The sequence below is a fragment of the Myxococcus sp. NMCA1 genome (assembly GCF_026810205.1).
Taxonomy (GTDB): Bacteria; Myxococcota; Myxococcia; order Myxococcales; family Myxococcaceae; genus Myxococcus; species Myxococcus xanthus_A.
The window spans coordinates 9300001-9415343 of the sequence record NZ_CP113950.1; the positions used below are offsets into that span (position 1 = coordinate 9300001).

The window sequence follows — 115343 nt, forward strand, 5'->3', positions numbered from 1 at the left end:
CGCCCTTTCCTTCCGGGCTTCTGCGTCGGGGCGCGGCTTCTACCACCACCGCGTCTCCTGTCAACTCGCTGCGTTGACCGCCGTATTCCGTATTGTCGTACTGACTCGCTCGAAGTGCCTTCCGCGCCAGTGCGCGGGCTTCTTTGCGAGGGGCGCGGCTTCTACCACCGCCGCGTTCAGGGTCAACAAACTTCGTCGACCCTTTTCTTCCAGATCGTCTCCTGGGTGACGGGCACCGAGGCGGCGAGCAGGGGTCCACTTACTAACGCGCCGCTTCCCGCACGTCAATGGTGCTTGAGCAGTGCCGCGATCTGGCGTCCGCCCCTGTGGGTTCAACGCACCTTCATGGGTGACAACCCAAGTCCCGGGGAAGAGCATTCCGCCTGAAAAATCTGGGGTTTACCGCTCGGGGAGCAACCAGCCCTCCGGGCCCGGGCGCGCGATCCTGGCGTTCATGGCCTCTAGCGACGGTCCTTTTCGGGCCGCCATGACGTCCCGAAGAGCCAGTCCGCGAACGGGAACGAGATGTTGAAGTTGTGGCGCTGCATCTTCGAAGGGTCGTGATGGGCTTCGTGGTGGCGGCGCAGCTGCCGCATCAGCGCGAGCCGGGCCACCGGGTGCTCGGGCGGCAGGTGGTGGCAGAAGTGCAGCCACTCATACGACAGGTAGTACCCGACCGCCGAGGCGACGAAGAGCCACCCCACGTTCGGCGAAATGAGGACGAAGCACAGCGCCCCCAGTGGCGCGGCGATGGCCCCCAGGAAGAACAGCAGCAATACCGGGGGAAAGAGCACCATCTTCACGTCCCGAGGGGACTCATAGGCCAGGGCGTCATGGGTGAAGAAGCGGTGGTGCTGCTCGGTGTGACGATGGAAGAGCAGGCCCAGCCCCCGCCGGCGGTGGTGCATGGGCCCTCTGTGCCCCAGGAACTCCACCACGTTGCCCAGAAGGAAGACCGCGGGCAGCATCAGCCATTCCAGGGGCCGCCCTCCCTCCAGGTGAGACACGGCGAAGCCGATGACCGCCAGCGAGCCCAGGCTCGTGAAGACGAAGTGCGCGCGCCCGGAGTAGCGAGGGCTCACGTGCTTGCGCCGGTAGTCCTCGCGGAATCGCGCCACGCGCTCGGGGATGGAGCGCGTGGCCCTGGCGGCTTCGGCCATCCTGTCATCCTGACTAGCCCTTCTGGCGGGCCTTCACTTTCTGGAGCTTCTTCATCCGGTCCAGGATGAGCGTGCGCTTGAGGCTGGACAGGTGGTCCACGAAGACGTGCCCGTCGAGATGGTCGATTTCGTGCTGCAGCACGTGCGCGAGCCGGCCTTCCGCCTCGAGTTCGTGCCATTCGGCCGACTTGTCCTGGTAGCGCACCTTCACCTTGTGGAAGCGCGGGCACTTCTCCCACTCGCGCGGGACGGACAGGCAGCCCTCTTCCATCGTCACCGGCTCCTTCTTCTCCAGAATCTGCGGATTGACGATTTCGAAGAAGGTGCCGTCCTCCCGTCCCACCAGCGCCACGCGCAGGGATTCGCCGACCTGGTTGGCGGCGATGCCGATGCCTTCGGCTTCCTTCATGGACTCGGCCATCTGCTCCAAGAGCTTCTCGAGCGGAGGGCCGAAGTCAGTCACGGGCTTGGTGGACGAGGTGAGGACCTTATGGGGCCAGATGACGATGTCGCGAGCCATGGGCCGCAATCTGCCATGCACGCCCCCTCAGCGCCGCCCGATTCGGCATGCCAACGGTCCACCGGTTCACACGACCGCCCTGCCCCACCGGGCCCTCACTGGGGCTCTGGCCACAACAGGCAATACAGCTCCGCGAAGGGCAGCGTGGCGCGGCGGTACAACACCGCGTTGCCCAGAGGCGCATCGCCCTCCAGCCAGGCCACATGCACCTGGGCGCCGCATTGTGAGTATGCCATGGAGGCCTCTCCTGAATCCTCAAGGCTGCGGCTCAGGTTCTCCACCGGTCCCAAGGCAATGCCCAACCCCACCGTGGCGCGCGTCAGGACCTCCCGCTCCCCGTTGAAGCCTTCCGTCCAGACCAGCCGGACGCCCATTCCCGCAGGAACCAGGCGGGGGGAGAGCGCTTGGACCTGCGCCTGCGACACCTTCCTGGGCGCGGAAAACGTCGCCCCTCCATCGACGCTCATCGCCAGGACGACCTCCGGCCCCAAGGCGCCCGGGCGTTGGTCCTGCCATGCGACGAAGAGCCGTGAGTCACGCGCCACCACCTGCGGCCTGGAGGAGACTCGCGTGTCGTTGCTGACGTTGACCACCGGGCCGAAGGAAGTCCCCGCATTCGCGCTCCGGCGCAGCAGCACCTCGCAGGACGAAAGCCCCGTGCCGCATTCGGTCCAGACCGCGTAGACGTCGTTGCCCTGCACCGCCAGCTTGTGGTCCCTGGAGTTCCCTCCCAGCCCGGCGAGCTGCTGTACCGGCTCGAAGGTGCCGCCTCCGTCGGTGCTGCGCCGGAAGTAGAGGCTCGACTTCTCATCGCTGCCGGCCCCGTTCCACAACACGTAGACATGCTCGCCCAGGGCCGCCAACTCCACGTCGCCATAGCCCTGCTGGCCGTTCAGCGCCTCGCTGTCGGCGAAGACGCCCCCCGTGGGACCGCGGATGAAGTGGATGCCGCCTCGGTCGTCTTCGCTCGAGCGGAACCACCCCATGTAGACGTGGCTCCGGGTGGCCGCGAGGCGCAGGCCCCCCTCCTTCTCCTGGGTCAGTTCGAGGACGGGGCCAAAGGTGCCTCCCCGGTCGTTGCTCGAACGAAACCGCAGCCCGCTGTCCAGCCACGTCACATAGACGTTTTCACCTTGGGCCAGCACCCTCGCCCCACGGGCGGCCGCCCCGGGTATCGAGTTGTCCGGTCCCAGGCTGCGCACCGGGCGGAAGCTGACACCCCCATCCGTGCTCCCCTGGTATTTCACAACCCTCCCCGCCTGAGCGCCGTCCACCCAGACGACGTGCACCTCCCCCTCCCACGTGCACACCTGCGGGACCTGGAAGCCCACCGCCGTCGTGGTCAACGTCTGCGCCGGAGTGAAGAACTGCGCCATGGCACTGCCTGGCCCTCCTCCCGCCCACATCACCACCGCGGCCAGCAGCGTCCCCACCGCCGAGCCACCACGATTCGGCCTCCGCATTGCCTACCCCCGGCGCCATGGCACACGGCGCGGCCGACGGGGCTAGCGCGGGGGGCGCCCCGCAGCCATGCGGCCCCGGGACGTTTCACCCTCCGAGCGATGCCATCCGGACAGTTGGCGCGTCTTCACTGACAGGTCTGCTACACCTGTCCCATGCACCCGCATGCCCAGCTCATCACTGACTTCTACTCGGCGTTCCAACGCCGGGACGCCCAGGCCATGGCCGCCTGCTACCACCCGGAGGTGGAGTTCTCCGACGCCGCCTTCGCCGGACTCCGTCACCGGGAGCCCGGTGCCATGTGGCTCATGCTCTGCGAGCGCGGCAAGGACCTGGAGGTCACCTTCCGCGACGTGCAGGCCGATGACCACCGGGGCCGCGCCCACTGGGATGCCCGCTACACGTTCAGCGGCACTGGCAGGAAGGTGCTCAACCGCATCGATGCTGAGTTCGAGTTCCGCGACGGAAAGATTGTCCGGCACCGCGACCACTTCGACTTCTGGACCTGGTCCCGCCAGGCGCTAGGCCCCACGGGACTGCTGCTCGGGTGGACACCCCTGTTGAAGAAGAAGGTCCAGGCGAAGGCCCGGAAGTCCCTGGACATCTTCATGCGCGAGCGTGGCATTCCCCAGGAGTGAGGAGGACGCATGGCACCGCCCGATAGTGAGAGCCCGCCCGTGGAGGCTCTGGACCTCTGGCTTCTGGAGGCCGCCATGGAGTTGCCCACCCCCCTGCACATGCTCGTGGAGCCGAACCCGCACATCGCGCTCAACATGGCGGACGACCCGCGGCTGTCCCGGGAGGAGCTGTGTGAGCGGCTGTCGCTGCTCGCAGAGCGCGGACTCATCCGCGTCCACGCACTTCCGGATGGACTGCAGGAGCTGTTCTCCCCCGAGGAGATTTCAAGCGCCATTGATGCCCGGCAGTCCCGCACTCCCTTTGGCTACTCGCTCACGGGTGACGGGGGCGCCGTCTGGGAGCACCACGCCAGGCCTGATTGGAGCCGGTTCGTCAACGCGGGGCAGGAGCCCTCCGCCGACGATGCCCAGGACGCCTGGGTCATCGAGGCCGCGAGCCTTGAAGCCGCGGACGCGGAGTTCCACTTTCATGAGTCACTCTGCGATGCGCATCAGCCGGTCAGCGCGTCGAAACACGGCGAGGTGCTGACGCCGTGGCAGGTGACGTATTGGAAGGCGCTGCCCCACGGATACCGGCTCCGCTACGTCACCGTGCCGCGCCCTGCTGACCCGGCTCGGAGCAGGAGCGTGCCTTCCCGAGCACCTTGGTACACGCGCGTCTGGCTGTGACGCCGCGCCCTCGCGCTCACGGCTCCGATTCGGACGTCTCAAGGTGCTGGTACGTCAGCGGGCCCATCCCCTCGCGGGCCAGTTTGGCCGTGCAGCGGATGTTGCCCCTCCAGTCCAGGAGTTGGAGGCCCAACGTGCCGTCCTCGTGCAGCAGCAGCGAGCCATAGCCGTTGTTGCCCAGTTCGGGTCTCAGGTCCGTCCACTCGGGGAAGCGTGCGTGCGACTCCAGGAAGCGCACGGGTGCTGGAGACTTCAGTCCCGGCGTCACCGCTCGCACCGGGAGACCGGCGTGCCCCAGGCTTCCTCCCAGGAATGGGAACGCGGCGCTCCGGTCGAACAGTGCTCCATATGGCGTGGCGCCCCAGAACCACAGGTCGACCTGTGCGCGCTCGACCGCCAGTTCCCGGAGGTCTTCCAGCAAACCGGCGTGCCTCGGTTCTCCGTACCGGTAGGGCGCGTCGTGGCTCAGGAGGATGTTCGTTGCTCCTCGCTGGCGGCCCTCCTTCAGCACCGACTCCAGCCAGCTCAGGAGCGCGGGCTCCTGGTGCCGTCCTGGCTCGAAGTACGCGGTGTCCAGACCGATGAGCTGGAAGCGCTCCGAGGCCAGGCAGAAGTAGCTTCCCTCCTGGACTTGCTTCGCTCGTGAGGCGCCTCGCCGCTCGTCCAGGTAGCGGTAGAAGGGGGGGCCCCCGGAACGCATCTCCGAGCCCGCGTTCAGCGTCATCAGCGTTGTCACTGGCAACAGTGGTTCGAGCGGCTCGGCCACGTGCGCGTCGAATTCGCCCTGACGGCCCGCGTAGTACACGCCCCCGAGGTGCACGGCGTACTCCAGGCGCTCGCCTCGCATGATGAGCTGACGGGCCACGTAGCGCGCGGGGTACTCGCCCGTACCGAAGCCTCCGAACAGCGCCACTTCCACCGGCCGTCCCGGCGCGGGCTCGCGGAGCTCGTAGCGGAAACGGGTGGCGTGATGCGCATCGTCGTGCCGACGGAACTCCGCCCGATGCCAGCCGCCGTGGAGCCAGGCGCGACCGCTGAACAGGAGCCATCCGCGCAGGTCCGCTACCGGCTCGAAACGGGTTCGCGCCGGGTCGATGGGGATTTCATTCGTCATCAGCGGGAAGGTGAAGTCCGGCGGCAGTGACACCGAGGCCCGTGCCTGGAATGCCGGCTGCTTCAGTGCTTGAAGCGCGGCTTCGGGCTCGCGCAGGGACTGCTCCAGTTCCTGGAGCACGTGCACCAGGGCTCCCTCTGAAACGGGCGCGCCCAAGTCCTGGCGGATGAGGCTCAGGATTTCTTCCGGCTCGCGCAGGAAGCGCTCGCGCAGCGCGCCCAGGTCGTCTGGACCGAGCGGCGGTAACTCCGATACGTCGGCGCTCGCGGATCCGGACGTCGTCTGAGCCGTTGCCGAGGCTGAAGGAGCCCGGTACCCGAGTGCCGTGTAGAACTCCATCCGCTTGCGGTCCATGGGCACATCATCGCCCGTTGGCCCGACGCGGGGAATGCCGCGCTCGACACGCTCATCGGGCTCGGGCCAACGTGGGGGATGCCAAGCCTGCCGCAGGACCGCCACGTTTGCGTATCGGGACTGGGCAATGAACACAGGGGGGCGCCGTCTACAGCGCCCTCCCGTGCCAGGGTGCCCCTGTGTCCGGCGCTTGCCCCGGGCCCAGTCCCGCGGTTCCAGTGCGGCCGAGGGGCGACTACTCCCGCGCCTTCGCGGCGGCCGCGGCTTCCTGCGCTTCCTTCACCTTGCTCGCGTCACGCTGGCGGCCATCACGGTAGGCGTAGAGCGTGTAATACGAACCCGTGGCGTAGCCCGGCAGCTTTCGGGGATTGAAGACGCTGGTGCTCGACACCGATCCACCCACGAAGCCCTTGGGCACGTCCACCAGCCGCATCGCACAGCCAGCCAGGACCAGCCCCGCCGCTGGCACGTCGTTGCTCACCAGGGTGCACGTGCCCCGCGCCGTGAAGCGCCCCTCCGGCAGGTTGTAGCGCATGTAGACATTCAGCTGCTGCCCGGCGGGGAAGGCGTTGTCCGTCACCTGGACGCACGCCGTCGCCGAGCCCACGCGCCGACCGCCCCCATCAACCACCTTGCCGTCCTTGGGATTGTGCTCCGGCACATACACACTCCCGCCCAGCTTCACGTTCACCTCGAAGGGCGCCGCCGCGCACACCGCCGGATCCGCGGGGCTCGCCGGGTCCTCCTGCGTGCGGAACTGCATCACCACCTCATTGGCTCCCGCCTGCGCCGACAGCAACAGGACACCCAACATCCCCACCGCACCGCCGAGCTTTCGCGACATGGCGTACCTCCCTCCGGACCGTGAGGGGCTTTTCAGCCCACCGCTTGCACCCCTTCGACGCGCCCCCGCCGGGGCTACTGCCACGACAGCGTGTATTCGGTGTCGAGCGGCCCCGTCTGCCGGCCGTGCACCTGGACCTGCTTGCCCCCCACCGCCTCGATGACGGCCTGGAGCGTGCCCTCGTGGTAGGCGGGCGGCATGAAGTCCCGCTTCATCGTGAAGATGCCGCTGGTGTCGCCCGTCCACTTCACACCGCGCTCGCCGTAGCTGACCGCCGCGCGGTAACCCGAGTGCAGGTTGCCCACGAGCCGCTTCGGGCTGTCCGACGCCAGCAGCAACAACGTCTTGCCCGCCGCCGAGGATAGGAAGTCCGTCGTGGCCACCACTCCCATGCGCCGCAGCGCTCCGTCAAAGCCACCGTGCTCCGGGCCCATCACCTGCGCCGCCGTGAAGGACATCCGCAGGAAGGCGGCCACCGGGTAGTTGAAGAAGTCGATGAAGCGCGTCTCGCCGCTGGCCGCCAGACAGCGCTCCACCGCCGCGTCCCCTCCCATCGTGCGAACGGCGGACACCACGCCGTTGAAGAAGAGCCCGCGGGCCGTGTCGTCCTTCGTCGCCAGCGCCAACCGCGCGTCCAGCTCCTTGCCGATATTCGAATCCAACTTGTTCATTACAACCTCACGAGTTGCGCGCCGTAATGGACGTTCGCGCCTACCGCTGCCACCACCACCAGGTCACCACTTCCCAGACGCACGCGGCCGGCCTCCAGGTCTTCGGCCAGAAGGATGAGCATCCCCGCCGCGGACGTGTTGCCGTAGCGGTCCACGTTGCACGCCACCGCCTCAGGCGGCAGCCCCGCCCGCTCCACGAAGGCGTCCATCACCCGCTTGTTCGGCTGGTGGAAGTAGTACCGCTCCACCTTCGAACGGAGCTCTGGCCGCGGCCCCAGGACGACATCCAGGCACTTCTGCATGTACTCCGGATAGCTGCGCGCCACGCGGAAGCCATCCACCACGAACGCCATGTCCGCCGGACGCATCCGCCCCGGCTGATACGGCAGCTTCAACAGGCCGCCACCCTTGCGGATGACCAGGTCTCCGTACGCGTTGCCGGAGAAGGACGCCAGGATGCCCTCCGCCCCCGCATCCCCCGGCTTCGACTGGAGCACCACCGCGCCCGCCCCGTCGCCGAAGACATACATGGAGAGGTAGCCCTGCAGCGTCTTTGAGCGGCCAGGCCCGGGCGGAAGCTCGTCCGTGTAGACCTCCCGGTTCACCAGCGGAGACGTGAAGGCAGAGGCCACCACCGCCACCGTGCGGAAGCGCCCTCCGTCCATCATCTTCTTCACCATGTCCAACACGTACGGCGTGCCACCGCAGCCGTCGTCCACCACGAGCCCGAACGCGTCCTCGCGCAGCTCCAGCCGCCGGTGCAACTCCATGGCGTCGTGGTTGAAGTGCGGCGCGTCCGGCGTACACGTCACCACGAAGAGCGCGTCCAACGCCTTGGGGTCCACACCCGCCTGGGCGAGCGCCTTCCGGAGCGCTACCTCGCACATGTCCGTGTTGCTGGCCGGGTAGATGTGTCCGTCATTCTCGGGAGGCGGAATCGCCCGGCCCGTGGCCTCGTCGATGTCCCAGAGGAAGCGGCGCTCGCGGATGCCGACCTTCTCCTCGATGCGCTCCGCCGACCACCCCGGGATGGCCCTGGCGATCCGCTCGTTGCTCACCACGCGTGAAGGAACGAAGGCACCAGCTCCGACGACACAGACATTGGGTGTCATTTAATGGCCCCGTTTTTTCACAGTCTCGCCATATGGGAGGGATTCCCTGGCAACGGGGATTGAGCAGGATTCAGGCCATATACGAAGTCATTGAAACAACTGCCGCTGGCGAACGGGGCAGCTTCATTCGTGAATCATCCTCCAGCCGGCGGCACGAGGAAACCACCGGGATTACTGGAGATTTCCAGTGCTTCACAAATGAAGTAGCAACCGTTGCGAATGAAGCACCTCGTCATGAGAATTTCCTCTCAGTGACTGAGCATGTCACCCCAGGTGTCGCCTATGACTTCGCTGCACTGTGAAAAGAGCCGATACGTGCATGAGTGACTAAAGACCCACGCGACGAATCTGGGCGCCGAGCCTCTCACTGAGAGTGTCTGGCTTGAAGAGCGGATGAGACAACTGTGCTGAAATCAACATATCGGGAAGGCCGCCCACCCACTGGGGGCGGCCACTCACCGACCTGGCGCGGCTCAGAACGGGATGTTGTCGTCGTCGTTCGGCGGAGGGATGTCGTCGCCGCCGTAGCTCCCGCCTCCGAAGCCGCCACCGCCCCGGCCGCCACCACCGTAGCCGCCCTGGTTGCCGTAGCCGCCGTCGTTGCCACCACCCGCGTCGCCGCCCCGCTGCCGCGCGATTTCCGCCTCGATGGCGGCGAGCAGCTGGCGCTCCTTGTCGTGCCAGCGCGACTTGCTCGCGTCATTCAGCGTGCGGCGCGCGCCGTTGGCGTAGAACTCCAGGTCGCCCATGCTGGCGCCGACAATGGGTCCGCCCTTGCTGCGGCCGTAGTTGGGGAAGACCATTCCATCACCACCACCACCGCCGCCACCGCTGCTCGCGGGCGCTGAACGCCGCGCCGCCGGGGCCGCCGCGTCCGGCGTGCCACCGATGGACATCTCTCCCAGCGTCAGCGTGAAGCCCTCGCCGCTCTTGAACGCCGTGCCCACACGAACCTGCTCCACCCGCCCGTCGGGACGACGCACCGCCACGGTGACCGGATAACCTTGCTCGCTCATGCCGGGCCGAATCCCATCCCCGCCCCGCCACTGTCAACGGAGACTCGAAGGGGACGTCCGGGAACCGGCCGCTCGTCCGGCCTGCTCACCGCGCTCCCTGGATTCCACTTGAGCCGCTCGGGCCCGAAGGCCCGAGGGAATCCGCGGGGCGCGGCGCTCGAATCAGAACAGCGAGCCCTGGGAGGACCGGCCCTTCTTGCGCTTGCCGGCTCCGGCCTTCACCTTGGTGGTCTTGACCTGGCGACCACCCTTGGCCGCGGCCTTCTTCGCGGCCGGCGCCTTCTTGGCCACTGACTTCTTCGCGGCGGCCGGGGCCTTCTTCGCCCGTGCGGCCTTCTTCGCGCCCGCGGCCTTCCGACCCGCTGACTTCTTCGCGGCGGCCGGCGCCTTCTCCTCGGCGGGCGGCGGCGGCGCCACCACGGGGGCCGGGGCCTTCGCCGGGGCCTTCTTCCTGGCGCCACCCTCACGCAGCGCCTTGCTGGCGGCGCGGCCCCGCGGCAGCGTCACGTCCTCCACCGATTGCGGAAGCGCGTCGTCCTTCCACGCCGACGGCCGGCGGTTGGTCCGCATCAGCAACCGCAGCTTCTGGTAGTGCGCCGAGCAGTACCCCTTGGAACGGCTGGGGCGCTCGCAACCGATGACGGCGCACGCCCGGGCGCCCTCCTCCGAGCGCGCCTGACTGACGACCGGCTTCGCGGCCACGGGCCGGCCCACGGATGCGCGGCCCTTTGGCGCCGCGACCACCTGCTTGCGGCCTCCGCGCGTGGACGCGGGCAGCACCGTGGGCGTCCGCACTCCCGCCATGGCGCCGAGACGACTGGTCAGCGGCGCCAACCGGTGCGTCACCTCGCGCACCAACTCCAGGGCCTCCAGGCCTTCCTCCATGCGCCGGACCGCCTGCTGCAACGGGACCAACTGCGCATCGAGTTCGCGCCGGAAGATTTCGCCAAGAGCATTCGCAATGGACATTGCTCGGGAGAATACACGGGGCCCCAGGCAACCGGTGTGAAAACCTGTGCTTGGCTCGCACCAATCGTTGACCGGCGGGCGAAGCCATACATCCCGTGAGGTCGGTCCCTCCCGCCAGAGCAGCCTCTACCCCCGGACGCTGACGGTGGCCGGCGGCTCGGCCCGAGGGAGGACGCGCTCCGGGGCCTCCCGCTGGAGCTCGGGCGGCCGGCTGACGGCGGCCGTCCCGCAGGTGCGCGCCGCCAGGGAGACGGCCCCCACGAGCAACAGTGCTGGAACAAACAGGTGACCCATGGCGCCTCCTCGAAGCAGGTGACGGACGTGAACGCCGGCCAACTCCGCGGGTCTCCTCCCCCACAGGCCGCCCGACTGCCTCTGCCCGAGACATACGAGCGAGCTTGCCGTTCGGGTCTGACGTTTCCGGAGCCCCGGGTACGTGAGCCCCCCAGGCAACGCGGCGGATGTTAAAGGGATGGAGCATGAGCCAGGCGCCCACTCCCGTCCGCTTCAAAGGCACCGACACCTACCTGACCCACGAGAGCCTCCAGGCCGCGGTCAACTGCGCGCTGACCCTCCAGCGCCCCCTGCTGGTGAAGGGCGAGCCCGGCACCGGCAAGACGCTGCTGGCGGAGGCCATCGCCGAGGCCCTGGGGCACCGGCTCATCACCTGGCACGTGAAGAGCACCACCCGCGCGCAGGACGGCCTCTACGTCTACGACACCGTGCAGCGCCTGTATGACTCGCGCTTCAACGACGGGGACGTGCGCGACATCCGCAAGTACATCCGCCAGGGCCCGCTGGGCGAGGCCTTCTCCTCCCCCGAGCGCGTGGTGCTGCTCATCGACGAGGTGGACAAGGCGGACCTGGAGTTCCCCAACGACTTGCTCCACGAGCTGGACCGGATGCGCTTCCGCGTCACCGAGACGGGTGACGAGGTGGTGGCGAAGCACCGCCCCGTGGTGGTGATTACATCCAACAACGAGAAGGAGCTGCCCGACGCCTTCCTGCGCCGGTGCGTGTTCCACTTCATCGACTTCCCGGACGCGGAGCTGATGCGCCGTATCGTCGGCGTGCACCATCCGGGGCTGGACAGCGCGCTGTCCGAGCAGGCGCTGAAGGTCTTCTACGAGCTGCGCAGCTTCACCCGCCTGCGCAAGAAGCCCTCCACCAGCGAGCTCATCGACTGGATTGCCGTCCTCAAGGCACAGGGCGTCCACGACCTCAAGCTGGACGAGCAGCTCCCCTTCCTGGGCGCGCTGCTGAAGAAGGAGCAGGACCTGGTCTCCGTGGCGGAGGCCTTCGGGCGCGGGCGCCGTCCCCGGGCCTAGAGAGGCGCTGCCATGTTCCTGCCCTTCTTCTACGAGCTGCGCCGGCGCGGGCTGAAGGTCGGCGCCCAGGAGGCGCTGGCGCTGGCCGGCGCGCTGCGAGCGGGCCTGCACGACAGCCACCTGGACGGCTTCTACCATGTGGCCCGGGCGCTGCTCGTGCACTCGGAGACGCAGCTGGATGCGTTCGACCAGGCCTTCCTCGCGCACTTCCAGGGCGTGGAGACGGCGAGCCTGGAGCTGACGCAGGAGCTGCTCAACTGGCTGGAGGAGGCGCGCGAGCGGCCCGACCTGAGCCCCGAGGAGGTCGCCCTGCTGGAGCAGTTGGACCCGGAGGAGATTCGCCGGCTGTTCGAGGAGCGCCTGAAGGAGCAGAAGGAGCGCCACGACGGCGGCAACCGCTGGGTGGGCACCGGCGGTACGTCTCCCTTCGGCAACAACGGCTTTGGCCGCGAGGGCATCCGCGTGGGCGGCGGCGCGGGCAACCGCCAGGGACGCGCGCTGATGCAGGCCGGGGCCCGGAGGTACGCCGGCTACCGCGACGACGTGGTGCTGGACACCCGGCAGATGGCGGTGGCGCTGCGCAAGCTGCGCGCCTTCGCCCGGGACGGCGCGCCGGACGAGCTGGACGTGGACGAGTCCATCGCCGCCACCGCGCGCAACGCCGGTGAGCTGGAGGTGGTGACTCGGCCGCCGCGCCGGCCCAACACGCGCGTGGTGCTGGCCATGGACGTGGGCGGCTCCATGGACCCGTACGCGGCGCTGGTGAGCCGGCTGTTCAGCGTGGCCAGCCAGGCGACGCACTTCAAGGAGTTGCGCACCTACTACTTCCACAACTGCGTCTACGGAAAGCTCTACGCCACGCCGCAGCTCACGGGCGGAATCACGGTGCCGGAGCTGGTGGCCCAGGTGGGACGGCACCACAAGCTGGTGATGGTGGGGGATGCCTCCATGGCGCCCTACGAGCTGTCCATCCGCACCGACGCGCAGGGGCACTACAAGACGGACGGGCTGGAAGGGCTGACGTGGCTGATGCAGTTGGCGCAGCACTTCGAGCGCAACGTGTGGCTCAACCCGGAGCCCATGGGCACGTGGCGCACGGGGACCATCTCCGTGATTGCCCGCATCTTCCCCATGTTCGCCCTGACGGTGGAGGGCCTGGGTGAAGCCGTCACGCACCTGACACGGGGCCGCACCGTCAGGGGCGCGGCGGCGCGGCGCTGAGGCGTGTCCGTAGGCGCGCGGGATTCATTCCCGTGCCCTACAGGGCAGGAATTCCGGGTGTGCCCGTGGACTGGCGGACGGCCGGGCGAGCCCCAGCGCATTTGGTGCAGCACCTGGAGCGTCACTTGCGGCATGGTGCGCGCGCACGCGAGCGGGACCGCGAGGACACCATGACAACCGACAAGCAGGACGTGCTGGCCATCAACACCATCCGCACCCTCGCCATGGATGCGGTACAGCAGGCCCACTCGGGCCACCCGGGGGCTCCCATGTCCCTGGCCCCCGTGGCGTACCAGCTCTGGCAGCAGGAGCTCCGGTATGACCCGTCCCACCCCATCTGGCCGGACCGGGACAGGTTCATCCTGTCCAACGGCCACGCCTCCATGCTGCTGTACGCGCTGCTCCACCTGGCCGGGGTGAAGCGCGTCACGCGGGAGTACACCGTCGAGGACGCGCCCACCGTGTCGCTCGAGGACATCAAGAAGTTCCGGCAACTCGACTCGTCCACCCCGGGCCACCCCGAGTACCGGTGGACCAGCGGCGTGGAGACGACCACCGGCCCCCTGGGCCAGGGCGTGTCCAACAGCGTGGGCATGGCCATGGCCAGCCGCTGGCTCGCGAGCTACTACAACCGCCCCGGCTTCGAGATGTTCGGCTACGACGTCTACGCCATCTGCGGCGACGGCGACCTGATGGAAGGCGTGGCGTCCGAGGCGGCGTCCATCGCCGGCCACCTCCAGCTGCCCAACCTGTGCTGGATCTACGACAGCAACCACATCTCCATCGACGGCAGCACCGACCTGGCCTTCACCGAGGACGTGGGCCGGCGCTTCGAGGCCTACGGCTGGCGCGTGCTGCGCGTGCCGGACGCCAACGACTTGAACGCCATGGGTGAGGCGCTGCGCACCTTCAAGACGGCGCGCGGCAAGCCCACGCTCATCATCGTCACCACCCAGATTGCCTACGGCGCGCCCAAGCTCCAGGGCTCCTCCAAGGCCCACGGCGAGCCGCTGGGCGACGAGGAAATCAAGGGCACCAAGCGCTTCTACGGCTGGCCCGAGGACGAGAAGTTCCTGGTGCCCGACGGCGTGCGCGAGCGCTTCCAGGAGCGCATGGGCGCTCGGGGCAAGCAGCTGCGCACGGAGTGGGAGCAGAAGTTCGCCGAGTACCGCAAGCAGTTCCCCGAGCTGGCCGACCAGTTGGAGCGCATGCAGCGCCGCGACGCGCCCCAGGGCTGGGACGCGGAGCTGCCGACGTTCCCCGCCGACGCCAAGGGACTGGCCACGCGCGACTCCAGCGGCAAGGTGCTCAACGCCATCGCCAAGCACTACCCGTGGCTGGTGGGCGGCTCGGCGGACCTCAACCCGTCCACGAAGACGTACATCACCGGCGGGGAGGCGATGAAGCCGGGCGAGTACGCGGGGCGCAACATCCACTTCGGCGTGCGCGAGCACGCGATGGGCTCCATCGTCAACGGCCTGTGCCTGAGCAAGCTGCGCGGCTACGGCGCCACGTTCCTCATCTTCAGTGACTACGAGCGCCCCGCCATCCGCCTGTCCGCGCTGATGGAGCTGCCCGCCATCCACATCTTCACCCACGACTCCATTGGCGTGGGCGAGGACGGCCCCACGCACCAGCCGGTGGAGCAGCTGGCGTCGCTGCGCGCGATTCCCGGCATCATCGTGCTGCGCCCCGGTGACGCCAACGAGGTGGTCGAGTCGTGGCGGGTGATTGCCCAGCAGCGCAAGCACCCGGTGGTGCTGGTGCTCACGCGCCAGCCCGTGCCCACGCTGGACCGCAGCAAGTTCGGCGCGGCGTCCGGCGTGGCTCGCGGCGGCTACGTGCTGTCCGAGGCGGAGGGCGGCAAGCCGGAGGTCATCCTCATCGGCACCGGCAGCGAGGTGTCGCTGTGCCTGGACGCCCAGGAGAAGCTCAAGGCGGACGGCATCCCGGCGCGCGTGGTCAGCCTGCCGTCGTGGGAGCTGTTCGAGGAGCAGTCCCAGGAGTACCGGGACAGCGTGCTGCCTCCGTCCGTGCGCGCCCGCGTCGCGGTGGAGAAGGGCGCAACCTTCGGATGGGAGCGCTTCGTGGGGCATGACGGCAACATCGTCGCCATGCGCAGCTTCGGCGCCTCCGCGCCCATCAAGGCGCTGCAGCAGAAGTTCGGCTTCACCGCGGACCACGTGGCCCAGCAGGCGAAGGACTCGCTGAAGAAGACGAAGACGCGGCCGTAGCCCGCAAAAAGAAAGAGCCTCGGACCGTCCCCCAACGGTCCGAGGCCTTCGGGCCTTTTCGGCATCCAGGTGCTCGTCCTGGCGGACTCATGGCGCGGAGAGGCGCGACCCCCGTCGCGTCCCAGCCCCCCGGCTGGGGTTCCCCCCACGCCATGAGCCCATCAGGTCACTTCAACGTCGTTCCCGGCTGCCTCGTGGGCGTGAGCGTTGCGTCCCCCCGGTCGCATCCCGGTTCCCCCGAACCGGCTTCCGCTCGCGCCTTCAAGTCCTCCAGGTCCGACTGACTCGTTCGCTCGGGAGGTTCGCCCCCCAGCGCCTGGCCCCCCGGCCAGGCCCCCCGTGCTTCGAGCCCCGCTCCGTGTTGGAGCGTGATGTCCTGTCCTATTGCGCGTGGCGTGCCACACACCGGTCCCGGTGGGCCCGCTTGAGCGTCCCGAGTCTTTTCAGTGGGTTATGAATTCGGGTGCCCTTCTCACGGGGCCGTGCGGGGTGGTGACAACTGTCATCACCGGTGACAACCGTCATCACCGGGATGGCCCTCAGGTGGTGACTCTTGTCACCGGTGGCCCATCCCGGGCGGAGCGCGTGACACCTTGGCAACGGCGGGGCGGGGCTTCCAGCGCGCGGGCCTACAGCCCTCCGCGCAGCTCCAGTTCGCTCCAGAGCGCGCCGTCACGCTCCCGCAGCAGGAAGGTGAGGCGGCCCTGGTGGAAGCCTCGCACCGGCGCCTCCGGGTCCGGGAAACCGGGGGGCAGCTTCCAGTCCGCGGGCTGAAGGCCGCTCGCGGGGATGGGGCGCTCGCGGCGCAGCTCGCCCACCTCCGCGTCCGTGAGCGTCCGCACGCGGGCCCAGGGCAGCAGCTCGCGTCCGTGCAGCCACACCCGTTGCTCCAGCCCCGGGTCCTCCCACGGGCCAATCGCCGTGCGCCGCAGGGTGGACAGGTGCGCGCCGCAGCCCAGCGCGCGCCCCACGTCGCGGGCCAGCGAGCGCACGTAGTAGCCCCCGCGGCAGCTCAGCCACAGGCGGCTGGCGCGCGGCAGGTCGTGGGACAGCCAGCGCGCGGCGTGCAGGTACACGCGCGAGGGTGGTAGCTCCACGACTTCTCCCCGGTGCGCCTTCCGGTAGGCGGGCTCGCCCCCCACCTTCTTCGCGCTGGTGGCCGGAGGCACCTGTTCCCGCCAGCCCACGAAGGACGCCAGCGCCGCGTCCAGGCTTTCCGGCGTCAGCGCCGCCGTGTCTCCCTGGCAGACGGGCCGGCCGTGCAGGTCCCCCGTGTCCGTCTCCGTGCCCCAGACGACCTCCGCCTCGTAGACCTTGGGCACGGCGTGCAGCAGCTCGAACAGGCGCGGCGCCTGCCCCACCAGCACCAGCAGCAGCCCTTCCGCGAAGGGGTCCAGCGTCCCGCCGTGGCACACCGGTATCCGCTTGCCCGGCTGCGCGGCCTTCGCCTCCTCCATGAACCGCTGCACCACCGAGAAGCTCGTGGCGCCCACCGGCTTGTGGACCCGGTAGATGCCCGGACTCAGTTTCCCTCCCACCGCGACCCTCCTGTGGCCTCCCACCCTACCCTGGCCGGGAGTGCGGTGGCGGAAGGTCGCGCCCCCGCCGCGTCCGCAATGAAAGACACTTCATGCCGCGCGCCTGCAAGGCCAGGACCATTTCCCGCCCCAAACAAGCAACCGCTGCATTGCCCGTCCTTTGGCATTCATCTGGCAATCATCTCGAATCGCGAACGCCATGACAGGCGTATGCCTGCGTGCAGGTGCAGGACGGCCATCCCCGCAGTGCCTCGCATTACCCCATGAGGAGTGTCTCCATGACGTCCCCGCTTCGCCCGGGCTGGGCCCTGCTGTCCGCCCTGACCCTGCTGTTGTCCGCCACCACCGGCTGTGATGACGACCCGCCTCCGCCCGTTCCCGACGCTGGGCAGCAACCCACGGACTCCGGCACGGACGCGGGTTCCGAGGACGCGGGCACCGAGGACGCCGGGACGGACGCGGGTCCCGAGGCGCCCTGGGACGGGGGCTACACCGTGCTGGACGACCCGGGCGACTGGATTGACCGGGGCGCGTTCTCCGCGTGCCGCTTCACCGTGGAGAACCCCAGCCTCGAGGCCTGCGCGGATCCGGCGAACTTCGACATGTCGTCCTGCAATGCGGACCAGCTCGCCGCGGTGGAGCAACACGGCATCTATGTGGGCGACGGGCGGTCGGAGAGGCTGCTCGCGGATGGGGGCACGTCCGTCACGCCGGGCAGCGCCGCCTTCCAGCTCTTCGCGGATGGGGGGCCCGACAAGGTCATGGGCATTCCCGTCACCACGCGGATGACGACCGGCGGCACATTCTTCCTCTCCGGCAGACAGTCGAATCCCTACACCGGAGAGCGCGTCGTCTCGGTGGCGGGCTGTGAGACGCCCAGGCCCGACGTCATCACCGGCTGCTATGTCCGTTGCACTGAGACGCCCCGGTCCTCCTCCCGGAGCATGGGCACCTTCGAGGCCGAGCGGGCGGAGCGGCGCGGCGAAGCCGAGTCGTCCGGCGGGATGCAGCTCGTCGCCGAGTACTTCGTGGACCTGGGCGTGCCGGTGGATGTCTACGTCACCCAGGGCCACGCCTATGTGGTGTCCACCGACGAGGCCGGCCGCTTCGGCGGGCTCACCGTCTTCGACGTGAGCGACCCGGCGCATCCCTTCTTCAAGACATCCATCAGCCTGCCGGGCGACTCGTATTGGAACGGCGTGTGGGCGAAGGGCGACGCGCTGTATGTCGCCAGCGCCGACACCGGCGTCTCCGTTTTCGACATCTCCAACCCAGGGTCACCGGAGTTCGTCCTCACCCTGCCGGGCAACGGCTACACCAACGTGCACACCGTCCTGGTGGATGGGGACCGTCTGTATGCGTCCGACATCACTGACTTCGTGGGCAGCACCCGCGTCTACGACATCAGCACGCCGCTGGCGCCCGTCCTGCGGCAGGTCATCACCCTGCCGGAGATGTACTCGCTCGGCGGGCCCCATGACTTCTTCGCGTACGAGGGCCGCCTCTACATCAGCAACGCCTCCGGCGGTTACTCCATCGTGGACGTCAGCGACCTGGAGAACGTGCAGCACCTGGGGCAGTACTTCTACCCGGGGTTCGGTGGCTTCGCGCACCACAGCGCGGTGGGCACCTTCGCGGGCCGCACCATCGCCTTCGAGGGCGGCGAGTTTCCGGGTTCGCACCTGCGCGTGCTGGACGTCACCGACCCGGCGAGCATCGTGAAGATTGGCGAGCACCGCATGCGGTACTCCACTTCCATCCACAACATGATTCTCAAGGGCGAGCGGCTGTACGTCGCCTGGTACCACGAGGGCGTGCGCGTGCTGGACGTGGCCAACCCCACCCAGCCCCGGCAGGTGGCGCACTTCAACACCTTCAGGGAGACGGACCCGCACCGGGCGGGCGGCGCCTTCGAGGGCGCCATTGGCATCCGCCTGCCCGGAGATGGGTACGTCTACGTCGTGGACACGTCGCGCGGGCTGCTCATCTTCAACGAGCCGTGAGCCAACCGGGGGCGCCTCTTCGCGGCGCCCGCGATGGCCTCACATGCTGAACACAGGGCGTCCGCGGAACGATGCGGGCGCCCATTCTCCTCCTCCAGAGGCTGCACCTCATGTCTGTTCGTACCGCATGCCCGTTGCTGACGCTCGTTTGCGCCGTGTCGTTGTCCGCCTGTTCTTCGTCGGAGCCCCCGCCCCCCACGCCGCCTCCCGAGCCACCGGCGTATAACGGCCCCTGGGCGGTGCTTCCGGAGATGGGGGAATGGGTGGACCCCGGGGCCTTCGAGTCTTGTCCCGCGCAGACGTCCCAAGCGGCGTGCAACGCGCCGGAGACACTGGTGATGCAAGACTGTGACTTCGGCTCGCTCGCGGGCCTGGAGCGGCAGGGCGCCATCTACCGCGCGGAAATCCGGTACGAGACCCAGGTACAGCCCGGCACCGTACAAGTCCTCCCGGAGAACGGTGGTTTCCAGTTCGATGCCTCGGGCCAGCCCATGTCCGTCATGGGGCGCAAGCCCCATGCAGCCACCATGAATGGCGAGCGGTTCTTCATCTCCTCCGGACCCACGAGCCAAACCAATCTCCAGGACCGCTACACATTCATCGGCTGTCACGCCCAGGGTCCACGGAGCCTCACCGGCTGCGTTCTCTGGTGCCGAGGCAGCACCCTGCGCCATAGCGGTAGCTTCCGCGCCGAGCGCATGACGTGGCGAGAGGGCGAGCCCGAGTCCGCCAACCTCCAGCTCCTGTCCGAAATGCCCGTGGGCCTGGACACGCCTGTGGACGTGTATGTCACCCACGGCCACGCCTATGTCGTGGCCATCGACCGGCGAGGAGTCGGCGGCGGCCTCGCCGTCTTCAACGTGAGCAATCCCTACATTCCCGTCCAGCAGACGGTCATCAAGTTCGCCAACGACGGGTACTGGAATGGCGTCTGGGCCAAGGACAACGCGCTCTACGTCGCCAGCGCTCACTCCGGCGTGTTCGTGTTCGACCTGGCAAACCCCGCGTTGCCTGCCTTCCTGCGCAACTACCCGGGCGGCAGCCGCATCGATGTGCACACCCTCTTCGTGGATGGGAACCGGCTCTATGCCATGTCGCCCTCCCAGAAGCAGACGCTCATCTTCGACATCACCCAACCGCTGGAGCCTCAGTTCCTCACCCACTTCACGTATCCCAGAAGTACGGGCTACCCGCATGACGCCTTCGCGTATGAAGGGCGCCTCTACATCAATCACCTCAACGATGGCTTCCTCATCGCAGGGCTGGACGGCGAGACGCCGGAGTTGCTCGGCCGATACACCTATCCCCATGCCTTCAGCCACGCCAACGCGGTGGGTACCTTCAATGGCCGCACCGTGGCCTTCGAGGGCGGAGAGACCATGGGCTCCCATATCCGCGTGCTGGACGTCACCGACCCGGCGAACATCGTGAAGATTGGCGAGTACCGGCTGCGCGGCCTCACCTCCGTCCACAACATGCTGCTGGTGGGCACGCGGCTGTACGTCGCGTACTACCATGAGGGTGTGCGCGTATTGGACGTGTCCAATCCCTCGCAGCCTCGCGAGATCGCGCACTACAACACCTTCCGCGAGTCAGACCCGAACCGGACAGACAAGCTGACCGACGGCGCCATCGGCATCCGCGTGCCGGGGGACGGCCGCATCTACGTGGTGGACACGTCGCGCGGGCTGCTCATCTTCAACGAGCCGTAGCCCTGGGGCTCACGCCTCGATGCGGTTGCGGCCGTTCTCCTTCGCGCGTAGCAACCGCGCGTCCGCGGTCCGCAGCAGCGCCTCCACCGTGTCGCCGTCCCCCGGCGACACCGCGATGCCCGCGCTGAAGGTGACGTGGAAGGGCTCGCCGGTGTCGCCGTCGAAGGTCATCTCCGACAGCTCCGCCGCGGTGCGGGCGAGGATTTCCGAGGCGCTGCCCGCGCCCTCCCCCAAGAGCCCCACCACGAACTCCTCCCCACCCCAGCGGCCCCGCACGTCCTCGCGGCGGAAGCGCGCGCCCAGCAGCCGGCCCAACCACATCAACACGCGGTCGCCCGCCAGGTGGCCGTAGCGGTCATTCACCTGCTTGAAGTGGTCCACGTCCAGGAAGCACAACGCCAGCGGCTTTCCCTGGCGCCGTGACTCGGCCAACCGGGCACGGAGCCCGTCCAGGAAGGGCCGTCGCAGCAGCAGGCCCGTCAGCCCGTCCCGCTCCGCCCGCTCGCGCGACAGGCGCGTGCGCTCCAGCCGGGCCTGCACGCGCGCGCGCAGCTCCTCGCGCAGCACCGGCTTGGAGAGGTAGTCATCCGCCCCCGCCTGGAAGGCCGCCAGCCGGAACTCCAGCCCCAGGTGCGCGGTAATCAGCAACACCGGCAGCTCCTGCCACTCCGGCGTGGAGCGCAGAATCCGGCACAGGTCGAAGCCGCTGGGCCCCGGCATCTGCACGTCCAACAGCAGCAGGTCCGGCCGGTGCTGCGCCAGCGCCTCCATCAGCCCGTGCGCGTCGTTCAGCCCCACCACCTCAATCTGGTCGCTGGCCAGGGCCTGCGTCAGCGCGGCGATGGCGTCCGGGTCGTCATCCACCACCATCACCCGCGCGCGCTCCGGGCGGCGCGCCGCCACCATGCGCTCGGCCGCGGCGGAGAAGTCCCGCGCGGTGAAGGGCCGTGGCAGGAAGAGGGACGCCCCCGCGTGCGCCGCCGCCACCCGTTCCTCCAGCACGTCCCGGGCACCCGTGACGGCCAGCGGCAGCACGGGCAGGCTCTCCTCCGCGCGCAGCGCATGCGCCACGGCCAGGCCGCCCAGTGGACCGCCCAGGTCCAGGTGGACCAGCACACCATCCACCCACTGCCGCCGCGCCACCTCACACGCCGCGTCCGCCGTGCGCGCCGTCACCACGCCCACGCCCACCTGTCGCCCCATGCGCTCCGCTTCGGCCAGCAGCTTCGCGTCCTCGTCCACCACCAGCAGCACACCCTCGGAGGATTGCGGCGGCGCGGCGGCGGGCTTCACCGGTACGGAGGCCGCGGCGGCCAGCGTGCGGAAGGACGCGTCCAGCGCCGCCACATCCACGGGCGCCCCGGCCCGGGCCGGCAGCAGCACCGCCTCCAGCTGGCCCGCCCGGATGCTCACCTCCGCGAAGCCGTAGCTGCCCGCGGTGCCGTGCAACTTGTGGACAACCGTGTAGGCCTCCTCCAGCGCCGCCGCGTCACCTCCGCGCCCGCGGACGAGCAGCGCCTCCAGCGCCGCCACCTTCTCCTTCAGCCGGGCGCCGTACTCCGCGTTGAGCGACGCTAGGCTGGCGGCCAGGTCGTCCACCTCCACGTCCACTTCCTCCGCCTCCTCCAGCGCCTCGGGCGGCGGTGGAGGCGGCAGCGCGGGCGCGGGGAAGAGCTGGTTCACCCAGACGAGCAGCTCCTCCGGCTTGTAGGGCTTGTGGATGATGCGCACCACGCCCAGCTGCCGCGTCAGCAGCTCGTGGCTCTTCAAATCCTTCCAGAAGGCGGAGGCGAAGAGGATGGGCAGCTTGGGCTGCGTCTTGCGCAACTCACGGATGAAGTCCGCGCCCGTCATCCCCGGCAGCAGGCCGTCCACGATGGCGGCGTCCACCGGCACGCGCGCCAACACGGCCTGCGCCTCCGCCGCGCTGCGCGCGGGCTCCACGCGGTAGCCCTTCTCACGCAGGAAGGTGCCCACCAGGGACTGCAAATCCTTGTCGTCCTCCAGGAACAGGAGCGTCCTGCTGTTCATGAGGGGTGTGCCTTTCTCGCCAGCAGGCCGTTGAGGAGGTCACGCACGGAGGAGACCAGCTCCTCTTCAGAGGCGCGCGACTTGGTGAAGTGCCGGGTGATGCCCAGGGTGAGCTGCCGCTCATCCATGCGCGTCAAATCCCGGCCCGTGAAGACGATGAGCGGCGTGGCGCGGCCCTTGCCCTGACGGAGGATGTCGACGACCTCGAAGCCGTCCAGGCGCGGCAGGCCGACGTCCAGGACGATGAGGTCCGGTGTCGTCTCGCGCGCGAGCTCCACCGCGCTCTCGCCGTCCGCCGCCTCGAAGACCTGCACGCCCAGCCGCTCCATCTGCGCGCACAGCGTGCGCCGGGTGCTGGCGTCGTCATCCACCACCAGCACGCGCGCCTGGCCCGGCTGCCGCGTGGCGTAGCGCAGCGACTTGAGCAGCCGTGACTCCTCCAGCGGCCGGGGCATCCAGTCCACCCAGTGCGGAACGCCCTCCGCTTCGTCCGAGCGGCCGGACAACGCCAGCACCGGCAGCTCGTGCGTGCGCGGCTGTTCGCGCAGGCGCCGCACCCAGTCCAGCGCGTGCCCTTCCGGAAGCTGCATGTCCACCACCAGCGCGTCCGGCAGGGACGTGTCCAGGTGCTTCGCCGCCTCGATGAGACTGGTGGCGCGCAGCACGCGGTAGCCTTCGTGCGCGAGGAGCCCGCCCAGCAGCGACGCCAATTCCGCGTCCGCGGTGGTCACCAGCACCTCATGGCGGGACGCGTCCTCGGGGATGACGGGCGGCGACGTGACGGACGCGGGCCGGGCCGACTCCAGCGTGAAGGTGAAGGTGGAGCCCCGGCCCTCCTCGCTCTCCACGGAGATGCGGCTGCCGTGCTGCTCCACGATGGCCTGGGAGATGGCCAGCCCCAGACCCGTGCCCCCCTTGGAGCGCGTATCCGAGCTGTCCAGTTGCTGGAAGCGGCCGAAGAGGCGCGCACGCTGCTCCTGGGAGATGCCGGGGCCCTGGTCCACCACACTGAAACGCACCCGCCCGTCCGCCTCTTCCCCCACGCGCACCGTCACCCCCGCGCCCTGCGGGGAGAACTTCACCGCGTTGGACACCAGGTTGGTGAGCACCTGCACCAGCCGGTCCCGGTCCGCCTTCACCTGCGGCGTGCCCGTCACCTCGGCGTGGAGCGATACACCCGCGCCGTCCGCCATGCCTCGGACGCCCGCGAAGGTGGACTCCACCAGGTCCGCGCATTCCGGCGTGGAGACCTTCAGCTCCAGCTTGCCCGCCTCCATCTTCTCCAGGTCGAGGATGTCGTTGATGAGCCGGATGAGGCGTTCGGTGTTGGTGCGGGCGATGCGCACCATGTCCAGCGCCTGGGGCGGAATATCGCCCACGATGCCGCCCTCCAGCAGGCCCAGGGAGCCGCGGATGGAGGTGAGCGGCGTGCGCAGCTCATGGCTGACGGTGGAGATGAACTCGTTCTTCATCCGCTCCACCGCCTTGCGCTCGGTGATGTCGCGAACGAAGACGGTGTAGCGAGGCGGGCCGTCTCCGGGCACGCGGACGATGGTCAGCTCCGCGGGGAAGGTGCTGCCATCCATGCGCAGGCACGGGGACTCCAGCCGCGTGGCCTGCCCCGACGCGGTGTTCCGCCCCGCGGCCAGCACCTTCTGGCGGGCACCGTCCGGCAGCTCCGCCGGGAGCGCCACGGAGAGGAAGTTGCGGCCCACCACGTCCGCGGCGACCACCTGGAAGGTCTTCTGCGCCGAGGGGTTCAGCTCCAGCAAGTCCCCGCCGCCGTCCAGCAGGAGGATGCCGTCCGGAGAGGCCTCCAGAATCGCGGCCTTGCGTGCCTCGCTGGCGCGCAGCCCTTCGTTGGCGGCGGACAAGGCCTTGGTGCGTTCCTCCACCCGCCGCTCCAAATCCGTGTTGAGCGCGGCCAGGTCGGCGGTGGCCCGCGACAGCCGCACCATCACCACCAGCACGTAGGCCACCAGTGCCAGCGAGACGATGAAGAAGATGATGCGCGAGCGCTCGTTGCGCTCCTGCGTGCGCTCGTAGAGCTCCAGGTAGGTGCTGATGAGGCGGTCCGCCCGCGTGCTGGCGGTGCCCTCCAACAGGGCCTGGACGGCCGCGTCCGCCTCTTCCTTCTCACCCCGCGCGTCCGCGGCGTGGGCTCGCTCCAGCAGCGCGGCGCTCTCCTCCAGCGCGCTGACGAACAGGTCCAGCGCCGCGTTCATCGTGCGCCGGTCCATGGCGGACAGGAAGGAGGGGAACTGCCGCAGCGCGTCCGCGCGAGCCCTCAACGCGGCGAAGTCCTCCGGGTCCGAGCCGTGGAGCGTGCGCAGGCCCATGCGTTCGCGCAGCACGTCCATCTCCAAATCGCCGCTGGCCACGCGCAGGTGCCGCAGCGCGCTGCGGTAGCGGTCATTGTCGGAGGTGGCCCACGGACGGCCCATGGCGAACAGGCCGCACAAGAGCAGCAGCGCGCCCGCCGCCAACACGCCCGAGCGACGGGAGAGGCGAAGCCCCTGACTCACCCTGGCACCAGCTTGCGAATCTCCTGGGGCAACGTCATCGGGTCGAAGGGCTTCCCGATGACGCCCAACGCCCCCAGCTCCAGGTAGCGGGCGACCTCCTGCTTCTGGATTTTCGCCGTCATGAAGATGATGGGCGTGTGCGCAGTGGCCTCCTCGGCGCGCAGCCTGCCGAAGGTGGTGGGCCCGTCCATGCCCGGCATCATCACGTCCAGCAAGATGAGGTCGGGCTTCTCCGCGCGGGCCTTCTCCAGGGCCTCCGCGCCGGACGCGGCGAGCACCGTCTGCCATCCCCCCACACGGCTGAGGCTGAGATTGCCGATGGTGCGGATGTCATCTTCATCGTCAACGAGCATCACCTTGCGAAGGGTCGTCATGGCTGAGGCGGGACTCTACCAGGGCGGCAGTGCCCGGAAGCGGCCGCAACAACGCCAGGAATTGGCCCGTCTTACGGAACAGTCCGTTACCAGCCACCCCGGTTAGCACTGCGGGAGCGGCAGGGCGCTACGGCGCGCCCGTAAGCACGCGCCCGTCGTACACCCGGATGAAGCCCCCGTCCTGGTCCCTGATGGCGCTGAAGCCACCGGTCACCACGACATGGCCTGCTGGGGTGAGCGCGAGGCCGCTGATACGGACCGGGCCTCCCGCCCCCGTGCTCCCCTCGACGTAGGTCACCAGGCCGAGAGCGCGGGTCGTGAGGTTCATCGCCGAGAACCAGCCCCGGCCAATCTCCGTTCCGTCCCCGAGGAGCTCGTGCCCGCCGACGAGCAGCGTGCCAGTGGGCGAGAAGGTCTGCAGGGTGACCACGCCCGGCCCGTTTTGGACCGTCGCAGTCCACTGCGTCATCCCATTCGCGCCAATCCACCGCTGGTTGAAGCCCCAGGTGGACTGGTAGTCGGGGACGACGGTGCTCGTCGCGCCGTCGGCGTTGACGGCGAAGAGGTCCCAGGCGGCCTGCGTCTCCCACCGGATGGCGCCCTCGGCGCTGTACTTCCGGAGGTAGGACTTCACGAACACCGACGCCCCAGACGTCGTGTTCCGGTTGAACACGCTGCCGGCCAGATAGACTTCCCCCTGGGCATTCACCTCCAGGCCGGAGGCGTAGTTGAACTGGCCCTCATTGAAGAGCAGGCTCCAACGCTCGGCCCCCTGCGGCGAGAGGGCGATGAGCTTGAGCTGACGCGCGTGCTCGACATTGCCCTGGCTCAACAGCACGTAGACGTGCCCGTTGGCGCTCACCGCGAGCTCGTGCCAGCTGGGATATTCAACGGCCTCTGAAGAGGTCCACAGCACCTGCCCGTTCGTGCCGTACCGGGTCACCCGCCCGGAGTACTCCACCACGTAGGCATCGCTCGCGCCATCCAGGGCCATCTCCACCCCACCGCTCAGGGGGACCGACCAGAGCATCCGCCCGGTGCTGTTGAGCCGCGTCAACTGCCCGGCCTCCAGGACGACGATGTCGCCACCGGCCGAGACCGCCACGCTCCGGGGGTGGGAACTCACCCGCGCCTCCCACCGAAGGAGGGGCTCGAGTTCCTCCAGGGAGACGACCTTCGTCCCGTCGATGACGAGCGAGCAGCCGCCGCCCGCCACCACGGTGCAGTCCCCGCCCCAAGTCGGAAACCCCGCCGGCGCGGTCCGGAGGGTCACCTGCGCCTTGCGGACCGGCACCTTGCACGGCTCGCCGCAGGACCAGCCGTCCCCCTCGGCCACCACGTGCGCTCCGGCACCGGGCAGGCTCCGCACCTCCACATAGCCGACGCCCATGCCCTTGAGGACCGCACTGTCCACATTGGGAGCGCCCTCCACCTTGAGGTGGGCCTCGCTCGGCCCCGCCAGCCGGGGCGAGAACCGCACCCGCACCTCGCACTCCATGCCCGCGTCGAGGAAGCGCTCGCAGGTGTTGGCGGCGATGGTGAACCCGCTGCCCTCCACCTTGACGGACACGGACTCCACCGCCGACGGAGACGCATTGCGCACGGTGAAGAGGTGCTCGGGGGATGTCTGGCCCACCTCCAGCTCACCGAAGTCGACCGCCTCCCGGTCGATGATGAGCACGGCCGGCTTCTGTTCGTCGTCGGAGCACGCGGCGGAAATGACAGACGCGCTGAGCAACAGGGCGAGCAAAGGCTTGCGAAGCATGCGCGACCTTCTATGCGAGCCCATGTCCGCGTGACAAGTGACGACCCTGGCCCCACTCCGCATGGTGCCTGCGAGGATGATGCACATGCGTCTGTCATTGCCCGGCGGGCGGGGAGGCAGCCCGGCGTGGCCCCGACCACCCGGGCTCCGTGGGAGACGGGGACGAGGCGCCCAGGAACCGGCGCGCCTTGGCGGGTCCGGCGCGGAAGGCGGGCGGACGGACGGGCGTCCGTCGTGGCCCATCAGTCAGCCGCCAGAAAGGCGCCTGTTCGTTGACTCCTGGCGGCTCCAGAATCTTTGTGACGCGGCGGACGCATCCGCGCTGTTAACTCAATACACCCGCGCTGGGGTACGGAGGAGACACATTTGGGGGGGGCCGAGACAGCCGGAGACGCGCGCTACCAGGAGCTGTTCAACGGAGCGGATGTCTCCCTCTGGGAGGAGGACTTCACCGCCGTTTCGGCCGCGCTCGACGGCCTGCGTGCCTCCGGCGTCCAGGACCTGCGTGCCTGGCTCGCGGCGCGTCCCAGGTTCGCGATGGAGGCCGCGGAGTGGGTGAAGGTCGTGGATGTGAACGAGGCCACGGTGCGCCTGCTCGAAGCGCGTACCCGGGATGAGGTGCTTCGCACCTTGTCCGTGTCCCGGTCCCGCGTCTTCGTTCCGGAGACGTCGAAGGCCTTCACCGCCGAGCTCCTCCTGTTCTGGGAAGGCGGCACGCGGCTGGAGGTGGAGACCGAGCTCCAGACCCTGGGGGGCCGCCGCATCGAGGTGATGCTCACCCTGACCCGGCCGTCGAGGGAGCGGAGCGACCGGGTCTTCGTCACCATGCGGGAGGTCACCGCGCAGAAGGCGTCCCAACGGGCGCGCCAGGAGAGCGAGGCCCGCTTCCGGAACATGGCGGACCACGCGCCGGTGATGCTGTGGGTGACGGACGTCACCGGCCGCTGCATCTACCTCAGCCGGACCTGGTACGAGTTCACCGGACAGACGGAGGCAGAAGGCCTGGGCTTCGGCTGGCTCAAGGCCGTGCATCCCGACGACTCCGAGCATTCAGGGGCGGTGTTCCTCGGCGCCAATGCGCGGCGCAGCCCCTTCCGGCTCGACTACCGGCTGCGGCGCAAGGATGGTGAGTACCGGTGGGCCATCGACTCGGCCAGCCCCCGCTTCGGGCTGGACGGCGAGTTCCTGGGCTACATCGGCTCCGTCATCGACATCTCCGAGCGGAAGCAGGTCGAGCAGGACCGCGAGCGGCTGCTGACCGCCATGGACGAGGCCATCCGGCTGCGCGACGAGTTCCTCGCCGTGGCCAGCCACGAGCTCAAGACGCCGCTGACGCCGCTCAACCTGAAACTCCAGACGTTGGCGCGGGCCGCCCAGGAGCGGCGCGGACCGGAGCTGCTGGAGCGGCTGCCCGCGGACCTGGAGGTCATGCAGCGGCAGGTGAAGCGGCTGTCGACACTGGTGGGTGAGCTGCTGGACGTGACGCTCATCAGCAGCGGTCAGCTGCGCCTGGAGCCGGAGCCGGTGGACCTGGGAGCGCTGGTCCAAGAGGTGGCCGCGCGCTTCGAGGGCGAGTCACAGCGCACCGGGACGCCCATCCAGGCGGAGTTGGACGAGGTGGTGGTGGGGCAGTGGGACCGGATGCGGCTGGAGCAGGCGGTGTCGAACCTCCTCGCCAACGCCCTGAAGTACGGCGTGGGTCACCCCGTTCACCTGCAGGCCGGAAGGACGGCGGAGCACGCCTGGTTCAGCGTCCGTGACGAAGGCATTGGCATCCCCCTCGATGCGGTGGGCCGCATCTTCGAGAAGTTCGAGCGCGCCGTCTCCGAGCGGCACTATGGCGGACTGGGGCTGGGGCTGTACGTCACGCGGCAGAACGTCCGGGCCATGGGTGGAACCATCGACGTGCGAAGCACGCTGGGCCAGGGCGCCACCTTCACGGTGCGCCTGCCCTGCCAGGTGTCCAGCGAGAGCGCGGCGCGGGAAAAGGCGTCATGAAGCGCTCCCAGACCGTGGAGGAAGTGCCGCGCGGCGGCGCGCGTGCTGCCGCGTGCTGCAAGGCAACGCGCGGAGTTCGAGCAGCAGCTCGCAACCCGCTCAGCGCGATTCATCTGAGCTGAGCGCTAGCCCGTCGCCCGGCGCTTGCGCGCCGCACGCGCGGCGGGCTTCGCCGGGGTGGCGGGCGCCGGAACCACCGGCTGAGGCAGCACGGTGACGACGGCGTTCACCACCCGGGACACCGCGCGGAGCTGACCGGGCTCGAGCTCCCGCAGCTTGCGCGTCATGCGGCGCAGCTCCACCGGGTCTTCCTTCACCGTCTTGCGAGGCGTGGCGGGCGCCCCGTCGGGACGGCCTACGCCCAGCAGCGTGTCCGCAGAGACCTGAAGCACGTCACACAGCCGGCGCAGCGTCTGGGTCCGGGGCAGCATCTTCCCGCGCTCCAGGCGGCTGTAGACCTCCATGGCCATGCCCATGCGTTCGGCGACGTCGCCCTGGGTGAGGCCCAGACGCAGGCGGGCGTCACGCGCGGCACCTCCCAGCACGGCTGCCAGTTTGTGGTCGACGGGCTCACGCATGACGGCCGAGGGTCGCACGCTCGCCGGGTCCTGCAAGTTTCCAATCGCCCCCCTGGCGCATCCCCTCCCCCGAAACCTACCTCCCAAGTCAGGACACTACCTCAAAGGGCAAACGTCATGCTATGGACCTCCCAGGTTGAATCATGACGCCACCCACAATGACAGCCGCTGGAACCACGTCTGAATTGGACCTCCAAGGTCCTATGGGAGTCCATCCGTGATGCCGGGAGAGGACCTGCACCCGCTGATGCTCCAGGACTCAGAGGAGGTGGGGGCCTTCCGCATCGTCCGGCGGCTGGCCACCGGGGGCTTTGGCGCCATCTTCCTGGCCGAATCCGAGACGCACCGGCAGGTGGCGCTGAAGTTCGCGCTCCAGGGCCCTTCGGAGGAGGACTCGCCCGGGGCGGACGCGCGGACCTGGAAGGAGGTCCACGTCCTCATGCGACTGGAGCACCCCAACGTCGTGGAGCTGCTGGGCTACCGGCGGTGGCCGGATGCGCGCGATGGCTACCTGGTCCTCATCATGGGCTACGTGGAGGGCCCCACCCTGTCCGAGTGGGCCCTGTCCGCGCAGCCCACGCCCCGGCGCGCGGTGCAGGTGTTCCAGCAGTTGGCGCTCACGCTGGATGCCATCCACCGCGCGGGCGTGCTCCACCGCGACATCAAGGGCAACAACATCATCATCCGCGCGTCGGACGGACAGCCGGTGCTGGTGGACTTCGGCTCGGGGGACCATGCGTGCTCGCCCGTGCTGACCGAGGACACCCTGCCGCCGGGCACGCCCAGCTATCGCAGCCCGGAGGCCCTGCGCTTCTGGGCCCAGCCTCGGCCGGCGGGCTCGCGTTATGCGTTCGCGCCCACGGATGATCTCTACTCGCTGGGGCTGGTGCTCTACGAGGTGCTCACCGGGAGCTTTCCCTATCCGGCGCAGCTGCCGCCCGCCGGGCTGCTGGCCAGCATCGAGTCCGGTGGCTTTCCCCCGCCCTCTGTCCGCAACCCGCGCGTCCCGAAGGCGCTGGACGCCATCGTGGCGCGCCTGCTGTCGCCCTCCGCGGCGGGGCGGCCTCCTTCGGGTGCGGCCCTGTTCGATGCGCTGGACGCGGCGCTGGCGGGCGCGGACTCGGCCTGGGATGAGCACCTGTTTCCGCCCCTCGCTCCCGAGGAGGCCGTCACCGAGGAGGCGCTGGAGTTCTTCGACGGGGACGAGGAGGCGCGCGAGCTGCGCCGCTGGATGCGTGTCCCGGAGCGAGCGCGCCCGCCAGCCTCCTTCGCGCCTCCCACCGAGCCCACCTCACCCTGGGCCTTGACGGAGGTCCGCGCGAGCACCGGGTGGCGGCGGTGGCGGGACGCGCTGAAGCGGCTTCTGGCCACGCTGCGCTCGTGGCGCTGAGCCGGCGCGCCATTCCTTGGGAGGGGCCTGGGCGCCTGGCCCTCCGGGAAATCCATTCATTTTCATTCAACCTCAGAGGTCCATGAGCCCATGATGACGCCTGACACGACGACGGAGGAGCTTCCTGGAGGTCCGCGCAGACCACGCGTGCTGTTCACCGTGGCCGGCACGGTGTTCGAGTTCGTCCGCAAGCTGGAGATGCGCTCCACGGGGGAACTGCTGATGCTGGCGCAGCGCCGCTACCGCAATGGCCTGAGCGGCCCGGTGGTGGTGAAGCGGCTGCGGAACCCAGCCACCTTCGTTGAGCGGCGACGGCTGGTGGAGGAGGTGGACCTCACGTTCCGGCTCAACCATCCCGCCATCGCCAAGGTGATGCTGCTGAAGCTCTACCGCGGCGCGCCTCACATCGTGATGGAGTACGTGGAAGGGCGTTCGCTGGACACGGTGTTGAACCTGGCGGCCATGCGGCGGCGGCCCCTGTCCGCGGAGTTCGCGGCGCACGTGACGGCGGAGGTGGCGGAGGCGCTGAGCCATGCGCACGGCCTCACGGATGAGTGGAGCCGGCCGCTGCACATCGTCCACCGGGACGTGAGCCCGCGGAACATCCGCGTGGGCGTCCATGGCGAGGTGAAGCTGACCAACTTCACGGTGGCGGCCTCGTCGCTCTCCGGGCGCGAGGTGACGAGCCGGGAGCTGGTGAAGGGTGACATCGCCTACGCCTCGCCCGAGGCCCTGCGGCGACGGAAGGTCGATGCCCGGTCGGACCTGTTCTCACTGGGACTGGTGCTGCTGGAGCTGCTGACGGGCCGGCACCCGTTGATGGTGGATGACCTGGCGCCCGTGCTGGAGTCGGAGCCTCTGGAGCTTCACGCGCAAGGGCCCACGTGGATGCCCGTGAAGGAGGTGGCGGCGCGGATGGCCCAGGTGGGCCCGGAGCAGGTGGAGCGATTGGCGGCGGGTGTCGCCGAGCCTTTGCGGGCCATCCTGCTGCGGGCGCTGCAGCAGAATCCCTCGGAGCGGTTCCAGACGGGCGCGGAGATGGCGGAGGCGCTGCGTGCGTGGCTGGATGCGCAGGGAGGCCACCGGGGACGTCAGGCCATCGCGCAGGAGGTGGAGCAGGCCGCCGTGGAGGCGACGGTCCGGCGCAACCAGGCGGAGCTGCTCGAGGGCGGGCTGCATCCGGAAGGACTGACGGTGGAGGAAGCGGCCCTGGCCGGAGAGCCCTCGTCCGAGACGCCCCTGGGCGAAGCCGCGGGGTCCGCGGTCCGATTGTCACAGGTGGCCGAGCTGACGCTGGAGGCGCGCATCACCCAGACGGTGGAGCCAGCAGCGGACGCGCGGCACGCCGCCACGGAGGCTCCCGCGCTCGCGACACGGCTCGACGGCGCCCACACGGAGGCACGCTCGCATCCGGGCCTCGAAGCGCCCACCACTCCGGTGGCGGAGACGGCGCCGCCTCCGCCCGCCCCCGAGGCACCGGACGAGGCACGTCCCAAGGCCTCCTCATCCCAGCCGCCTTCCCCACCGGAGCCCTCTGGCACGGCCCCAGAGGCCACGACGCCTGAGGAGCCCGACACACCGTGACGCGCGTGGCGTCACGGTGGGCTACAGCACACCAGCGCCGTACAGCACGCCCGCCAGCACCAGCAGCGTCACGGCGATGACCGCCACCACGCGCAACGCGGAGATGGGCGCCTCGCCCAACACCACCCGCTCATCCTGCCCGTGCACCAGCACCCGGTACGGCTTGTCGCGGTAGCGGTAAGCCAGCACGTACACGGGCAGGGCCAACCGCTGGGTGCGCAGGCTGAATAGCGCCACGGCGACGTGGATGTTCCGGAAGCGACTGCCCGGAATGACGCCCTGCTGGAGGCGCTCGCCGGCCAGGCGCTCCACCGCCTCCAGCACGCTCCGCCGGGCGCCCGAGCGCGTGGCCTCGAAGCGCTCGACGTGCGCGCCCTCCGGCCCATGGGGCGTGTCCTGACCGGAGCCTCGCTGATAGTGGGGCGCCAACGCCTCGCACTCCCGCACCTTCAACCCGCGCGAGGCCGGCACCGGGATGCCCTCGAAATCGAAGCGCGTCCGGCCCGCGTGCGGCGCCCAGTCCGACCGCCTCGAGCCCGCGTTCGAGTCCGCCGTCCAGCTCACGTCCACGCCCGCGTCGAACATCCACGCCGGCCACCACACCGGGCGCAGCGACTCCAGCGAGGCCTCCTGTGCCAGCCCGGACGGCCGGAAGAAGCCGCCCCGCCCCAGGAAGCCCATCAGCGCGCCGCGCGCGGACTCGGTGTCCACGGTGAAGGGGAGCCAGTGCTGCGCCTGCTCCACCGGGTCCGCCGTCGTCTCCACATGGGTGACGGAGCCGCAGTAGTCACACCGGGGCGCCTTCGCCTCCACGGAGTACTCCACCGCCGCGCCGCAGCTGTCACACCGCACCACGCGGGCCCGCGCGCGCTCCACCGCGGCACGCGGCGGAGGCGGCGCCGTCAGCCCGCAGATGGGGCAACGCAGGTCCTCCGCCTCCAGCGCGCAGTCACAGCGCTGACAGGGCTCCACCCACACCGCTTCGGCGCTCATCGCCCACCTCCCGTGAGCAGCCAGCCCACGGCCAGCACCGCCAGCAGCGCCACCAAGGCGGACAGCACCTTCCATGAAGAGATGGGCGCCTCGCCATGGACGGCCCCCGTCTGCCCGTTGACGAGCACCCGCAGCGGCGGCGCGTCCTCCGCGTACTTCACCGCCAGCACCCAGACGGGCAGCAGGCACACGTCGAGCGCCTCCCAGTCCAGCCGGGACTGATGCTCCAGGCCCCGGTGCGAGTCCCCCGGCATGGAGCGCGACAACAGCCCGCCCACGCGCTCCACCGCTTCCTTCCGGGCCAGCTCCTGACACTGCGCCAACGTGAGCGAGGGCTCCTCCGCCACCCAGCCGGAGATGAGCGCCGGGGTGTAGCGAGCCAGGCCGCGCAGGTCGAAGGGCTCCAGCGCCTCCAGCTCCGCGTTGTCCAGCCCCTTGGACGCGGTGACGAGCACGTCCGCCACGTAGCTGACCAACTCGCCCTCCAGCGAACGCCACTCCGTGCGCGTCACGGTGCGCGTGCGCGTCACCGTCTTTCCGTTCTCCGTCGTCCTATACGTCTCCGTCTCCTGGTAGTTCTCCCCAATGGAGGCGCGGTAGCGCGCCTGCGCCAGCACGCTGTAGAGGTACGCGGGCACGTACACGCCTCGCACCTCGCCCGGCGCGGCGGAGCGGATGCCCGAGCGCGTGAAGCGACTGCGCGAACGCAACCACCGCGCCACATGCTCCTTCGCCGCCATGTGCGTGAGCGCGAAGCCCAGCGCGAAGACGGGCTCGGGCACACCGGGTACCGGAGGACGCTCCACCACGGCGGGCGCGGCACAGTAGGGACAGCGCGTGGTCCGCAGCGCGGGCTCCAGCACCAGACGCGCGCCGCAGGACTGACACCCCAGGTGGAGCAACGGTCCGGCCACGGCGGACGGTGTCTGTTGGGATTGCTCGGCCATCCCGTCAGTCTTGGCGCACCTGACCAGGGACGTCCATCCCGTCCGCTTGCCCACCCTCCTGGCGTGCGTGCCCGTTGGCCCGTTGCCGCCGGCCTGTCCCGTCACGAACGTAGTGTGACGGAGGGAATCCATCATGGCTCAGCGCGACAAGCATCAACAGCCGGGCATCCAGCCACCCGAGGATTACTACGGCCGTACGGAGGAACCGCGGCAATACACTCCGGAGACAGAAGAGAACGGAGCGAAGCGCGACCTGGCGGACGCCGCCGAGTCGACGGAAGACACGCATCGCATGCGCACCATCGACCCGACGGAGCGCACGCCCGGCGCCATCCTGGATGAGATTGGGGACGGGGATGGTCCGCGCAGCGACGCCGGCACCAACCCATTGCCCGACACCTACTGGAGCGCCTACCCCGAGGGCGAACCCCAGAGGGAGTGAGCCCTCACGAAGCGCCGCTCTGGAGGCCATGGCTTCCCGAGCGGCCCTTCACCTCCCTGATTTCAAGCACTCACGCCGTCCAATGCGTGTCAGCCCCCCTCTGTACTGTGTGCTCATTCGCCAGCACCCAGGGGGAGCGATTCCATGGCGGAAATCCGTGAACTGCCGCGTGTGTCCGTGAACAAGTTGGGCGAGTACCTCGTCGCCACGCCCGCGCGTCGCAAGCGCATCATCCACGACCAGAAGCACCCGCCGGAGCAGCAGTATCTGCGCTACCCGGAGGCGTCGCATGCGATTACGGACTTCCTCTGCCGGGGCATGGACCTGTCCATCCTCCGCGAGCACCAGCGCCGCTTCGCGTGCAGCGTGCCCCAGACGGAGTTCGAGGCGCAGCGGCTGCAGCTGTGCTCGGAGGCGCTCGAGCGCTTCGCGGACCTGGTGCCCTGGCTGGACCTGGAGGAGACGCTCATCAGCGCGGTGGGCGCGGAGCCTCCCGTGCTGGAGGTGGCGGGCGTCACCATCAGCGTGCGGCCGGAGGTCGTGCTCCAGCGCATGGACAGACATGGCAACGCGCGCGTGGGCCTGATGAAGCTGTACTTCTCCAAGCACCAGCCGCTGGATGAGCGGTCGGGGCAGTACATCGGCACGCTGCTCCAGCGCTTCACCGAGCAGCACCTGTGCCCGCTGGGCCCGTGTGACCACCGCCTCATCCAGGTGGTGGACGTCTTCGCGGGGACGGTCTTCACCGCGCCGCGGGCCCACATCCGGCGGCTGAGCGACGTGGTCCTCGCCTGCGAGGAAATCGCGGAGCGCTGGTCCGTCCACTGACGCGGCGAGCCATGGGCTCGGGTGCAGTGCTCAACGAAGCAACCGCCTGGGGCACTACGAGGGTGGACACGTCGAAGGACTTCATCGAAAGCGATGGTCCTGCTTCGCGCCACCCGATACCCCAGGGAGTTCCATGAGCACCGAGCACGCCGCCCACGCCCTCTCCACGCGCGACTTCATCGACCTGGAGGAGCGGTATGGCGCGCACAACTACCATCCGCTGGACCTCGTCATCGAACGGGGCGAGGGCTGCTGGGTCCATGACGTGGAGGGCCGCAAGTACCTGGACTGCCTGAGCGCGTACTCGGCGGTGAACCAGGGGCACTGTCACCCGCGCATCCTGGAGACGCTGCGCGAGCAGGCCGCGAAGGTGACGCTGACGTCACGGGCCTTCCGTAACGACCAGCTTCCCCACCTCTACAAGGCGCTGCGCGAGCTGTCTGGATTGAGCCGCGCGCTGCCGATGAACTCGGGCGCGGAGGCGTGCGAGACGGCCATCAAGCTGGCGCGCAAGTGGGGCCACACCGTCAAGGGCATCCCCGAGGACAAGGCGGAGGTCATCGTCTTCGCGAACAACTTCCACGGGCGCACCATCAGCCTCATCAGCTTCTCCACCGAGCGGAGCTACCGGCAGGGCTTCGGCCCCTTCACCCCCGGCTTCACCGTGGTGCCCTACGACGACGTGGAGGCGGTACGGCGCGCCATCACCCCCAACACCTGCGCCATCCTGATGGAGCCCATCCAGGCGGAGGCCGGCGTGCTGATTCCGCGCGACGGCTACCTGAAGCAGGTGGCCGAGCTCTGCAAGCAGCACCGGGTGCTGTTCATGGTGGATGAAATCCAGACGGGCCTGGGGCGCACCGGCAAGACGTTCGCCTTCCAGCACGAGGACGTGCGGCCGGACGTCATCGTGGTGGGCAAGGCGCTGTCGGGCGGCTTCTACCCGGTGTCCGCCGTCATGGCGGATGACGAGGTCATGGGCGTGCTCCGGCCCGGCGAGCACGGCAGCACCTACGGCGGCAATCCGCTGGGCTGCGCCGTGGCGCGCACCGCCCTGGACGTGCTGCGCGACGAGCGCCTGGTGGAGCGCTCCGCCGAGCTGGGCAAGTCGTTCCTGGCCATGCTGAAGACGCTGAAGAATCGCCACATCGTGGAGGTGCGCGGCCGGGGGCTGATGATTGGCGTGGCGCTGGACATCTCCGCGCGGCCCACCTGCGAGGCGTTGATGAAGGAGGGCGTGCTCTGCAAGGAGACGCACGACTCCGTCATCCGCCTCACGCCGCCGCTCATCATCACCCAGGCCGAATTGGACTGGGCCTTCGAGCGCATCAAGAAGGTCATCGAGGCGCTGTAGTCCCAGCGCCACCCGGGCACGCGAGCGGCCGCGTGCCCGGGACGGCCGCACCAGGGCCTCGGTTGCCCTGGCGTGTCGCCTTCCCCACCGTGTTGAGGACAGCGCGCGGCCTGGGGCGCTGCGGACAGGACGGTGGCCAGTGCTCGAAGCCCTCTGGGACAGGCGTGCGCTGCTCGTATCGGGCAAGGGAGGCGTGGGGAAGACGACGCTGGCGGCGGCGCTGGCCGTGGCCGCCGCGCGCGCGGGCCGCACCGTGCTGCTGGCGGAGCTGGCGCCGGAGGAGGACGGGCCTTCGCCCCTGGCGGCGCGCGTTGGGGTGCGCCAGGCGGGGCCTCAGGTGACGCGCGTGCGTCCCGGGCTCCACTTCGTGCGGCTGTCCGCATCGGAAGGGCACCGGCACTTCCTGGAGCGCGCCCTGCCCGCTCGCTGGCTGGCCGACGCCGCGCTGCGCACCCGCGCCCTGCGCCGCTTCCTGGAAGCAGGGCCCGCGCTCCGGGAGATGGGGCTGATGTACCAGTTGCTGGCCCTGCTCCGGCGCACCCGGCCGGATGGACGCTTCGTCCACCCGCTGACCGTCGTCGATCTGCCCGCCACGGGACACGCGCTGGCGCTGGCCGCCCTTCCCCAGCGCGTGCTGTCCCTGATGCCCGGGGGCCCCATCGGACGCGACGTGCGGGAGGGGCTCGACTTCCTCCAGGATGCGGCACGCACCGCGGTGGTCCTCACCAGCCTGCCGGAGCCGCTGCCCGTCAGCGAGGCGCTCACCGTGACCGCCGAGCTGCGCCGGCTGGAGCTGCCGCTGTCCGCGGCCGTCCTCAACCGGATGCCGGAGGACCCCTTCACGCCCGAGTCCCGCGCCGCCCTGCGCCGGATGCTCGCCGCGCACGGGCCGCACCAGGGGTGGCGTGAGCTGGAGCGGCTGGAACGGGCCCGGGCCGCCTTCGTCCGGCTGTCGCGCACGCTGCGCGCGCCGCTGCTCACCCTGCCAGAGCTCCACGCCACGGGCCCCGCGCTGGTCGAGGCGCTGGCGGAGGGCTTCGCACCTCACCCGGAGCACGCGCTCTGGCAGGAGGCCCTGCCGTGAGCCACGGACCGCAAGGCGGTGGGCCCCGGCGCGTGGCACAGGGGCTCACGCCGTGAGCGCGGGCGACCTGCGCCGGCTGCTGCGTGACAAGCGCATCGTCGTCCTGTGTGGCGCGGGTGGCGTGGGCAAGACGACGACCGCGGCGGCCCTGGGCGTGGCCGCCGCGCGCGCGGGACGGCGGGTGCTGGTGCTCACCATCGACCCGGCGCGAAGGCTCGCGGAGGCCATGGGGTTGCAAGAGAGCGGCCCCGAGCCCACGTCGATTCCTCCCGAGCGCCTCTTCGCCGACGGCCCCCAGGGCCCAGGCCTCCTCGACGTGTGGATGCTGGACCCACGCGCCATCTTCGAGCGCATGGTGCACCGGCTGGCGCCCACGCCCGAGGCGGCGCGCGCGATTGTCGACCACCGCCTCTACCGCTTCTTGTCGGAGCTGGTGGCGGGCGTGCAGGAGTACGCCGCCGCCGAAGCCCTGGACGGCTTCCTCGCGGACGGCCGCTACGAGCTCATCTTGCTGGACACGCCCCCCAGCCGGCACGCGCTGGACTTCCTGGACGCGCCCGGCCGGCTGGCGCGCTTCCTGGACGAACGCATCGTGTCGCTGTTCGGCCCGGAGAAGCGGGCGCGCGGCGGGCGGCTGTGGCACGGCGCGCAGGCGGTGGTGGACCGCGTCCTGGCGGGCATCTTCGGCGCGGGCTTCACCCAGGAGATGCGCGGCTTCATCGGCGCGTTCGGCGGCCTCTTCTCCGGCATGCGGCTGCACACGGAGCGGCTGCACCAGCGGTTGGCCTCACCGGACGCGGCCTTCCTGCTGGTGACGTCCCCCGAACCCGCCTCCCTTCGCGAGGCCACCTGGTTTCGCGAGACGCTGGCCGAGCGGGGCCTGCCCTTCGCGGGCTACGTGCTGAACCGGAGTTGGGCCCACGACGACGTGCTCGCGGCGCCAGAGGCACTGCTGGAGCACACGGGAGGCGACCGCCACGCGGAGCACGCCGTGGCGGCCCTGTCCCGCCTGGCCGCGGTGGAGCAGGCGCGCGCCAAGGCCCACCAAGACGTGCTCGACCGCCTCACCCGGCACCTTCCCTCGGGGACGCTCGCGGTGGCGGCGCCGGACGCGGGCGCGGAGCTGGAGGAGTTCAGCGGACTGGTGCGCCTGGGTGACGCGCTGGCCGCGGGGTGAGGAACGCCAGAGTGGGACAGGCACCCGCTCGCTCGGACGCCCGCCCCTTGGAGGCACGCGGCCTCACCACCAGCGTTGCAGTTTGAACCCGACTTCGCCCGAGGAGAGTCATGGCCCACAGAAGCATGGACAACAGCAGGGACGAACCCCACCGCGAGGCGGACGTGGCGCCTCCGGGCTCGCGTGAGCGCGCCGAGTCCGACCTCACCGGCTGGAACCCCGCCCGCGACGAGGAGTCCTCCACCCGACAGGGCCGCTACCACCGTGCGGCGACGATGCGCATGGCCCTGCCGCGCACCCAGGTGGACGACGGGCCTCGCGAGGACGCGGCTGGCGCGCCCCCGGAGGACAGCGGCCCCTACGGCCGGGACGACCGGGACAGCCACTATGCCGCCGGCTGGGGCCCCCGGCACGACACCGGGGAACAGGACGTCGAGTTCTCCCGCCAACGCGCCGACTACCGGTCCTGGGACCGCTCCGGATACGGCGGCGGTGGCGGCGAGCCCTCCCGCACCCAGGCCCCACTGGGGGAGCCCTACCGCGACGTGCGCTTCCATGGCCGTGAACGCGGCTTGCACGGCGAGGAGCGCCATGGCGACGCGCGCCCCCGCTACCGGATGGACCGGAGCGCTGCTTCCCATGGCCCGGGCCGCGACGAGGCGAGCACCCTTCGCGGGGAAAGCGCGGCGTCCGCTTCGGCCCGTGACGAAGCGAGCACCCACCGCTGGGCTGGAACAGGCGCGCCTTCGTCCACCGGCGCACGGCGTGACGGAGCGAGCACCCAGGTCTACACCGCCGTCGCGGGCCGCCCCGAGGCGAGAACCTCCCTCCAGGACGACCGCGCCCGCCGCGGCCGCTGGCGTCACGAGCCGCTGATGGCCCGCGAGGTGATGACGCGCAACGTGCGCACGGCGCGCCCGGAGAGCCCGCTGCGGGATGTGGCGCAAATCATGAAGGATGAGTCCTGCGGCATCGTCCCCATCGTGGACGAGCGGGGCCGACTGGTGGGCATCGTCACCGACCGGGACATGGTGGTCCGCGCCTTCACCGGGGGCCGCTCGCCGGAGCAACTTCGCGCGTCCGACGTGATGACGGATGACGTGGAGGTCGTCACGCCGGACGACACGCTCCATGACGTCATCGGGCTGATGGGGCGCCGACAGCTGCGCCGCATCCCCGTGGTGGAGCGCGACGACGGCATCGTGGGAATCATCTCCCTGGGTGACATCGCCCTGCGCGCCGACCACGACGAGGAGCTGCAACAAGCCCTGGAGCGCATCTCCGCCAAGCGCTCCTTCTGGAGCCGGCTCGGCTGAGCGATGCCGCGTTCCCTTCGGGTGCGGGCGGGCCCTGTATCTGGCCCACCCGCGCCCGGCGCATGGCTCACGCCACGCCGGTCAGCACCACGGAGTCGCCTGTCTCCGACACCGTGAACTTCTTGAGGGGAAGGGTGGCCGGGCCCTGCGTCACCGCGCCGGCGCGCGTGAAGATGGACGCGTGGCAGGCGCAGAACAGGTCCGCCTCCTGCTCCCGGTAGTTCACCTCGCAGAAGGCGTGGGTGCACACGGAGTCCACCGCCGACAGCGAACCGTCCTGCAATCGGAACACGAAGATGCGCTTGCCGTACCCGGACGGAACCCCCGTCACCGAGCCGCCCACGTCACGCAGCTGGGGGAACTGGCTGAGCGGCAGCACCACCTGGCCGTTCACCGCGGACGGGAAGTCGCTCTGGCCCGCGCGCAGGTTGATGCGCAGCACGCCCGTGTTCGGGTTGTACTCCGCCGCGAACGTCTGCAGCGGCACGGTGGCCGGCCGCTGGAGTACCGAGCCATCCGTGGCGCTGAAGCGCGACAGGTGGCAGGGGCAGATGACGTCCTTGCCGTCGAAGCCCAGCGGGCACCCTACGTGGGTGCACAGCGACGACAGCACGGAGAAGTCGTTCGGCGCGCCGTCGTCCTTGGAGTGCACCACCAGCAGCGGCACCTGCTCACCCGGGACGCGCACCGTCAACGCGCCGCCCACGGGCTCCAAATCCGGATAGCGCGACACCAGGATGTCCACTGTCCCCAGCTCGCTGGCCGTGACGTCCGTCACCGGAGCGGGGTTGATGTCCGGCGCGCAGCCCGGCAGCGTCGTCGCCGCCGCGCTCGCCGCGCCTGTTCCCAGAATGCCCTTGAGGAATCCTCGTCGCGTCGAACTCACGTACCCTCCACCTCGAATACCAGCTTGGGCTCCAGCACCAGGACGTCATCCACCTTCACCATCAACAGCGACGGGCGGTTGACGTTGTAGGCATCCAGGCTGATGTCGAAGCTGCCCTCGGCCACCGCCTCCTTCTCCGACTTGAACAGCACCGTCATCGGAATTTCCACGGTCTTCTTCACGCCGTGGAACGTCAGCTGGCCCTTCACCTTCACCGGCACCTTCGCCGGGAAGCTGGTGGGCGGCTTCACGCCGGTGGCCACGCCCTTGAAGTCGATGATGGGAAACCTGGCCGCGTCCGTCGTCTCCAGCATGTGCGCGTCGCGGTTGGCGTTGCCCGAATCGAAGTCCTTCACGTTGGCGCGCACCGCCACCTGGAGCGTGCCGTCCGGCAGCAGGCGGGCCTTGCCGTCGCTGGGCGGCGCCTTGCCCACCACCTCATGCAGCTTGTGCTTGAGCTTGTAGGTGAGCGAGCTGGCATCCTTCTTGACGCTATACGTGCGGGCCTGCGACTGCGCGACTGCGGGCAGCGCGAGCACCAGGGTGGCGATCAGGGCGATTCGTCGAGCAATCACGTCAACCTCCAGGGAACCACTACGAAAGGCATGCGCTTCAGAAGAACAGTGTGAAGACGCCGGCCGACACCGCGCCCAACGTCACGTAGCCGGAGATCTGATGAGCGGTGGCCATGTCCGTCTCGGACAGCCGGCCAAAACGGTCCGTGGCCATGATGCCGAGGACGATCTGCGCCACCATGCCGACGGTGGCGAGCGCCATGAACATCTTGTGGACGGTGATGGTGTCCCACTGGAACTCCTTCTCGAAGGGTTCCGGCGCCAGCACACCCAGCAGACCCACGGTGGCGAACAGCGCCGACGTGCCAATGGCGAGCCCCCGGTGCAGGCCCAGCAGGTTGCGGTCATCACCGCCGCCGCGGAACGAGTCGTTGAACTGGAGCTGGCCCACCACCGTGGTGCCGACCAGACCGGCGGCCATCGCGAAGCCCAGGCCCTGGTGCAGCTTGAGCATGGTGCGGCGCCGGCCAATGCGCTTCTCCAGGTCCGGGTCCACCTTCGCGGCGGCCGCGGCCTCGGCGGGCTCCAGCAGGTCGAAGTCCAGCGAGTCGCCCCCTTCCGCCGGGGCCTCCCCGGACTTCTTCTGGACCGTGGGCGCGTCGTCCGTCGGAGACAGGAGCCTGGCGGGCTCCACCTGCATCGTGGGCTGGGCGTGCTGAAGCTCCGGGGCGTCCACGTCCCGTGAATCCACGGCCGGCGTGGCCTTCTTGCCCTTCTTCGCGGACTTGCGCTTCGACGTGGCCTTGGCCGGCTTCGCGGCCTTCATCTTCGTGGCCTTCGTCTTGGAGGAGGACTTCACCGCCCGGGTCTTTTTCGCGGACTCGGTCTGGCGCTGCTGGGCCCAGGCGGTGTGGGGGGCGGCAATCAACGACAGGACGACGAAGAAGGCAGCAAAGCGGGTCATCAGGCTTTTCCGTGTAGACGCAAAGCAAACTGCCGGGTCAGGACCGGTCATCCGAGCTCGTGTCCTCCGCCACACCATCACCAACCCACCTTCTCCGAGGACGGAGCGAACGGTATCGCGTCCGGACTTTCCGGGAAACGCACCGCGTCGAACGGTACCGCCCCAAAATCGGCGGACCGGCATCATTTTCCGCGGCCCCCTGTCCGGACAGGCGTCGGCAGTCCGGGGACGTGGCGGCTGACGGTAGCGTCCGCACTTGGGAATCGGGAGGTGCCTGAAGGTCACGGCTCAGTGTCGAGCACCGGCCAGGGGTGAAGGGCGCGTCCGGGCTGGCGAGCCCGGCGGCTCACTTCACAGAGAACAACCTGACGCCCCAAGGCGGGGCGGCCTCACGCCTCACGCGGGGGTGGTGGCGGGGACTTCCGAGCGCGGCGCGCTGCCGGAGGTCAGCTCCAGGCCAAGCGCGTGCGGATCAAAGTACGCGTAGAAACGGCGGATCCGGTCGCCATCCCACTCGATGATGGACACGCCCTCATAGGCCACCGCCGCGCCGTTGTGGGCGGTGCCCTGCGTCTCCCATTCGAGCGCGACGCGGGCGCCCGCCTCAATCATGTTGCGGAAGGTGGACTCCACGCGATGGAGGGTGCCCTTGTACTCACGCCAGAACCGCCGGGCGCCCTCCTGGCCGGAGAAGACCTGCGGCGAGGCCACGTTGCTCACCTGCGCGTCGTCACTGAAGAGGGAGACGAGGGTCTCCAGGTCCCCCTCCTTCTCCAGCTTCGCCAGTGCATCCACGAACCGCTGCGCTCGCTCCATCGCCATGCGCTGCCTCGCTCTCGTGAAAGAGTCACCCAGGGGAAGGGTGCGCACGCCTTCAGGACATGTCCCTCCAAAGGGCCCGGCCCCTCGCCCTCCGGACGGTCGCGCGGGGGACTCGCCGCGGGGCCGGTGGTAGACTCACGTCTCCGCGGCCATGACCTCCACGCATACCCGCCCCGCCGAGCCGACGAGCGATTCCCTTGTGGAATCCCTGGCGCCACTGCCTGCCCCCCCTTCCCTGGCCGCGCTGCGGGACGCCCTGAGCTCGCCCGGCGTCATCCCCTCGGAGGTGGACGCGCTCATCGCGGCGATTGCCCAGCGTCCCGATGGAGACCCGGAGGCCCTGCGCGAGCGAACGGACTACCTGCTGTCCCTGATGACGCTGCCGGGGGATGCCAGTGTCCTGACGGGGAGCGCCGGCATCACGGTGCGCACCGCGGCGGTGGAGGCCCTGCTGGAGCTGGGCTACCCGTATGCGCTGGAGGTCCCCCCGGACGCCCTGGAGCGGGCCCGGCGTGAGCAGGGGCTGCCGACGACGGAGGCCCCCACGTCGCGCCTCCTCCGCTCGCCCATCCTTGCGACGGCCGTCACGCTCCTCGGCCTGGTGATGCAGCTCATCATGATGGCCCTCCCCCAGCTCGGTAGGCTCGGCGATGTGGATGCGTGGCTGACGCCTTACCTGCTGCCCATCTTCGCGCCCGCGGTGCTGGCCATCCTCGGCACCTGGACGAAGGCGCGCCCGCTCCAGTACCTCGGAAGCCTGGGCCTGGGGATTCAGGGACTGCTCTGGTTCGGCGGCGTCCTCATGCTGACACAGGCGGCGAAGAACATTCCGTGGCTGTGGGTGGCTGCGCCCTGGTACCTCCCCCTGATCGCCTGCTACCTGGTGTGGCCTCGGAAGCAGTCCGATGACCCCGCTCGCCCCCTGCCGCCCCCCGAGACACCGGAAGCGGCTTCCTGAGGGCCAGGCTCGTGGCCCAGGCCCGGGTCCTCAGCGCGGCAAGGCCCGGGTCCACGCCTCCCGATTCCACCCCTCCTTCGCATAGGCCGCTCGCGTGGATTCAGGCAGCGCGTCCCAGGCCGTGCGGGATGCCAGCTCGGCGGGCTGTTGGAAGACGCCCCGATGCCCGGGGTCGAAGGATTGCTGGGCTCGCTCCGCCGTCAGGCCCTTCATGGAGAAGCCCGCCTCGGCGCTGGCCTGGCTCCCATCCGCCTTGAGCTTCGCTGACACGCCGCCCCCGAGCTCCGCCTTCTTCGCGTTGAGCGTCGCGTGCACCTGGAACAGCGTGCCGACGCCCACCGCGACGCGCTGCTCGCCGTCCGAGGCCAGGCTGAGTTCCACGAGTCCCAGGTTCACCTTGACCTTCCCCTCCGTCTCGCCCGAGCTGTCATGTGACACCTCGACACCCACGGGGCCCGCGCGCGCGGCGACACCCACGTCCCCCTTCAGCTCGCCATGTCCCCGGGTGTCGAGCGCCGCCTTCGCGCTCCACTGGGCGCTCTCGCTGCTGACACCCACCTTGCCGTGAAGCTGCACCGTGCCCCCGGCGCGCTCCCCAGAGAGTTCCCGCTGCCGGGCGCTGACGTGTTGCAGCACCAGGTTGAGCGTCTTCGGCTGGCCGATGCCCGACTTCCAGGCCGCCTCGTAGTCCCGCCGCGACGGGTCCTTCCACTCGAGGCCCAGGAGGGATTCGGGCAGGCGCGCGGCGCGTGGCGGTCCCAGCGCTCCCAGTTCCTGGAGGCTCTGGGCCCCATCCACCGCGCGGGCATACCGGCCGAGGTATTCGGCGTGCGCCCGGTAGAAGCCCGCGCCCACGTCGATGGCGTGTGCGTTCACCGCGTCACGCATCGCCCCCGGCAGCCGCCGGTCATTGACGAAGACGTCCGGCACCGCCGGGTAGCCCAGGGGACCCACCGGGCCCGACTCCCCGTTGCGCCGATGGAGCACGCCCTTCGACTCCGCCTGCTCCAGGAAAGCGAGCCGCGAGCCCGCGTCCTGCGCCTTCACGTATGCGCCCAGCAGTCCCTCTTGCTGCAAGCGCTCCAGCGCGACCCGGTACGTGCCCGCCGGGAGACGTCCCAGCGCGGTGTGCACCGCCCGCACGTCATCGGCACCGACGGTCCAGTTCTCCAGGCTCCGCGTCAGGCGCGCGCGGATGCCTTCGAGCACGTCCGTGGGCGCATCCTTCGAGCCCTCCGGGCGCGACCAGCCTCCCAGCACGGCCATCTCCCCCGCGGACCGGGCGGGGCCCGCGCCAGCAGGCGTGGAGCCGTGAGACGAGGGCTCCGGCGTCCTGGCGGCGGATCCGTCGAAGGCGCGCACCTCGTTACGCCGAGGGGACGCCTGCGCGCGGGGCTCCGCGGCGCGTGACGGAGACGGGGGCGCCGCTCCGGCCTCCGCGGGGGTGTCGATGGTGGACAACGAGGAACTGCCGGACGAATCGATACGAGGCATGGGACGCGCTCCGGGTGGGAACGGCCTGTCCGATGCAGTTGGCACACCAGGGTGCCTCCCAGGGCCACGCGCGTTCGACGGTCGCCCCGGATGGACGCGGCATCTCCCCAATGGGACTCGCCCGAAACGCGACGGGGACCGGGGCCTCCATGGCCACGGTCCCCGCTTCACCGCACCGCGCGTTGGGAGCGCGGGCTCAGAAGACGTTCTGCGCGCGGCGGTAGTACATCTCGCGGTCCGCCATGCCGTTGTAGCCACCGTTGATGCGGCGGGTGACCTCGCGGAAGTTGCCCGCGTCCGCGTAGGTGTTGAGGTTGCGCGACGACCAGTACCAGCCGGCGATGCGGAACGCGACGTCCGGGTCCTTGGCGCGCTGGGGGTTGCCCTCCAGGTCGATGCCCAGCGCCTGGCCCGCGGCGCGGTAGTTGGCGCGGCCCGTCAGCTGGATGGGGCCACGGCCCTTGTAGCGGACGCCGTCGCCCGGCTGGGTGTTGCCCAGGTCCCTGCGGCCCTCGTAGGCGGCGCCGGAGGCAATCTCCTCCATGTAGCGGAGCTGGCCGCTCTCGTGCGCGAGCTGCGCCAGGAAGGCCGCCTTGCGCATGGGCGTGGTGATGTTCGCCTCCGCCATGGCCCGGTTCAGGTGGGGCAGGTACTGCTCCGCCGTCGCCTGGGACAGGTTGGGCATCACCGCCCGGAGCTGCTGCACCGTCACGCCGGCGGATCCACCGGTCGGCGGCTTCGGGCCACCCACGCCCCCCACCGGCGGCTGGTTCGGCGTCGGCCGGGTGGGCGACGCGCCGCCCCCACCCGGAATCGTGAGCCGCTGGCCCGCGTAGATGAGGTTGGGGTTGGAGATGTTGTTGGCCGTGGCCAGCGCGCCCACCGACGTGCCGTACCGCCCGGCGATGCCGCTGAGCGTGTCGCCCGACTTCACGGTGTACGAACCGCCGCCCGAGGAAGGCGCCGGGCTGCTCGGCGCCGCGCCGCCCGTGCCCGGAATCGTGAGCTTCTGGCCCGCGTAGATTCGGTCCGGGTTGGAGATGTTGTTGGCCTTGGCCAGCGCGCCCACCGACGTGCCGTACCGGCCGGCGATGCCGCTGAGCGTGTCGCCCGACTTCACGGTGTAGCTGGAAGCCGCCCGGCCCCCACCCGAAGCACGAGGCGCGTCGAAGCCGTCCGGGATGCGGAGCTGCTGCCCCGCGTAGATGAGGTTCGGGTTGGAGATGCCGTTGCTCTTCGCGAGCGACGACACCGAGGTGTTGAAGCGCTGGGCCAGCGCGCTGAGGGTATCGCCACGGCGAACGGAGTAGGTCGTCACGGGGGGGCAGACTCCTGAAAACAGAGAGGCGACGTGCCCACATTTTCGTAACGACTGAGAGAAAGTTTCCCCGCAATGCCAGTTATTTATGCATAAACTTATTCAAAATCACCGAAATCACGGAATTGTGACACAAGGGATGGGTCGTCACAGACTCGTGACATCATCCCCCCAAGTAGCCAGGATGTCGCACCCCAGCGGCCACGCTTGTGTGACTCCGGGGGTTCCGTTACCTCCGGGGCCATGTCCGCTGACTCCGTCCTTCCGGCCCCTCGGGCCCGTCTCACGCAGCGCCCGGGCTTCTGGGCTGGTGTCGCCGTGGCCGCGCTTGGCGTCACCGCCACGATGGGGGCCATGCTGATCCGCGGCCAGAGCAGTGGGCCCCTGCCCCAGTTGGGCGCGCTGCCAGACTTCACCTTCACCCGTCATGACGGCCAGCCCTTCGGGAGCACGCAGCTGAGGGGCAAGCCCTTCGTGGCCAACTTCATCTTCACGCGCTGCCCCACCATCTGCCCGGCCTTCACGCGGAAGATGGTGGGCGTGCAGGACGCCACCGCGTCCTATGGCGCCGGGCTCCAGTTGGTGTCGTTCTCCGTGGATCCGAAGTACGACACCCCGGAGCGGCTCACCGAGTATGGCGAGCGCCACGGCGCGGACTTCTCCCGCTGGAGCTTCCTCACCGGCGACTACGAGCAGCTGAAGGAGACCATCGTCCAGGGCTTCAAGGTCAGCATGGGCCGAGAGCCCGGCGCGCCCGAGGACGACCTGCTCTCCATCTTCCACGGGACGCACTTCGTACTCGTGGACGACGCCGGGCAGATTCGCGGCTACTACGACAGCGCGGACAGCGACTCCACCGAGCGCCTCATCCGCGACACCCGGCGCCTGGCCCAGACAGGGCACTGAGCGCCGCCGCGCGGGGGGCCGCGTCGCCCGCAAAGCCGAAGGGCCGGCCCCGCAGCTTCGCGGGAGACCGGCCCTGGGGCTCACTACCAGTTCGCGCCAGAGGCGCGGATCATCACTCCACGAAGCGGGCGTGGTTCTGCGCGATGATGTTCTGGAAGTTCTGCAGACCCAGCGGGTTCTCCGCGAAGGCGCCGACCTTGTCCGCCGCGCCCTTGACCGCCTGCGCGATGTTGGTGATGTCCTGCACCTTGGGGGCGATCTTGGACAGGAAGCCCAGGCTGCCCAGCGTGCCCTCACCCAGGAAGGACGCGGCGCCCTGCTTCACCAGGTTCTCCGCCGTGGGGCCCAGGAACTTGCCGACCAGGGGCAGCTTGCCGACCTTCTCACCGATGAACTTGGCGATGGGGTCCACCAGCGAGCTCAGGGGCTTCTGGAGGAACTCCATGGCCTTGCCGCCGATGTTCGCGATGCCACCGGCAATCTTGCTGACCGTGCTGGCAACCTTGCTGATGACGTTCGTAACGGACTTGAGTGCGCCCATGATCGTACCCCTTGGATTCTAGATGCCTGGAAGGCGGAGATTTGTGCCGGAAGGAAAACTCGAGGGGATTCTCGGTGCATGTGGGGAATTGTTTCCTCCCACCTTTTTCGTCGAATTATCCCCACCCGCCTCCGCCCGTGGTGTCAGGGATTACGGACGGTTACCGCCGCTGCTGCCCTTCTTGAGCTGATCCATCAGCTCCTGGCGGGCGGCTGGATCTTGCGGACCGGTGGGGGCGGCGCCGCCCACGGGAGGCGAGGTGAGGGACGGCTTGCCGGCGGTGGAGACCTTGTCCTGGGTGAACTTGGAGGCCTCGAAGTCCGGGGGTGAGCCGGGCAGCTCGCCCTTCATGCCCTTGATGAGGATGTTGGCGGCCTCCTCGGAGGAGAGGGGGTTGAAGCCGTTGCGGCGCAGCTCCTCGTCGGAGATGACGGCGACCTCGGCCTCCTTGTCCTTGTCCTGGGCGTACTTGAGGACCAGCTCCACGTAGTCCTCGAGCTTCATGCTCACGGCCTCGGCGATCTTCTTCGTCTCCGGATCCTTGAGAAGCTCCGCGCGAACGACCTCGATGGGTCGCTTCAGGCCGCGCTTCGGCTTTCCGGTGTTTTCCTGGGACATGCTCTTGCTCCGAGAAGGAAATGGGACAGTGCGCCGGACTCTAGCCCAGTTTCCCCGCTTCACACATTCCCGCCCACCTTGGAATGGCCGGAGCCAGAGTGCGGGAGAAGGAGGGGGACGGCTTCACGCCCGTGTGCCCGTGACTACCTTTGGCGGCAGCGAAGGACAGCCAGAGAGAAGAGGCGCGCCATGGCGATTTCCAAGCGGGGGCTGGTGGACAGGGTGAAGGAGGTGGCCGTCCAGGCCGGCACGCGCGGCGCGCGGGTCCTCCTGGGCACCGCGGTGGTGACGGCCCGGGGGGTGGCCAACCTCCAGTCCAAGATTCGGGGCACCCCGGCCCGCGGCCGCGTGAAGACGGCGGCGGAGGGGACGCGGCGCACGGCCAAGGCCGCCCGCGGCGTCATCGAGAGTGGCAAGCCCACGAAGGCCCCCGCGCGCCGCATGTCACCGTCCACCCAGACGGCCGCCGCGGCGGGAGCGAACAATCAGGTGGGCCGCAAGTCCGTGCCCGGCCAGGCCGCCGCCGCCAAGCGCGGCACCGCGAAGAAGGCGCGCCCCGCCACCAAGGCGAAGCGCGGGCAGAAGCACCGGCACTGAGGCGCGGCTTCAGCGGGCGGCGTTCCTGGACACGGCCTTCGCGCGCGAGCCGCCGCTTACCTTCTGCTTGGGAGCGATGCGCGTCACCGTGCCCGGACGCCGGGCGATGGCCGCCTCGCGGGCCGCTTCCTCCGCGGCGCGGGCCGCGGCGGCCTTCAGCGCGAGCTGTTCGGCCTGCTGCGCCCAGCGGCGCTTCAACACGTCCCGCAGCCCGTCCTTCTGCAGGTCCACCTGGGCCTTGTGCAGACGGTAGTGCAGGTCCTCGCGCAGCGTGCCGCGCCCCAGCGCCGCGTCCGCCGAGCCGGAGACGCCCAGCACCAGCTTCGGCCGCTCCTCTTGCGTCCGCAGGCACTGCAGCAGGACGAACTGCGCGTCCCGCCCCAGCTTCGCCACGTCCGGGATGAACACCACCCCGTTGGGCTGCCGGAGCGCTTGCGGCAGCTCGGCCGCCTGCCGCACCTCCACCAGCTCCACGTTGAAGTTGCGCGCGGCCTCCTGCGCCCAGCAGCGCCGCTCCTCTTCCGTACCTCCATGGAGGAGCAGCGAGGAACGGTTACAGACGAGCTCTACTTCACGATAACCCTGCGGTGTCACCGGCGGCCCCCCTGCGTCTGGAAATGCGTGATTTCTAGATTCTAATGCAGACGTGCCCCACCGGGCACGTCGGCGCCGGCACCACCTGACAATCCTTTCAGGTGATGACAGGTATTCCCGCTGTCTGAAAACACGAGCCTCAGGCGGAGGGCACCACCATGACGGGCCGGTGGCAACGCGCCACCAACTCATGGGCCACCTCGCCCTCCAGGGCGTCCCGCAGGCGCGAGGGCTCCAGGGACGTCCCCACGCACACCAGGTCCACCCCTTCGCGCTCCGTGGCCTGGCAGATGGCCAGCGTCACGTCCTCACCCGTCACACCCTCCACGCTCCAGCGCACCGCCTGGGCGGCTTCGTCGCGCGGCACCAGCTCCCACAGCCGCTGGAGCACCTGGTCCCTGTCCCTGGCGGGCTCGGGCAGCACGCCGTAGTGGTCCGCGAAGCCACGGTCCTCCAGCTTGCGGCGGTGGACGTGCAGCAGGTGCACCCGGCCCCCGGGCCCCACCAGCGTGCGCGCCTGGGAGATGGCCTTGGTGCAGGCCTCGGAGAAGTCCACGGGCACCAACACGCTTCGCGGTGGGCGGTCCGCGCGCCGGGCCTGCACCATGGGCGGCACACACACCACGGACTGCGCCGCGTGCCGCAGCACGCCCGCGGACACCGAGCCATGCCACAGCCGCTTCACCCCGCTGCGCTGGTGCGTGCCCACCACCAGCAGGTCCACGCCGCGCGTGTGCGCCACGTGCATCAGGTGGTCCGCCGGACGGCCGAAGCCGGGCTCCAGCACCACCTCCACGCTGCCCTCGCCCAACAGGTCCCCCACCTGCTCGCGCACCTCGCGTTGCAGCACGCGCTCCACGATGGGGTCCAGCGCCTCCATGCTCTGCAGCGCCGGCTCCAGCAGCTCCACGTGCACGGGGCTGTGGATGCCCAGCCGTTCCCGCTCGTCCATGGGCGAGCACACGTAGGTGGCCAGCACGTCACACGGCCCCACCCGGCGCAGTTCGCGCAGGAAGGACACCGCGGCGCCCGTGGTGGAGGAGCCGGGGTCCACGCCCACCAGCACCAACAGCCGCCTGCGGCCCCGCGCCCAGTCGGTCATCGCGGTGTCGCTGCGCACGGCCAGCACCGGCGCGCAGCCGTAGCGGGACAGGCGTTCGGGCACCGTGGCCCGCCGCCACGCCGAGGTGCGCCAGCCGGACGCGGCCACCACAATCCACCGCGCGTGCCGGCACTCCTCGTCACTCAGCACTTCATCCGCGGAGGTGCCCGCCTGCAGCCGGTAGCGCACCACCCTCGCGAGCGTTTCGAGCCGCGCGGCCTCCTCCTCCAACCGTTGCAGGGTGAGGGCCAGCGCGCCGGTGCCGTCGTCGAGGAAGGCATCGCCCTCCGCGACGCCCAGGAGCAGCAGCGGCTCTTGCAGCCGCCCCGCCACGGCCGCCGCCACGTGGGCCGCCGCAAGGGACTCAGGGGACAGGTTGGTGACGCACACGATGGCCATGGCCGCCCTCCAGGTTCGGGAAAACCCTTCCCCGTGAAGGAACAGATGGCCATGGCGACGCCAGGAAGCGGGCACCCACCCTACGCTGGCTCGCTCCAGGGCCCGGCGCACACCGCGTACGCGGGCTCGCGGGGCGTGGGCACACCCCTGCGCCTGCCCGCCCGCACGTCACGTGCGCTCGGGCGCCACCGTGGGCACAGCGTGCCCGTCGTGGTTGGTGTGGTCCTGCTCCTCGCCCGAGCCACCCCGGTCACCGCTCTTGCCGAAGGTGGACAGGAACACCTCCGTGCCGTTGCTCGTGTAGCGGTACGGCCGGCCCCACGGGTCCAACGGCACGGCGGGCAGGTACGCGGGCACCAGCAGTTCCTCCACGTCCGCGTCTTCCGGCAGGGTGCCCTTGTCCGCGTGGTAGCGGCCCAGGGCCTCCTCCAGCACGGCGAAGTCCTGGTGGATGCGGTCGGCGTGCACGGCCTTGGAGCCGCTCAGCGCGCCCACCAGGACGGCGACCACCAACCCGAGTCCGAAGACGAGCCCCACGAACAACACGGGGGAGCGGCGGGACGGAGGGGGCTCGTCAGACGAGGCGTTCATGACCCCTTCCTATAGCCGCTTTCCGCTCGCGAGGCGCGCGTGGACTTCACCTCTTACAGGGCACGGAACAGTGGAACGGGCTGCTGCTTGCCCTTCAGCCGCACGGGAGGCAGGTCCTCGAAGGCCGTCTCGTTGGCGTCCACCAGCTCGCGGGTGCGCTCCCCCACCAGGATTTCCCCCGGGCCCGCGAGCGCGCACAGCCGCGCGGCCACGTTCACCGCGTCACCGATGCAGGTGTACTCGGCGCGCACCGTGCTGCCGATGTTGCCCGCCACCACCACGCCCGAGTTGATGCCGATGCCCAGCTCCAGCACCAGCGGCTGGCCCTCGCGCCCGCCCGCCGCCCACTCCGCCTCCGCCTCGATGCGCAGGTCCGTCAGCGCATCCATCATCATCTTCGCGGACTGGAGCGCACGCAGCGCGTCATCCGGACGGGCCACCGGCGCGCCGAAGACGGCCATCAGCCCGTCGCCCAGGAACTTGTCCAGCGTGCCGCCGCAGGTGAGCACCGCGTCCGACATCCGCCCGAGCACCTGGTTGAGCACCCCCACCACCTGCTCCGGCGGCAGGCTCTCCGCCAGGCCGGTGAAGTTGCGGATGTCCGCGAACAGCAGCGTCACCTCGCGCTTCTCGCCGGTGAGCACCACCGCGTCCGCGCTCTTGAGGATTTCCTCCACCACCGCGTCGGACGTGTAGCGCGCGAACAGCTTGCGCATGCGCTCCGTCTCGCCCGTGCGGCGCACCACGCTTTCGATGCGCGCGGCCAGTTCGTCCATGGACGCGGACTTGTTGACGTAGTCATCCGCGCCGGCGCGCAGGCCGCGCACGCGTTCGGCCTCCACGTCGTTGGCGGTGAGGATGATGACGGGCACCGCGTGGCTGGGGCCTTCCTTCAGTCGGCGGCACAGCTCCACGCCCTCCAGGCCGGGCATCTCCAGGTCACTGAGGACGATGATGGGCTGGAGGCGCCCCATGCTCTCCAGTGCCTCGAACGGGTCCTGGAAGCAGAGGACTTCGTAGCCCAGCGCCACCAGGCCCTCCTGCACGAAGGCGCAGGCCAGCGGGCTGTCGTCCACCACCACCACGCGGCGGCGGCCGTCAGAGGAGGGGCGCGGCAGGTCCTGCCGCCCGGCGATGCGGTTCTGCAGCCCCAGCGCCTCGTAGATTTGCTTGTAGGTGCAGTGGCCCAGCTCCACCAGGATTTCGCCCAGCTTGCGGCCGTCGCGGCGCTGGCGAGCGAGCGCCTCGTCGAGCTGCGCCAGCGTCACGTACTTGAGCCCCACCAGCAGCTCGCCCAGCGCGGGCTGCAGGGGGCTCTTGTCCTGGTGCAGCCCGAGCGCCTCTCCCAGCGCGTCCTGAATCTGCTCTCGCGTGACGTAGCCCAGGGACATGAGGGCTTCCCCCACGCGCTGCCCGGTGAGGGCTTGGAGGGCGAGTGCCTCCTGCACCTGACTGGGCGAGACAATCCCCAGCTTGAGCAGCAAGTCACCAAACAGGGGGCTGGAAGCACTCATGGTGGGTGAGTGTACCTCACACCCCCCACCCACGGGGAGTCCGGGACTTACGGGCGCCCGCGCGGCGCCACCACCCGGAGGTCCAGACGGCGGTTGGCCTCGCGTCCCTGGGAAGTCTCGTTCGACTCGACGGGCTTGTCCGGGCCGAATCCCCACGCCTCCAGCCGATCCGGCGGGACACCCCGCTCCACCAGGTAGTCCCGCACCGCCTCCGCGCGCGCCAGCGTCACCTCCCGCTGCACATCCGGGTCCCCGCGGTTGTCCGTGTGGCCCTCGATGGCGATGACCCCCAGCCGCGGGTGCACCAGCAGGACTTCGGCCACGTTGTCGAGCGCCGGCTGGACGCGCGGCTGGAGGACGGCGGTGCCGGGCGCGAAGGTGATGCGCTCCAACAGCTCCAGCCGGTCCGGGCGGATGACAACGCGCTGCTTGCGCGCCGCCGGGCAGCCCTGGTTGTCCCCCGCGCCCCGCTCTCGCGGGCAATTGTCCCGGTGGTCCGCCACGCCGTCGCCGTCCACGTCCCGCTCCGGGCAGCCGCGCAGCGAGGGCAATCCCTCCTCGTCGGGACAGGCGTCCTCTTCATCCGGCACGCCATCACCGTCCGCGTCACGGATGGGGCACCCCTCGCGCGAGACGGGCCCGGGCTCGTCCGGGCACTTGTCCGCCGCGCCCTCCACCCCGTCGCGGTCCGGGTCGTCGATGGGGCAGCCCTGCCGCTCCAGCAGGCCGAACACACGCGGGCAGGCGTCCTTCGCGTCCTCCACGCCGTCCTCGTCCGAGTCGCGGATGGGGCAACCGTCCCGCGAGGCGGGCCCGGCGTGACGCGGGCACTTGTCCAACGCGTCCTCCACGCCATCCCCGTCCGTGTCCTTCACGGGGCAGCCCTGGAGTCTCGCGAGCCCTCGAACGGTGGGGCAGGCATCCTCCCCATTGAGGACGCCGTCGCCATCCGCGTCCAGGGCCGGGGCGAGCGGGGGCGCGTGCCGGCAGCCCGGGGCGGCCACGGCCAGCACGGCGGCGAGCAGGGCCAGTCGGTGGAGTGCGCGCGTCTTCATCCGCCGAACCAGAGCGCAGCGAGTGCGGGCTGTCCAGACACTCAGGCAGGCAAGGGCAGCTCCACGGTGAAGGTGGAGCCCTTGCCCGGCTCACTCGCCAGGCGGATGCAGCCGCCGTGGGCCTCGACGATGCGCTTGGTAATCCACAAGCCCAGGCCCAGTCCCTTGAAGTGCTGCACCGACGCGGAGCGCTCGAACTGCTCGAAGATGCGCTCCTGCTCCTCCGGCGACACGCCGATGCCCTCGTCGCGCACGGACAGCCGCGCCACCGGGCCCACCGCGTCCACCTCCACCGTCACCGGCCGGCCCGCGCCGTACTTCGCCGCGTTGGAGAGGAGGTTCACCAGCACCTGCTCCAGGCGCAGCCGGTCCCACTGCCCCGACACCGGCCTGTCCAGCAGCAGCCGCACCTCGTTGCCCGCAAGGGCCAGCTCCTCGGACATGCGGCCCACCAGCTCGCGCGTCAGCGCCGCCAGGTCCACCTCTTCACGCTTCAGCCCCAGCCGCCCCGAGCTGAGGCGCGAGACATCCAGCAGGTCATCGATGAGCAACCCCAGCCGCTGGCCCGCCTTCGCCGCCCGCTCCGCGCGCTCCGCCAGCCCGTCCACGGCCATGGCATCGCGGGCCATGCGCGCCAGCAGGTGAATCTGGAGCTGGAGCGCGTTCAGCGGCGACTTCAGCTCGTGCCCCGCCACCGACAGCAGCTCGTCCCGCGCCTTCACCGCCTGCGTGGCCGCGCCGTATAGCCGCGCGTCCTCAATGGCCAACGCCGCGCGCGCCGCCAGGCTCTCCAGCAACGCGCGCTCCTCCACCGAATACTCGCGGCCCTGCGCCTCGCGCATCACCCCCAGCGTGCCCAGCACCCGGCCACGCACGCCCAGCGGAACGACGATGACGCTGTGGGGTCCGTAGCGCTGGAGGAAGGGCATGCCCTCCGGCACTCGTTCATCGCGCAGGTCCTCGGCCTGGAGGCGGGGCACGAAGAGCGGCTGCCCCGTCGCCGCCACCCGGCCCGACAGCCCTTCTCCCACCCGCCCCGGGCAGCGCCGCATGGATGCGTCCAGCACCGCGCGGGCCTCCGCGTTGGGGTGGTGCACCGTCACCAACTCCAAGCGCGTCTTGTCCTCGGAGAGCAGTTGGAGCACGCACGCGTCTCCGAGCGCCTCCGACACCTTGCGAACCAGCACCTCCAGCACCATGGACAGGTCCAACCCGGCCTCCGCGATGAGGTGGCTGACCTGCACCAGGACGTGGAGCCGCGCCGCTCCGCGCCGGCTCTCCTCCTCCGCCGCGCGGGCCTTGCGGAACAGGTCCGCGTTGTCGATGGCCAGCGCGGCGCGCCCGGCCAGCTCCTCGGCCAGCGACAGGTCCGGGATGTCGAAGGGCGCGGACGTCTCGCTCCGCATGAAGGTGAGCACCCCCAGCGTGCGCTGCCGCGCCACCAGCGGCGTCAGGATGAGCGAGCCGACGCCCAGCTCGCGCGCGGCCGCGTACAGCCGCGCCGCCGCCGTACTTGTGTCCCCGGGCTCCGCGGTGGGGCGCGCCATCATCCACGGACGCCCCGAGGCGAGCACCTCCGCCAGCAACGTGGGGCTGCCTTCCTGTGGAGCGAAGCGCAGGAGCTCCAACCCGCGCGGCGCCGATTGCGGATTCTCATAGAGCACGGCCAGCCGCCGCACCACGCCGTCCTCGTACGAGTCCACCGCGCAGCCATCCGCGAAGTGCCCCAGCGCCAGCCGCGCCACGCCCGCCACCGTCTCCTCCCAGTCCAGCGACGCCGACACGAGCGCGCTCGCGTCCGCCAGGAGCCGCAGGCGCTGTCCCGCCGCCTCCGCCTGAAGCCGCGCGGTGCGCTCCCGCGCGTACAGCCGCGCGCGTTCCAGCGCCTGGCCACACTCGTGCCCCAGGCCGGTGATGGACGCCCGCTCCAGCACCGAGAAGCGCCGCGCCTCCGAGAAGCCGAGGCACAACGTGCCGAAGGCATGCCCTTCCACGTGCAAGGGCAGCAGCACCAGCGCGCGCAGTGCCCCCAGCGCGGGCACCATGTCCCGCGCCGCGGCGGGCGTCTCCAGCCACACTGGCCCTCCCGCGCCGTGCCCCGGCCCACCGCTGCTTCGCCAGGGTGGAACCCGGAGCGCCTCCCGCTGCGCGTTGGACACCCCCAGCGCGGCCTTCAACGCGAGCGTCCCGTCCGGCTCCACCAGGTACACCAGGCCCACGCCCGCGCCCACCGCGGGAAGCCCCTGCTCCAGCACCACGCGCGCCACCTCATCCCAGGACAGCGCGCGGCCCAAGGCCTCCGTCACCGCCTGGAAGCGGCGCAGCCGCAGCACCTCCGACTCCTCCACCTCCGCTCGCGCGGACAGCACGGACTGGCGCAGCGTCTCCGCCATGCGCTCGCGCTCCAGCGCCAGCGCCGCCAGCTTCACCGAGAGGCCGAAGCGCCGCAGCGCCTCCTCCTGTGGCCGCCACGCCTCGCGAAAGAGCACGCCCAGCACACCGGCGGCGCCCAGGCCGGAAGCGAAGTAGAGCGGTTGGGACAGCAAGGCCGTGGCCCCCAATCGCCGCAAGGCGTCCGGCTCCGAGGCCAGCAGCGCGTCTTGCGATACGTCCTCCACCACCCGGGGCAGGCGCGGCTCACCGGGCGCGGGCGCCTGGGCCAGCAGTTGCTGCGCGCAGATGGCGGCCGCCTCCGCGTCCACGCCGTGCGTGGTGAGCGTGCTCAAGTCGCCCGTCCCGCCCCACCAGCACAGGAAGGCACCCGAGGCCCCCAGCGTGGCGGACGCCTGGCAAAGCAATTCCTCCAGCACCGCCACCACCGGCGGTGCTGCGGACAGCCGCTCCAGGGCCCGCGACATGCGGTCCACCGCGGCTCCCACGGTTTTTCCGGGCACATTCATGCCCCACTCCCCCCGGCACGGACGCCTGGCTCCCTGCCTCGAAGCCTCATTCTCCCATGCCGGACGAAGCGTGGATACCGCACAGCGCGTTGCCCTGAAGTACGGGGTTCCCCGTGGGTGCCTCAGTGCTCGTAGACGCGGAAGAAGGCGAAGAAGATTTCCAGCACGATGAGCAGGACGATGACGGCCTCCAACGTGTGGGAGCGGTCGATGTCCACGTCACCCTTGAGCAGGCCATACGTCTGGGCCAGCAACTGCTGCTTGCGGGTGACGGCGGCCTGCCACGGCGGGATGCGCATGCGGCGCACGGCGCTCTCGTAGACCTTGGCCAGGTAGAAGTCGCCGATGATTTTGAGACTGTTGTCCACGCGCTCGATGAACTCGTTGAGGTCCACCAGCGTGGAGAGCGTCTGCCGAGCCAGGGTGCGGTAGGGACTGCGAAACAACGTGGCCCAGCCATGCCGCGCGGCCTGCACCTTCTCGTGGATGCGGGTGATGTGCGCGTCCAACCGCTCATCGTAGTAGCGGAACTCCAACAACTGCGCGTTGGCGATTTCCAGCAGGTCGGGGATGTCTCGCGAGCCGGACGGCTCGTAGACGAAGGCGCTGTTCCAGTCGATGACGACCAGGTCGTGGATGGTGTAGCTGAAGCGCGATTGGAGCACGGATTCGCTCTCACGCGGAGACAGCGGCACCGTGCCGCTTTCGCCCAGGAGCAGCCGGGCCAGGTCCGCGCGCGTCACCAGCTCCTCCGCGGTGGGATTGCCACGGATGTGCTCGGCGAAGATGACGGTGTAGCTCTCGTTCTGCTCCCACAAATGGGGCGCCTGCGCGGCGGGAGCGATGGTGCGGCGCACACCTTCCACCAACTCCAACGCCAGGGCCTCCAGCGACTGGCTGTCATAGAGCTCGTCCGCCATGCGCGTGAGCGCTTCCAACGAGGTGCCCGGAACGACAGGCACCTGCAGGATGATGGACACGGCGCCATGGTCGAACAGGCGCGCGGTGACATCCACCGTGACGGGACCGTCCCGCAGTGCCAGGGGCCGGCGGCCCAGCTCATAGGCCAGCGGCGGGTTGGGCAGCTGGATGTACTGACTGTTCTCCCGTGACAGCTTGAGCCGGCGCGAGTCCTCCGTGAGCACCCGGCGCGCGCGCTCCAGGTCCAGCTCCTCCGCGATGTCGAAGGTGCGGTAGCAGAGGACGTACGCCTTGTCGAAGAGCAGCGGTTCGGCAGCGTCCATGGTGCGTGAAGCCTAACCCGCGCCCATGACAATCCGTGGCCGGCCACCCTGGCATGCCAGACAGTCGTCATTCCCTCCGCGGAGCCGTACCGGAATGGACGGCCCCGGGAGGTGCTGGACTGTCTTCAGTCGAGCGAACGTTCAGGGCCGGTGGCGCGGCGGAGGCGGCGTCAGCTCCGTGCGCACGTCCCACAGCTCCGGGAAGAAGCGCAGGTCCAACGCCTTGCGCAGGAAGCCCACGCCCGACGAGCCGCCCGTGCCCTGCTTGAAGCCGATGATGCGCATCACCGTCATCATGTGGCGGTAGCGCCAGAGCTGGAAACGCTCCTCGGTGTCCACCAGCTTCTCGCACATCTCATACGCATCCCAGTGCGCCTCGGCGTCCTGGTAGATGCGCCGGAACACCTCCACCACCTCCGGGCTCTTCTCGTAGGGCTTGCGCCAGTCACGCTGCACGTGGCTCTGCGGCACCGGATGTCCCATGCGCGACAGGTGGCGCAGGAACTCGTCATACAAACTGGGGGATTCGAACAGCCGCTCCAACTCGCCGTGGATGGCGGGGACGTGGCGGAAGGGCATCAACGCCTGCGGGTCCTTGTTGCCCAGCAGGAACTCCAGCGCACGGTACTGGAAGCTCTGGAAGCCAGAGGAGCTGCCCAGCGTGTCGCGGAACTCCAGGTACTCGTTCGGCGTGAGCGTCTCCAACACGCTCCACTGCTCGAAGAGCATCCGTTGGATGTGCGCCACGCGCGCGAAAATCTTGAACGACGGCTCCAGCCGGTCCGCCTGCACGTAACGGATGCAGGCGCCCAGCTCGTGGATGAGCAGCTTCATCCACAGCTCGCTCGTCTGATGCTGGATGATGAACAACAGCTCGTCGTGGTGAGGCGGCTGCGAGCGCGTCACCTGGGCCGACAAGAGCCGGTCGAGCTGCAGATAATCACCGTACGTGGTCTTTCCGGCCAGGTCGGTGATGATTCCAGGCTCCAAATCGCGTTTGTTCATGGGCCCGGGCATTCATGCTCGTGCAAGCCCCCACGGGCAAGTCTCTCCCGCATGGGCGGACCCCGATTCCTCTCCCGGCAACAGAGCGGAACGACGGGGGCGCGGTCACTCTCTGCCCGGGCCGGGGCAGCGTGCCGCTGGCTAGCCTGCGTGCCCAGCCTGAGCGGCAGCCGCCAACGCCTTGGACGCGGCGCGTCCACGCGGCAGCTTGATGTCGTCCACGCTGTCCGGGTCGGCGTAGTCCTTCCAGTCGCTCGGGCGGCGGTTGGTCTTCTCCAGCATGCGGAGCTTCTGGTAGTGGGCCGCGCAGTAGCCCTTGGTGCGGCTGGGCTTGCCGCAGCCGATGATGGCGCACGCGCGCGAGCCGTCAGGACCCGCCGCCGCCGGCTTGCGGCCACGACGCTTGCCGCCCACGGCCGCGGGAGCCGCCGTCACGGAGCTGCGAGCCGCGGGAGGACGACCCGGGCCACGACGGCCGGCCTTGGCGGCCGCGGGAATCTGGGCGCCGAACAGGGGCCCGACGACCTCGGCCAGCGGGGCCAGGCGCTCGGCCACGTTGCGGAGCGCGTCCAAGTCCGCCGTGCCCTCCTCCAGCCGCGCGACCACGTCACGCAGCGGCTTGAGCTGGACCTCGATTTCATTGCGGATCATGTCGCGAAACGCTTTATCCACGGACATTCGTTGAATCCTCACCTGGGGAACGACAAGGGTAATGCAGTACTAGGGGGGGCTGATGCTCGATGCTTGTGATGCTGCCCATACCCTTACCTTCCAAAAATGGTTTTGTCTAAAGGAAGAGATAAAAGTTGTGACTGAGCAACGGACCATTCGCCCCGTTGTCGCAGGTCTCACCTGTTTCCCGGCGGCGACAGAGGCCTAACCGTCCCAGTGCAGGGACTCCAGCAGGGGGGCCTCCCCCGCCACCTGGAACACCTGGGAGCGTGACAGCAGCTCGTCCCAAGTGGCCGATAAATCACGACGCAGGCCGTCTAACGACAGGGAATCCAGGGCAATCATGAGCTGGGGCAGTCGTGCATTCTCCTCTTCTTGGAAATGCGCCACCGCCAGGTCTTCTAGCGTCAACAGACGCGCCTGCCACTCAGGATGGCCCGAGGGCAGCTCTTCCAGCTCAGCCATCAGCTCACGCATGGTGAGATGGTCTTCCGTCTGCTCACGACAAGACTCGCGGCCCTCCACCCGTGCCATCACCGGGTAGAGGCAACGCTCCTCCAGTCGTGAGTGAAGCCTCAGCAATGCCAGCAGCTCCGCCGTCAGTCCCCCCAGCTCATCGGGTTCCTCACCCGATGCCAGACGCTCGAGACGCTCTTCCAGTTCCCGATGCTGGTCGATGAGGATGTCGAACGGGCTGCCCATGCCGGAACGTTCGACATGCACCTGGAAGCAGACAACCTGAGTATGCCTGCAAGCTGGCATTACTCAAACTCCTACGAACCCCCACTGTCGGGACGGCCACCGTCTCAGGGGCGCCTGGCTGCCCGGCGGCCAGGAGGAAGGCGCCGCCTGCTGGCGGGCGCCACGCATCCCCATGTTTTTCCACCATGGATGCCCCGCTCGCCAGCCTGCGCCGGGCCGTATTCCGCCTCGCCGAGCAGGGCGCGGCGCTGTCGGCCCTGTACCACCGGGCGCGCCTGCTGGGCTGTGAGCACCTGCCATTGAAAGGCCCGGTGCTGCTGGTGGGAAACCACGGCGTCTGGGGTTACGAGACACCTGCCTTCTTTCATCTGATCCACCAGCGCACCGGCCGCTATCCATTGGGCCTGGCGGAACGAGGGCTCTTCCGCATCCCGTTGATCCGCACGGTGTTGCCATGGCTGGGCGGCGTGGAGGGGACGCGGGAGAACGCCATGACGGCGCTGCGGGCGGGCTCACTGGTCGTCTGCTATCCCGGGGGCGCGTGGGAGACCTTCAAGCGCAGCCACGGGCGCTACCGGCTGCGCTGGGAGCAGGCGCTGGGCTTCGCGCGGCTGGCGGCCCGCGCCGGCGTGCCGGTGGTGCCCTTCGCCGGTCAGGGGGTGGATGACACCTTCCGCTGGCCCCCGGGCGAGGACCGCCTGTGTGTGCGCCTGACGAACGATGACAAATACCGGATGCCGTTGGTGATGGGCCTGGGGCCCCTGCCCTGGCCCGTGCGGCTCACCTTCCACCTGGGGACGCCTCACGCCCCGCCGCCTCCGGATGCCAGTGAATCCCGCCTCCGGGCCTTCCGGGACACCGTGGCCGCCAGCGTAGGGCGGCTCCTGACGAGGCATTCCCATGCTTGAAGCCCTGTCTTCCCGTCCAGGGGGACACCCCCACGGCCCGCCGCTCGTCCCGGATGTGGACGACATCCAGCAGGGCTATGCCCACCTGCCCTGTGAACAACATCCCGTGCGAGGCACACCGGTACGCCTGTTCACCTTTCCAGACGGCAACACGGACGAATCACGCACCGTGGTGTGTCTTCCGGGGCTGGGGGCCAGTGGCCGTTCCTTCGCGCCCATGGAGCCGCTGGCGGACGCGCTGAGGCTGCTGCTCTGGACGCCGCCCCTGCGCACCCCCGCCACCCACACCCCGCTCTTGTGGAACCTGGCGGTGCTGGACCACGCGGAGTCCCTGCTGCCGGGGCGCTTCGCCCTGCTGGGGTCGTCCTACGGCAGCCTGCTGTCCATGGCCTATGCCCTGGCCCACCCGGAGCGGGTGAAGGCCCTGGTGCTGGTGTCACCGGTGGCCAGCGTGCACCGCATCCACCGGCTGGCCCTGACGCTGTCCACCCTGGTGCGCGCACCCCGGCCCCTGGCGTACCTGCTGGCCCCCACCGTGGCCCGGGTCCTGGGAGGCCGCCAGTTGCCGCCGGAGGGCCGGGCCGAAATCGTGCGCGAGGCCCGGCGGCTGTCCCCGGTGGAGCTGCTGCGCCGGCTGCGGGACATCCTGGCCACGGACCTGATGCCCCGGCTCCATGAGCTCCAGGTGCCCACGCTCATCATCCAGGGCGGCCGGGACCTGCTGGTGCCGCCTTGCGCCGCCCGTGACGTGGCACGGCACATCCCCGGAGCCCGGCTGGCGCTCATCCGGGGCGCCAGCCACCTGCCCTACATGAGCCACCCCGAGGCCTTCAACACGCTGGCCGGAGACTTCCTCCGGCAGCACCTGGACTGAGCCGCCACCCACACCATGACCACCGACGCCACCCACCTGTCCCGTTCCGCCCTGCTGTTCCTGGCCCGCCGCCCAGGCCTGGAGGACGCAGCCATGCGCCTGCGCCCCTTCCGGCGGCTGGCCTCGCGCTTCATCGCCGGAGAGACGCTGGAGGAGGCCGTGGACGCCGTGAAGGCGCTGTCCGCGCGCGGGCTCATGGCGTCGTTCGACCACCTCAACGAGGCCGTCCAGACGCCCGAGGAGACTCGGGAGGAGGTGCGCCAGTACCAGCGGCTGCTGGCCCGCATCGACACGGTGGGCGTGCGGGCCAACGTGTCGATGAAGCTCACCCAGTGCGGGCTGCTGTTCGATGAAGCCCTGGCCCTGGAGAACGCGCGCACGGTGGTGGCCGAGGCCGCGGCCCGCGACTCCTTCGTGCGCATCGACATGGAGGACAGCTCGGTGACGCAGGTGACGCTGGACATCGTGCGTCAGCTGCGCGCGGAGTTCGGCGAGCCCCATGTCGGCGCCGTGTTGCAAAGCGCCTTGCGGCGCACGGAGCAGGACGCGAAGGCGCTGTGCGCACAGCGCATCCGCATCCGCCTATGCAAGGGTGCCTATCTGGAGAAGCCCGACGTGGCCTTCCCAGACAAGCGGGACGTGGATGCCAGCTTCGTTCGCACCATGCGGGTGCTGCTGGACAGCGGCGTGTATCACGGCATCGCCACGCACGATGAACGGATGATTGAAGCGACACTGGACCACGCGGCGAAGCGCGGACTGCCGCGCGGCGCCTTCGAGTTCCAGATGCTCTACGGCATCCGCGGGGACTTGCAGGAACGACTCGTGAGGGAGGGTCACCCGGTGCGCATCTACGTGCCGTACGGACGGCACTGGTACCCGTACTTCATGCGCCGGCTGGCCGAGCGCCCCGCCAATCTGGCCTTCCTGCTGCGCAACCTGGTACGTGGGTAGGAAGCAGTACGCGCCTCCCCGCATGGCGTGCGGGGCCAGCGCGGGGTCCGCATGCGGGTGAAACATGCGGATGAAACACCAGACCGCGCGCGCCTTCGGAGGCCCGCGCGTCAGGACCAACGCCAATCGAGAATGGACCGGCCCGCATGCACAGTCATGTCCGGGCAACCCCATACCGGTGCCGGTTCGGCGCCGCGGCATTTCCTGCTCATGCCCCATGTCTTGTCGCATGGCGTCGCTGCGTCACGAGCGGGCGACTGCCCTCTCCTCCGCCATCCGCGGGGCCCGTGGACGGCCCGCCGCTTCGGGTGCCCTGGAGGGACACGCCGCGGGAGGCGTCCCTAGCTTTCCCGCATGGCGCTGCCCATCGAAGCCCATGCCCTCATTGGAGACACGCACAGCGCCGCGCTGGTGGCGAATGACGGCACCATCGACTGGCTGTGCTGGCCACGCTTCGACTCGGACGCGTGCTTCGCGGCGCTGCTGGGTGAGCGGCGGCATGGCTTCTGGCGCATCGCCCCCACCCTGCCCGTGCGGCGCGTACACCGCCGCTACGTGCGCGACACGCTGGTGCTGGAGACGGAGTTCCACACCGACGCCGGCACCGTGCGCCTGTGCGACTTCATGCCGCTGCGCGAGGACACGCCGCAGTTGATTCGCATCGTGGAAGCCCGCACCGGACAGGTGCCGCTCCACCTGGAGTTCGCCCCTTGCTTCGGCTACGGGGACCGCACGCCCTGGGCTCGCGTGATTCCGGGAGGCGTCAGCACCAAGGCCGGCCCGGACGCGCTCTACCTGGCGACTGAGCTGTCGCTGCGTTTGGAGCAGAGCCACGTGCTCGCGGACTTCACCGTGCCGGAAGGGCAGCGCCTGGCCTTCGTCCTGTCCTGGCATCCCTCGCACCTGCCTCCGCCACGTCAGCCGCCGGACCCGTTCCTCACGCGCGAGGACACGGAGCGGTGGTGGCGCGCCTGGGCGTTCCGCTGCATCCATGAGAGCCCCTGGCGCGCGCAGGTGTTGCGCTCGCTCATCACCCTCAAGGCGCTCACCTACTCCCCCACCGGCGGCGTGGTCGCCGCGCCCACCACGTCCCTGCCGGAGCGGATGGGCGGCGTGCGCAACTGGGACTACCGCTTCTGCTGGCTGCGCGATGCCACGCTGACGCTGCTGACCCTGCTGGACGCCGGCTACACCCAGGAAGCCCAGGCCTGGCGGGACTGGCTGCTGCGCGCGGTGGCCGGAGAGCCCGACGAGCTCCAAATCCTCTACGGCGTGGCCGGCGAGCGCCGCGTCACCGAGCTGGAGCTGCCGTGGCTGCCGGGCTTCGAGGGCTCGCGCCCGGTGCGCATCGGCAACGCCGCCGTGGGCCAGCTCCAGTTGGACGTCTTCGGCGAGATTGCCGACTGCCTCTACCACGCGCTCCGCCACGGCGTCTGTTCGGACGCCGAGGCCTGGGACGTGAGCGTGCACCTGCTGCGCTTCGTGGAGCGCAACTGGGACCAGCCCGACGAGGGCATCTGGGAGGTGCGCGGCGGGCGCCAGCAGTTCACCCATTCCAAGGTCATGGCCTGGGTGGCCATGGACCGGATGGTGAGGACGGCGAACCTGCGCGGAATGCGCGGCGCGCAGGTGGAACACTGGAAGGCGCTGAGGGCGCAGATGCACGCGGACATCTGCGCGCGGGGCTACGACGCGCGCCGCAACACCTTCACCCAGGCCTTTGGCAGCCAGGCCCTGGACGCCAGCCTGCTGTTGATTCCCATGGTGGGCTTCCTCCCGCCGGACGACGTCCGCGTGCGCGGCACCGTGGAGGCCATCCGCCGCGAGCTGTGCCACGACGGACTGGTGCGCCGCTACCACACGCACGAGACGCGGGACGGCCTTCCCCCGGGCGAAGGCGTCTTCCTGGCGTGCAGCTTCTGGCTGGCGGACGCGCTGGCGCTGATGGGCCGCAAGGGCGAGGCGCGCGAGTTGTTCGAGCACCTGCTGGGCATGTGCAACGACGTGGGCCTGCTGTCCGAGGAATACGACCCGGTGGCCCACAGGATGGTGGGCAACTTCCCGCAGGCCTTCAGCCACCTCGCGCTGGTGGGCACCGCGCTGAACCTGTCGCGCGAGGGCGGCCCTGGTCAGCAGCGCAGCCACTGACGGCAACGGAGGCCCGGCGCGTCGCCTGGAAATGAAGCGGGCCCCGGCACGCGGTGGGAGCAGCGTCCCACCTCGTCCGAGGCCCCTGATGCACCACACGCACGTCCACGTCCTCGAGGGACGCGGCGGGGCGGAGACTAGAAGTAGCCGCCGATGGTGGAGGCGACGCTGAAGTTCACCTCCACGTCATTGCCCAGACCGAAGGCCAGGCGCGGGCCACCGCCCACGAAGAAGTGCGGCGTCACGTGGAAGAGGAAGGGCGCGTAGCCTTCCAGGATGACGGTCACGTCGGCGGGGAGCGCCGAGTTAGCGAAGGGCAGGATGTCGTCGCCGATGTACAGCGACACCTGTCCCTTGGGCCACACGGAGATGCGGTCGGAGAGCGGGATGTTGTAACCGACGCGGGCATTCAGGCCGAAGGCGGCAATCGTGTCACCGCTGCCGAAGAGCGCGCGGACCTGGAGGCCGCTACCGACGGACAGGTTCTTCTTGAGGAAGTAGTCCGCGCCGGGCTCCAGGAAGATGTAACCGATGCCGCTGCCCTGCGTGGAGTAACCCAGGCTCGCGGAGGCATCCGTGCTGATGACGAACTGCCCCTCCGAACCGAAGCTCCCCGACGACTCCTGAGCGCCGGCGCTCACCGACACCATGACGCCCGCCACTGCGGCCAGGTTCTTCCAGTTGTTTGCCTTCATGAGACGTCCCTCCGTTGCGTAGGCCCGGTGCACATGTCCGGGCGCTCGGCGCCCACTTCTAGCCAATGGGCGCGGAGGAACATCATTTATTTCGTCATGGTTGTGAACAGTCGCGTCGATGTCATGCGTGGATCAGCCGCGTGACAGAGGGGCCACCACGATTCGTCCAGCAGGTGTGTACGGGCCAGAACTTGCAGCGGCCCATTCTCGCGAGTCGAGAAACCGCGCCCGCGACACGCAGCCCGTCACGAGTCCCAGGACAGCGTGTACTCGCTGTCCAGCAGGGACGTCTGTCCGCCGCGCACCTGGATGTCCTGGGCGCCCACGGCCAGCAGCGCGCCTTCGAGCATGCCCTCGTTGTAGGCCACGGGGGTGAAGATGCGGCGCATGTGGATGCGGCCCGAGCGCGGGCCCGTCCATGCCACCTGCAGCTCTCCGAAGTTGATGGCCATGCGGTAGGCCTCGGGGAGCATCTCCACGAGGCGCTTGGGCTCGCCGCCCACCTGCTGCCGGACCTCGGCGCCGAACATGGAGTTGATGAAGGCCAGCGTGCCCTGGACACCGAGCTGCCGCATGGCCTCCTCGACGCCGCCGAGCTGCGGTGCCAGCAGCCGGGCCGCGGAGAAGAACACGCGCATGAAGGGCGGGACGGGGTAGAGCTCGGTGGTGTCCATTTCGGCGGGGTAGTCACCGCCTTGCTGGATGCGAGCCACCGCCTGCTCACCACCGAGGAAACGCACGGTGTCGAGGACGGCGGCGAAGTGCATGCCGCGAATTCCCTCGGACGCTTCCACGAGCGCGAGCCGCGAGCTCAGCTCGCGCTCCACATCCTCTGACGTGTCCCACTTGCCGCGCTCCATGCTGGCCTCCCGTCGGAAAACGCGCGGGATGCTGGCACAGCTTGGCCACCCGCGCGAACTCCGGGCGGCCTCGGTGTGGGGCGTCCCACCTCTCACGTCCGGTGCGGGACGTGACTCAGGGCGCGGGCTCGACGGCCGGCGCGCCCGCCTCACGGCGCAGACGCGCCTCGAAGACGAAGGTGCCGAAGGGGAGCAGCGACGCGAAGAGGCCGCCCACCACGCGCACGAAGGACCAGCGGTAGGTGATGGCCGCCTCCAGGAGCGCGAAGAGGTAGAGGACAAAGAGCAGGCCGTGGACCCAGCCGGTGAACTTCACCGCCTGCGGCATGCCCATGGCGTACTTCAAGGGCATGGCGATGAAGAAGAGCGCGATGACGGACAGGCCCTCCGCGAGGGCCACGGCACGGAAACGTCCAAGAGGGGTCTTCAGCATGAGATTCTCCCTCACCTGTTTCCCACTCCCAGCCGCCGCGGTCCATGAGTCATGGTGACGCAGGGGGTGCTGCCTGGTTGCTTGCCCGGGCTCGAGGCCTGGCGGGTCGTCCGTCAGCGCGCGGGCAGCGCTTGGAAGGTGATGCCATCCAGGTCCAGACGGCGCACTGCCTCCATGAAGCGCTCCGTGCCGATAATCATCGTGGAGAAGTTTCCGACCCGGAACAGGTCCAGGTCCGTGGGTAACGAGACCGCATCGAGAATGGGCGCATCCGGCCGCGTCAGGCCGAAGCGGCCACAGGTCACGCACGGTGGCGGCTCATCGGGCGGGATGCAGTCCGGATGCAGCCTGCCGTGGGGCTCAATCTGTAGCTCCAGCAGTTCTGGCGGGTCTTTCTGCCGGAAGCGCAACTGCGTCGGGCAGGCCTGGAGGCCTTGTACGCCCTCGGAATGCAGCCGCGACAGGGCGTCGCGCTGCACGAGCAACTTCTGCCCCCATACCCAGGCAATGGGACCGAATACGCCCATGGCACGTCCGACCAAGGGACCGAAGCCCGTACCGGGCGGCAGTTCGGCACCTGGAGGAACCAGCGGCCGGACCAGCTCACGGAGACGCGCGAATTCAGAGAAGGGCTCGGGCCTGGGACGAGCGAACGCGTTACGCTCTGGCAGTTGAGCCAGGTCGACGCACGGATACTCGTGTCCGGTATTGGCCCATGTCTCGCCACAAGTGCCGCAGCTCACGCCGGGGAGCGACAGCTTGTGCCAGGCGTTGATCTCTCCTCCGTGCTTCGCCGCCGCGGCCTTGTCCTCTTGCATCCAGAAGAAACGGCTCATCCGTCCTCACACTCCCGGGCGCGAATAGTAGGGCTGAATCGGACCGCCCATGAGTTGGAAGCGATGTATGAGCTCCCCCGCGAACTTGTAGATGTCCGTGGGACTGGCGCGCGGCTTTGCCGCCTTGAAGTCGCGCCAAGCCTGGTTCCACGCGCCACCGCGTCCGTCTCCACCGTGAATGCGCCGATGGACGTCACGCGGAATCGGCATGGTGAAGTCGTGGATCTTGACGCCTCGGATCTCAAACCACATCGAGAGGTCTTCGGCCTGGGGAAAGATGTGATGCTTCTCCCAACGCCCGGGCGTGAGCTGGTGTGACGGAGGGATGAGCCGCTTGGGTGCGCCATTCCAGTTGGGGAAGACCATGACGGCCCCCCGAGGAAGGTGGCGCCCACCTCCCCAATGCCTCCGAGGCCCTCTGCCGGGCGCGGCGGCCGCAGCAGGCGGACGCGCAGGAGGAAAACGCGCCATCGACACCGCACCGGGCATGTCCTCACAGCGGTAGAAGCCACATGCGTCCCCCAGGCACAGCAGGGTGACGCACCTGTCTTCATCGGGCGAGCGACACTCCGTTTCCGCATCAGCCCCTCCGCTTTGGAGAGGTGCATTCGAGGCGGTGGCACAACCGCCCCAGAACAAGGCAAGCGCGAGAAACCATACTCACAGGAAGGGTCGCACAGCCTGTCAGTATAGCCCTAGGCGTTCCCAACCCCTTTCCTGAGCGCCTTCCTCTGGGAGACTCCCCTCACCCCCGCCACGACGGCAGCGCCACGCCGTAGCGCGCCAGGTCCTCGGGTGTATTCACGTTCGCCAGGGACCGGAGTGACGGCTCCACCGCGCGCAGCACATCCTCGGACAACAGCCGCGTGCGCACGCCGGACAACAGCTCCCGCATCGACGGGTCCATAGCCAGTGCAGTCCCCCATGCCGGTGCCAGCTCCGACCGGTACGCGGCGAGCAACGGCTCCAGCCTGCCCCCCACCTCGAAGCACACCGCGTCCACGCCGTCGTCCCGCGCGCCCAGCAACACCCGCAGGACTTCCGTCGTGATGAACGGCATGTCGCACGCCACCGCCACCACCCACGGCGTGCGCGCGGACACCAGCGCCGCGTGGACACCGCCGGGCGCTCCCTTGCCTGGCACCACGTCCGCCACCGTGCGCAGCCCGAAGCGCGCGTAGGGCCCGGGCACGTTCGCCACCAACAAGACGTCCTCGAAGCACGGGGCCAGCGCCAGGAGCCGCTCCAGCACCGCGCGCCCCTCCACTTCCAACAGCCCCTTGGGCACGCCAGACAGGCGCCGGCCCTGCCCTCCCGCGAGGATGGCCAGCGTCACCTCCGGAAACTCCGTGTGGCTTCGCTCCATGCTCGTGCCCCGTTCGCGCGCCAGCCGCGGCCACCTTATCTGTCCGCCCACGCACGCCCCCAGAGGAAGAAAGCAGACGAAGTGTCCCTTGCCCCCGTGGACACAGCGCGCGCTCCACGTCATAGGCTGCGGCGCTTCCATGCCCCTCACGCCCCTCGACTCCGCCCGGCAGGCCGCGCTCGACGCCATCGCCCCGGCGGCGCCTGAGCGCGTGCCTCTCCTCGATGCCCAGGGCCGGTTCCTCGCCGCCCCTGTCACGGCTTCCCGCTCGCTGCCTGGCTGTGACAACTCCGCCATGGACGGCTGGGCCGTGCGCGCCGAGGAGACCCAGGGCGCATCCCGCGACCGGCCCGCGCGCCTGCGCGTCACCAGCACGCTCTTCGCCGGCGCCCTCCCCTCCACGCCCCTCCGGCCCGGAGAGGCCGCGCGCGTCTTCACCGGCGCGCCCCTGCCCCCCGGCGCCGACGCCGTCGTCCGACAGGAGGCCGCTCGCGCCGCCGAGGATGGCGCCTGCGTGGACGTCTTCATCACCGTGCCGCCCGGCAACGACATCCGCCGCACCGGAGAGGAAGTCCTCACCGGCACACCCCTCTTCGACGCGGGCCAGCGCGTGGGCGCCGCCGTGCTCGGCGTGCTCGCGTCCATGGGTGCCACGGACGTCTGGGTGCGCCCCATGCCGCGCGTCGCCGTGCTCGCCACCGGCGATGAGCTCGTCCCTCCTGGCACTCCGGCCCTGCCCCACCAGGTGTACGAGAGCAACCTCGTCCTCGTGGCCGCGCTCGCCCGCGAGGCCGGCGCGGATGTCCGCCAGCTCGCCCGCGCCCGCGATGACGAGCGCGCCCTGCGCGATGCGCTCACCCGCCTGGCCCCGCAGGTGGATGTCCTCATCACCACCGGAGGCGCCTCCGTGGGTGACAAGGACCTGGTGAAACGCGTGCTCGCCGCGCTCGGCGCCCGCTTCTTCGTGGACGGCGTCGCGCTCAAGCCCGGCAAGCCCGTGGCCGTGGCCCGGCTGGGTGACACCTCCGTCGTCGTGCTGCCCGGCAATCCCGGCGCGGCCACCGTGGCGTTCGACCAGTTCGCCCGCCCGCTCCTCCTCAAGCACCAGGGCGTGCTGGAGACGCGCCGCCGCGTCCGTGCCCACCTCTCCGAAGCACGCCACAAGCAAGCGGGCCTCACCTACCTCATCACCACCACCCTGGAAGCCCGGGACGGCCTCGCGCCGCGCGCCGTGCTCCGCCCGCAGGGCGCCGGGCAGATCCTGCAGAACGTCCACGGTGAAGGCTGGGCCCTCCTCCCACCCGGCCGCGCGGACTTCGCAGAAGACGACCCCGTCGACGTCGAGCTCTTCGACCGGCCCACCTTCACACCCTTGGGGACACTGGCATGAACCGCGTTCCCGCGCTCAGCGTGGTGGGCTGGTCCGGCGCCGGCAAGACGACGCTCATCACCCGGCTCGTCCCCGAGCTCGCCACGCGAGGCCTGCGCGTGGCCGTGGTGAAGCACTCCTCCGACGCCCATCCACTGCACCGGCCCGGCAGCGACACCGCCCGCTACCAGGATGCAGGCGCCGTGCTCACTGGCTTCGCCACGCCCGCGGGCGTCCAGCTCACGACGGCCGCCGCCCCCTCGGACGCACTGCCAGCGCTGCTCGAGCGCTACGCGGGCGCCGTCGACCTGGTGCTCGTCGAAGGCTGGAAGGACGGCCCCCTCCCCAAGCTGGAGGTGTGGCGGGAGGGCCTGGGCCCACCGCTGGCGCCCTCGCGCCCGGAAGTCCTCGCGGTGCTCACCTCCGAGCCCGCAGTCCCCTCGGACTTCCCACCCGGCCTGCGCGTGCTGCCCCCCGACGACGTGCGCGCCGTGGCGGACCTCCTCCAGGCACACCTGCGCCCGAGCCGCCCCGCGCCCCTGCCCCCCGTGGATGCCCGTGGCGTCACGCGCCGCTCCGTCCAGCGGTGGAACGGCGCCACGCTGCTCCCCGCCCAGGACGACGACATCGCGGTGGAGGAGCCTCTGGAGATTCGCGTCAGCGGAGACTCGGTGGCCACCACCATGCGCACGCCAGGACATGACCGCGAGCTGGCCACCGGCTTCCTCTTCGCCGAGGGCATCCTCCAGAGCGTGGACGACCTGGGCGGGCTGGCGCACTGCGGGCGGCCGGGCGAGGAGGGCTTCGGCAACGTCATCGAAGTCACCCCCGCCCCCGGCGCCTTCCTCGACGTGGAGCGCGTGAGCACCGCCCGCCGGGGCACCCTCACCACTTCCGCCTGTGGCGTGTGCGGCCGGCGCAGCGTGGATGACCTGCTCACCGTGTGCCCGCCCCTGCCGCCCGGCCCGGTGCTCCACCCCGACGCCGTGGCCCGCGCCACCGAGCGCCTGCGCGACGTGCAGCGCAACTTTGCCCGCACTGGAGGCGTCCACGCCGCCGCCGTGCTCGACGCCGACGGCCACCTCATGGCCGCACATGAGGATGTGGGCCGCCACAACGCCGTGGACAAGGTGGTCGGCACCCTGGTGCTGGCCGGCCTCGTGCGGGGAACAGGGGCCTCCCGCCTCCCGCTGACGCGTCAGCCCGCGGTGCTCGCCGTCAGTGGACGCGTCAGCTTTGAGATCATCCAGAAGGCCGCCATGGCCCGGATCCCCATCGTCGCGGGCGTCTCCGCCGCCAGCTCCCTCGCAGTGGACCTGGCCCTGCGTTCTGGCATGACGCTGGCGACGTTCGTCCGGAACGGGCGCTTCAACGTCTACACCGGGCCCGAACGCCTGTTGCAGGTGTAACCTCTTGAAACTCCTGACGCCCTTCCAGGGACCACCCGGCGACTGGCATCATCCGTGCCTTCGCGTCAGAGCGGCATCGTAAATGCAAAGAAACCGTGACGAAGGAAACGCGGCCAACCGCGGTGACCCACAATGTGTTGGTGATGCTCGGTGAGCTCGAACCTGGGTAGGGCGGTCGCAAGATTTCACACGCTGTCACGTCTTACTGACGCGGCAGGGGTTGCAACGCGCCGCGATATCGGGCAAAACTGGTTTCCTTCCGACTTAAACTTTTCTAGCCTCAACGGCGACCTCTGCTTCAACTGCACGAAAGTGAGCAGAGGGGGGTGGACACGATGAGCGGCGCAACGGCAAGTGCGGCGGTGGTCGGTGCTCCTGGGTCGGCCAACGCTCAGGGACAAGCAGTTGAAGAGGTGCAGGGGCCGCCCAAGCTGGCCCCGGGGTTCGCGGCGAAGCTGAACCTCACGGTGGACCTCGTGCTGCTGTCGTCGGTGCTGGTGGGCTCGGCGTGGCTGAGCGGACAGCTGTCGGCGGAGTCCGGTTGGAAGGTGTCGGGGCTGGTGCTCGCGGCGTGGGTGGTGTGGATTGTGACGGGCACCGCGCTGTGCCTGTACGACTCGCGCTTCGCCGAGCGCAGCAAGTTGGACCACGTGGCGCTGGTGTCGGTGACGACGCTGGCGGTGGTGACGGTGCTGACGCTGGGCAGCGTGGCGTTGCCCACGGTGGTGACGTCGCCGGTGGTGGGCCCGCTGCTGTTCATCTTCTGGCCGGTGACGCTGCTCCTGCGCCTGTTCGTCTTCCGTCCGGTGGCCTCGCAGGAGCGCCCCATGGACGCGGTGCTCATCGTGGGCACGGGCGCCATGGGCCGCTACACCGGTGAGGACCTGGCCAACCGTGGCCGCCGGCAGATTCTGGGCTACGTGCGCTTCCACGACGACAACGGCTCGATGGGAGAGCTGCCCGGCCCGGTCATGGGTTCGGTGGACGACCTGGAGCGCATCCTCCGCAACACCGCGGTGGATGAGGTGTACATCGCCGGCAACACGCTGAAGCAGGGCGAGTCCATGCAGGCGGCCATCAAGCTGGCCGAGCGCTTCGGCGTGCCCTTCGCGCTGCCCGCGCACAGCTTCCGCCTGGACCGCGCCCGCCCGGTGGAGCGCCGCGCGGTGGCGGACGGCTTCCTGCACTTCGCGGCGGTGAGCCCCAAGCCGCACCAGATGGCGATGAAGCGCCTGTTCGACATCTGCGTGTCCGCGGCGGCGCTGTGGGCGCTCCTGCCGCTCCTGGGCATGGTGGCGCTGGCGGTGAAGTTCACCTCCAAGGGCCCCATCTTCTTCAAGCAGCTGCGCGTGGGGCAGAACGGCAAGCCCTTCTACATGCTGAAGTTCCGCTCCATGGTGGTGAACGCCGAGGAGCTGAAGGAGAAGCTGGCCGCGCACAACGAGCAGACGGGCCCCGTCTTCAAGATGAAGCACGACCCGCGCATCACCGGCATCGGCCGCTTCATCCGCAAGTTCTCCATCGATGAGCTGCCCCAGTTCATCAATGTGCTGCGCGGGGAGATGAGCATCGTCGGGCCGCGCCCGCCGGTGCCCAGCGAGGTGGCCAAGTACGAGACGTGGCAGCGCCGCCGCCTGTCGGTGCGTCCAGGACTCACCTGCATCTGGCAGGTGTCAGGACGGAACCAGATCTCCTTCGAGGAGTGGATGTACCTGGACATGCAGTACATCGACCACTGGAGCCTGACGAGCGACCTGCGCCTGCTGCTCCAGACGGTGCCGGTGGTGCTCACGGGCCGCGGCGCCAGCTAGCAAGCCTTCAGGCAACCCAACCTTTGCGGGGGCGGCATTGACGTGCCGCCCCCGCTCGTTTTCTATGCACCCGGGCAGTCCTGGCCGGCGCCGGGTCCGCACGCTCCCACCGTGAACAGTCCCAGCCATTCCATTTCGCAGGACGCGGGCGAGCGCGAGCGCTCGCATGAGGCGATGGGCGCGGTTCGCAACGGGCTCCAACTCGGTGGCTCGCTGCTGGCCACGTATGCCATCGCCATGGGCGTGCGCTTCCTGCTGCCAGCCCACCTGGGACCGGAGAGCTTCGGGCGCTTCAACTACGCCGACAGCTTCTCCGCCGTCTTCTTCATCGCCACCCACCTGGGCCTGGAGATGTACATCCGCAAGGAGGTGTCGCGCCGGCCCGAGCACGCCAGCGACTTCTTCGGCAGCACGCTGCTGCTGCGGCTGGGCCTCACCGCGGTGCTGATGGGCGCCATGGCGCTGGTGATGGCCCACTTCGATGAGCCGCCCGAGGTGCGCCAGCTCGTCTACGTCTTCGCGCTGGCCCAGTCGCTCATCATCATCAACGCCTCCGTGGCCGCGCTGCTGCACGCCAAGGGCAAGGTGGCGGGGCTGTCCGTCTCCAACATCGTCACCAAGCTGGTGTGGGGCGGAGGCCTGCTGGCCGTCGCCGTGGCGGGCCTGCCGCTGCCGTGGCTGGCGGTGCCGCTGGTGGCGTCCGAAGCGGTGAAGCTGGGCGTGGGCTGGTACCTGGCCCGCGAGCACATGGGCCTCACCTTCAAGGTGGACGTGCCCGCCACGCTGAAGGTGCTCAAGGCCAGCCTGCCCTTCTTCATCACCGGCGCGGCGCTGGCGGCCAACGGGCGCCTGGACGTGATGATTCTGGGCATGGTCTCCAGCCACGAAGAGGTGGGCTGGTACGGCGCGGCGTGGAACATCGCGGGCCTCACCTTCTTCCTCAACCCGGTGTTCGGCTGGGTGCTGATGCCGCTGGCGTCCCGCGCGGCCGAGCGCTCCGAGGCGGAGCTGACGAACCTGACGCGCCGCTCGCTGGAGGGCACGCTGGCCGTCACCGTGCCCATGATGATGCTCATCGTCCTGGGCGCCCCGCTGTGGGTGGGGCTGATGGGCGGCGCGTTCTCCGAATCCGCCATGCCGCTGCGGCTGATGTCGCCGCTGTTCGTGCTGGCCTTCGTGACGATGAACGCGGGCCTGTGGCTGACCATGACGAACCGCGAGTGGTGGGTGACCATCACCAGCGTCATTGGCAGCGTGGTGCTGATTCCCATCCTCAACCTGCTGCTGATTCCGCTGATGCTTTCGGCGCTGGGCAACGGCGGCGGCGCGGCGGGCACGGCGCTGTCCATGCTGCTCATGGAAATCTGCGTCACCATCAGCCTGCTGGGGCGCATGGGCAAGGCGGCCTTCGACGCGCGCCTGGTGTCCATGATGGCCAAAACGGCCGTCATCTGCGCGGTCATCGTCGCGCTGGACCAGACGCTGCTGGCCTTCCTGAACCCGTGGGTGCGCATCACCGTGGAAGCCGTGCTGTACATCGTCGCGGTGCTGGCCACCGGCGCGGTGCGCCCCGGCGAGGTGCTCCAGGTGGTGCGCATCGCCCGCCGCCGTGGAAACCCCGCGCCCGAAGCCGCGCCCACCCCCTGAGGAGAGTTCCGCCGCTCATGCCGTCCACGCACCGCCAGCTGCCTTTCGCCCCGCGCCGTCCCTGGCGCTCGTTCGCCTGCGCCGCGCTGCTGCTGCTGGCGCCCGCCTGCCGGGGCCTGGGCAAGTACACCTGGGTGGATGACTACCAGGAGAAGCCGCCCCCGGTGGACTCGGCGTATCGTATCGCCGCGGGCGACTTGCTCAACATCCGCGTGTGGAACCAGGAGTCGCTCACCACGCAGGCCCGCGTGCGCGAGGACGGCCGCATCAGCCTGCTCTTCCTGGACGACGTGGAGGCCGCGGGCCACACCCCGGCCTTGCTGTCGCAGCAAATCCAGACGCGGCTGAAGGACTACATCAACCACCCCGTCGTCACCGTCGCGCTGGAGATGGCGCGCCCCATCAAGGTGACCATGGTGGGCGAGGTCAACCGCATCGGTCCGCTGGAAATCGACCCGGGCGCCAGCCTGCTTCAGGCCCTGGCCGGCGCGGGCGGCTTCACCGAGTACGCCCACAAGGACCGCATCTTCGTCATGCGCCAGGAAGAGGGCGCCGCGCCCGAGCGCATCCGCTTCCGCTACGACGACCTCATCCACGCCGAGGGACGCGCGCCCACCTTCCGCCTGCGCCCCGGTGACGTGGTGGTGGTGGAATAACCCGTGCTGGGGACGGTCCTCACCGTCGCGATGCTGGAGGTGTCCTCCGCCTCCGTCAGCTACGCCACGGCCGCGCGCGTCGACTCGCGCCTGCGCTCCAACGAGGACCCCGCCCCCGAGGCCCCCAGCGTCGCGGGCGACACCGACGTCACCCCGCTGCTGGGCCTGGAGATTCGCGACGGCAACACCGCGCTCCAGGTGGAGTACGCCCCGCGCATCAGCCTGCGCGAAGTCACCGCCCGCGCGCGCACTGAAATCCAGCACATGGGCCGCCTGGCCGGCCTGTGGCGCCCCGAGCGCGGCCTGTCCCTGCGCCTGTCGGAGGAGCTGGTGCTGGGCAGCGTCAACCTCCTCACCACGGACCTGGGCTCCCTGCCCGGCGGCACACCGGGCACGGACCCGGACGGGCCGCTGCGGCCTCCTGGAGGCGGCGGGCCCCTGCAGCCCCTGCCCCAGGCGGACACCGTCTACTTCCTCTCCTCCGCGACGACGCTGACGGCGGACACCGGCTGGCTGGGGCGGCGGTGGAACCTCACCGGCTCCGGCGGCTTCTCCATCAGCGGCGGCCTGGACGGGCCCGCCCGCGAAGCGGTGCCCATGCAGTATGGCCCGCGCGCGGACGTGTCCCTCAGCCATGCGCTGTCACCCCTGAGCGCCATCACCACCTCCGTGGCGTTCAACTCCGCGCGCTTCTCCACCGGGGCGAACAACACCATCGTCACGCTGCGGGAGGCCTGGGGTCACCGGGTGGACAGGCGCACCTCCCTGGAGGCCGGAGCGGGCGTGAGCGTGGTGCACTCCATCCCCGTGCCCCCCGGCGAAGGCGAGCCCGAGCCCGGCCCGCTGGACGCGCCCCGGACGGAGCTGCTCCCCAACCTGAATGTCGGGGTGAGTCACCGGGTTCCCTCGCGCACGGCGGACTTCAACGGCCGGGCGGACCTGCGAATCGTCCCCTTCACGGACCGGCTCACGGCGCGCGTCTACCCCCGAGCGGACCTGACGCTGACGGGGACCTGGGCCCTGGGGCCCCGCGTGCGGGTGTCCGCCATTGGCGGCGGCGCCGCGGCCGTGGGCGGAAGTAGTGGGGACAGCATCCTTTCCGGAGGCTTCACTGGTTCCTGGATTCTCACACGGTGGGTGTCCGTGGATACCGACCTTCGCGGGACGTGGAGCCGCTCGCCCGAACTGCCGGCGGCCCGGTTGACGTGGGCGGCAACGCTGGGCCTGTCCGTGCGACAAACTGGTATTCTCTGAGGGCTGGCGCCATGGCGAAGCTCATCTTGATGTCCGTCCTCATCCTCACCATCGCCCTGCCAGCCAAGGCGGCGAGGGATCCGCATCCGATGCGGGGGCTGAAGAAGGCCATCCTCTGGTTCGTCCTCTTCAACGCGGCATACACGTATGGCGTCCTCGTCTGGGTGCCACGGCTCGGGTTCGGCTGAGCGAGTTTCAGAAAGGTTGATGACGGATGGAGTCCGACCTGCACACGGTCCTCTTGGTGGAGGACGCCCCCTTCTTCCGCAAGATGCTGGGCGACTACCTGCGGGACATGGGGTTCAAGGAGGTCGTGGAGCTGCCCAGTGGCCGCGCCGCGCTCAAGCACCTGGAGACGGCCGCGCGTCCCGACCTCGTGTGTCTGGACCTGACGCTGCCGGACATCTCCGGCTATGACCTCTGCGAGCACATCCGCCGCTCGGCGACGATGGCGGACGTGCCGGTGCTGGTGGTGAGCGCCCGGGACTTGCCGGAGGACAAGGCGCACGCCGAGGAGGCCGGCGCCAACGGCTACCTGGGCAAGCCCTTCACCCAGGAGGAGTTCACCCGGCGGGTGCAGTCGCTCCTCAAGAGCACTGGGGCCAGGAGGACGCCGTGACGGTCCCCGCGCCCGGGTCTCCCGGGCCGCGCCCCCAGGTGGTGCCGCCGCGGCCCGCGTTCACTCCGGAGCGCCCGGAGACGAACGCGCCCGCGGACCTCATCGACTGGGGCTTCGTCATCGACGCGGTCTTCTATTTGAAGAACGCGGTGTTGCGGCACTGGTTCCTCGCCCTGGTGGTGATGGGCACGGTGTCCGCCCTGGCGATGGGCGTCAGCAAAATCATGCCACGCAAGTACCGCGTGGAGACGCGGATGCTGACGCAGCGCAACTTCATCATCTCCTCGCTGGCCAACCCCGGGCGCTCCATCCCCGTGGACGCGGACCAGCCCACGCGCGCCGCGTGGGAGATGGTGATGAAGCACGACAACCTCCGGTCCATCGTCGCGCAGGCGAAGCTGGTGGAGTACTGGGAGCTGCAGCGCTCGCCCTTGAGCCGGCTGAAGGAGAAGGTGCTGCGCAAGCCGCCCAAGCCCATGTCGGACGAGGACAAGCGCGACGCGCTCACCGCCATGCTCGAGCAGGCGATGATTGTCGGCGTGGAGGGCGGCACGGGCACCGTCTCCATCGGCGTGGAGTGGAGCGACCCGCAGCTGGCGCTCAACATCGTGCAGGAGGCGCAGCAGAACTTCCTCGACATGCGCCAGGCAGCGGAGATGGGCGCGGTGCAGGAGGCCATCACCATCCTGGAGAAGCAGGTGGTGGACGAGGCCGAGGGCATCCAGCAGGCCATTGGCCAGCTCAACGCGGCGGTGAAGCGCGTGGAGGCGCGGCGGAAGAAGGAAGAGGAGAAGAAGGGCCGCCGGGGAGGCCCCACGGCCGCGGCCAACGCCGCGCTGGGCATCAACACCGACCACCTACTGGCGCAAATGCGCTTCATGATTCAAACGAAGCGCCGGGCCATTGGGGACGTGGAGGACTTCCGCTCGCGGCGGCTGACGGAGCTGCGCAACCAGCTGTCCGAGCAGCGCGTCATCTATTCGCCGCAGCACCCCATCATCACCGACCTGGAGCAGCGCATCTCCTCGCTCCAGGAGGACTCGCCGCAGTTGATTGCGCTGCGCTCGGAGATGACGGAGCTCATCAACGAGTACGTGCGCAACGGCGGTGACCCGGGTGAGCTGGAGTCCGGGCTGGCGACGGCGGCCCTGGGCGGCGCGACATTCGGAGGGACGGCCACGTCGGATGACCCGGAGGTATCGGTGGCGGCGGACCGGGTGCGCATGCTGGTGATGCGGCACCAGGAGAAGATGCGACGGTTGGACCAGGCGCGCACGGAGCTGGAGATTTCCCGCGCGTCCATGAAGCACCGCTTCAGCGTGCTGTCGCCGCCCACCTTCCCGGAGCGGCCGTCCAAGCCGAAGGTGCAGCTCATCGTCGCCGCGGGCGTGGTGGGCGGAATCGGCATGGGCATCTTCGCGGCGCTGGCGCTGGACATCATCCGCCGGCGCATTCTGGAGAAGTGGCAGGTCGAGCGGATTCTGAAGCTACCCGTGCTGGCGGAGCTGGAGCGGCGCTGAACAGCGCGCTCGGGGGTGCATGTCGTGACATCGTGGACGTGGCTGGATGTGGCGCTGTGCTTGGCGCAGCTTCCCGTGGCGGTGGCGTGTGGCTATCTGCTGACCCTGACGCTGCTCTCCTATCGGCCCCAGCCGCCGGCGACGCTCATCGGGCCGCGGAAGTTCGACATCATCATCCCCGCCCACAACGAGGAGCTGGGCATCGCCCGGACGGTGACGAACCTGTCCGCGGTGGACTACCCGGCGCACCTGCGGCGCATCATCGTGGTGGCGGACAACTGTTCCGACGCGACGGCGCAGAAGGCGCGCGAGGCCGGCGCCTTCGTCCTGGAGCGGCAGGACACGACGAAGCGGGGCAAGGGCTACGCGCTGGCCCACGCCTTCGAGTTCAGCCAGCAGGACGGCTTCGCCGAGGCGGTGGTGGTGGTGGACGCGGACACGGTGGTGTCGCCCAACCTGCTGACCGCCTTCGCGAAGCGCATCGAGGGTGTCGAGGGCAAGGAGGTCGATGGCGTGAAGGGCGGGCTCGAAGTCGCGCACGCCATGCAGGCGCACTACGGGGTGATGAACCCCACGGCGTCCTGGCGCACGCGGCTGATGACCATTGCCCTGGGCATGTTCCACAAGGTGCGCTCGCAGGGCCGCGAGGCCCTGGGCGTGTCGTGCGGCCTGCGCGGCAACGGCATGTGCTTCACGCACCACGCGCTGTCCAAGGTGCCGCATGACGCCTTCAGCGTGGTGGAGGACCTGGAGTACGGCATCCGCCTGGCCCAGAACGGCTTCCGCGTGCACTACGTCTGGGAGGCGGAGGTGCTGGGGGAGATGGTGTCCGGGGAGAAGCAGAGCCGCTCACAGCGCCAGCGCTGGGAGGGTGGCCGCGCGCAGATGCGCAAGCTGCACGGGTGGCCGCTGCTGAAGGAGGGTCTCCGGAAGAGGGACGGCACGCTGTTGGACATCGCCATGGACGTGCTGGTTCCGCCGCTGAGCCAGTTGGTGCTGGCGGCGGTGGGCTGCGCGGTACTGGCCGGGACGTTCGCCGTGGTCTCCGGTGAGCCCATGTCGTGGGCGCTGGGCGTGGCGGGCTTCAGCGTGGCGAGCCTGGGAGCGTATGTCCTGCGCGGCTGGTGGGTGTCTGGCGTGGGCGTTCGCGGTCTGCTGGACCTGGCCTGGGCGCCTGTCTACGTGGTGTGGAAGGTGTGGCTCATGCTGCGCGGCCCCGGCGCGGAGAAGCGCGGCGAGTGGGTGCGGACCTCGCGTGAGGGTGAGAACCGGTAACGCGAGCGATGTGCACGGAACTCAAGTTCGACTTGAGTTTCGTGCAGGGATGCACGGCGGGTTGCACGAAACTCAAATTGGACTTTGGTTTCGTGCATGGGAACGGCGCGGCGCGGGCAGCCAGAGCGGGCTCATTCTCACGTCAGACCTGGTGGGCATTCAGAGTGCGGCCCAACGCCCCTAGGACGCCGTGCCATCAACTGCGCTACGTAGCAATTAAGGGGCGGCGCCACCCCTGCCGACTACCTATGCAGGGTGATAGACGCATGAAGCGGGACCGTGTTTTTCCGGCCCAACATGCGAAAACGGAACACCCAAACCGCCCTGATGTGCATCTCCGCCAACCTCGTGCTGGGTTGCTCCAGCAGCGCCACCGGCACCACCAGCCGCCACGATGCGTACGCGCTAGCGACCTGCTCTGACACCGTGTCGTGCTGCATCCAGCGCAACCCTGGCGTCCCCGAAGCGTGCGGCCTCACGGCGAGCGAAGCCGCCCTGTACATGGCAGGCGTCAAGACGGCCATGGATGAGGCCACCAAGGAAGAAGAGGCCCCCGTCATCTGGGATGACGCCCACAACGGGGACCTTCCCGAATGGCGGCGCGAGTGCATTCGGTTCTACGGCGACTGCAAGACGGAGCCTGGGTGGACAGGCCCTTGCTACGAGTGCCTGCGCCGCTGCGAGGCCCAAGAAGAGTGGCCCGTGTCGATGTGCAAGCCCGGAAGAAAGACGCGGAGGAAGTAATGGACGACAGCCCCGACTGGGACCCGGTGCGCGCCCTCGCACATGGTGTGTTGAATCAAGGCATCCCGCTGGAGCTGACGGATGACGTGCGGAGCTTGCTCAGGCGCACCGCGCGAGAGGTTGCCATCAGCGACGCAGACACCGCGCTACAGACCGAAGCGGGCGCAACAGAACTTCTGCGAGAAGCCATGCGCCGAATCAAGGATGGCTCCTGGCGCCTGATGCGTGCGCTTCACCGCATGTATCAGCACAAGCGCGCGGGTGACTTCGACAGCGCCCGCCAAGAAATGAGAGAGGTGCTCGCCGAAGAAGTGGTGCCCTTCTACCGCGACGTTGCAGCCGGGCAGCTCGAAGACCTCGACGACGAACCGTAACGACGACGGGAGCGAGACTGACGCCGCACCACCGTCGTGCTCAGGTGCCACCGTCACCGGCCCCGGGCGGCGCCACCCTGCCGCTCGCGGCGGCAGTCCGCGCCGAGTCCCGCGCCACCCTCAAGGCCGCGCACAACGTCAGCGAGGGGAGGGCGGGCGCAGTCGCGCAGGCTGTCTTGCATGAGACTCGCATTGGACTTTAGTTTCGTGCGTGGGAACGGCGCGGCGCGGGCAGCCGTTGAGACTGGGCGAAGGAGGCAACGCGAATGGCCGTGCTCACCAAGGGACGCCGCAAGCTCCACCGGGAGGACCGCCTCTTCGTCTGGTGGGTGGCGCCATCCAATGATGGTCCGGAAGACCTCCTGCACGTCATCTCCGACGACAAGCGATTCCACGTCACATATGCGCTGGGACAGCCCTCCGAGGGTGGTTTCGTGGTCATCCTCGGAAGGGAGTTCCCAGGTCTACCGGACGCAGGCGGTCGCTGGATTCGAGTGAGAACTCCCGACTGGGACTCCACCGCCGTGGGCCCGGGCTTCGTTCGCCGTCTCATCGACTGGGCGTTGACGCCCGACAAGCCGCTCCTTCGGGTGAATTGGCGCGGCGAGCCCGAGGAGCGCAGCGGTTCCGCTGCGCATTGACCTACCCTAGGTCATCCAACGCAAGGCACTTGAGGCCGGGAGCGAGGGCCGGGCATAGCTTCAACGACTGCCTGCCATCGTCGACGCGCTTGAGCGGGACTGGGGCCTGACGCTATCGAGCCAACTTTCGGGAGGAACCGAGGCCCTCGTTGTGTCCGCGACGACGCGGTCCGGGAAAACGCTGTCCTGAAGCTCGTCATCCCAGGTCTGCCGTTGGCCTCCAGCGAACTCCGAGTGCTGCTCGCCGCCGAGGGACACGGCTACGCCCGCGTCCTCCAGCACGATGAATCGCGCGGCGCCACGCTGTTGGAACGGCTGGGGCCACGACTGAGCGAGGTGGGGCTCACACCCGCGAGACAGATGGAGGTGCTCTGCCGGACGCTGGTGGACGCATGGCAGGTCCCACCTACCGGCGGCCTCCCTGCCCGGGAAGGAGAAGGCCCTCAGCCTCGCCTGCCTCATCGAGGAACTGTGGAGCGAGCACATGACCTCCTGCCCACGTCATGTCGTGGCGACAGCGCTGCGTTACACCGCTGCCCGGGAAGCAGCGTTCACCCCTGACACCTCGGTCCTCGCCCACGGCGACTGCCACGCCGACAATGCGTTGCGCGTGCGGGGTGATGACGCACAGTCCTTCAAATTCATTGACCCGGACGGCATCTTCATCGAGCACGGGTATGACCTTGGCATCTTGATGCGCGAATGGAGCGAGGACCTGCTCGCGGGTGATGCCTTCACACGAGGTGTCGCGCGTTGCCAGCAGCTCTCGATGCTGACCGGTGTCGCGCCCACCGCCATCTGGCAGTGGGGGTACATCGAACGGGTGTCGACCGGGCTGTACCTCCAGCGGCTTGAGCTCAACACGGAGACCACGGAGGTTCTCGACGTGGCGACTGCCTGGGCGGCCCACCCAGACCCGTTTCTAGCGCCGTCATGCTGGCTCGCATCCAATGATGGAACCGTGATGAAGAGGCGAGGCGCTCGTGAAGTTCGGCACGAGCGCTCTCTGGAAGATGGCCACCTCTTGTTCCTCCGAGGTGGCCCACGATGCATTCCGTTGCTCGCAGTGTGCTGTGCGTCTTCCTGCTGCTGTTCGCACTTCCCGCGCGGGCTCAGTCCGATGCCGGCACGAATCCAAACACCAGCACCCTCATCGGCACGGTGCGCAACGCGCATCAGCGCCGTCCCATCGCCGATGTCGCCGTGACCGCGAGTTCCCCCAACCTGCAGGGGGAATTGAGAGTCTCGACCGATGCACAAGGGAGCTACCGCATCCCGCAGCTCCCGCCGGGCGACTACACGCTCACGTTCGAGAAGGAAGGGTTCAAGCCCTACACACGCTCGGCCATCCAACTGCGCCTCAACCGGACCCGCCAGGTCGACGTGGAACTCCTCTCCGCATCCCAGGAGGAGCCGGTACGTATCATCGGCGCTCCACCGACTATCGACGTGGGCTCCACGACCATGGGAGTGAACGTGGACCAGGAGTTCATCAAGCGCATCGCCGTCGCCCGTCCGGGTGGCAAGGGCGGCGCTTCCCGCTCCTACGAGCCCCCCGACGCGATGAGAAACCCCCACAGTGTGTCCCTCAACGGCCCGTCGGTCTCCACCCTGCCCTCGCAGCCCCTGGGCCGTCCGGGGCTCCCGAAGCCTCCGAGCGCGCCTCGACGGGTCATCAGCGCCGTCGAACCCTCTGAGCCCACCAAGCCCCCTGCGCCCGCAGTGACGCCAGCGCCGGTCTCCCCCTTCCACATGTACTTTCAGGGGTACGGCGTCAATCCCACCGTCACCACGGAGGAGGAGCGCTTCTCCACCTTCTCCGTCGACACGGATTCCGCGTCGTACACGCTGACGCGGGCCTACCTGGAGCGCGGCAGCCTTCCCAATGAGCAGGCCGTCCGCGTGGAGGAGTTCGTCAACACCTTCGACTACGGCTACGCGCACCAGGGCAGCGCGCCCTTCAGCGTCCAGGTGGAAGGCTTCCCGTCCCCCGTACGCAAGGGCTACCACGTGGTCCACGTCGGTGTGAAAGCCTGGGAGGTCCCCCGCGTGGAGCGCAAGCCGAGCCACCTGGTCTTCGTCATCGATGTGTCCGGCTCCATGAACCTGGAGAGCAGGCTGGGCCTGGTGAAGCGGTCACTGCACCTGCTCGTGAACGAACTGGATGAGCGCGACCAGGTCTCCATCGTCGTGTACGGCTCCACCGCGCGCCTGGTGCTGGAGCCCACCAGCGCCGTGCATCCGCACATCATCCGCGCCGCCATCGACAGCCTGTACCCCGAGGGCTCCACCAACGCGCAGGCCGGCCTTGAGATGGGCTATTCGCTCGCGGCCTCGCACCTCGTGGAAGGCGGCATCAACCGCGTCATCCTGTGCTCGGACGGCGTGGCCAACACCGGGCTCACCGACGCCGACAGCATCTGGCAGCGCATCCGTGCTCGCGCGGCGAAGGGCATCACCCTGTCCACCGTTGGCTTCGGCATGGGCAACTACAACGACGTGCTGATGGAGCGCCTGTCCCAGGTGGGCGAGGGCCACTACGCCTACGTGGATCGGATTGAAGAGGCGCACCGCATCTTCGTGCGCGACCTCACCGGCACGCTCCAGGTGGTGGCCAAGGACGTGAAGCTCCAGATGGAGTTCAACCCGGAGGCCGTGTCCCACTACCGGCTGCTCGGCTACGAGAACCGCATGCTCACCAAGGAGCAGTTCGCCGATGACCGCGTGGACGCGGGCGAAATCGGCGCGGGCCACGCCGTCACCGCACTCTACGAAGTGAAGCTGACCGAGCCCTCCGCGTCCTTCGGCACGCTGCGCATCCGCTACAAGGCGCCGGAGGGTGGAGACTCGCAGCTCATCGAGAAGCCGCTGCCGTCGAGCGTCATCCGTCCCGCCTATGGCCGCGCCACGCCGCCCACACGCCTGTCCTACGTGGCCGCCGCCTTCGCCGAGAAGCTGCGTGGCTCCTACTGGGTGCGCCCGCTGTCCTACGACGCCCTGTTCTCCCTCTGGGAGGAGATTGGCCAGCCGCTGAAGGGGCGCGAGGACGTCATGGGGCTGGGCACCCTCATCCAGAAGGCCCGCACCCTGGACCGCCGCGCGGACCGCTTCGAGGCCTTCGCCCCGGTGAGCACCATGGACTTCGACCGCGTCCCCACCCTGCCCTGAGTCCTACGCTCGCGCTTGGTGCGGTCCCCCCAGGGCGCTGGCTCGCGGGGAGCTGGCCTCGCGATCATGTAGAAACAGTTCCATGACGACCTGGATGAGCGGAGTCTGCGAAACGAACGGCATCCACATCCACTACCTCCGGACCGGAGGTGCCAAACCTCCCGTCGTTCTGCTCCATGGACTGATGGGGAACGGCGCCTGCTGGACCCCTTTGGCGCGCGTGCTCGAAGGTGAGTTCGACGTCGTCATGCCCGATGCCAGAGGGCACGGCGGTTCGAGCACGCCGCACCACGGCTACCGGTACGACGACCACGCGAGCGACGTCGTGGGCCTCATCCGCGGCCTGGAGTTCTCTCGTCCGGTCCTGCTTGGCCACTCGATGGGTGGAATGACCGCCGCGGTGGTGGCCAGTCGAGGGATGGGGGGCATCCGCGGCCTCATCCTGGTCGACCCGACGTTCTTGAGTCCCGAGCGCCAACGCGAGGTGCACGACAGCGACGTCGCCGACCAACACCGCCGGGCCCTCGGCTTGAACAAGTCTGACCTCGTTGCACATGCCCGAGCCCGCAACCCGCATCGCTCGCCCGAAATCATCGACCTTCTCGCCGAGGCGAGACTGAAAACCCGCATGGGCGCCTTCGACGTTCTCACACCGCCCAATCCCGAGTATCGCGACGTGGTGAGCGCGATTGACGTCCCGACCCTCCTCGTCATTGGGGACCGCAGCCCCGTCGTCACGCTCGAGATGGCAATGGAGCTGCGGAGCCTCAACCCACGCGTGCGAATCGAACAGGTACAGGACGCCGCCCACGGCCTTCCGTTCGAACAACCCGAGCGCCTGGGAGCCGTGGTCGCATCGTTCTTGCGCGAGCTGACCTAGTTGCTGCAACCCGCGCTCGGGTCTCCCCACCGCGCCGTCGGGGCCGCCGTCACCAAGCACCATGGACTTCGACCGCGTCCCCACCCTGCCCTGAGTCCCGCGCCCGCGCCTGGAGTGATACCCCGCCATGCCGGGGCACTCCCGTCAGGGCGCCGTGTCCAACCCCGCCGCGAAGAGCACCGAGGCCTCCGCGACCTTCACCGTCTCCTGCTGCTTCAGGTGAAGCACCCGCATGTCCTTGAGCGAGCGGAACGCGTCCAGCAACTCCAGGATGTTGCCGCGGCCCTCACGGTAGGCGTCCTCGGCCATCCGGCGCACCGTGGGCAGGCGCTCCACCACGTCGTGCTCCAGACGCGCCAGCGCTCCCTTGCGTCCCTCCAGGACCGCGTGTGCCCGGGACAGCTCCGCGCGGGCCTCGGCCAGCTCTGCTTCCAGTGCGCGCGCCTCGGCCTGCATCTCCGCGGACGCCCGAGCGATGGAGCCCTGGTTCCGGTCGAAGAGGGGCAGCGGCAGGCCCACACCTACCATGGCGATGGTGCTCTTCTCGTTCCGCGTGAGCATGACACCCGCCGCCACCGCCGGCACCGGCAGCCGGTCCCGGCGGGCCACGTCCAGGCCACCGCGCGCCACCGCCTGCCGTGCCCGCGCCGCCACGAGCGACGGCCGACGCTGCTGGGCGGACTCCCACAGAAGCGGCAGGTCGGGCAGGGACTCGGTGGTGCGCAACGAGCCCTGCGCCCTCGGGTGCCACCCTTCGATGCCGAGCAGCGCGGCCAACCGGCCGGAGGCGTCGTCCACGCTGGCACGCGCGTTCAGCACCTCCACTTCCAGGGCTCGGCTCTCCACCTCGATACGCTCCACGTCGTACCGGCTGGAGTCACCCGCCGCGGCGCGCCCCTTCACCACCTTCTCCACGCGGCCCAGGTCCACCGCCGTCTCCTCCAGCACGCGCAGCTCTTCCTGGTTCGTCAGCAGCGCCGCGAAGGCCTCGCGCACGGCCAGCGCTCGCTCCGCCAGAGAGGCGTTCACCCGCGCCTGCTCGGCGGACACATTGCGCTCCGCCAGCTCGCGACGCACGCCGCGCTGCCCGAAGATGAGCAGGGGCTGCTCCAGTGACAGCTCGTGCACCACCGACGAGCCGGTATTCACGCCCGCAGCCAGGAGCTGCGTGCCGTAGCTGAACGACGGATTGGGCAGGATGCCCGCCTCCACCCGGTCCGCTGCCACCACGTCGATGCGCGAGCGCTCCGCCGCGGCCCAGGGGCTGCGCTCATCCAGCAGCGACAGCGCCTGCGCCAGGGTGATGCGCTCTGGAGGCGCCGCCTCGGACCGCTTCAGCTCCTCCAAAGACCGGGCCGACTGGGTCTCGGACCGCGTCTGCGCCAATGCGAGAAGCTCCGGCGGATGCGCCTGCGTGACTCGGTCTGGCAGCGAGACTTCAGGCCGCATCGACTCCTGCGAGGCATGCTCCGGCGGAGGCATATTGGACCGATGCCGCGCATGCGTGAGCCGGTCCGGCGGTGTGGCGCCAGAGTGCATCGACTCTGGCGCGAGACGCTCCAGAGAAGGCGTCCCGGCCTGCGCCGCCCCGGCACTCCCGGCCGCCAACGTGCCCAGGACGCCCCATACGATGAACCGCTTCATTCCGTGACCTCCGCCTCGCCCTGAACGCCTTCCGTCACCAACGACAGACATGACACTCCCTCGGGGCTGAAACCCCGCTTGGCGCCGCACGGCTCCGTCTCCGGCAGCGCCCAGTGGGCACGCACCGGCATGAAGCGCTTCAAGCCGCCATTCGCTGAACGCAAACCACTCCGCAGGACGAGCCCACAACCGGTGTCCCGCCGATGCGCCTCGATGCTCCAGCGGTGCCGGGCCTTGCGGCCCGCCATTCCGCGCCTTGCTCCGCCACCACCGGACACACCGCCGGGAGGTCTTCTCCGGACTCTCGTTCCGATGAAGCGCCTCATACCGTCACCTCGCCCTGACGCCAGCAGCCCCGAGAGGGACCTCCGGCCCGCGGAACACCCCCGCGCCCGTCAGGCGCTCCCGCCACGCGCGGGACTCGCAGCCCGCCGAAATGGCGCATGCGGCTGCATCCGCAAGACGACCCAGTCACTCGCGTCCCCATGAAGCGCCTCACGCCGCCACCCCCGCGGGGCCCTGCTCCGGGCCGTGCCCCTTCGGACCGATGTGCTCCACACCAGCGTCCAGGTCCTCATCGTCCTCGTCATCCCCCGAACCCGTGGACGCGGCATGCCTCCCTACGATGACGGAGTAGAAGGCCGGCAGCGCGAACAGCGACACCAGCACCGCCGTCACCAACCCGCCGATGATGACCACCGCGAAGGGCCGCTGCGTCTCGCTGCCCGCTCCGCTGGAGAGTGCCGCCGGCATCAACCCCAGCATCGCCAGCAGCGCCGTCATCAGCACCGCGCGGAAGCGACTGGACGCGCCCGCCGGCAGCGCTGCCTCTAGGGACTCGCCCGCCTTCCGCCGGTCATCCACCGCGCTCACCACCAGCAGCGAGGCCAGACACACCTGCCCCAGCAGCGTGATGAAGCCCACCGCCGCGCTCACCGACAACGGGATGCCCGTGACGGCCAGCGCCAGCACGCCGCCGCACATCGCGAAGGGCGCCCCCGCCAGCACCGCGCTCGCGCTCCGCATGGAGCCCAGCGCCGCGTAGAGCAACGCGAACACCACCAGGAAGGAGATGGGCACGATGACCGCCAGCCGGCCCAGCGCGCGCTCCTGGTTCTCGAACTCGCCGCCCCACTTGAGGAACGTGCCCTCCGGCACCGTCACCTCTCTCTCCACGGTGGCCATGGCCTCCTGGATGGTGGAGCCCATGTCGCGCCCCTCCACGTTGAACTTCAGCGCCAGGGTGCGGCTGTTCGCCTCGCGGTTGATGCTCGCGCGGCCCAGCGCCTTCTCCAGCCGCGCCACCTCGCGCAGCGGGACGTGTCCGCCACTGGCGGTGGGCACCAGGATGCCGCCGATGCGCGCCTCGTCGTCACGCTCCGTGCCCGGCAGGATGACGCGCACCGGAACGGGCCGCTCCTGCTCCCACAGCTCCGTCACCACCCGGCCGCCCAGGGCCGTCTCCACCAGGTCCTGCGCCGTGGACACGTCGATGCCGGCGCGCGCCAGCGCGGGACGGTCCAGCACCACCTGGAGCTGCGGCACGCTGGAGTCGCGGTACAACCCCAGGTCCACCACGCCCTCCACCTTCTGGAGCGACGCGACGGCCTGCTCCAGCGTGCCGCGCATGGCCGCCAGGTCCGTGCCGAAAATCTTCAGCACCACCTTGCCGCGCACGCCGCTGATGGCCTCCTCCACGCTGTCCTTGATGGGCTGCGAGAAGTTGAAGCTGACGCCCGGAATCTCCAGCAGCGAGGCGCGCATCTCCCGCACCAGTCGCTCCTTGTCCCAGCCCTTGCGCCACGTCTCCTCGGGCGTGAAGCGGACGAACGTCTTGCCCATGTTGACGGCCTCATTGTCCGTGCCGTCCTCCGGGCGGCCCTGCTCGACGAGCACCTCCTTCACCTCGGGGAAGTCCAGCAGCCTGCGCCGCACCTCCAGGAGAATGTCCGCGCCCTTGCCCAGGGAGATGCTGGCCGGCATCTCCACGAAGATGTTGATGTCGCCCTCATCCAGCTCCGGGAGGAACTCACTGCCCACCCGCGAGCCCACCACACCGGTGACGAGCACCAGCGCCGCCATGCTCGCGAACACCAGCGTCTTGCGCGGCATCAGCCACGTCACCGCGCGGCCGTAGCCTTCCCGCAGGGTGGTGAGCAGCTTCGGCTCCTTCACCTCCGCGTCCTGCGGCCGCAGCAACAGCGCGCACAGGGCGGGCACCACCGTCAGCGCGAAGACAAGCGCGCCCACCAGCGCGAAGCTGTACGTCAGCGACAGCGGCCGGAAGATGCGGCCCTCCACGCGCTCCAGCGTGAAGACGGGGATGAGCGCGGCGATGATGATGGCCATCGCGAAGAACGTCGGCCGCGCCACATCCAGCGCCGAGCGCAGGATGAGCCCCAGCATCTCCTTGCGCCGCCGGGGCCGCTGCACGCCCGCTTCGTGCAACACGTTCTCCACCAGCACCACCGCGCCATCCACCAGGATGCCGAAGTCGATGGCGCCCATGGAGATGAGGTTGGCGGGCAGGCCCACCATCTTCAGGCCGATGAAGGCCGTCAGCAGCGCCAGCGGAATGACGGACGCGACGATGAGCGAGCAGCGCAGGCTGCGCAGGAACAGCCACGCCACCGCCACCACCAGCAGCGCGCCGTGCAGCAGGTTGTGGTGCACCGTGGACAGCGTGTGTCCCACCAGCACGTTCCGGTCATAGAAGGCCTCGATGCGCATGCCCTTGGGCAGCACCCGCGAGTTCAGCTCCTCCACCTTCGCGTGCACGCCCTCCAGCACCGTGCTGGGGTTCTCCCCTCGGCGCAGCAGGACGACGCCCTCGGTGACGTCCATGTCCAGGTTGTGGCTCACCGACCCACGGCGCGGCGTGTGCGACGCCACCACCCGCGCCACGTCGCCCACCGTCACCGGCGTGCCGTCCTCGCTCTTGAGGACGATGCTCTGCACGTCCCGCGCGCCGCGCAGATAGCCGACGCCGCGGATGAGCAACTCCTGGTCGCCCTGGCGAAGGAAGCCGCCGCCCACGTTGCGGTTGGAGCGCGACAGCGCCTCGGTGACGTCCGCCAGCGTCAGCTCGTGCGCGAGCAGCCGCGACGGGTCCACCTGGACGTGGAACTCCTTGAGGAAGCCGCCCAGGCTGAGCACGTCCGCCACGCCGGGCACCTGACGCAGGTGCCGCGCGATGTTCCACTCCATCTCCGAGCGCGTCTCGGTCAGGGTGTGCCGGTCGCTCAGCACGCGGAACTGGTAGATTTTGCCCAGCGGCGTGGCCTCGGGCGCCAGCCGCACGTCCGCGCCGTCCGGCATGTCCGCGTTGGACATGCGCTCCCCGACGATGGTGCGCGCCTTGAACGGGTCCACGCCGTCATCGAAGGTGAGGAAGATGAGCGACAGGCCAAAGAGGCTCTCGCTGCGCATCTGCACCATGCCCGGCGTGCCGTTGAGCACGCGCTCCAGGGGCACCGTCACCTGCCGCTCGATTTCCTCGGGCGCCAGCCCGGGCATCTGCGCGATGACATTCACCTGGAGGTTGGTGACATCCGGAAACGCCTCCACGGGCGTCTCCAGGTAGGCCTTCACACCGAAGAGGCCGATGCCCAGCGTCAGCAGCAGGACGGGCAGGCGGCTCCGGACACAGAACGCGATGAGTGCTCGCAACATGGGTGGGAGTCCTCGCCGTGCCTAGAGAAGCTGGTCGGCCGCGCCATCCAGCAGCAGCGCGCCCCGGGTGACGACCGGGTCCCCCGGTGACAGGCCCGCGATGACCTGCACCCGCCCTTCCACCGGCTGGGCGACGACGACGGGGCGCCGCACATAGGTGCCCACCTCCTGCTGCACGTACACCACCGACTCCTTGCCGTTGCGCAGCAGCACCGCCTCCACCGGCAGCGTCAGGCTGGCGTCCGGCGAGTCGATGCGCACGCGCCCGAACATGCCGGGCCGCAGCCCCTTCTCCTGCGTCTCCAGGGTGATGCGCACCGGCGCCGTCCGCGAGCCGCCCGCAACCACCGCGCCCACCGAGTCCACCTTCCCCTCCAGCGGCGCGTGCACCGACGGCATCGTCACCCGCACCCGCGCGCCCTCACGCACCAGCGGCAGGTCGCGCTCGAACACGTCCGCCATCACCCACAGCGACGAAGGGTCCCCCACCTCCACCAGCACGTCTCCGCCCGGCTGCACGGCGATGCCCTCCGCCACGCTCCGGCTCAGCACCGTGCCCGCCATGGGCGCGCGCAGCACCACGGTGGTGCCGCTGCCGGTGCCCACGAAGCCCACGGATGCCTGGGCCCGCGCCAGCTCCGCCTGTGCCTCCGCCAGCCGCGTCTCCGCGGACAGGCGCTCACGCTCGGTCGTCACGCCCTGCTCGAACATGCGGGCCTCGCGCTCGAAGGCGGACTGGGCCTCGCGCAGCGCCGCCGTCGCGGTGGCCACCGCCGTGCGCGACGCCGCGGCTTCCGGGCAGTCCAGCGTCACCAGCGCGTCGCCCGGCTTCACCGTGTCGCCGGTGCGCACGTGGACGCCCATCACCCGCCCCGCCAGCGGCGCCACCAGCCGCGACAGCGCCCCGTCCCGGAAGGCCACGCGCGCGGGGGCCTGAAGCGCCGCGCTGCTGGCGTCCGCCTTCACCGGGGTGACGGTGACGAAGGCCCGCGAGGCCTCGGCGAGTTGCACCACGCCTTCCTTCAGGGGGGCGGGCACGGCGCGCTCGGCGGGAGCGGAGGAGGTGGCCGCGCCCGAGCAGGCGGCGGAGAAGGCCCAGAGGCCAAGGAGCAGGGTCCTGTTCATGCCCCAACCCCTGGGCAAGTCCCGGTCCACCACGAAGAACCTTCAACCCATGGGAATCATTGAGGATGACGACGCTCAGCGAGCAGGCGTGACTGGTGCTTATTGAACCACCTGTGCACTTTCGCCACAGTGCCCGGCGTGCGCATCTCCACGAAACTGGGCCTGGGCCTGACGCTGACGAGCGCCATCATCCTGGGCTCCTACGGCTACAGCTTGCTTCGGAAGGAGGAGCACGACCTGCGGACGGCCACCGAGCAGGCGACGCGGCTGCTGGCCACGGCGCTCCAGGTGGCCATGGAGAACGCGCTGCGGGACGGGCAGTCGGCGGACGTGAACGAAATCCTCGAGTCGTTGGACCACAGAGACCCGACCGTGGACGTCTTCGTCTTCGACGCCCAGGCAGTGCCGGTGGTGCGCTCACCGGGTAGCTCGAAGACGCTGCACCTGGTGGAGGATGCCTCCCGGCGGGTGCTGAAGACACGCCATTCCCTCACCCACTTCGCGGGCCCCAAGAAGCTGTCGCACCTGCTCATCGTCCTGCCCCTGCACAGCGACGACAGCACCGCCGTGGTGGGGGCGCTCGCCGTGGTGAAGCCGCTGGACGGGCTGCGGCAGGACCTGGAGTCCACCAGCCGCTCCACCGTGCTGTCGGTGCTGACGCTCATCACTGGCATCTCCCTGGTGGGCTGGCTGCTGCTGATGCTCTACCTCCAGCGTCCCCTGGAGCGCGTGGTGGGGGCGATGCGCGCGGTGCGCGGCGGCGACTTCACGGCCACCGTGACGCCCGGCGGTAACGACGAGGTGGGCGAGGTCGTCCACGCCTTCAACGGCATGGTGAAGGAGCTGGGCGAGGCGCGGCAGCGGCTGTCGGCCGAGGCCGAGTCACGGTTGGCACTGGAGGCGGGCCTGCGGCGCGTGGACAAGCTGGCCGCCGTGGGACAGCTGTCCGCGGGGCTGGCGCACGAAATCGGCTCCCCCCTGCTCATCCTCAACGGGCGGGCCCAGGCCCTGGCCGCGCGCGCCGAGCTGCCCGACGACGTGCGGCGCAACGCGCGCATCCTGGTGGAGCAGTCGGAGCGCATCGAGCGCATTGTCCGCCAGCTCCTGGACCTGGCCCGCCGCAAGCCGTCGAGGCTGGAGTCCCTGGACGCGCTCGCCTCCGTGCGCGCGGTGGTGGAGCTGCTGGAGTTCGACGCGCGCAAGCGCGACGTCCGGCTGACGTTCCATGCCGAGGAGCCGCTCCCGCGCGTACTGGCGGATGGAGATGGCCTGCAGCAGGTGGCGCTCAACCTGCTCACCAACGCGCTGCGCGCCACGCCCCGAGGCGGCGAGGTGCGGGTGACGCTGGCGCCATCCACCTTCCAGCCCGCCCCCGGCCTGCGCGAGCGCCACGGCGTGCGCCTGTCCGTGGAGGACACCGGCGTGGGCATGGATGACGCGGCGCTGGAGCGCGTCTTCGAGCCCTTCTTCTCCACCTGGAGCACCCACGGCGGCACGGGCCTGGGCCTCCCAGTGGTGAAGGCCATTGTCGCGGAGCACGGCGGCGCCGTGACGGTGACGTCACGCCCGGGCCAGGGCACTCACTTCATCGTGCACATTCCTTCCGAGAAGGAAGAAGGAACGGGGGCGGTATGAGCACTCCCAGAAAGCGCCTGCTCATCCTGGATGATGACGCGGGGGTGGTGGACTTCCTCTGCGAGTCCCTGGACGCGCGGGGCTACGAGACGGTGGGGCGCACCTCGCCCGAGGAGGCGCTGGCCCTCTTCGAGCGCGAGTCCTTCGACCTGGTCATCACCGACGTGGAGATGCCCCGCCTGCGCGGCACGGAGGTGCTGGAGGCGCTGCTGACGCGCAAGCCGGGCCAGTTGGTGGTGCTCATCACCGCCTTCGGCAGCGTGGAGCTGGCCGTGGCGGCGGTGAAGGCCGGTGCCTGCGACTTCGTCACCAAGCCCTTCAACATCGACGCGCTCGTCCTCACGCTGGAGCGCGCCTTCCGCGAGCGGCAGCTGCGCCGCGAAATCGTACGCCTGCGCGCGGCCGTCCCCGGCGACACGCCCGGCGGGCTGGTGGCTCGCAGCCCCGCCATGCAGAAGGCGCTGGAGGTGTCCCGCCGCGCGGCGCGCAGCGACGCCACCGTGCTCCTCACCGGCGAGACAGGCACCGGCAAGAGCGCCCTGGCGCGCTTCATCCACGACTCCAGCAGCCGGCGCACCCAGCCCTTCCTCCAGCTCAACTGCGCGGCCCTGCCCTCGGGGCTGGCGGAGAGCGAGCTGTTCGGCGCCAGGCGCGGCGCCTACACCGACGCGCGCGAGGACCGGGCCGGCGTCTTCGTGTCGGTCGGCGGCGGGACGCTCTTCCTGGACGAAGTGGGCGAGCTGTCGCTGGAGGTGCAGGCCAAACTGCTCCAGGCCCTGGAGACGGGACGCGTGCGGCCCCTGGGCTCGAGCACGGAGACACCCGTGCGCGCCCGCGTGCTGGCCGCCACCAACCAGTCGCTGGAGGTGCTGCTGCGCGAAGGCCGCTTCCGCGCGGACCTCTACTACCGCCTCAACGTCATCCGCATCGAGGTGCCCCCGCTGCGCGAGCGGCGCGAGGACATCCTGCCCCTGGTGGACTTCTTCCTCGGGCGCCTGGGCGAGCAGCAGCAGCGCGAGGTGCTGGGCGTGTCCGCCAACGCGATGAAGCGGCTGATGGCCCACGCGTGGCCCGGCAACGTGCGCGAGCTGGCCAACCTGCTGGAGCGCGCGGTGGCCCTGGCGGACCACGACACGCTGGTGCCGGAGGACTTCGACCTGCCGGGCAGTGGCGACAGCGGCCTGACGTCGCTGCTCAGCCGTGCCTCGGGAGAGGACGCGCCCCTGGAAGAGGTGGAGCGCGCCTATGTGCGCCGGGTGGTGGAGGCGCAGGGCGGCAACAAGGCCGCCGCCGCGCGCATCCTGGGCATCAACCGGCGCACGCTGTACCGCAAGCTGGACCTGGACGAGTGAGGCCGCGCCTCAGTCCGCCAGCGGCATGCCCCAGTCCGGCTGGCCGCGCTCGCCCTTCACCCAGCGGTACACCTCCAGCACCTGCTCCGCCTTCGCCTTCCAGGTGAAGTACTTGAAGATGCGCTCCCGGGCGCGCTCGCCCATGGGGCGGATGACGGACGGGTCCGCCGCCAGCTTCGTCAGCACCTCGCGCACGCGCAGGACGATTTCCTCCGGCGTCCCCATCTGGATGGCGAAGCCGGTGGCCGGGCTCACGATTTCCCCCGGGCCGCCGTAGTCCATGACGATGGGCACCAGCCCCAGCGCCATGGCCTCGCACACCACCGCGCCGCCGAACTCGCGCACGCTGGGGAAGCCGAAGATGTGGTTCTTCGCCAGCCGGCCCTGGAGCTCCTGGTGCTTCACCCAGCCGGCGAAGGTGACGCCGGACTCGATGCCCTCGCGCGCCGCCTGGGCCCGGAGGTTGGCCATCTCCTGGCCATCACCGATGTACTCCAGCACCACCTTGCCCTCGCGGATGAGCGGCGCGGCGGCCTCCATCAGCATGGCCATGCCCTTGTAGGGCACGAAGCGGCCCACGAAGGCCACGCGCAGGGGCAGCTCCACCGGGCCCTCCGACTTCTCCGTGCCGAAGCGCCGGGTGTCGATGGCGTTCTCCGGCACGTACACCGTCTTGCCCTGCCACTGCCCCGACACCTGCCCCCGCGTGGCGCGCGAGCCGGTGATGATGGCGGACGCGTTCTCCCGCGTGGACTTGTAGAAGGGCATCAGCTTGTAGACGTCACGGATGTAGCTCAGCCACTCCTTCTCCCGCCGCCGCGCGCCGCCAAAGCCCTTGGGCCAGGGCAGGCCACCGTTGAGCGGCCCCATGACGAAGGGCACGCCCGCCTTCTTGCACCGCGCCGCCAGCGTGCTGGGCGTGGTGGGGCTGATGGGCGTGTAGCGGTGCACCAAGTCGAACTCACCCGCCTCGATGCGCGGGCCGAAGCGGCGCCAGAGCACCTCCTCGAAGTAGTAGTAGGGCAGCGCGCTGAGCGCGGTGGCCGTCGTCCAGCCCACCCCCGTCTTCCCCCGCAGCACCTCGCCCACCTTGTCGAGCGGCTTCTCCACCGGCGTGGAATCCAGCGCGGTGAACTGCGAGCCCTCCTGCACGCCCTGCTTGAGGATGTTCTCCCGGTTGCGGACGTGGGTGACCAGGTGCACGTCCGCCACCTCGGCCAGAGCGCGGTAGAGCGACCAGCCTTCGAGAGGGACACTCACCCAGTCGGGGTTGCACAGCTCGGCAATCAGGAGGACGCGTGGGCGGGGAGCAGGCATACGTGCCACTCCATCTATCCCAACCCGCTCTCCGGATGTAGCCTCCTCCGGGTCTCGATGTACGCACCCGACCGGCCGCCCTACCTGCGCTACGGCGCACTGCTTGCCTTCCTGGTGCTGGCCACCGTGGGCGGCGCCGTCATCCACCCCGTGGTCGCATTGGCCCCCGTGCTGTGCCTGGGGGTGGTGTGGGTCATCCTGAAGGTGCCGGTAAAGTACCCGGTGCTGGTGGTGACCTGGCTCGTCCTGGCGGTGGACTACGTGCCAGAGCGGCCCCAGTCCGGTCTGTGGCCCTCACCGCTCCACCCGCTGGGCGAACTGATGTTCGCGCAGCTCAGCTACATCACCAAAATCGGGGCGCTGCGCTTCCCGCTGGTGGACGTGCTCATCGTCGGGTTGATGGGGCTGGCGATGTACCGGCGGGTGACGAAGTCCACCATCGACCCGGAACCGCTGCCCATGCCCCGGCCGCTCATCGCCGTGGTGGCGCTGTCCCTGGTCGCCATCCTCTGGATGGAGGTGCGCGGCATCGCCCGGGGCGGGGACATCAAGAACTCGCTGTGGCAATGGCACCAGGCCGCGATGATGCCCTTCATCGTGGCGATGTATCACTACGCCATGCGGGGCCCGGAGGACTGGCCCGCCTTCGCGAAGACCATCATCCTGGCGGGCCTCACCAAGTCCGCGGTGAGCACCTACTTCGCCATGGTGGTGGTGCACGAGCTGGGCGTGGAGGTGGAGTACACCACGTCCCACTCCGACTCGATGACGTTCGTCTTCGCCCTGCTGGTGGCGACGCTGCGCTTCGTCGAGAAGCCCAAGTCCGCGCACATGCTGCGCGGTCTGGCCATCATCGCCTTCATTGGCATTGGCATGATTTTCAACGACCGGCGCCTGGCCTATGTCAGCTTCGCCGGCTGCCTGCTGGCGGCCTTCCTCATCAACCCGTGGACGCCGCTGAAGCGGTTCCTGGTGCGGACGCTGCCGTTCTTCGCGCCCTTCGTCGTCGTGTACATCGCGGCGGGGTGGAACTCCGGCTCGTCCGTCTTCGCGCCAGTGCAGACCATCCGCTCGCTGATTGACGGCCAGGGCGGCGAAGGCAACCTGGACTACCGCGACATCGAGAACCTGGACATGATCGCGACGTGGGCCCAGTTCCCCATCCTGGGCACCGGCTACGGGCACGAGTTCCTGGAGCCCATCCCACTGCCGGACATCGCCTTCGTCTTCCCCCAGTACCGCTTCCACCCGCACAACTCACTGCTGGGGTTGTTCGCGTTCGGGGGGATGCTGGGCTACACGGGCGTGTGGATGTACCTGGCCGTCACCATCTATCTGGTGGTGCGCTCGTATCACCGCACCGACGTATCGGAGTACCGCGCCGCCGCGCTCATCATCGTGGGGCTGGTGGCCACGTACATCAATCAGGTGTTCGGGGACATGGGCATCATCTCGTACATCTGCACGTTCCAGATATCGCTGGCCGTGGCCATGACGGGGAAGCTCGCCGTGCACACCGGCGCGTGGCCCATGCCTCACAGCCGGCTGCTGGGCCCCGCGCCCGCGGCGCCCGTGCCACCACCGGGCGCCATCACCTATCCCAACGAGGACGCCCCGCCTCCCGCCGCGAGCCAGCGCTGAGCCCGGCGGCTACAGCAGGGTGCCCCGGAGGATGAGCTCCGCCGTGGTGAAGTAGATGACCAGCCCGCTGACGTCCACCAGCGTGGCCACGAAGGGCGCGGACGCGCTCGCGGGGTCGAAGCCGAGCCGCCGCAGCAGGAACGGCAGCATCGACCCCGCCAGGGTCCCCCACGTCACCACGCCCAGCACCGCCAGCCCCACCGTGAGGGCCACCCGGAAAGCGTGCTCGCCGTAGAGGTGGAACAGCACCTGCCAGAGCAGGATGCGCGCCACGCCCACCGAGCCCAGCACCAGCCCCAGTGACAGGCCGGACAGCAGCTCCCGCCGCAGCACGCGGCCCACGTCCCGCAGGCGCACCTGCGCCAGCGCCAGCGCGCGGATGACCAGCGTGGAGGCCTGACTGCCGGCGTTGCCTCCCGCAGAGATGATGAGCGGCACGAAGAGGCTGAGCACCACCGCGCGGGCAATCTCGTCCTGGTAGCGCGTCATGGCGGTGGCGGTGAGCATCTCCGACAGGAAGAGCACCAGCAGCCAGCCCGCGCGCTTCTTCAGCATGGCGGGCAGGCCCACCTCCAGGTACGGCGCCCCCAGGGCCTCCGTGCCACCCACCTTCTGGATGTCCTCGGTGGCCTCCGCCTGCACCACGCTGACGATGTCATCGACGGTGACGATGCCCTTCATCCGCCCCTGGTCGTCCACCACGGGGATGGCCCCCAGGCCGTACCGGGCGAAGAGGCGCCCCACCTCCTCCTGGTCCGTGTCCTCCCGCACGCGGACCAGGTCCGTGCGCATCACCTCCCGCACCGCCTTGTCCGGCGTGGCCTGGAAGAGCTGGCGCAAGGAGACCACGCCCTCCAGGCGCTGCGCCGCGTCCAGGACATAGGCGTAGTAGACGGTCTCCACCTGCTCGCGAGCCTGCCGGCGCAGGTAGCTGAGGGCCTCGTCGATGCGCAGCTCCGGCCGCACGCGGACGAAGCGCGGGTTCATCAGCCCACCCGCGGCGTCCTCGCCATACGCCAGCAGCGCCCGCACCTCGCGCAGGGACGGCGCGTCGAGCAGGGCCAGCCAGGCCTCCCGCGCCTCGGGAGGCAGCCGCCGCACGACGTCCGCCGCGTCGTCCGGCGCCAGCACCCGCAGCCACGTGCCCCGCTCCCCGGGCGAGAGCGCCTCGAGCAACCCCAGTTGCGAGGGAGGCTCCAGGGTGGCGAAGAAGTCCCGCGCGCGCTCGGGCGGCAGCAGGTGGAAGCCCTCCACCCGCTCTCGCGCCGACAGCGCCGGCCACGCGTCACGCAGCTCGTCTTCGTGGACCGGCTCGGCCTCGGGCTCCATCCGCCACCCCCTCTTCCGCCAGCCAAGGCAGGCGGCCCGACGGCGTCATGGCGCGGGCTTGCCCAGCCCCACCGGCAACACGACGTGGAAGGTGCTGCCCGCGCCCTTGCTGCCAGGGGACTCCGCCCAGATGCGCCCGCCGTGGCGTTCGACGATGCCCCGCGCAATCGACAGGCCCAGACCCAGCCCGCCGTAGGAAATCCCGTGCGCGCGGCTGAAGCGCTCGAAGATGTCCTCCAGCTTCTCGCCGGGGATGCCCAGCCCGTGGTCCACCACCTCCACGTGCACGCGTCCCGCCTCTTCGCGGGCGGCGAGCCGGATGCGCCCGCCCTCCGGTGAGTAGCGCAGCGCGTTCGACACCAGGTTGGTGAACACCTGGTCCAGCCGCTCGCGGTCTCCCGGCACCACCAGTCCCTCGGGGGCGTCCAGCTCGATGTGCTGGCCTTCGGGCAGCGGCTCGAAGTGCTCGGCCACGTCGCGCAGCAGCGCGCCCACGTCCAGCGACTTCGGCTCCAGGTGCAGCTCGCCCCGCTGGATGCGCCCCACGTCGAGCAGGTTCTCCACCAGCTTCGCCATGCGATTCACGCTGCGGTGGATGCCGTGCAGCGCCTTGTCCACGCCCGGCGCCAGCGTGTCGCCCGCCTTCACCGAGGCCAGGTGCGCATACCCCCGCGCGGCCTGCAGCGGCGTGCGCAGCTCGTGCGCCGCCATGGTGAGGAACATGTCCTTCGCTTCACTGGCCGCCCGCAGCGTCTCCACCGCCCGGCGCGCGTCGTCGATGTCCGTCGCCGTGGAGACCCAGCCGGCGAGCTGCCCCTGCTCGTCGCGCTCTGGAATCGTGCGCGTCAGGAACCAGCGGTACTCGCCATCCGCCCGCCGCAGCCGGCATTCCTGCTCCAGCGAGTGGCCCTTGCACTGGGCTTCCTGCCAGGCGTTCCGAAGGCTGGGAACGTCCTCCGGGTGCAGGCAGTACAGCGTGTCCTTCCACTTCCGCCCCTGCTCCGGCGACAGCCCCGCGTAGTCCAGCCAGCCCCGGTTGGCGTAGCCGATGGTGCCGTCCAGCAGCAGCTCCCAGACGAACTGGGGCATGGTGTCCACCAGCCGGCGGAAGCGCAGCTCGCCCTGCTGCTCCAGCATCCGGCGCTCGCGCGCCCACAACGCGGATTCGTGCCGCTGGAGCCGCTGCTGCTGGAGGTACATCCCGACGAAGGCCTCCACCTTCCAGCGCAGCACGTCCGGATGGAAGGGCTTCACCACGTAGTCCGCCGCGCCCACCGCGTAGCCCTGCACCAGGTGGGCCTCGTCGCGGCCGTGCGCGGTGAGGAAGATGATGGGCGTGTAGCGGGTGCGCTGGCGCTGGCGGATGAGGCGGGCCGTCTCGAAGCCGTCCACGCCGGGCATCTGCACGTCCAGCAGGATGACGGCGAACTCCTCCCGAAGCAGCCATCGCAGGGCCTCGGGACCTGAAGACGCCCTCACCAACCGTTGGCCCAGCGGCTCCAGGACGGCCTCCAACGCGAGCAGGTTGGCCGCGTTGTCGTCCACCAGCAGGACACTCGTGGCGAGCGGCTCCAGCCGGGTGGGCGCATGGAACGTGGGTTGCTCGGGCATTTTCACCCGCGATGACTCCCTTCGTGCCTGACCCCTGGCGGTCATGCGCCGTGGGGGGATATGGCAACGGGTCCAACCCGCCGTGCCCGCGGGTCTCTGCCAGGCGGGCGAACCCAGCGCCCCCCGGTCAGGACGGCCCCATCATGGTGCCGTCCCAGGACTCCGACCAGTCCGCTGAAAGCCCGCACCGGGCCAGTGACGGCCCGGCAACACCTTCCAGCGCGGCGGGACCTCCTACCGTGTGGCCTGCCTGCTACACCACCGCCCGCTGGAGCATCTGCGCGAGCATGTCCGCGCTGCGCTCGCTGCTGAACGTCGTCTCCACCTTGCGGCGGCCCGCCTCACCCAGCCGGTGGGCCTCCTGGGGGTCGCGCGCCACGGTTTCCAGCCTGTCCGCCAGGGTGTGGGGCTGCTGCGGGGGCACGAGGATTCCGTCCACACCGTCATCCACCAACTCCGGCACCCCACCCGCGCCCGTCACCACCACGGGCACGCGCATGGCCATGGCCTCCATGATGGCCACGCCCAACGGCTCCTGGAGGCTGGCCAGCGAGAAGATGTGCGCGCGCTCGATTTCACCGCGCACCGTGTCCTCGCTCACCGCGCCCAGCAACGTCACCGCGTCGCCCAGGCCCGTCTCCTGGATTTTGGCCTCCAGCACCTTGCGGTACGTGGTGCCGCCGGCCTCGTCCTCGCCCGCGATGGACAGCCGCGCGTCCAACCCCTTCGCGCGCAACATCCCCACCGCGTCGATGAGGTCCGCGTGGCCCTTGCAGGGGTTGAGGCGACCGCAGGAGAAGATGCGCAGCGGGCCTTCACCCGTCCACGCCGAGTAGGGCACGGAGCGGTTGAACTTGCGCAGCTCCACGCCCATGGGCGCCAGCTCGATGCGCGACGGCAGCGCGCCGGCCAGCTCGTCATTCACTTCCTTGAGCAGCTTCTTCGTAATCACGAAGGCGAACCGCGCGTGCCGCCACTTCTCGCGCTGGTTGGGGCCGTAGTCGTCCAGCGGCCCGTGCAGCGTCAGGCTGTAGGGCAACCCCGACAGGAGGTTCGCGAAGAGCGCCACGTGCGCGGCGTTGGCGCATGAATGGACGTGGACGTGCGTCCAGCCCCGCTCCCGCGCCAGCGACGCCAGCCGGCCACCCATGACGGCGAAGGCCAACAGCCGCGCGCGGCCCTTCGCGTCCAGCCCTTCCGCTCGGGCGATGGAGGCCAGGCACCGGGCCCAGCCCGTGGGCATGGCGCGGGCCACCTCCGCGGCGGCCTTGGCGACCCCCAGCGGCCCCGCCGGCGCCAGGTACTCCGTGCGCGACATGGCCTCGCGCGCCCAGCTGTGCGAGATGATGCGCGCGGGAGGCGGACGCGTGGACACCAGCTCCGGCGTCACGCCCTTCCCCTGCAGCGCCTGCAGCTCGCGCCAGAAGAAGATGTGAGTCTGTCCGGGGAACTCGGGAATCAAATAGCCAATCTTCTGCACAGTGGATGGCATAACACGCCTGCCTGCCCCTGCCACGGCGTGGGTAGGGGCGTACCCAGCCCGTCACACGCCCTTCACGCTCGCGGTGGGGAGGGCTTTGCGAGCCCCGCCGGGCCGACTGGGGAGCGCGCGACGGAACGCCCGGTCCGGGAGGCGCTGACCGTCGCTCGTCACAGGCGCGCTCCGCGGCAGCCAGGCGGGCCGCCGCGCCCCGGACTGCCCGGAGAGGCCGTTGGGCCGACGCCACGCGTTGCGCTATACCGAGCCCCTCCCCATGGCAGCCGATTCCAGCGCACCTCCCGCCGACGCCACCTCGACCGACAGCGCCATTCCGTCCCCGGCGCTGCAACGGCTGTGGTTCGCCCTGGAGCGCCACGCGTGGAGCTTCCTCACGGTGGTGCCGGCCCACCCGGGGGCTCCGGCGCTGGAGGCCGCCACGGCCGTGCTGGAGGCGGGCGCGCCCTACGCCTATACGCAGAAAATCCACCTGGAAGACGCCACCAGCCTGTCGCCCACGGCCGCCGCGCAGAAGGTGCAGGAGCTGCGCGAGCGTGTGTCCCGGGGCGAGCGTGTCGTCGCCGTCATCGACTCGCTGATGACCCGTCCGGCCAGCCTGCCCCTGGCGCTGGCCGCCGACGGCTGCCTCCTCTGCGTCACCCTGGGCGAGACGGACTTCGGCGCCGCCAGCAAGACACTGGAGTTCGTGGGCCGCGAGCGCTTCCTCGGCAGCGTCACCTTTCCCCGGCTGACGAAGAAGCAGCGCCGGGCGTCTTCCCAGAAGAAGAAGGCATGAGCTCCACCTCCGCGCCCCGGCTCAGCGTCGTCATCGCCACGTACAACCGGCTGCCCCTCATTACCCGGCTGCTGTGGCAGCTGGCCGGGCAGACGCTGCCGCCCGAGCAGTTCGAAGTCGTCGTGGTGGACGACGGCTCCAAGGAGCCCACCCGCGAGCCGCTGCAGGCCCTGGCCCTGCCCTACACCCTGCGCGTGGAGGTGCAGCAGAACGCAGGCGCCGCCGCCGCCCGGCACCGGGGCGTCATGGCCGCCCGGGGCCAAGTGGTGCTCGTCACGGATGACGACATGCAGGTGGCCCCGGACTTCCTGGAGCGGCACCTAGCCCACCACCCGGAGGGCTCGCGCACCGTGGTGCTGGGCCGCATCCGGCCGGACCCGTCCATTGGCGACATGCCGCTGTTCGAGCGCTGGTACGCGTACCTCAACAACCGCATGGCCGAGGAGCTCTCCACGCCCGGCGCCCGCGCCCGCGGCGTCCACCTGTTCACCGGCAACGTGTCCTTCCCTCGCGCGGACTACGTGGGCGTGGGCGGCTTCGACAAGTCATTGGGACAGTCGGAGGACGTGGAGCTGGGCGTGCGGCTGGAGAAGGCCGGCTGCGCCTTCGTCTTCGCGCGTGACGCGTACGTGCTGCACGGCAGTGACCACGTGTCCTTCGAGCGCTGGCTGAAGCGCGCGCACCGCTACGGCATGTTCGACACGCAGGTGGCCCGGAAGCACCCGGACGTGCGTGACGTCAATCCGTGGCGGCTGCTCTTCCAGACCAATCCGCTCACCCGCCCGCTGCTGGCCGCCACCCTGGTGGCGCCGGACGCGTCACGCGTGCTGACGCGCGCGGTGATGCACGCCGCCAACGCCGCGGACAAGCTGGGCCTGGAGAAGGCCGCCTTCGCCGGCACCTCCGTGGTGTACGGGATGGAGTATCTGCGCGGCGCGCGCGGCGAGGCCGGCGGCTGGACGGGCATTGCCCGCGAGGTCGCTCGCTACCTGCAAGGCCGGGGGGAGTAGTCACACACCATGCTGAAGGCCAGGGAATCGATGATTGGCTCGCTCGTCACGGATGCGCTGGAGCTGGCGAAGGCCGCCAATGGCAGCTCGGACGCGAAGTCCATTGCCAAGGTGGTGCTGACCAGTGACTCGTACCGCATCACCGCGCTCAACCGCGCCCGCGAGGCCGCGCTGGCCTACCGCATCCCCCTGGTCAACCACGTGCTGCGCGTGGCGCAGACGGCGGTGATGGGGATTGAGATTGGCAAGGACGTCACGCTCGGCAAGGGCGTGTACTTCGTGCACAGCCTGGGCGTCGTCATCGGCGGCGACGCGCGCATTGGCGACCGCGTGCGATTCTACGGGAACAACACCGTGGGCACCGCGAAGGACAACGGCTATCCCGTCATCGAGGATGACGTCTGGATTGGCGCGGGGGCCCGCATCCTGGGACCGGTGCGCATCGGCGCGCGCTCGCGCATCGGCGCCAACGCGGTGGTGCTCCAGGACGTGCCGCCGGACAGCGTGGCCGTGGGGATTCCCGCTCGCATCTTCCCGCGCAAGGACACGGACGAAGTCGCGCTCTAGCGTGGTGGGGCGGGCGCCGCCCATGGAGGATGAAGTGATGCGTTCGCGGACGAAGGCTGGCGCCGCTGTACTGGCGGGTGCGCTGCTGGCCGGTGGCACCGTGACGGTGGCGCGGGCCGTCGGCGCGGAAGCGCCGGGAGCGAGCAGCGCGGCCACGGCAGCGCCGGGCACGAGCAACGCGGCGGATACAAGCGGCGCCGCGGCGACGACGCCAGGCACCAGCACGGAAAAGACCGTGCCGGTGATGCTGTACGACGGAGGCCTGTCCTCCAATTGGAAGGACCTCGGCTGGGCGCAGCGCGAGCTCCCCAAGGGCGCTCCGGCGCGCATGCGCCTGTTCAACTACGCCGGGTGGATTCTCTACCGGCCGAAGCTGGAGGGCACCTTCGGCGCGCTGTCGTTCCGGTTCAGCGCTCCGGAGTCCTTCGGCGAGTTCCTGGAGGTCCGCCTGGACGCCCCGGGCGCCGCCAGCTTCCCGCGCGTCCCCATCATCCCCGAGCTCCAGGTCCGCAAGGACGGCGAGTGGTCGGAAATCGTCATCCCCATGGAGCAGCTCAACCCGCGCGGCCAGCCGTTCGACCGCGTGGTGCTGCGCGCGTCCAAGAGCGTGGGCCGTGAATGGGTGCTGTTCGACAAGGTGGCGCTGGTGCCGCTGCCGCCCGAATTGGCCGCCGCGCTGGCCGCGGGGGGCGGACGCACGGGCCAGGGCAGTGGCCGCGAGGCGCCCATGACCATCGACTGCACCGCGCCGAGCCACCGCATCAGCCCGCTCATCTACGGCATCGCCTTCGACGGGTTGACGGAGAAGCGCGACAAGCACCAGTACGAGGTGGGCGCCACCACGCGCCGCTGGGGCGGCAATCCCACGTCCCGCTACAACTGGAAGCTGGGTGGCGCGTGGAACACCGCGAACGACTGGTTCTACCAGAACGTCGACATCGGCCTGAGCTACGACGACTTCCTGGAGTCCAACCGCAAGCACGGCATGACGTCCGCGCTGACGGTGCCCATCCTGGGCTGGGTGGCCAAGGACACGAAGTCGGTGGGCTTCCCCGTGTCGCGCTTCGGCCCGCAGCAGCAGGAGGACAACGGCTCGGGCAACGGGCTCGCCCAGGATGGCACGCCGCTGAAGCCCGGCTCGCCGTCCCTCACCAGCATGGAGGCCCCTCCGGAGTTCGTCGCCGAGTGGATCCGCGCCATCCGGAAGAAGGACCAGGAGCGGGGCCAACGCAGCGTCCAGACGTACATCCTGGACAACGAGCCCATGCTCTGGAACTCCACGCACCGCGACGTGCACCCGGAGCCGCTGTCGTATGACGGGCTGCTGGAGCGCACGATTGCCTACGGCACGGTGGTGCGGAGGGAAGACCCGGAGGGCCTCATCGCGGGCCCGGCCGAGTGGGGCTGGACGAACTACCTGTGGTCCGCGGCGGACTTCACGCCGGGGAAGATGCCGCACGCCGACCGGCGCGCGCACGGCAACATGCCGCTGCTGCCCTGGTACCTGCGGCAGCTTCGCGAGCACGAGAAGAAGACGGGCGTGCGGCTGCTCGACATCGTGGACCTGCACTTCTATCCACAGACGAACGTCGGTGTCGGCCTGGAAGGCAACACGGACCCCGCCACCAACGCGCGCCGCATCCGCTCCACGCGCGGGCTGTGGGACCCCACGTACAAGGACGAGTCCTGGATTGGCGAGCCCGTGCGCCTCATTCCGCGCATGAAGGAATGGATCGCCGACAACTACCCGGGCCTGCGCATCTCCATTGGTGAGTACAACTTCGGCGCCTTCCGGCACATGAGCGGCGGACTGGCCCAGGCCGAGACGCTGGGCCGCTTCGCGCAGGAGAACATCTACTCCGCCTACTTCTGGCAGTACCCCACCGAGGGCTCGCCGGTGTTCTGGGCGTTCCGCGCGTTCCGGAACTTCGACGGCAAGGGCAGCCACTTCCAGGACTGGTGGGTGCCCGCGAAGGCCGCCGAGGGCACCAGCGTGTTCGCCTCGCGCGACGAGGCGGGCGGCAAGCTGGTGGCGGTGGTGCTCAACTTCGACCCGGACCAGGCCGCTCAGGCGCAGATTCAACTCAAGGGCTGCGGGACACTCGACAGCGTGCGCGTGCTGGGCTACTCGGGCGCACCTGGGGGGTTCACCGAGCAGACTCCCGGTGCGAAGGCCGCGGGCTCCCTGACACAGCGGCTGCCGCCCTATTCCATGACCGTGCTCGACCTGACGGTGAAGAAGCCATGAGCTCCGCCGCGACGCCCGTCCCCCCGCAGACCCCGTTCACCACTGGCCGAGCGCGCCTGAACATCGGCCAGCTCGCCATCGACCAGCTCACCTTCGAGGAGGCGGTGACGGAGATTGGCCGGCTGGTGGACTCGCGCCAGGGCGGCTACGTGTTCACCGCCAACGTGGACCACGTGGTGCTGGCCGAGGACCACGCGCAGTTCCGCGAGGCGTACTCACGCGCCACGATTTCGGTGGTGGATGGCATGCCCATCGTCTGGGCCTCGCGCGCCATGGACGTGCCGCTGCCCGAGCGCATCGCCGGTTCGGACCTCATCCTCCCGCTGATGAAGCTGGGGGCGGAGCGCAAATGGCGCGTGTTCCTGCTGGGCGCGGGCCCCGGCGTGGCGGAGAAGGTGGGCCGCATCGTCGGCGAGCAGTACGGCGTGGAGGTGGTGGGCTGGGATTCGCCCATGGTGCGCGTGGACGGCGGCGACGCGCAGAACGACCCGATTGTCGCGAAGATTCGCGAGAAGGACCCGCACCTGCTGCTGGTGGCGCTGGGCAGCCCGAAGCAGGAGGTGTGGATTTCGCAGGTGACCTCCAAGCTGGGCCCCACGGTGGCCATTGGCATTGGCGCGGGGCTGGACTTCATCGCCGGCACGGCGAAGCGCGCGCCCGTGTGGATTTCGCGGGCGGGCTTCGAATGGCTGTACCGCCTGGTGAACGAGCCCAAGCGCCTGTGGCGGCGGTACATCCTGAATGACTCCCGCTTCGCCACGATTCTGCTGCGCGAGTTCTGGCAGCGGACGGGCGTGAAGAAGCCGGAGTAGCCGCCCGCGTCACACGGGGGTGAACTTCATCCCCGTGGCCCCGGATTGCTCGAGGGCGACCTTGAGGTCCTCGGAGACGATGAGGGCGCCGGTCCATCCCCAGGTGCGGAACACCTTGGCGCCGCCCACCTTCGAGGTATCGATGCGCAGGCCCGCCACAGAGAAGTAGGTCCCGACCTTCTCCGGCATGCCGTCCTCCGGTTCCCAATAGCGGACCTCGGAGGAGTGGACGTCATCAATGCACCGGATGAGCCGAAGGGCGTTCAGCACGAGGTACTGGTCGGGCTGTGAAGGGATGTCGACCGGTAGGAACTGGACCTCGTCCGGGACCCGCTCCGCGAGCAGGGACGCCACCCGGACATGCACGATGGGAATGCTGTACGGCGCGTGGGTGAAATCGAGCGGCCCGCCGGGTGCCTCGATGGAAACCTTCAAGCGGCCCTTTATCGACAGAGGCGCTCCGTTCCTGAGCAGCGCCGGTTGCACCTCGACTTCATCCGGTCCGACGAGGGCTCCCACCTCCCAGCGCTTGGGCAGATACATGTCATCCGTGAGCTGGTAGTACCGCATCGGCATGATGGAACGCTCCTAGCGCCGCGTGCCCGAAGTCACCAGTGTGTTGAGCCGCGTGCCTGGTGTCGAGACCTCACGCGCCAAGCGGTTCAGCGCCCGGGTCAGTGCCTCGCGGCATTGGACAACGGTCAGACAGGTGCTCGTGGCCTCTTCGAGCGTGAAAAGGACCTCCTCGTGGTACTCGCGAGGATGTGGTCCTCGGTGCGCTGAGACGGGAATGATGTTCTCAGGGTCCTTCAACTCCATCGCTGCCCGTTTGAAGATGGCCTTGAATCTCGGCGTCCACGGCCCACCACGCGCCGTCGAGACCTCGTTCTTGTTCGTGGCAATGTGATGCTTCTGCGTGCGGCTCGCGCCGTCCGCGCCACCGGCCGTCATGGCCACGGCATGCGGCGCCAGCGCGACGGTGAAGCCATCGGCCGTCATCGCCACTGACTCCACGCTCCCGAGCGCCGCGTACCGGTAGCCCGCCTGCACCTCGACGTTCAGCGCCGCCTGTGAGGAGCCCGGCAGCCTGGGTGCTTTCGCCGCCAGTCCCGCCGTGTTCCCGATGGCCGCCGTGGCCAGCATGACGAAGATGCGCGCGGCGTTCTCTCCGAGCACCTCGCCGTATGCCTCTCCCGCCGCGCTGAGTTGCTCGAAGGTCCTGGCCCGGTCCGCTTGGCGCACCAGGGCAATCCACCCATCCAGCAAGAGCCACACCGTATCCACACCGAGATACGCAATCGCGGTCGCCGTCACGAGTGCGGCAACGCCCTTGCTCACCGGCTCCGGCAAGGCCCACAGCAGCAGGTACACGCTGACGGACGCTGTCACCGTCGCCATCACAGCCTGAGGATCCGCCATGTCCCGCAGTGCCTCGGCCGTCTCTTCCCAGACCGAGTCCATGGCGATGGCCATCGCCAGCGTGTACTTCCCATCGCTGGCCAGCAGAGGGCCTTCATCCAGTAGTCGTAGGCAGTCACCCGGCTGCCGCTGCCGCGCGCACCATTGGCCGTAGTCGCGCGTCAGCGCCTCATCCGCATAAGCCATCAACAGGCTCGGACCGTCCGCGCGCTCCTCCACGGGGATCAACCTCTGGCTTCGATGCTCGTACGCGTAGACCCCACTCCTGTCCGGTACACCGAAGCGCCGCCGCGCATCGCGCAGTGGATGCAGGGAGGGCCTCACATCCCGGGCCAATGACACCACGGCGGTCTCGAACGCCTCATCGTCCAACGCCACGGAACTGGCGCCTTCCGCATCACGCGGTGCGTGCACGATGGGCGCAGCCTCTCCCGTGTCCAGACGCACCACACGCACCGTCGAGCACGCGGGCCCGATGAGTAGCAGCAAGACCATCCCAGGCAGCCGCATGGGCACCCCCGTGGCCTCGAGTCCATGCGAGGCGCCCCGTCAAACTAGCTCCCGGGCGTGACACAGCTCTGGCGAGTCACCTTTGACAACACCTCGGGATTCCACTGGGGCACGAACCAGGCCTACGTCCTCCTCCATCACGAGGACCTCGCCGCGAACCGACTGGAGCGCGCGGTGGTGACCTGGGCGAATGCCTGAGTGAATCTGGAAGCACGCTCACACGTCGGGCGAGTTCGACCTGCCAGCCAGGTTCTCCCGCTTACCCCGCCGAGCATGCGATACCTGACACCCATGTCCTCTTGGAACCGAGTGGCGGGAGCGCCGCCCTCGGCGCTGCTGCGGCACGCCTTGACCTCGCTGAAGCAACACTACGCCTGGGAGTACCGCGCCCTGGGCGAGTCCGAGGCCCTCCGGAGACTTCAAGAGGGACTCTCCACCGCGCACCGGCAGGGACTGGGAGAGACGCCGCAGGCCGTGCTGTTCGCGCTCGGCCAGGTGCTCGCGGATGCAGCCACGCCTGGCTACGACGCGACCTCCTGGGCCACCACGTGCCGGCGCTCCGCCCCCGGCCACGGCGTCGCCAAGGGCCCCTGGAAGGGCGCGCTGACCATCCGCGACGCCCAGATGCAGGCCTTCGAAAATCCCGCGAAGCCCAGCGTCCAGGAGCGACAGCTCTCGCACCTGCGACGCGTCTTCCCCGAACGGATGAGCGCCCTCAGCCCCGCCGCCGCGCTCGCGCTCGTCGAGGAGGGTGCCGCCACCGCGCAGCGCCACGGCATCCAGGACCCGAAGAGCATCACCCTCCTCACCGACCTCGTCGTGGTGAAGGGCCCTGGCTTCGAGGACACCCCCACCATGGCCTGGAGCGGCGCCATCCTGCGCTCGGCGTCGATTCCCTCCGAGGAGAAGGCCGGGATGATTCTCCGCATGCTGAAGCAGCAAGGCAGCGAGGTCCCCAATGCCACCAACCGCTGACTGGACCGACCGCGCGACCCAGGACGTCGCCAACGTGCCCCCGGATGCGGGCGCCCCCGTCATGCGCTGCCCCACCACTGCGGCCACCGTCATCGTCCAGGTGTGGTGTCCTGAGAACGCACAGCTCATCGGCGACACGACCGTCCAGCTCAACGGCCCAACGGGACAGCAGGGCGCCACCGCCGTGGACTCGGGGGCCGTCACGTTCCGCCCGCTGCAAGCTGGCGCCTATTCGCTCCAGCTCACCCTCACGGGCGCGAACGCCAGGAACTACCGCATCGACGCGCCTCCCGGCCCCTTCTCCCTGGCCGCGAGCGAGTCCAAGAGCATCATCGTCCCCGTCCGGTGTGTGATTCCCAAGGCCGTCGCCACCGTGAAGAGCCGGCCTCCGCTCCACGCCAAGGCCCAGGTGACATCCCGCTCGGGCGCCCCCCAGGACTCCGGCGCATCGCGAAGCCCCGCCTCCGCCACGGCCACCGTCACCTCGCGGCCTCCGAGCACCGCCAAGGCCACCTTCGCTGCGGAGCCCTCGGGCTCCGCCCAAGCCCGTGCCACATCCCAGCGCCCCAGCTCCGCCCGGGCCTCCTTTTCCCCTCAGCCCAAGCTCGACTGAGCCCATCCCGACAAGGAATTCCACATGCAATACGAGGTCTATGAGGGCGATCCGATCGACCTGGCCGGCGTCGAGACCGAGGAAGACGTCGAGTTCACCCTCCTCAACACGGATGGCAACGGCAAGGAAGAGAAGGCGACGGCCAAGAGCCACAAGCACACCTGCGGCAAGGTCCCCCCCGGGAAGGACCACTACGTCATCTCGTGGAAGTACAAGCTGCCGGCCCAGGAGGAGCTCCTCTCTGGCAAGGACACCTTCCGCGTCTGGCCCAAGCACCTGAAACTCGCCGTCCAGTTGAAGGAGGGCGCCAAGGGCTCGGTGGAGGGCTTCACCTTCTCCCTTGCGCAAGGTGAGAAGACCGAGAAGCCCACGGTGACGGGAGGCGCTTGGACCGGCCCGCTCGAAAAGAAGGCCTACCAACTCGAGGTCGTCTCCCCATGGAAGCTCGAGGAGAAGATTGCCTCCACGGAAGAGGCCGCGAGCTACACGCTCAAGGTCTCCCAGCTTCCGTGGACGGCGAAAATCATCTCGCACGCCGACGGCAGGGCCGAGGCCACCCCCTGGAAACAGTATGTGAACAGCCCCCTCCAGGACGGCACGGAGAACGGAAACATCATGCGGGTGGAGGTGGCACCGCATGACCGGGCGCTCGGCTTGAAGGACCAGAAGCTCAGCGTGTGCGTCACCTTCAAGGCCACCAACAGCAAGCGGACCACGCCCCGTCCGGCGCTCATCCTCAACGGCGCGGAGCAGACCAGCACGGACCCGGACGCGGCGCCGGGGACGGCGGACCTCGTCTACA

102 protein-coding genes and 1 pseudogene (1 of these 103 running past the window's edge) are annotated in these 115343 nt (G+C 69.7%); 51 read left to right on the forward strand and 52 right to left on the reverse strand.

Annotated features, from left to right (window positions below; all coding sequences use genetic code 11):
* Positions 1-461 precede the first annotated feature (461 nt).
* The 3 genes from OZ403_RS38590 to OZ403_RS38600 form a co-directional block, all read right to left on the reverse strand.
* The gene (locus OZ403_RS38590; RefSeq protein ID WP_268783110.1) at positions 462-1160 is read right to left on the reverse strand and encodes a sterol desaturase family protein; all 699 of its coding nucleotides are present in this window, start codon (positions 1158-1160) and stop codon (positions 462-464) included.
* A 13-nt stretch (positions 1161-1173) separates the two neighbouring features.
* On the reverse strand, positions 1174-1680 hold the full coding sequence (def, locus tag OZ403_RS38595) for a peptide deformylase (RefSeq protein WP_140796157.1): 507 nt from the start codon (positions 1678-1680) through the stop codon (positions 1174-1176).
* A gap of 95 nt (positions 1681-1775) precedes the next feature.
* Positions 1776-3143 carry a hypothetical protein gene (locus OZ403_RS38600; RefSeq protein ID WP_268783111.1) on the reverse strand — a complete coding sequence of 456 codons (1368 nt, stop codon included), beginning with the start codon at positions 3141-3143 and terminating at the stop codon, positions 1776-1778.
* Between the two features lie 153 nt (positions 3144-3296).
* Between OZ403_RS38600 and OZ403_RS38605 the strand changes: the two genes are divergently transcribed.
* Together OZ403_RS38605 and OZ403_RS38610 are read left to right on the forward strand one after the other, a co-directional pair.
* Entirely contained in the window at positions 3297-3779 is a 483-nt protein-coding gene (locus tag OZ403_RS38605) for a nuclear transport factor 2 family protein (protein ID WP_140800501.1), read from the forward strand.
* A 9-nt stretch (positions 3780-3788) separates the two neighbouring features.
* The gene (locus tag OZ403_RS38610) at positions 3789-4448 is read left to right on the forward strand and encodes a hypothetical protein (RefSeq protein WP_268783112.1); all 660 of its coding nucleotides are present in this window, start codon (positions 3789-3791) and stop codon (positions 4446-4448) included.
* A 16-nt stretch (positions 4449-4464) separates the two neighbouring features.
* Here OZ403_RS38610 and OZ403_RS38615 read toward each other — a convergent pair whose 3' ends face one another.
* The 7 genes from OZ403_RS38615 to OZ403_RS38645 all read right to left on the reverse strand — a co-directional run bounded on the left by OZ403_RS38615 (position 4465) and on the right by OZ403_RS38645 (position 10822).
* Positions 4465-5916 (reverse strand): hypothetical protein, encoded by a 1452-nt coding sequence (locus OZ403_RS38615; RefSeq protein ID WP_268783113.1) that lies wholly within the window; start codon positions 5914-5916, stop codon positions 4465-4467.
* 235 nt (positions 5917-6151) lie between these two features.
* A complete protein-coding gene (locus OZ403_RS38620; protein ID WP_268783114.1) occupies positions 6152-6760 on the reverse strand; it encodes a hypothetical protein in 609 nt (202 codons plus the stop codon).
* A gap of 74 nt (positions 6761-6834) precedes the next feature.
* Complete coding sequence (locus tag OZ403_RS38625; RefSeq protein ID WP_140796160.1) at positions 6835-7431, reverse strand: DUF2378 family protein; 597 nt, start codon at positions 7429-7431, stop codon at positions 6835-6837.
* Positions 7431-8543 carry a 3-oxoacyl-ACP synthase III family protein gene (locus OZ403_RS38630; RefSeq protein WP_140800503.1) on the reverse strand — a complete coding sequence of 371 codons (1113 nt, stop codon included), beginning with the start codon at positions 8541-8543 and terminating at the stop codon, positions 7431-7433. Before OZ403_RS38630 ends, OZ403_RS38625 begins: the two co-directional genes overlap by 1 nt.
* Positions 8544-9016: 473 nt before the next feature.
* Positions 9017-9559, reverse strand: coding sequence for a hypothetical protein (locus tag OZ403_RS38635; protein ID WP_140796162.1), 543 nt, complete (start codon positions 9557-9559; stop codon positions 9017-9019).
* Positions 9560-9721: 162 nt separating this feature from the next.
* Positions 9722-10528 (reverse strand): cell wall protein, encoded by an 807-nt coding sequence (locus OZ403_RS38640; protein ID WP_268783115.1) that lies wholly within the window; start codon positions 10526-10528, stop codon positions 9722-9724.
* Positions 10529-10654: 126 nt separating this feature from the next.
* Positions 10655-10822 (reverse strand): hypothetical protein, encoded by a 168-nt coding sequence (locus OZ403_RS38645; RefSeq protein WP_174260135.1) that lies wholly within the window; start codon positions 10820-10822, stop codon positions 10655-10657.
* Between the two features lie 185 nt (positions 10823-11007).
* Here OZ403_RS38645 and OZ403_RS38650 point away from each other — a divergent pair, with 185 nt between their 5' ends.
* The 3 genes from OZ403_RS38650 to tkt all read left to right on the forward strand — a co-directional run bounded on the left by OZ403_RS38650 (position 11008) and on the right by tkt (position 15311).
* Positions 11008-11856: an AAA family ATPase gene (locus tag OZ403_RS38650; RefSeq protein WP_174259016.1), complete on the forward strand. Its 849-nt coding sequence runs from the start codon at positions 11008-11010 to the stop codon at positions 11854-11856.
* Between the two features lie 12 nt (positions 11857-11868).
* Positions 11869-13077, forward strand: coding sequence for a vWA domain-containing protein (locus OZ403_RS38655; protein ID WP_140796165.1), 1209 nt, complete (start codon positions 11869-11871; stop codon positions 13075-13077).
* Between the two features lie 170 nt (positions 13078-13247).
* On the forward strand, positions 13248-15311 hold the full coding sequence (tkt, locus tag OZ403_RS38660) for a transketolase (RefSeq protein ID WP_174259396.1): 2064 nt from the start codon (positions 13248-13250) through the stop codon (positions 15309-15311).
* A gap of 629 nt (positions 15312-15940) precedes the next feature.
* Here the strand turns inward: tkt and truB are convergent.
* On the reverse strand, positions 15941-16849 hold the full coding sequence (gene truB / locus OZ403_RS38665; RefSeq protein ID WP_268783116.1) for a tRNA pseudouridine(55) synthase TruB: 909 nt from the start codon (positions 16847-16849) through the stop codon (positions 15941-15943).
* 278 nt (positions 16850-17127) lie between these two features.
* Here truB and OZ403_RS38670 point away from each other — a divergent pair, with 278 nt between their 5' ends.
* Positions 17128-18852 carry an LVIVD repeat-containing protein gene (locus OZ403_RS38670; protein ID WP_140878075.1) on the forward strand — a complete coding sequence of 575 codons (1725 nt, stop codon included), beginning with the start codon at positions 17128-17130 and terminating at the stop codon, positions 18850-18852.
* A gap of 71 nt (positions 18853-18923) precedes the next feature.
* On the forward strand, positions 18924-20564 hold the full coding sequence (locus tag OZ403_RS38675; protein ID WP_268783117.1) for an LVIVD repeat-containing protein: 1641 nt from the start codon (positions 18924-18926) through the stop codon (positions 20562-20564).
* Positions 20565-20573: 9 nt separating this feature from the next.
* Here OZ403_RS38675 and OZ403_RS38680 read toward each other — a convergent pair whose 3' ends face one another.
* The 4 genes from OZ403_RS38680 to OZ403_RS38695 all read right to left on the reverse strand — a co-directional run bounded on the left by OZ403_RS38680 (position 20574) and on the right by OZ403_RS38695 (position 27259).
* Positions 20574-22595 (reverse strand): response regulator, encoded by a 2022-nt coding sequence (locus tag OZ403_RS38680; RefSeq protein ID WP_268783118.1) that lies wholly within the window; start codon positions 22593-22595, stop codon positions 20574-20576.
* Positions 22592-25120 carry an ATP-binding response regulator gene (locus OZ403_RS38685; RefSeq protein WP_268783119.1) on the reverse strand — a complete coding sequence of 843 codons (2529 nt, stop codon included), beginning with the start codon at positions 25118-25120 and terminating at the stop codon, positions 22592-22594. The genes OZ403_RS38680 and OZ403_RS38685 overlap by 4 nt, the downstream gene beginning before the upstream one ends.
* On the reverse strand, positions 25117-25494 hold the full coding sequence (locus OZ403_RS38690; RefSeq protein WP_140800509.1) for a response regulator: 378 nt from the start codon (positions 25492-25494) through the stop codon (positions 25117-25119). The genes OZ403_RS38685 and OZ403_RS38690 overlap by 4 nt, the downstream gene beginning before the upstream one ends.
* A 127-nt stretch (positions 25495-25621) precedes the next feature.
* Positions 25622-27259: a hypothetical protein gene (locus OZ403_RS38695; protein ID WP_268783120.1), complete on the reverse strand. Its 1638-nt coding sequence runs from the start codon at positions 27257-27259 to the stop codon at positions 25622-25624.
* A gap of 366 nt (positions 27260-27625) precedes the next feature.
* Here OZ403_RS38695 and OZ403_RS38700 point away from each other — a divergent pair, with 366 nt between their 5' ends.
* Entirely contained in the window at positions 27626-29257 is a 1632-nt protein-coding gene (locus OZ403_RS38700; RefSeq protein WP_140796172.1) for a sensor histidine kinase, read from the forward strand.
* Positions 29258-29382: 125 nt separating this feature from the next.
* Here OZ403_RS38700 and OZ403_RS38705 read toward each other — a convergent pair whose 3' ends face one another.
* A complete protein-coding gene (locus tag OZ403_RS38705) occupies positions 29383-29835 on the reverse strand; it encodes a helix-turn-helix domain-containing protein (protein ID WP_174260666.1) in 453 nt (150 codons plus the stop codon).
* Positions 29836-30055: 220 nt separating this feature from the next.
* Here OZ403_RS38705 and OZ403_RS38710 point away from each other — a divergent pair, with 220 nt between their 5' ends.
* Positions 30056-31225 carry a serine/threonine-protein kinase gene (locus tag OZ403_RS38710; RefSeq protein ID WP_140796757.1) on the forward strand — a complete coding sequence of 390 codons (1170 nt, stop codon included), beginning with the start codon at positions 30056-30058 and terminating at the stop codon, positions 31223-31225.
* Positions 31226-31315: 90 nt separating this feature from the next.
* Positions 31316-32809, forward strand: a complete 1494-nt coding sequence (locus OZ403_RS38715; RefSeq protein ID WP_268783121.1) for a serine/threonine-protein kinase — start codon at positions 31316-31318, stop codon at positions 32807-32809.
* A 21-nt stretch (positions 32810-32830) separates the two neighbouring features.
* Here OZ403_RS38715 and OZ403_RS38720 read toward each other — a convergent pair whose 3' ends face one another.
* Both OZ403_RS38720 and OZ403_RS38725 read right to left on the reverse strand, forming a co-directional pair.
* Positions 32831-33802 (reverse strand): zinc ribbon domain-containing protein, encoded by a 972-nt coding sequence (locus OZ403_RS38720; protein WP_140800511.1) that lies wholly within the window; start codon positions 33800-33802, stop codon positions 32831-32833.
* The gene (locus tag OZ403_RS38725; protein ID WP_174259019.1) at positions 33799-34749 is read right to left on the reverse strand and encodes a hypothetical protein; all 951 of its coding nucleotides are present in this window, start codon (positions 34747-34749) and stop codon (positions 33799-33801) included. The genes OZ403_RS38720 and OZ403_RS38725 overlap by 4 nt, the downstream gene beginning before the upstream one ends.
* Before the next feature lie 133 nt (positions 34750-34882).
* Between OZ403_RS38725 and OZ403_RS38730 the strand changes: the two genes are divergently transcribed.
* From OZ403_RS38730 to OZ403_RS38755, 6 genes are all read left to right on the forward strand, one after another.
* Positions 34883-35191, forward strand: a complete 309-nt coding sequence (locus tag OZ403_RS38730; RefSeq protein WP_140796174.1) for a hypothetical protein — start codon at positions 34883-34885, stop codon at positions 35189-35191.
* 144 nt (positions 35192-35335) lie between these two features.
* Positions 35336-36019 (forward strand): hypothetical protein, encoded by a 684-nt coding sequence (locus tag OZ403_RS38735; RefSeq protein ID WP_090491242.1) that lies wholly within the window; start codon positions 35336-35338, stop codon positions 36017-36019.
* Positions 36020-36152: 133 nt separating this feature from the next.
* Positions 36153-37373: an ornithine--oxo-acid transaminase gene (rocD, locus tag OZ403_RS38740; RefSeq protein WP_140796175.1), complete on the forward strand. Its 1221-nt coding sequence runs from the start codon at positions 36153-36155 to the stop codon at positions 37371-37373.
* A gap of 139 nt (positions 37374-37512) precedes the next feature.
* On the forward strand, positions 37513-38457 hold the full coding sequence (locus tag OZ403_RS38745) for an ArsA-related P-loop ATPase (RefSeq protein ID WP_268783122.1): 945 nt from the start codon (positions 37513-37515) through the stop codon (positions 38455-38457).
* Positions 38458-38509: 52 nt separating this feature from the next.
* Entirely contained in the window at positions 38510-39634 is a 1125-nt protein-coding gene (locus tag OZ403_RS38750; protein ID WP_268783123.1) for an ArsA family ATPase, read from the forward strand.
* Positions 39635-39744: 110 nt separating this feature from the next.
* The gene (locus OZ403_RS38755; RefSeq protein ID WP_268783124.1) at positions 39745-40950 is read left to right on the forward strand and encodes a CBS domain-containing protein; all 1206 of its coding nucleotides are present in this window, start codon (positions 39745-39747) and stop codon (positions 40948-40950) included.
* A gap of 67 nt (positions 40951-41017) precedes the next feature.
* Here the strand turns inward: OZ403_RS38755 and OZ403_RS38760 are convergent, their stop codons facing one another.
* The 4 genes from OZ403_RS38760 to OZ403_RS38775 form a co-directional block, all read right to left on the reverse strand.
* A complete protein-coding gene (locus OZ403_RS38760; RefSeq protein ID WP_268783125.1) occupies positions 41018-41836 on the reverse strand; it encodes a QcrA and Rieske domain-containing protein in 819 nt (272 codons plus the stop codon).
* On the reverse strand, positions 41833-42411 hold the full coding sequence (locus OZ403_RS38765; protein WP_090491236.1) for a YceI family protein: 579 nt from the start codon (positions 42409-42411) through the stop codon (positions 41833-41835). Before OZ403_RS38765 ends, OZ403_RS38760 begins: the two co-directional genes overlap by 4 nt.
* Positions 42412-42448: 37 nt before the next feature.
* Positions 42449-43315 (reverse strand): hypothetical protein, encoded by an 867-nt coding sequence (locus tag OZ403_RS38770; protein ID WP_268783126.1) that lies wholly within the window; start codon positions 43313-43315, stop codon positions 42449-42451.
* 396 nt (positions 43316-43711) lie between these two features.
* Positions 43712-44137 (reverse strand): nuclear transport factor 2 family protein, encoded by a 426-nt coding sequence (locus OZ403_RS38775; RefSeq protein WP_268783127.1) that lies wholly within the window; start codon positions 44135-44137, stop codon positions 43712-43714.
* A gap of 199 nt (positions 44138-44336) precedes the next feature.
* Between OZ403_RS38775 and OZ403_RS38780 the strand changes: the two genes are divergently transcribed.
* On the forward strand, positions 44337-45095 hold the full coding sequence (locus OZ403_RS38780) for a hypothetical protein (RefSeq protein ID WP_237077863.1): 759 nt from the start codon (positions 44337-44339) through the stop codon (positions 45093-45095).
* Positions 45096-45125: 30 nt separating this feature from the next.
* Here the strand turns inward: OZ403_RS38780 and OZ403_RS38785 are convergent, their stop codons facing one another.
* On the reverse strand, positions 45126-46589 hold the full coding sequence (locus OZ403_RS38785) for a hypothetical protein (protein ID WP_268783128.1): 1464 nt from the start codon (positions 46587-46589) through the stop codon (positions 45126-45128).
* Between the two features lie 196 nt (positions 46590-46785).
* Positions 46786-47907 (reverse strand): LysM peptidoglycan-binding domain-containing protein, encoded by a 1122-nt coding sequence (locus OZ403_RS38790; RefSeq protein ID WP_140878089.1) that lies wholly within the window; start codon positions 47905-47907, stop codon positions 46786-46788.
* Between the two features lie 318 nt (positions 47908-48225).
* Here OZ403_RS38790 and OZ403_RS38795 point away from each other — a divergent pair, with 318 nt between their 5' ends.
* Positions 48226-48813 carry an SCO family protein gene (locus OZ403_RS38795; protein ID WP_328285495.1) on the forward strand — a complete coding sequence of 196 codons (588 nt, stop codon included), beginning with the start codon at positions 48226-48228 and terminating at the stop codon, positions 48811-48813.
* A gap of 112 nt (positions 48814-48925) precedes the next feature.
* Here OZ403_RS38795 and OZ403_RS38800 read toward each other — a convergent pair whose 3' ends face one another.
* Complete coding sequence (locus OZ403_RS38800; protein WP_090491230.1) at positions 48926-49354, reverse strand: hypothetical protein; 429 nt, start codon at positions 49352-49354, stop codon at positions 48926-48928.
* Between the two features lie 150 nt (positions 49355-49504).
* The gene (locus tag OZ403_RS38805) at positions 49505-49972 is read right to left on the reverse strand and encodes a hypothetical protein (RefSeq protein ID WP_171442345.1); all 468 of its coding nucleotides are present in this window, start codon (positions 49970-49972) and stop codon (positions 49505-49507) included.
* 189 nt (positions 49973-50161) lie between these two features.
* On the opposite strand from OZ403_RS38805, the gene OZ403_RS38810 reads away from it, so the two are divergent.
* Complete coding sequence (locus OZ403_RS38810) at positions 50162-50569, forward strand: hypothetical protein (RefSeq protein ID WP_268783129.1); 408 nt, start codon at positions 50162-50164, stop codon at positions 50567-50569.
* 9 nt (positions 50570-50578) lie between these two features.
* On the opposite strand, the gene OZ403_RS38815 is transcribed toward OZ403_RS38810, so the two are convergent.
* The 10 genes from OZ403_RS38815 to OZ403_RS38860 form a co-directional block, all read right to left on the reverse strand.
* Positions 50579-51163, reverse strand: a complete 585-nt coding sequence (locus OZ403_RS38815) for a Fis family transcriptional regulator (protein WP_140796186.1) — start codon at positions 51161-51163, stop codon at positions 50579-50581.
* Positions 51164-51302: 139 nt separating this feature from the next.
* Complete coding sequence (locus OZ403_RS38820; protein ID WP_140796187.1) at positions 51303-52664, reverse strand: universal stress protein; 1362 nt, start codon at positions 52662-52664, stop codon at positions 51303-51305.
* 168 nt (positions 52665-52832) lie between these two features.
* Positions 52833-53255, reverse strand: a complete 423-nt coding sequence (locus tag OZ403_RS38825; protein ID WP_140800516.1) for a type II secretion system protein GspG — start codon at positions 53253-53255, stop codon at positions 52833-52835.
* 53 nt (positions 53256-53308) lie between these two features.
* Complete coding sequence (locus OZ403_RS38830) at positions 53309-54769, reverse strand: adenylate/guanylate cyclase domain-containing protein (protein WP_140858046.1); 1461 nt, start codon at positions 54767-54769, stop codon at positions 53309-53311.
* 47 nt (positions 54770-54816) lie between these two features.
* The gene (locus tag OZ403_RS38835; RefSeq protein ID WP_268783130.1) at positions 54817-55824 is read right to left on the reverse strand and encodes an OmpA family protein; all 1008 of its coding nucleotides are present in this window, start codon (positions 55822-55824) and stop codon (positions 54817-54819) included.
* A 41-nt stretch (positions 55825-55865) separates the two neighbouring features.
* Complete coding sequence (locus tag OZ403_RS38840) at positions 55866-58724, reverse strand: sensor histidine kinase (RefSeq protein ID WP_268783131.1); 2859 nt, start codon at positions 58722-58724, stop codon at positions 55866-55868.
* Between the two features lie 122 nt (positions 58725-58846).
* The gene (locus tag OZ403_RS38845; RefSeq protein WP_140796191.1) at positions 58847-59968 is read right to left on the reverse strand and encodes a hypothetical protein; all 1122 of its coding nucleotides are present in this window, start codon (positions 59966-59968) and stop codon (positions 58847-58849) included.
* A 141-nt stretch (positions 59969-60109) separates the two neighbouring features.
* Positions 60110-60985 (reverse strand): tryptophan 2,3-dioxygenase, encoded by an 876-nt coding sequence (locus OZ403_RS38850; protein ID WP_268783132.1) that lies wholly within the window; start codon positions 60983-60985, stop codon positions 60110-60112.
* A gap of 129 nt (positions 60986-61114) precedes the next feature.
* Positions 61115-61651 carry a cell wall protein gene (locus OZ403_RS38855; RefSeq protein ID WP_140796193.1) on the reverse strand — a complete coding sequence of 179 codons (537 nt, stop codon included), beginning with the start codon at positions 61649-61651 and terminating at the stop codon, positions 61115-61117.
* Positions 61652-61849: 198 nt separating this feature from the next.
* Positions 61850-62407 carry a hemerythrin domain-containing protein gene (locus OZ403_RS38860; RefSeq protein WP_328285496.1) on the reverse strand — a complete coding sequence of 186 codons (558 nt, stop codon included), beginning with the start codon at positions 62405-62407 and terminating at the stop codon, positions 61850-61852.
* Between the two features lie 125 nt (positions 62408-62532).
* On the opposite strand from OZ403_RS38860, the gene OZ403_RS38865 reads away from it, so the two are divergent.
* From OZ403_RS38865 to OZ403_RS38880, 4 genes are all read left to right on the forward strand, one after another.
* Complete coding sequence (locus OZ403_RS38865; RefSeq protein ID WP_140796195.1) at positions 62533-63255, forward strand: lysophospholipid acyltransferase family protein; 723 nt, start codon at positions 62533-62535, stop codon at positions 63253-63255.
* Complete coding sequence (locus tag OZ403_RS38870; protein WP_268783134.1) at positions 63248-64129, forward strand: alpha/beta fold hydrolase; 882 nt, start codon at positions 63248-63250, stop codon at positions 64127-64129. Before OZ403_RS38865 ends, OZ403_RS38870 begins: the two co-directional genes overlap by 8 nt.
* 15 nt (positions 64130-64144) lie before the next feature.
* A complete protein-coding gene (locus OZ403_RS38875; protein WP_140878097.1) occupies positions 64145-65083 on the forward strand; it encodes a proline dehydrogenase family protein in 939 nt (312 codons plus the stop codon).
* Between the two features lie 354 nt (positions 65084-65437).
* Positions 65438-67231 carry a glycoside hydrolase family 15 protein gene (locus OZ403_RS38880; RefSeq protein WP_140796198.1) on the forward strand — a complete coding sequence of 598 codons (1794 nt, stop codon included), beginning with the start codon at positions 65438-65440 and terminating at the stop codon, positions 67229-67231.
* A 137-nt stretch (positions 67232-67368) separates the two neighbouring features.
* On the opposite strand, the gene OZ403_RS38885 is transcribed toward OZ403_RS38880, so the two are convergent.
* The 6 genes from OZ403_RS38885 to mobA form a co-directional block, all read right to left on the reverse strand.
* Positions 67369-67926: a hypothetical protein gene (locus tag OZ403_RS38885; RefSeq protein WP_174259021.1), complete on the reverse strand. Its 558-nt coding sequence runs from the start codon at positions 67924-67926 to the stop codon at positions 67369-67371.
* A gap of 245 nt (positions 67927-68171) precedes the next feature.
* Positions 68172-68786 carry a DUF2378 family protein gene (locus OZ403_RS38890; RefSeq protein WP_268783135.1) on the reverse strand — a complete coding sequence of 205 codons (615 nt, stop codon included), beginning with the start codon at positions 68784-68786 and terminating at the stop codon, positions 68172-68174.
* Between the two features lie 115 nt (positions 68787-68901).
* A complete protein-coding gene (locus OZ403_RS38895; RefSeq protein WP_140796201.1) occupies positions 68902-69219 on the reverse strand; it encodes a DUF3817 domain-containing protein in 318 nt (105 codons plus the stop codon).
* 113 nt (positions 69220-69332) lie between these two features.
* The gene (gene sitI6, locus OZ403_RS38900; protein ID WP_268783136.1) at positions 69333-70055 is read right to left on the reverse strand and encodes a SitI6 family double-CXXCG motif immunity protein; all 723 of its coding nucleotides are present in this window, start codon (positions 70053-70055) and stop codon (positions 69333-69335) included.
* Positions 70056-70061: 6 nt separating this feature from the next.
* Positions 70062-70694, reverse strand: coding sequence for a SitA6 family polymorphic toxin lipoprotein (gene sitA6, locus OZ403_RS38905; RefSeq protein WP_268783137.1), 633 nt, complete (start codon positions 70692-70694; stop codon positions 70062-70064).
* A 106-nt stretch (positions 70695-70800) separates the two neighbouring features.
* A complete protein-coding gene (mobA, locus tag OZ403_RS38910) occupies positions 70801-71421 on the reverse strand; it encodes a molybdenum cofactor guanylyltransferase (protein ID WP_140796204.1) in 621 nt (206 codons plus the stop codon).
* Positions 71422-71560: 139 nt separating this feature from the next.
* Between mobA and OZ403_RS38915 the strand changes: the two genes are divergently transcribed.
* From OZ403_RS38915 to OZ403_RS38985, 16 genes and pseudogenes are all read left to right on the forward strand, one after another.
* On the forward strand, positions 71561-72811 hold the full coding sequence (locus tag OZ403_RS38915) for a molybdopterin molybdotransferase MoeA (protein ID WP_268783138.1): 1251 nt from the start codon (positions 71561-71563) through the stop codon (positions 72809-72811).
* Positions 72808-73176, forward strand: a pseudogene (gene mobB / locus OZ403_RS39875) (molybdopterin-guanine dinucleotide biosynthesis protein B); the annotation flags it as partial. The gene OZ403_RS38915 and the pseudogene mobB, both read left to right, overlap by 4 nt.
* Before the next feature lie 153 nt (positions 73177-73329).
* Positions 73330-74199, forward strand: coding sequence for a formate dehydrogenase accessory sulfurtransferase FdhD (fdhD, locus tag OZ403_RS39880; RefSeq protein WP_418766715.1), 870 nt, complete (start codon positions 73330-73332; stop codon positions 74197-74199).
* A 326-nt stretch (positions 74200-74525) separates the two neighbouring features.
* Complete coding sequence (gene epsZ / locus OZ403_RS38925; RefSeq protein ID WP_140796207.1) at positions 74526-76010, forward strand: exopolysaccharide biosynthesis polyisoprenyl-phosphate hexose-1-phosphate transferase EpsZ; 1485 nt, start codon at positions 74526-74528, stop codon at positions 76008-76010.
* A 111-nt stretch (positions 76011-76121) separates the two neighbouring features.
* A complete protein-coding gene (wzx, locus tag OZ403_RS38930; RefSeq protein WP_140858048.1) occupies positions 76122-77657 on the forward strand; it encodes an exopolysaccharide biosynthesis flippase in 1536 nt (511 codons plus the stop codon).
* Positions 77658-77674: 17 nt separating this feature from the next.
* Entirely contained in the window at positions 77675-78313 is a 639-nt protein-coding gene (epsY, locus tag OZ403_RS38935) for an exopolysaccharide export protein EpsY (RefSeq protein ID WP_174259022.1), read from the forward strand.
* Positions 78314-78316: 3 nt separating this feature from the next.
* Positions 78317-79567: an exopolysaccharide export protein EpsX gene (epsX, locus tag OZ403_RS38940; protein WP_140796209.1), complete on the forward strand. Its 1251-nt coding sequence runs from the start codon at positions 78317-78319 to the stop codon at positions 79565-79567.
* An 11-nt stretch (positions 79568-79578) separates the two neighbouring features.
* Positions 79579-79755, forward strand: coding sequence for a hypothetical protein (locus OZ403_RS38945; protein WP_011557330.1), 177 nt, complete (start codon positions 79579-79581; stop codon positions 79753-79755).
* A gap of 26 nt (positions 79756-79781) precedes the next feature.
* Positions 79782-80186, forward strand: a complete 405-nt coding sequence (gene epsW / locus OZ403_RS38950) for an exopolysaccharide biosynthesis response regulator EpsW (RefSeq protein WP_140796210.1) — start codon at positions 79782-79784, stop codon at positions 80184-80186.
* Positions 80183-81706: a PCP family exopolysaccharide biosynthesis protein EpsV gene (gene epsV / locus OZ403_RS38955; protein WP_140796211.1), complete on the forward strand. Its 1524-nt coding sequence runs from the start codon at positions 80183-80185 to the stop codon at positions 81704-81706. The genes epsW and epsV overlap by 4 nt, the downstream gene beginning before the upstream one ends.
* Positions 81707-81721: 15 nt before the next feature.
* Positions 81722-82981 carry an exopolysaccharide biosynthesis GT2 family glycosyltransferase EpsU gene (gene epsU, locus OZ403_RS38960; RefSeq protein WP_268783141.1) on the forward strand — a complete coding sequence of 420 codons (1260 nt, stop codon included), beginning with the start codon at positions 81722-81724 and terminating at the stop codon, positions 82979-82981.
* A 297-nt stretch (positions 82982-83278) separates the two neighbouring features.
* Positions 83279-83725 carry a hypothetical protein gene (locus OZ403_RS38965; RefSeq protein WP_268783142.1) on the forward strand — a complete coding sequence of 149 codons (447 nt, stop codon included), beginning with the start codon at positions 83279-83281 and terminating at the stop codon, positions 83723-83725.
* Entirely contained in the window at positions 83725-84099 is a 375-nt protein-coding gene (locus tag OZ403_RS38970; protein WP_090491203.1) for a DUSAM domain-containing protein, read from the forward strand. Before OZ403_RS38965 ends, OZ403_RS38970 begins: the two co-directional genes overlap by 1 nt.
* A gap of 266 nt (positions 84100-84365) precedes the next feature.
* Complete coding sequence (locus OZ403_RS38975; RefSeq protein ID WP_237081661.1) at positions 84366-84740, forward strand: hypothetical protein; 375 nt, start codon at positions 84366-84368, stop codon at positions 84738-84740.
* 1047 nt (positions 84741-85787) lie between these two features.
* Positions 85788-87908, forward strand: a complete 2121-nt coding sequence (locus tag OZ403_RS38980) for a YfbK domain-containing protein (RefSeq protein WP_140796214.1) — start codon at positions 85788-85790, stop codon at positions 87906-87908.
* Between the two features lie 82 nt (positions 87909-87990).
* The gene (locus tag OZ403_RS38985) at positions 87991-88788 is read left to right on the forward strand and encodes an alpha/beta fold hydrolase (RefSeq protein WP_140878114.1); all 798 of its coding nucleotides are present in this window, start codon (positions 87991-87993) and stop codon (positions 88786-88788) included.
* A gap of 144 nt (positions 88789-88932) precedes the next feature.
* Here the strand turns inward: OZ403_RS38985 and OZ403_RS38990 are convergent, their stop codons facing one another.
* From OZ403_RS38990 to OZ403_RS39005, 4 genes are all read right to left on the reverse strand, one after another.
* Complete coding sequence (locus OZ403_RS38990) at positions 88933-90432, reverse strand: TolC family protein (RefSeq protein WP_268783143.1); 1500 nt, start codon at positions 90430-90432, stop codon at positions 88933-88935.
* Positions 90429-90680: a hypothetical protein gene (locus tag OZ403_RS38995; protein ID WP_268783144.1), complete on the reverse strand. Its 252-nt coding sequence runs from the start codon at positions 90678-90680 to the stop codon at positions 90429-90431. Before OZ403_RS38995 ends, OZ403_RS38990 begins: the two co-directional genes overlap by 4 nt.
* Before the next feature lie 247 nt (positions 90681-90927).
* Entirely contained in the window at positions 90928-94104 is a 3177-nt protein-coding gene (locus OZ403_RS39000; protein ID WP_268783145.1) for an efflux RND transporter permease subunit, read from the reverse strand.
* Positions 94105-94125: 21 nt separating this feature from the next.
* The gene (locus OZ403_RS39005; RefSeq protein WP_268783146.1) at positions 94126-95229 is read right to left on the reverse strand and encodes an efflux RND transporter periplasmic adaptor subunit; all 1104 of its coding nucleotides are present in this window, start codon (positions 95227-95229) and stop codon (positions 94126-94128) included.
* Positions 95230-95367: 138 nt separating this feature from the next.
* Here OZ403_RS39005 and OZ403_RS39010 point away from each other — a divergent pair, with 138 nt between their 5' ends.
* Positions 95368-96864 carry a sensor histidine kinase gene (locus OZ403_RS39010; RefSeq protein WP_237080085.1) on the forward strand — a complete coding sequence of 499 codons (1497 nt, stop codon included), beginning with the start codon at positions 95368-95370 and terminating at the stop codon, positions 96862-96864.
* Positions 96861-98216, forward strand: coding sequence for a sigma-54-dependent transcriptional regulator (locus OZ403_RS39015; protein ID WP_268783147.1), 1356 nt, complete (start codon positions 96861-96863; stop codon positions 98214-98216). The genes OZ403_RS39010 and OZ403_RS39015 overlap by 4 nt, the downstream gene beginning before the upstream one ends.
* A gap of 9 nt (positions 98217-98225) precedes the next feature.
* On the opposite strand, the gene epsH is transcribed toward OZ403_RS39015, so the two are convergent.
* Positions 98226-99533, reverse strand: coding sequence for an exopolysaccharide biosynthesis glycosyltransferase EpsH (gene epsH / locus OZ403_RS39020; RefSeq protein WP_140796220.1), 1308 nt, complete (start codon positions 99531-99533; stop codon positions 98226-98228).
* A 57-nt stretch (positions 99534-99590) separates the two neighbouring features.
* Here epsH and wzy point away from each other — a divergent pair, with 57 nt between their 5' ends.
* Positions 99591-101174, forward strand: a complete 1584-nt coding sequence (gene wzy, locus OZ403_RS39025) for an exopolysaccharide repeat unit polymerase (protein WP_174259023.1) — start codon at positions 99591-99593, stop codon at positions 101172-101174.
* A gap of 9 nt (positions 101175-101183) precedes the next feature.
* Here wzy and mgtE read toward each other — a convergent pair whose 3' ends face one another.
* The 3 genes from mgtE to epsE form a co-directional block, all read right to left on the reverse strand.
* Positions 101184-102503 carry a magnesium transporter gene (gene mgtE / locus OZ403_RS39030; protein WP_140796221.1) on the reverse strand — a complete coding sequence of 440 codons (1320 nt, stop codon included), beginning with the start codon at positions 102501-102503 and terminating at the stop codon, positions 101184-101186.
* 45 nt (positions 102504-102548) lie between these two features.
* Positions 102549-104114 carry a response regulator EpsF gene (gene epsF, locus OZ403_RS39035; protein ID WP_268783148.1) on the reverse strand — a complete coding sequence of 522 codons (1566 nt, stop codon included), beginning with the start codon at positions 104112-104114 and terminating at the stop codon, positions 102549-102551.
* 253 nt (positions 104115-104367) lie between these two features.
* Positions 104368-105606, reverse strand: coding sequence for an exopolysaccharide biosynthesis GT4 family glycosyltransferase EpsE (epsE, locus tag OZ403_RS39040; RefSeq protein WP_140796223.1), 1239 nt, complete (start codon positions 105604-105606; stop codon positions 104368-104370).
* Positions 105607-105868: 262 nt separating this feature from the next.
* On the opposite strand from epsE, the gene OZ403_RS39045 reads away from it, so the two are divergent.
* Genes OZ403_RS39045 through epsA form a run of 5 tightly spaced genes read left to right on the forward strand, consistent with a single transcriptional unit; the run spans position 105869 to position 111024 of the window.
* The gene (locus tag OZ403_RS39045) at positions 105869-106387 is read left to right on the forward strand and encodes a hypothetical protein (protein WP_237080086.1); all 519 of its coding nucleotides are present in this window, start codon (positions 105869-105871) and stop codon (positions 106385-106387) included.
* A complete protein-coding gene (epsD, locus tag OZ403_RS39050; RefSeq protein WP_268783149.1) occupies positions 106384-107397 on the forward strand; it encodes an exopolysaccharide biosynthesis glycosyltransferase EpsD in 1014 nt (337 codons plus the stop codon). Before OZ403_RS39045 ends, epsD begins: the two co-directional genes overlap by 4 nt.
* A gap of 9 nt (positions 107398-107406) precedes the next feature.
* On the forward strand, positions 107407-107964 hold the full coding sequence (gene epsC / locus OZ403_RS39055; RefSeq protein ID WP_140796226.1) for a serine O-acetyltransferase EpsC: 558 nt from the start codon (positions 107407-107409) through the stop codon (positions 107962-107964).
* Between the two features lie 37 nt (positions 107965-108001).
* Positions 108002-110212: a GH44 family glycoside hydrolase EpsB gene (gene epsB, locus OZ403_RS39060; protein ID WP_268783150.1), complete on the forward strand. Its 2211-nt coding sequence runs from the start codon at positions 108002-108004 to the stop codon at positions 110210-110212.
* On the forward strand, positions 110209-111024 hold the full coding sequence (gene epsA, locus OZ403_RS39065) for an exopolysaccharide biosynthesis glycosyltransferase EpsA (protein WP_268783151.1): 816 nt from the start codon (positions 110209-110211) through the stop codon (positions 111022-111024). Before epsB ends, epsA begins: the two co-directional genes overlap by 4 nt.
* Before the next feature lie 9 nt (positions 111025-111033).
* On the opposite strand, the gene OZ403_RS39070 is transcribed toward epsA, so the two are convergent.
* Together OZ403_RS39070 and OZ403_RS39075 are read right to left on the reverse strand one after the other, a co-directional pair.
* A complete protein-coding gene (locus OZ403_RS39070; RefSeq protein WP_268783152.1) occupies positions 111034-111600 on the reverse strand; it encodes an imm11 family protein in 567 nt (188 codons plus the stop codon).
* Positions 111601-111612: 12 nt separating this feature from the next.
* Entirely contained in the window at positions 111613-112953 is a 1341-nt protein-coding gene (locus OZ403_RS39075) for an AHH domain-containing protein (RefSeq protein ID WP_268783153.1), read from the reverse strand.
* 57 nt (positions 112954-113010) lie between these two features.
* Here OZ403_RS39075 and OZ403_RS39080 point away from each other — a divergent pair, with 57 nt between their 5' ends.
* The 4 genes from OZ403_RS39080 to OZ403_RS39095 all read left to right on the forward strand — a co-directional run.
* Positions 113011-113151 carry a hypothetical protein gene (locus tag OZ403_RS39080; protein WP_268783154.1) on the forward strand — a complete coding sequence of 47 codons (141 nt, stop codon included), beginning with the start codon at positions 113011-113013 and terminating at the stop codon, positions 113149-113151.
* A gap of 93 nt (positions 113152-113244) precedes the next feature.
* Complete coding sequence (locus OZ403_RS39085) at positions 113245-113928, forward strand: hypothetical protein (RefSeq protein WP_268783155.1); 684 nt, start codon at positions 113245-113247, stop codon at positions 113926-113928.
* Positions 113912-114541, forward strand: coding sequence for a hypothetical protein (locus OZ403_RS39090; protein ID WP_268783156.1), 630 nt, complete (start codon positions 113912-113914; stop codon positions 114539-114541). Before OZ403_RS39085 ends, OZ403_RS39090 begins: the two co-directional genes overlap by 17 nt.
* 24 nt (positions 114542-114565) lie before the next feature.
* Positions 114566-115343, forward strand: the 5' end (the start) of a protein-coding gene (locus tag OZ403_RS39095; protein ID WP_268783157.1) for a hypothetical protein. 1460 nt of this gene lie beyond the right edge of the window; 778 of the gene's 2238 nt are visible here — the first part of the coding sequence; it begins with the start codon at positions 114566-114568; the stop codon falls past the right edge of the window.

Coding starts and splice junctions, on each gene's coding strand:
- rocD (WP_140796175.1), top strand. CDS start 36,153: ATGAGCACCGAGCACGCCGCCCACGCCCTCTCCACGCGCGACTTCATC.
- OZ403_RS39075 (WP_268783153.1), bottom strand. CDS start 112,953: ATGCGGCTGCCTGGGATGGTCTTGCTGCTACTCATCGGGCCCGCGTGC.
- OZ403_RS38655 (WP_140796165.1), top strand. CDS start 11,869: ATGTTCCTGCCCTTCTTCTACGAGCTGCGCCGGCGCGGGCTGAAGGTC.
- OZ403_RS38650 (WP_174259016.1), top strand. CDS start 11,008: ATGAGCCAGGCGCCCACTCCCGTCCGCTTCAAAGGCACCGACACCTAC.
- OZ403_RS38880 (WP_140796198.1), top strand. CDS start 65,438: ATGGCGCTGCCCATCGAAGCCCATGCCCTCATTGGAGACACGCACAGC.
- OZ403_RS38720 (WP_140800511.1), bottom strand. CDS start 33,802: ATGAGCGCCGAAGCGGTGTGGGTGGAGCCCTGTCAGCGCTGTGACTGC.
- OZ403_RS38605 (WP_140800501.1), top strand. CDS start 3,297: ATGCACCCGCATGCCCAGCTCATCACTGACTTCTACTCGGCGTTCCAA.
- OZ403_RS38690 (WP_140800509.1), bottom strand. CDS start 25,494: ATGACGACCCTTCGCAAGGTGATGCTCGTTGACGATGAAGATGACATC.
- epsD (WP_268783149.1), top strand. CDS start 106,384: ATGAGCTCCACCTCCGCGCCCCGGCTCAGCGTCGTCATCGCCACGTAC.
- OZ403_RS38890 (WP_268783135.1), bottom strand. CDS start 68,786: ATGGAGCGCGGCAAGTGGGACACGTCAGAGGATGTGGAGCGCGAGCTG.
- OZ403_RS38835 (WP_268783130.1), bottom strand. CDS start 55,824: ATGAAGACGCGCGCACTCCACCGACTGGCCCTGCTCGCCGCCGTGCTG.
- OZ403_RS38785 (WP_268783128.1), bottom strand. CDS start 46,589: ATGCCTCGTATCGATTCGTCCGGCAGTTCCTCGTTGTCCACCATCGAC.
- OZ403_RS39070 (WP_268783152.1), bottom strand. CDS start 111,600: ATGCCGATGCGGTACTACCAGCTCACGGATGACATGTATCTGCCCAAG.
- OZ403_RS38635 (WP_140796162.1), bottom strand. CDS start 9,559: ATGAGCGAGCAAGGTTATCCGGTCACCGTGGCGGTGCGTCGTCCCGAC.
- OZ403_RS38870 (WP_268783134.1), top strand. CDS start 63,248: ATGCTTGAAGCCCTGTCTTCCCGTCCAGGGGGACACCCCCACGGCCCG.
- OZ403_RS38710 (WP_140796757.1), top strand. CDS start 30,056: ATGCCGGGAGAGGACCTGCACCCGCTGATGCTCCAGGACTCAGAGGAG.
- epsF (WP_268783148.1), bottom strand. CDS start 104,114: ATGCCCGAGCAACCCACGTTCCATGCGCCCACCCGGCTGGAGCCGCTC.
- OZ403_RS38990 (WP_268783143.1), bottom strand. CDS start 90,432: ATGAAGCGGTTCATCGTATGGGGCGTCCTGGGCACGTTGGCGGCCGGG.
- OZ403_RS38995 (WP_268783144.1), bottom strand. CDS start 90,680: ATGGCGGGCCGCAAGGCCCGGCACCGCTGGAGCATCGAGGCGCATCGG.
- OZ403_RS38625 (WP_140796160.1), bottom strand. CDS start 7,431: ATGAACAAGTTGGATTCGAATATCGGCAAGGAGCTGGACGCGCGGTTG.
- OZ403_RS38610 (WP_268783112.1), top strand. CDS start 3,789: ATGGCACCGCCCGATAGTGAGAGCCCGCCCGTGGAGGCTCTGGACCTC.
- OZ403_RS38640 (WP_268783115.1), bottom strand. CDS start 10,528: ATGTCCATTGCGAATGCTCTTGGCGAAATCTTCCGGCGCGAACTCGAT.
- OZ403_RS38775 (WP_268783127.1), bottom strand. CDS start 44,137: ATGGCGATGGAGCGAGCGCAGCGGTTCGTGGATGCACTGGCGAAGCTG.
- OZ403_RS38620 (WP_268783114.1), bottom strand. CDS start 6,760: ATGTCGCGAAAGCTCGGCGGTGCGGTGGGGATGTTGGGTGTCCTGTTG.
- def (WP_140796157.1), bottom strand. CDS start 1,680: ATGGCTCGCGACATCGTCATCTGGCCCCATAAGGTCCTCACCTCGTCC.
- OZ403_RS38680 (WP_268783118.1), bottom strand. CDS start 22,595: ATGAACAGCAGGACGCTCCTGTTCCTGGAGGACGACAAGGATTTGCAG.
- OZ403_RS38825 (WP_140800516.1), bottom strand. CDS start 53,255: ATGAACGCCTCGTCTGACGAGCCCCCTCCGTCCCGCCGCTCCCCCGTG.
- OZ403_RS38735 (WP_090491242.1), top strand. CDS start 35,336: ATGGCGGAAATCCGTGAACTGCCGCGTGTGTCCGTGAACAAGTTGGGC.
- epsY (WP_174259022.1), top strand. CDS start 77,675: ATGCCGTCCACGCACCGCCAGCTGCCTTTCGCCCCGCGCCGTCCCTGG.
- OZ403_RS38865 (WP_140796195.1), top strand. CDS start 62,533: ATGGATGCCCCGCTCGCCAGCCTGCGCCGGGCCGTATTCCGCCTCGCC.
- OZ403_RS38670 (WP_140878075.1), top strand. CDS start 17,128: ATGACGTCCCCGCTTCGCCCGGGCTGGGCCCTGCTGTCCGCCCTGACC.
- OZ403_RS38855 (WP_140796193.1), bottom strand. CDS start 61,651: ATGTCCGTGGATAAAGCGTTTCGCGACATGATCCGCAATGAAATCGAG.
- OZ403_RS38895 (WP_140796201.1), bottom strand. CDS start 69,219: ATGCTGAAGACCCCTCTTGGACGTTTCCGTGCCGTGGCCCTCGCGGAG.
- OZ403_RS38805 (WP_171442345.1), bottom strand. CDS start 49,972: ATGTCCCAGGAAAACACCGGAAAGCCGAAGCGCGGCCTGAAGCGACCC.
- OZ403_RS38770 (WP_268783126.1), bottom strand. CDS start 43,315: ATGACCCGCTTTGCTGCCTTCTTCGTCGTCCTGTCGTTGATTGCCGCC.
- OZ403_RS38970 (WP_090491203.1), top strand. CDS start 83,725: ATGGACGACAGCCCCGACTGGGACCCGGTGCGCGCCCTCGCACATGGT.
- OZ403_RS38810 (WP_268783129.1), top strand. CDS start 50,162: ATGGCGATTTCCAAGCGGGGGCTGGTGGACAGGGTGAAGGAGGTGGCC.
- OZ403_RS38725 (WP_174259019.1), bottom strand. CDS start 34,749: ATGGCCGAGCAATCCCAACAGACACCGTCCGCCGTGGCCGGACCGTTG.
- sitI6 (WP_268783136.1), bottom strand. CDS start 70,055: ATGAGCCGTTTCTTCTGGATGCAAGAGGACAAGGCCGCGGCGGCGAAG.
- OZ403_RS38615 (WP_268783113.1), bottom strand. CDS start 5,916: ATGGACCGCAAGCGGATGGAGTTCTACACGGCACTCGGGTACCGGGCT.
- epsB (WP_268783150.1), top strand. CDS start 108,002: ATGCGTTCGCGGACGAAGGCTGGCGCCGCTGTACTGGCGGGTGCGCTG.
- OZ403_RS38840 (WP_268783131.1), bottom strand. CDS start 58,724: ATGAATGTGCCCGGAAAAACCGTGGGAGCCGCGGTGGACCGCATGTCG.
- OZ403_RS38675 (WP_268783117.1), top strand. CDS start 18,924: ATGCGGGCGCCCATTCTCCTCCTCCAGAGGCTGCACCTCATGTCTGTT.
- OZ403_RS38860 (WP_328285496.1), bottom strand. CDS start 62,407: ATGCCAGCTTGCAGGCATACTCAGGTTGTCTGCTTCCAGGTGCATGTC.
- wzy (WP_174259023.1), top strand. CDS start 99,591: ATGTACGCACCCGACCGGCCGCCCTACCTGCGCTACGGCGCACTGCTT.
- epsE (WP_140796223.1), bottom strand. CDS start 105,606: ATGCCATCCACTGTGCAGAAGATTGGCTATTTGATTCCCGAGTTCCCC.
- OZ403_RS38980 (WP_140796214.1), top strand. CDS start 85,788: ATGCATTCCGTTGCTCGCAGTGTGCTGTGCGTCTTCCTGCTGCTGTTC.
- epsA (WP_268783151.1), top strand. CDS start 110,209: ATGAGCTCCGCCGCGACGCCCGTCCCCCCGCAGACCCCGTTCACCACT.
- OZ403_RS39015 (WP_268783147.1), top strand. CDS start 96,861: ATGAGCACTCCCAGAAAGCGCCTGCTCATCCTGGATGATGACGCGGGG.
- OZ403_RS39000 (WP_268783145.1), bottom strand. CDS start 94,104: ATGTTGCGAGCACTCATCGCGTTCTGTGTCCGGAGCCGCCTGCCCGTC.
- OZ403_RS38630 (WP_140800503.1), bottom strand. CDS start 8,543: ATGACACCCAATGTCTGTGTCGTCGGAGCTGGTGCCTTCGTTCCTTCA.
- OZ403_RS38730 (WP_140796174.1), top strand. CDS start 34,883: ATGGCTCAGCGCGACAAGCATCAACAGCCGGGCATCCAGCCACCCGAG.
- OZ403_RS38695 (WP_268783120.1), bottom strand. CDS start 27,259: ATGCTTCGCAAGCCTTTGCTCGCCCTGTTGCTCAGCGCGTCTGTCATT.
- OZ403_RS38600 (WP_268783111.1), bottom strand. CDS start 3,143: ATGCGGAGGCCGAATCGTGGTGGCTCGGCGGTGGGGACGCTGCTGGCC.
- OZ403_RS39045 (WP_237080086.1), top strand. CDS start 105,869: ATGGCAGCCGATTCCAGCGCACCTCCCGCCGACGCCACCTCGACCGAC.
- OZ403_RS38830 (WP_140858046.1), bottom strand. CDS start 54,769: ATGAGTGCTTCCAGCCCCCTGTTTGGTGACTTGCTGCTCAAGCTGGGG.
- epsH (WP_140796220.1), bottom strand. CDS start 99,533: ATGCCTGCTCCCCGCCCACGCGTCCTCCTGATTGCCGAGCTGTGCAAC.
- mgtE (WP_140796221.1), bottom strand. CDS start 102,503: ATGGAGCCCGAGGCCGAGCCGGTCCACGAAGACGAGCTGCGTGACGCG.
- OZ403_RS38820 (WP_140796187.1), bottom strand. CDS start 52,664: ATGGCCATCGTGTGCGTCACCAACCTGTCCCCTGAGTCCCTTGCGGCG.
- OZ403_RS38845 (WP_140796191.1), bottom strand. CDS start 59,968: ATGGACGCTGCCGAACCGCTGCTCTTCGACAAGGCGTACGTCCTCTGC.
- OZ403_RS38715 (WP_268783121.1), top strand. CDS start 31,316: ATGATGACGCCTGACACGACGACGGAGGAGCTTCCTGGAGGTCCGCGC.
- OZ403_RS39005 (WP_268783146.1), bottom strand. CDS start 95,229: ATGAACAGGACCCTGCTCCTTGGCCTCTGGGCCTTCTCCGCCGCCTGC.
- OZ403_RS38975 (WP_237081661.1), top strand. CDS start 84,366: ATGGCCGTGCTCACCAAGGGACGCCGCAAGCTCCACCGGGAGGACCGC.
- OZ403_RS38800 (WP_090491230.1), bottom strand. CDS start 49,354: ATGGGCGCACTCAAGTCCGTTACGAACGTCATCAGCAAGGTTGCCAGC.
- OZ403_RS38590 (WP_268783110.1), bottom strand. CDS start 1,160: ATGGCCGAAGCCGCCAGGGCCACGCGCTCCATCCCCGAGCGCGTGGCG.
- OZ403_RS39085 (WP_268783155.1), top strand. CDS start 113,245: ATGTCCTCTTGGAACCGAGTGGCGGGAGCGCCGCCCTCGGCGCTGCTG.
- OZ403_RS39090 (WP_268783156.1), top strand. CDS start 113,912: ATGCCACCAACCGCTGACTGGACCGACCGCGCGACCCAGGACGTCGCC.
- mobA (WP_140796204.1), bottom strand. CDS start 71,421: ATGGAGCGAAGCCACACGGAGTTTCCGGAGGTGACGCTGGCCATCCTC.
- tkt (WP_174259396.1), top strand. CDS start 13,248: ATGACAACCGACAAGCAGGACGTGCTGGCCATCAACACCATCCGCACC.
- OZ403_RS38985 (WP_140878114.1), top strand. CDS start 87,991: ATGACGACCTGGATGAGCGGAGTCTGCGAAACGAACGGCATCCACATC.
- OZ403_RS38850 (WP_268783132.1), bottom strand. CDS start 60,985: ATGCCCGGGCCCATGAACAAACGCGATTTGGAGCCTGGAATCATCACC.
- OZ403_RS38965 (WP_268783142.1), top strand. CDS start 83,279: ATGCGAAAACGGAACACCCAAACCGCCCTGATGTGCATCTCCGCCAAC.
- epsC (WP_140796226.1), top strand. CDS start 107,407: ATGCTGAAGGCCAGGGAATCGATGATTGGCTCGCTCGTCACGGATGCG.
- OZ403_RS38915 (WP_268783138.1), top strand. CDS start 71,561: ATGCCCCTCACGCCCCTCGACTCCGCCCGGCAGGCCGCGCTCGACGCC.
- epsW (WP_140796210.1), top strand. CDS start 79,782: ATGGAGTCCGACCTGCACACGGTCCTCTTGGTGGAGGACGCCCCCTTC.
- OZ403_RS38875 (WP_140878097.1), top strand. CDS start 64,145: ATGACCACCGACGCCACCCACCTGTCCCGTTCCGCCCTGCTGTTCCTG.
- OZ403_RS38755 (WP_268783124.1), top strand. CDS start 39,745: ATGGCCCACAGAAGCATGGACAACAGCAGGGACGAACCCCACCGCGAG.
- OZ403_RS38945 (WP_011557330.1), top strand. CDS start 79,579: ATGGCGAAGCTCATCTTGATGTCCGTCCTCATCCTCACCATCGCCCTG.
- OZ403_RS38885 (WP_174259021.1), bottom strand. CDS start 67,926: ATGAAGGCAAACAACTGGAAGAACCTGGCCGCAGTGGCGGGCGTCATG.
- OZ403_RS38645 (WP_174260135.1), bottom strand. CDS start 10,822: ATGGGTCACCTGTTTGTTCCAGCACTGTTGCTCGTGGGGGCCGTCTCC.
- OZ403_RS38705 (WP_174260666.1), bottom strand. CDS start 29,835: ATGCGTGAGCCCGTCGACCACAAACTGGCAGCCGTGCTGGGAGGTGCC.